Raw genomic sequence first — 115,343 nt, forward strand, 5'->3', positions numbered from 1 at the left:
AATAAATCGTGGGTATTGCTGATTATTCCGATATTTATGGTTTTAAGTTTATATTTTTCGGGAAAACCGATCTTCGAATATGACAGCGATGGTGAAGCGCTGAACTTTAGAAATTGTCACATCCTGTATTTGCTTTCAAAGAATGATGTAAAGGATGAGTTTCCGAAATATAAATTATTGAAATTCAGTATTTTAAATGCATTTGTTTTTAAAAAATTATACATTTATGTATCAAGTAAAAAGAGCCACGTTTTGATTCTGAAATATGATATATCATATCTCACCAATAAACAAGTTAAAGATTTGAAGTTTTCTCTTAATAAAGTAGTAAAAGCTAACCAAGAAAATAAGCAAGAAGATAATACCGAAACAGATTAATGGAAGAAAGTACACATCACGAGGAAAGCCTGAAGAAAGTTTCGGGTCTGTATAAAGACTGGTTTTTGGATTATGCATCTTACGTCATTTTGGATCGTGCAATTCCTTCTATTTTCGATGGATTCAAGCCGGTTCAGCGTAGGATTATGCACTCGATGCGTGAGTTGGAAGATGGTCGTTACAACAAAGTGGCAAATGTTGTCGGAAACACGATGAAGTACCATCCACACGGCGACGCGTCTATTACAGATGCAATGGTGCAATTGGGGCAGAAAGAATTATTGATTGATACTCAAGGAAACTGGGGGAATATTTATACAGGAGATTCGGCGGCGGCGGCAAGATATATTGAAGCGAGACTGACACCTTTCGCGTTAGATGTAGTATTCAACCCAAAAACGACGCATTGGACCAAATCTTATGATGGCAGAAACAACGAGCCGATCGACCTTCCCGTAAAATTTCCATTGTTGCTTGCACAGGGTGTTGAAGGAATTGGCGTAGGACTTTCCACGAAGATTATGCCTCATAATTTCAATGAGTTGATCACAGCTTCCATTCTGTATCTTAAAGGCAAAAAGTTCGAATTGTTTCCAGATTTTCTTACAGAAGGAATGTTGGATGTTACCAATTACAACGACGGAAAGCGTGGCGGAAAAATCCGAGCAAGAGCCAGAATCACCCAAAAGGACAAGCACACACTTACCATCACAGAATTGCCTTTCTCAAAAAACACAGGGGATCTGATTGACAGTATCATCAAGGCTAATGAACGCGGGAAAATAAAAATCAAAAAAATTGAGGACAACACGTCCGATCTGGTGGAGATCAATATCCATCTGCATCCCGATGTTTCGCCGGACAAAACAATTGACGCACTTTACGCTTTCACAGATTGCGAGGTTCCGATTTCGCCAAATGCCTGCGTGATCGTTGGAGACAAACCAATGTTCCTCTCAGTTTCGGATATACTGAAACACAACACAGACCACACGGTTTCTTTGCTGAAAAGGGAATTGGAAATCGAGCTTCACGAGTTGCAGGAAAACTGGCATTTTTCTTCATTGGAAAGAATCTTTATTGAGAACAGGATTTACCATGACATCGAGGAAGTAAAATCGTGGGAAGATGTGATTTCGACAATCGATGAAGGTTTGAAACCGCACACCAAACATTTGCTGAGAGCCGTTACAGAAGAAGATATTTTGAGATTGACGGAAATCCGAATCAAAAGAATTTCACGTTTCGACCTGGATAAATTTAAAGAAAATATTCTAGCATTAGAAGGAAAAATAGAGCAGGTCAAGCACCATTTGGAGAACTTAATTGTCTATGCAATAGATTATTACACCAATATCCAAAAGAAATACGGCAAAGGAAAAGAAAGAAAAACAGAATTAAGGATTTTCGACACAATCGATGCAAGTAAAGTAGCAGTTGCAAACGAAAAATTCTACGTCAATCGCGAAGAAGGGTTCATCGGAACTTCATTGAAAAAAGACGAATTCCTGTTCGACTGTTCTGATATAGACGACATCATCACGTTCCAAAAAGACGGCACTATGAAGGTTGTAAAAGTGGAAGGAAAAACTTTCATCGGAAAAAATATCGTCCACGTTGCTGTTTGGAAAAAGAACGACAAACGCACTGTTTACAATTCCATCTATCGGGAAGGTCGGGAAGGTCCTTATTATATGAAACGTTTCTCCGTGACCGGCGTTACAAGAAATACAGATTACAAATTGGCGTCCGACAAAAAAGGTTCGGAAATGCTATATTTTTCAGCCAATCCAAATGGTGAAGCAGAAGTCGTTTCTGTACTATTGAAACCAAATGCAAGAGTCAGAAAGAACAAAATCGATATCGATTTCTCAGAAATTGCTATTAAAGGCCGTGATTCCAAAGGCAATCTTGTCACAAAATATGCAGTCAAGAAAGTTGATTTGAAAGAAGAAGGCGTTTCCACATTAGCACCAAGAAAAATTTGGTTCGATGATTCCGTAAGACGTCTCAATGCTGATGGACGAGGGACTTTACTCGGAAATTTCAAAGGCGACGACAGGATTTTAACCATCAATTCTCACGGCGAAGCAAAATTAGTTTCGTTCGACTTGATGAACCGTTTTGATGACGAATATCTGATCCTCGAAAAATGGAAACCAGAACAGCCAATCACCTGTATTTATTTCGATGGCGAGAAGGACAAATATTTCGTAAAACGTTTCCTACTGGAAGCTACACCAAATGTTCAGTCGTTCTTCAGCAACGAAAATTCTAAATCTTTCTTAGAATTTGTAACAACAGAAATTGGTGCTATTGCAGAATTGGTCTATCCAAAAATCAAAGACAAACAAAAAGATCCAGAAACCGTAGACTTGGACGAGTTTATCACTGTGAAAGGAATTAAAGCCATTGGAAATCAATTAACTAGAGATAAAGTTAAAAATATCAACATCACCATTCCAGAACCACCGGAAATCATAGAAGAAGAACCCGAGATCGAAGAAGTTTCAGATGTTGAATTGGACGACGACGGCGGAACCATCGGAAGTCTGTTCGACGAAGATGCAACTGAATAACTCAGCCTGAAAAATAAATAAAAAATAATGAACACCGTTTTACTCATCATAATCGTAATCACCTGTATCACAAGCTACATAGGATTCCAACAGCCCGAGTTGTTTCACAAATACAAATTCGAAGTCGGAGCCATCCAGCGACGCAAAGAATACCTCAGGATTTTGTCGGCAGGATTTCTCCACGGCGATTTTATGCACCTTCTTTTTAATATGTACACTTTGTACATTTTTGCGCCCATTGCCATTATAGGCTTTGGTATAGGCGGATTTTTGATTATTTATTTAGGTTCCATTATTCTAGGAAATCTATTTTGTCTCTATGTGTACAAAAATGTTCCGTTTTATTCCGCAATTGGCGCGAGTGGAGGCGTTTCTGGGATTCTGTTCGCCGCCGTGGCGTTAGCTCCCAACGACATTCAGATTTGGTTCATTCCAGGTTTCGCATTCGGTGCCATCTATTTTGGATATTCCGTTTATATGATGCTGAATCCGAGAGCCAACGACAATATTGGTCACGCCGCGCATCTTGGTGGCGCATTTTTCGGCTTGGTTTACGCCGTGGCTTCCTATCCCGAATTTGCGATGCAGAACGCTTTGTTTATCGGCATTATGGCTTTGCCACTCATTTATTTGGCCTACGAGATTTTCATCAACAAAAAAATCGGATAGCAATCATTCATCATTTTATCATTCACCGTTTATCATTTATAACTCATCATCTATCATTTATAGTAGTAGCAAGACGACTGCGTTTTTGTTCCAACATTCCAACCCGCTGTCCACTATATCTTTTTTGTGATTGCGAAAGACATTTAGCTATCCAATCGAACATTTTTCCACAATCACAAAAAAGGATGCCGTTACCATCGGGGCTATGTTGAGGTTTCGTACTTCTTTTCGCCATTCCAATCTCCAAATAAAATATCGAAAATCAGGTTCAGCATCAATACCTATACACAATAACCAAGAGTGTTTTATTTTTATAGGTTTATGTTGTAAAAGTTGAATTCCTCTGGAGCTTTTGAGAGACATTGCGCTATCATCCTACAAACATATTGCTCCTCCTGGAGCATTTTTTTGTAAAACTCTAAATGTAAAAAGCATTATTTCTGGTCACTCCCGTTTGGTTCAATCTAAAAGCATATAGAATCTCTAATTGACAAGCTCCTTTAGGAGCGATATGTTTGTAGAAAAAAGTATCTTTCTGTTTTAAGAGCTCAGGATGAGCGAAACAATCACCATGAAATTCTATAATAATCAACAATGTTTCTATAATTTAGCGCAATAAAGGTTGAACTCCTCTGGAGCTTTGAGAGACATTGCGCTATTATCCTACAAACATATTGCTCCTCTGGAGCATTTTTAAAACTCAAAATATAAAAAAGCATTATTTCTGGTCAATCCCGTTGGGTTCAATTCAAAAGAATATCAAATTTCTAATTTGCTCCTTTAGGAGCGATATGTTTGTAGAAAAAGTAACTTTCTGTTTAATAGCTCAGGATTAGCGACACTTCATACCATAATGAAGCTAACCAAAATTTATTTCCTCACAAAAATCATCCTGTCATTCCCAGAAATGTCTTTCAAAAGCTCAACTTCCGAAAAACCTTCTTGATACAATTCCAACGTTTCGGGTCCCAATTTCTGATTGATTTCTAAGAAAATCATTCCATTTTCTGAAAGATGAATAAGGGAATCTTCTGCAATTTTCCGATAAAAAATCAAAGCATCAGAAGTAGGAGAGAAGAGCGCCAAATTCGGTTCAAAATCTTTCACAGATTCTTCAATTTCAACATTTTCCTCAATTCCAATATAGGGCGGATTGCTGATGATAATGTCAAAAACTTCCTGGTCAGTCTGGGCAGGGTAGAAGACTTCTTTCAAATAATCTTTCTGAATAAATTGGATTTTGGTTTTATGAAACTCTGCATTTTTCTTTGCCACCTCCAAAGCATCTTCCGAAATATCAATGGCAGAAACTTCCGCATCCGGAAAATGTTTCTTCAAAATAATCGGAATAATCCCGCTTCCCGTTCCAATGTCAAGGATTCTTGTTGGAGCGTGATAGGGTTGCAGAATTGTGGAGTTGTCAGTCTGAGCGGAGTCGAAGACTTGATTCTTTTCACCTTTTTCTTTGATTTTCCTAATCGCTAATTCCAGCAGCTCCTCCGTTTCAGGTCTTGGAATCAAAACGTGTTCACTGATGAAGAATCTCATTCCATAAAATTCTGTTTCTCCTAAAATCTGTTGGAAAGGTTTACCTGTTTTCAGTTCAGCAATGGCTTCTGAAAATTGCTTTGAAGCAATTTCTGATACTTCTTTTTCAAGATTGATTCTTAGTTCAACTTTATTCAATTCCAGATGATGTTCACAAAAAATGGAAAACAATTCCTCGATTTCTGATTTTGAATAAAGTTCAGAAATTTCATTTTGAAAAAGAGTTTTAAGTTCGGAAATTGTCATATGCTAAATTTGACAAATCAGCAAGATCAGCGTGATTTATAATTCAATAATTATCTCGTAAAAACCAAATTGGTTTCGGTCGACAATTTTTCATCAAACAAATAATTCTCGTAATTGAAAGCTTTAATTTCATCCAAAGTTTTCACTTGTTTCTCGGCGCAGAAACGCAAAACCAATCCACGAGCGTGTTTCGTGTAAACCACAATGGTTTTCAATTTTCCATCTGGCTGTATTTGCTTGAATTCAAAATCGATGACTTTCGCCTTCAACGCCTTTTTGTCGATGACTTTGAAATATTCTGTACTCGCGAGATTGATGAGCAATTCTCCTTTTTTCAATTCAGAATTCAGTTGTTCCGTCACTTTCTCGGTCCAGAATTCATAGATGTTTTTATAAGAATCAAATTTGAATGGTCGTCCCATTTCCAAACGGTACAGCATCACTTTATCGGACGGCTTCAATAATCCATAAAGTCCGGACAAGATCCTGTAATTTTTCTGAAGATAATCTACCGCGTTTTTATCTAAAGTTTTCGCATCCAAACCTCGGTAAACTTCGCCTGTGAAAGCAAACATTGCCGGCGCTGAATTTTTTGCCGTAGGTTTTGCGCTCCATTTCTGATTGCGTTCCCAGTTTTCATCAGCCAATTTGGTAGAGATTTCCATCAATTCAGAAAGATATTTTGGTGATTTCTCTTTCAAATGGGATTGGATAAATTCAGAATCCTTGATGAATTTCGGAGTTGTAGATTTCAAAAATTCCGTCGAATTTTCTATGTTCATCAATTTTGCTGGAGAAGTAACGAATTTCATTGAATGGTTTAAAGTTAATGGTTTAATGTTCAAAGTGTTTAACTCAAAACTTTGAACTTGGAACTAATATTTGTCAGTCTGAGGCTCTCGAATATCTTTATAATATTCCTTTCCCTTGTCTAAGGATTTCCGGTTCGCCAGAAGTCAGGTCAACGATGGTGGAAGCAGTGTTGTCACCATAACCAGAATCGATAACGAGGTCAACCAACTTTTCATATTTCTCAGCGATCAATTCCGGATCTGTGGAATACTCCAAGATCTCATCATCTGCGTGAATAGAAGTGGAAACAATCGGATGTCCCAACTTTTCAACGATCATTTGCGGAACAATATGATCAGGAACCCGGATTCCTACGGTTTTATGACCTTTATAAGATGTAGGTAAATTTCTGTTGGCTTCCAAAATGAAGGTGAAAGGCCCAGGCAAATGTGCTTTCAGAAATCTGAAAGTTGCCGTTTCTATCGGCTTGGTAAATTCGGAAAGATGGCTTAGGTCATTACAAATGATAGAGAACTTGTGCTTATCCAATTTGATTCCTTTGATCTGGGCAAGTCTTTCCATCGCCTTGTGATTGTAAATATCACAACCGATCGTGTAGATCGTATCGGAAGGGTAGATGATAACACCTCCATTCTGCAAAACCTTAACCGCTTCGTTGATAAGGTTTTCCTGTGGGTTTTCCGGATATATTTTTAGGGTTTTTGCCATAATCAAATTTACGAATTTTAAATAAAAAAAGAGAATCAAAAAATTGATTCTCTTAGTTTGGTTGCGAGGACACGACTCGAACGTGCGACCTCCGGGTTATGAGCCCGACGAGCTACCTACTGCTCTACCTCGCGATATTGTAGTGCAAATATACAGCTTTTTTGATACAAGTCAAGTGAATTGGGGTTTTTATTTTTTTTATGAACTATAATTGAAAATTTATTAGACAAAAATTTTATAGAAAAATAAATTTAGGAAAGTTTCAAATAAAATTTTGGTAGACAAAAATCAAACTTCGTCTACCAAAAACTACAAAATGTAGACGGATTTGTCAACAAAGTAAAATAAAAAAAGAGAACCACACTGTGATTCTCTTGATTTGGTTGCGAGGACACGACTCGAACGTGCGACCTCCGGGTTATGAGCCCGACGAGCTACCTACTGCTCTACCTCGCGATATTGTGGTGCAAAGATACTGCTTTTTCAATACAAGTCAAGTTTGAGATTCGATTTTAGAAATAATCCAATTTTAAACTCTGAAAATCAGAGAGATTAATTTTTTAACTTCATTTAACTAAAAAAATAGTTGTACGAATGAAAAATAATCCTACATTTGTATTACTAAGTTTTTAGTGATATAAGATTGATTGTTTTTAAAAGTAAAGATTATGAATAAGCTAACCAAAGCAGAAGAGCAAGTGATGCAATATCTTTGGCAAATAGAGAAAGGGTTCCTGAAAGACGTTTTGGAATTGTTTCCCGAGCCAAAACCTCATACCAATACCATTTCTACAATCCTTAAAATCCTGATGGAGAAAGGCTTTGTAAGTCATAAGACCTTTGGCAGACAACACGAATATTTTCCACTCATTAGTAAAGAGAACTACAGCGGAAGATCGATCAAAAGTCTCGTGAAAAATTATTTCGAAGGTTCTTACACCAATGCTGTTTCGTTTTTGGTAGAAAAAAATGAGATCAGTGTAGAAGATCTGGAACTTTTGTTGGATGAACTTAAAAATAAGGACTAATGGAAGCTTTTATGTTTTATTTGGGCAAGATGATCCTGTGTTCAGGGGTGATGTTTGCTTACTATTTGTTATTCTTAAAGGATAAAACATTTCATCACTACAATCGTTTTTACCTTTTACTGACGGTCATTATCAGCTTGGTACTGCCACTGATAAAGGTTTCGTACTTCACCATCGAGACCAATCAGAATTTTTACTTGTTGCTAAGTCAACTCAATCAAAATCAACTACAAAACTCAACCAATGATCTCACTATTTATCAAATTCTTTATGCAATTAGTGGAGTGGTTTCAATCATTCTTTTAGTTATATTAATATTAGGAATTACGAAGATCCAATCTATCAAAAATAAGTTTCCGAACGAGACGATAGAAGGGATCAAATTTTATCAGACTAACTTAAACAACGCACCATTTTCATTCTTCCGAAATCTGTTCTGGAAGCAGTCCATCCAATTGGATTCGCCTGTAGGACAGCAGATCTTGAAGCACGAGATGGTCCACATCCAACAAAAACACAGTTGGGACAAACTCCTGATGCAGACTGTAAAATCGTTGTTCTGGTTTAATCCTGTGTTTTATTTTATCAACAAAGAAATCAATCTTATTCACGAATACTTGGCGGACAACAAGGCAGTGAACAAATCCGACACGAGAGCATTTGCGCAGATGCTTTTGGAGAGTCATTTCTCTGGGTCGGTGCTTCCTGTCACGAGTCCTTTTTTATCATCTAACCTCAAAAAAAGACTTAAAATGCTTACAAAAAACCAAACCAAGTACAGCTACGCACGCAAACTTTTTGCGCTACCAATTTTATTCTTTATGGTGTTTGCCTATATGGTAAATGCGAAAAATAAAGAGATCACGGAAACAAACCAAGCTATAGAAATAGCGGTAAACGAACTTAAAAACGACACGATCAAACCTAAAACTTCCGAGCTGGACAGTTTATCGACCGAGCATCAGAGACAAGCTCGCGTCTATTCCGATGCTTTGCAGGAAGACCATTTGAAGATGTCGGCGATCAGTAAAAAGTTGGCTGACAAAGGCAAAGAATTGTCAGCACTTAAAAAAGCTAAGAAAGAGGAGACACCTGAATACAAAGCTTTGGAGAAAGATATGGAAACGCTTGCCAGTCAAATGGAAAATATTGTAAGCTCTGACAATTACAAAAACAATATCAAAGGATTGGAGGGAAATGCAGAAGCGGTAGCGAAAATATATGATTCTCCAGCGTTCAAAAACAAAATTGCTCTTGCTGAGAAAAGTGCAAAAGAAGCAGAGAAAAGAGTGAATTCTCCAGAGTTTAAAAAAAGAATTGCTGACGCCGAAAAGCGTGCTTTGGAAGCTGAAAAAAGAGTTAACTCTCCGGAATTAAAAAAGAGAATTGCGGATGCTGAAAAAAGAGCAGAGGAAGCTGTGGCAAGAGTCAACTCTCCAGAGTCAGAGTTCAGAATAAGAATTGCCAATGCTGAAAAATTAGCTCAAACAAGTGTTGATAATATTGGAAAAATATACAGTGAGGCAGACTTTCACAAGATGATCACAGATCAGTTTGGGAAAGATGCTTTTACAGATGGCACCGTGGCTTACGGAATTAATGCTTCAAAATCTCTCCAGTTCAAAGATTTACCAAAATTCGAGTATAATTTTGATAGCGATGTGTTTTATAATACAGAAGCTGTAAAACTGACTCCAAGAGAAATCAAGAAATTGGAGAAAAAAAGAAAAGAGTTGAGAAAAAAGCAACTTGAACTGCAAGAAGAGCAAAAGAAACTTCAACTCAAACAAAGAGAACTAAATAAGGAAGCTGGACAGAATAGCCCTTGGATCATATCTGTCGATGCAAAAGCAAGACCAGCTGTGAATAATATTTCCTATGTAGGTGTTGCCACTTATACAGAAGATTCTCCCAAGACGAATTATTATCTTAATGGACAGAAAATCTCATCTGCGGATTTTAAGAACATCAGTTCAAAAGATATTAGAACTGTAGATGTTTTAAAAGAGAATAAAGTCAGTACAATCAAAATTGTAACCAAATAATAATTTCATTTTTAACACTTTAGCCGGTTCGCCGGCTTTTTTAATATTCCAAAAATATGAAACAACTAATTCTACTCTTTGCTTTAATCGGCACTTTGGCAACTGCTCAAAACAAACGTTTTATCTACGAGTACAAATTCATTTCTGATTCTACAAACGTGGAAGATGTGAAAACAGAAATGATGTTTCTAGACACCACAAAAGAAGGTTCCAAATATTACAGCTACACGGTTTTCAATGCAGATTCTGCAATGAAAGTGAATCTCGAAAAACAATTGGCGGCAACTGGTTCCATCAATATAACATCTGAGATGAGAAAAGGCGAAGTGAGATATTCTGTGACAAAAACTTATCCAGATTATAAAACCTTTCTTCACAGAAGACTTGGGATGGACAAGTACAAAATCTCGGAAGACAGAAAAATCAATTGGAAGATCTCATCAGAAAAAGAAAAAATAGGCGAGTGGAACGCACAAAAAGCTGAAGCTGATTTCGCTGGAAGACATTGGGTTGCGTGGTTTTCTACCGAGATTCCAATTCAAGATGGACCATATAAATTCAATGGTTTGCCCGGTTTGATTGTCAAAGTTGAAGATAAAAATGGTTCTCATAAAATGGAACTGAAAGGCATTAAAAATATTAGTGGCGAGTTGGACATCAATGTATTTGAAGCTAAAGAGATTGCTATCAATTCCAAACAATTTCAAAAAATCATCAAAGATTATGAAAACGATCCAACAAAAGGAATAAGACAAATGCAAATGGGCGGTGCGACGATCGTAATGACAGGAAAAGATGGCACAAGTTCCAAAGTTGCAAAAGAAAATGAAGATCGTCTGAAAGCTCAAATCAAAAAAGACAATAATAGAATAGAACTTGATATTGTGAAATAAATCGTAATTTAGTTCAAACTTGAAAATTCTATCCATGAAAAAACTAATTTTAACCATTCTTTTGACAATTTCGATTTCAATCTATTCTCAAAACCAAAGATTCTACTACAAATATCAATTCCAAACAGATTCGACGGATGCGGAGACCAAAAGAGAAGAGCTAATGACTTTGGACATCGAAAGTAAAAGTTCACGCTATTACAGTGAAAGTGTTTATCTAAATGATTCTGTAATGAGTGCAGAATTTAAGAAAAGAGAATCAACAAACGAAATAAGTGCTCCCATCAATATGAGCGACAAGCACAGGGGCGTGGTCAGATATAAAATCATAAAAACTTATCCTGATTTTGCTGTAACAGGTTTGATGAATGTCAATATGCAAGATTATCAGGTGAATGATTCCAGAAAATTGAAATGGAAAATCCTTCCCGAAAAAGAAAAAATCGGAGAATGGAATACGCAAAAAGCAACCACGGAATTTGCAGGTAGAAAATGGACAGCTTGGTTTTCAGAAGAGATTCCAATCCAAGACGGTCCTTACAAATTTCATGGTTTGCCAGGTTTAATCATCAAAATGGAAGATGCCAGCAAAACCCATGTGATGCAACTTGAAGCTGTGAAAAAAAATATTTTGCCCAGAGATTATAAAGTTGGATTTACAAATCAAGAAGTTAAAATAGATGATAAGAAATTGAAATCTGTTTACAAAGCTTACTGGAAAGATCCAGTTTCTGGGATGAGAAAAATGTACACAGAAGGAGAGGTGATGATAACAGACGAATCTGGAAAAAAACTGGATATGAATCAACAACTAAAGGAAATGGAAAAAAGAGCCAGAGAAAATCTTAAGAAAACTAACAATATTTTAGAATTAGACTTGATTCCACAATAAACTAACAGAACGCCACTGAAAAGTGGCGTTTTGTTTTATCTAGTAGGAAATTTAATTTTTCTCTTTCAGTAAGTCTCTGATTTGAATCAAAAGTTCTTCCTGAGTTGGTCCTGCTGGCGCTGCTTCAGGTTTTACTTCTTCTTTCTTCAATCTGTTGATGCCTTTGATCATTAGGAATAAGGCAAATGCAACAATCGTAAACGAAATAGCAGCTGCCAGAAAGTTCCCGTATTTAATCGCTGTTCCAGGAAGTACTAGTTGCGAAAGATTCTCAGCGTTGATTGCTTTCAAAGCAGGATCAAGAAGCGCTGGTGTAATGATGTCATCTACCAAAGACGTTACGATTTTTCCAAAAGCACCACCAATGATCACACCGACAGCCAAATCAATCACATTTCCTTTGACAGCAAAGTCTTTAAATTCTTTAAAAAATCCCATAGTTGCATTTTTATAGTTGGTTATAACAAAAATATAATTTTTTTATTAAAAACACTTTATTTTTTGATAATCTATAATTATTTTATTAGCTAAATTTGATAAGATCTTTTTAATTATCAATAATGAAAATTCTCACAGCAAAACAAATCAAGGACTGCGACACTGCAACTATCGGAACGGGGATTTCTTCTATTAATCTAATGGAAAAAGCGTCGAAAGCTTGTGTGGATTGGATCGGTGTTAATTTTAAAACAATTCATAAGTTCTTGATTTTCTGCGGTAACGGAAATAATGGTGGCGATGGATTTGCAATTGGAAGAATGCTTTATGAAAAAAGTTTCGATGTCGAAGTTTATATTGATGAGAATCAAAAAGATTTTTCTGCGGATGCGAAAATGAATCTAAAGAAATTAAAACAAATCAGTGGAATCAATATCAAATATTTTTCCGATTTCTCTATTTTAAAAGATGAAAAAACGGTCATTATTGACGCAATTTTTGGTTATGGATTGAATAGAAAACTATCTGGAAATACTGAGAACATCATCAATAAATTAAATCAAACAAACGTTCAAAAAATTTCAATCGATATTCCAACAGGTTTGTACGCCGACAGATTGATTGATGAAAACGCAACAGTTTTAAAAGCAGATTTCACATTGACTTTCCAGTTTTACAAAAGAAGTTTTCTGCATTCGGAAACGGGAAAATTTTGTGGAAAAGTGATGGTTTTGGATATTGGCTTGGATGAAAATTTTATTGATGAAACAGAAACTGATTATTTTGTTATTGATGAAAATCTCGTCAAAGAAATTTATAGACCTCGCGACGATTTCAGTCACAAAGGAACTTTCGGGAAAAGTATTTTGGTTGGCGGAAGTTATGGAAAAGTCGGCGCGATATTGATGTCCACATTGTCCGCGCTTAGAACAGGAAGCGGATTGACTTTCACAATTGCCCCAGAATGTGGAAATCTGATTCTCCAATCGCAAGCACCGGAAGCAATGTTTATGGATTCTGGAGAAAAATATATTGAGAAGATCGAAATTGTGGATAAGGCAGTTTACGGAATCGGACCAGGTTTGGGCAAAGAAACAAAAACTCAAAATGCGCTGTTTGATTTTCTCAAGTCATACAAAGATCCAATGGTTTTGGATGCCGATGCGCTTAATATTTTGGCGGAGAAGGATGGGATTAATTTAATTCCGAAAAACGCTGTCATCACGCCACATCCCTTGGAATTTGAAAGGTTGTTTGGGAAAACTGAGAATTCCTTTGAACGATTGGAGTTAGCGAAAAACAAAGCTGAAGAATTGCAAATATTCATTATTCTGAAAGACCATCATACTGCAGTCATTACGCCTGACAGAAAGGTTTTATATAACATCACGGGAAATTCTGGAATGGCAAAAGGCGGAAGTGGTGATGTCTTGACTGGGATTTTAACTTCATTGATGTCTCAAAAATACGACATCGAAAAAGCCTGCATTTTCGGCGTGTGGCTTCACGGAAAAGCAGGCGATTTTTGTGCGGAGGAATTCTCCAAAGAAGCAATGTTGCCTACCTATCTCATCAACAAAATAGGGACAGTTTTCAAATATTTATCAAGCTGAAATTCTGTTTTTTCGCTTTGGTGAACTTTTTTTAGGTTTTGCGGTCGGAGCTTTTGTTGGTTTTAATTTTGATTTTAACATATACAATACGCCAACTTCTGTTTCCGATAGATTTTCATTTTTCTTCAAAAGTTTTTTGATTTCTTTTTGGAAGTAATGAACCGTGTGACCGTTTTTGTAATGTTCAAAAATTCTCGGATCGATGTAAGAATCTCTCGCAACAGAAGGCGTATTTCCTAATTTTTCAGAAACGGCTACAATCGCATTTCGGATTCTCTTTTTGAGTTCTTTCTGCTGTTTTTCTTCGCAGATTCCCAATTCGTCCAAGATTCCCGCGGCAATCATTGTTCCAGCCCAAGTTCGGAAATCCTTCGCGGAAAACTCGTCGCCCATTATTTCTCGGATATATTGGTTAAGGTCTTGACTTTCAACTGTAATCAAGTTGTTGTCCTTATCGTAATATTTGAAAAGTCGGTAGCCTGGCAATTCTTCAATTTCAGAAATCACCTTTGTCAATTTGGAATTGATAATGTGTTTTTCTTGAAACTTCCCAGATTTTCCTTTGTAGGAAAAGATCATCTCGTCACCAGCAATTTCCAAATGTTTTTTTCGAATAGTTGTAAGTCCATAACTTTGATTTTGCTGTGTGTATTTCGGACTTCCAGGACGGAAATATGCTGAGTCCAAAAGTCTCACCATCGCGGCCAAAACTTTTTCCCGGGTCATTTTTTTCTTTCTGAGATGTTGACCAGTTACGCGTCGCATATGTTCCAATTTTTCTGCAAAGTGAAGGATTCTGTCAAATTTGTCCGCATCTTTTTTCGCTCGGAATTTCGGGTTGTAGATGTATTGTTTTCTCCCTTTTTGGTCTCTTCCGACGGCTAAGATCTTTGCGCTTTTATTGGTGGTGATTTCCACGCCTGTCCACGCTGGCGGAATGACTAATGATTTGATATATTCGATTTTTTCTTTGTCTTTCAGCCTCTCATTGTTTTTATCGACGTAAGAAAAATTTTTTCCCGATGGTTTGCGGATGAGTCTCATAATTTTGATTTGGTGATTTTCCTTAAACAATTAAAATGCCGATTGTATTTAATTATGAAAGATAATTCTGCAATGTCATTTTCCACTCGCATTTATGATTTTATTAACAGTGAGAAACGTCGCTTATTAAACGAAATTCTCTATTTTAGCAAAAATTTTTTTGATGCCAAAGACAGTTGATGATTTTAATAAAAGCAGACTTAGATCCAGTAATATTACTGTGGTTATCAGTATTTCACTGGTTTTATTCCTTGTAGGTTTATTTGGGTTGATTTTGATCAATGCTCAGAAATATTCTGATTATATCAAGGAACAATTGGTTGTGGAAGCTTACTTCGAAGAATATTTGGATCCGAGAGATTCTGCTAAAACCCTTAAATTTCAAGAAGAAACCTTTGCAAAAATCAAACAGCAAAATTACGTAAAGCAGGCCAAATATATCTCAAAACAACAGGCAACAGTTCTTGCTAAGAAACAGTTGGGAATAGATGCAGACGCGCTTTTCGAAGAAGATATTTTTCCTGCATCTGTTGAGGTGACTTTGAAACCGGAGTTCGTAGATCCTGCAAAAATAGACAGCGTGGTATCCCAACTGAAAGCCATCAACGGTGTGAAAGATGTGGCGAATGACAATCAATTGACGATTGATGTTTACAACAATTTGAATCGAATTCTGACTTGGATTTTGGCATTTTCAATTTTGTTCTTGATTGTTGCCATTGTTTTGATTAATAACTCAATTCGACTGAAAATATTCTCTAAGCGATTCATTATCAAAACGATGCAGTTGGTTGGGGCGAAGCGTAGATTCATTTTGATGCCGTTTATCAAAGAAGCTTTAGTTCTCGGATTGATCGGTTCTTTCATCGGAATTCTCGCTCTGGGTGGACTTTGGTATTACTTTACCAATCAGATTGGAACACCTTTCGTTCAAGATACAAACCAATATATATTGCTTATCATCATCATTTTGCTGGTTGGAGTTTTCATTACCGTTGCAAGTACTATCTTTGCAACTTGGAGATTCCTGAGAAGCAACGTGGATGATCTTTATTATTCTTAAAAAATGGCAAAAAAAACAAATAAATATTCTGCAGATCAGTACGGCAAATCCACTGACACTGTAGAGAAAAAAGCATTCTATTTCGGAAACAAGAATTTCAAATTGATGTTGATCGGTTTAGGTTTGATTGTCCTAGGATTTGTCCTGATGATGGGTCCAGATGCCAACACAACGCCCGACGGGAAATTCGATCCGACTTATTGGAACAACGATATTTTCTCCTTCCGAAGAATCCGATTGGCGCCACTGCTTGTGATTGCAGGATTCGTGGTTCAGATTTTCGCAATTCTAAAAAGAAATAAATAATTTTTACTTTTCAACATACAAACTTTGTCAAAGTTCCGAACTTTGACAAAGTTTTTTTAATTTAAACTAATAATGGATTTAATCAAAGCGATCATCATCGCAATCATAGAAGGACTTACAGAATATCTTCCAATATCTTCCACCGCTCATATGGGTTTCGCCGCAAGTCTGATGGGTTTGGAAGAAACAGAATTTCTAAAGATGTTTCAAGTATCTATCCAATTTGGGGCAATACTTTCCGTGGTTGTGGCTTATGGCAAAAAGTTCTTTGATTTTTCCAATTTGCAGTTTTATTATAAACTCGCTTTTGCAGTAATGCCAGCTTTGGGAATTGGTTTTTTTCTTGATGATTTGATCGAATCTGTTTTAGGAAATCAAATTGCCATCTCAACTGTTTTGGTTTTGGGCGGTGTGGTTTTGTTGTTTGCCGACAGTTGGTTCAAAAATCCTCTGATCCACGATGAGAAAGAGATTTCCATCAAGAAAGCTGTGATCATCGGGTTTTGGCAATGTTTAGCGATGATGCCGGGGACGAGTAGAAGTGCGGCTTCCATCATTGGTGGTATGACACAAGGATTGTCGAGAAAAGCGGCCGCCGAATTTTCATTTTTCCTCGCTGTTCCGACGATGTTGGCTGTGACACTTTATTCCGTTTTCGTGAAAACTTGGGGTAAAGAAACACTTCATCCGCAGAAAGGTTACGAGATGATCTTGGAATCGCAGGATCATATTATGATTTTCATTGTTGGAAATGTTGTGGCTTTTGTTGTTGCTTGGATTGCGATCAAATCTTTCATTAGTCTTTTAAACAAATACGGTTTCAAACCTTGGGGCTGGTACCGAATTGTGGTTGGGATTGGCTTGTTGATTTATTTTTATTTTTTTAAATAACTAAAAACGATATTTTCAGCCTTATCAAGGTTTCAAACCTTGACAAGGCTTTTTTCTCTGTTAAAAGAAATTTTTTCAAAACTCTCCAGCGCTCCAACTCTCAAACACTCCAACCCTCAAATGCTCCAACTCAAATGACAGCAGAAGACCTACAATCCGGACAAATATTTCTATTGGACAAACCTTTGGATTGGACTTCTTTCCAGGCGGTCAATAAGTTGAAGTACAAACTCAAAAGAGAGTTTCCAGAATTACCGAAGAAATTCAAAATTGGTCACGCGGGTACTTTGGATCCAAGAGCGACAGGATTATTGATTGTTTGCACAGGAAAATTCACCAAGAGGATTCCAGAAATCCAAGATGCGCCAAAGGAATATTGGACAGAAGTAAAAATCGGTGTTCAAACCGAATCTTACGACACAGAGAAACCCGAAATTCTCCCAACCGAATATTCTCACATCACGACGGAACAGATTCATGAAACGTTGGTAAAATTCATAGGTGAAATCGATCAAAAACCACCCGTTTTTTCTGCATTGAAAGTTGATGGAAAACGTGCTTACGACCTGGCAAGAGCTGGAGCAGAAGTGGAAATGAAATCCAGAAAAACCACAATACATTATCTTAATCAAATAGAAATTAATCTTCCATTCGTATCCTTCATAGTTGGTTGTAGCAAAGGAACTTACATCCGAAGTCTGGCGCACGATATTGGGCAGGAACTTGATGTTGGTGCATATTTAACACAACTCAGACGGACGAAAATTGGAGAATATTCTGTAGAAAATGCAAGTTCAGATTTTATCAATGATGATTTTGAAGTATCAGAATAATTGGCTTTTGACAGTTTGCTTTTTGCATTTAGCTTAAAAATAAATATTTTGAGAATTATCAATTTTACAAAGACTTACTAATTAAATGAAGAAAATTTTACTCGTTTCATTTCTTGTTTTTTCGGTTTTACTTTTTGGACAAAACGAAAGCAAAACGATGGGCTTTTACATCAGCCCAAATATCCAAGCTGGTTATAATCTTGGAAACTCAATAGCAGAAAGTCAAAATCGAGATTCTCCATATTACCAACAAGAGATTGCGCCCAACTTACCAAATAAACTAACTTACGGAATTGGTGTGGTTGGCGGTTATCATATTTTACCATTTTTTGCCTTGGGAACTGGGTTCAAGTACAATTATGTCGCCGACAATCTTCATCTTTTGAATTGGACGCTTCAACCAAAATTCATCTTCGGAAAAGACGAAGGCAAGTTTGTTTTGGAATTTGAATACGGAAAACAATTCAATCAATCCAATATCAATGAGACGCACTATTTTGGTGGTATAATTGGCTATCAGGAATCATTCTCAAAGCGGTTAATTCAAGAAGGCGGTTTGTTTATTTATAGATACAATTCCCACGTTTCGAACGCTTATTTTATAGGTTTGTCTTTTGGTGCCACTATTTTTAGCAATAAGAGATATACAGTTTATGGAAAGTAGATTTTGTAATTTTTTTTTATTTTTTTTTCTAAAAGTTATTTCTACCAATAGAATATTATGATTGTCATTTTGTAATTGTATCTAAGTGATAATTTTGATTTAATAATTAATAAACAATTATTGTAAAAATATTTTAGTGTAAAAGCATTGCTGAGATTCAAACAAAATTTAAGAATCTTTGTTTAATCCAATGTTTTAGCTTATTTTAGCCTTCCTTTTAAAATAAATGTTTAATTTAAATTCATTCAATTATGAAAAAAATTCTATTTTCTTTGATTGCTTCTTCAGCAATTTTTTATTCAGTAAATGCGCAAACAAAAATTTCTTTCGAAGCTTCGGAAGGGTATAATGTTGGAGCTGTAGGTGGTCAAAAAACTTGGACAGCATGGGGAGGTGCTCCTGCAAACAAGACAGTTGTTTCAACAACTAAAGCTTCTGATGGAGCAAGATCAGTGAGAATCTTAGGTGATGGTGCTGTTGAGGCTTATTATGGGGTAGAATCAACAATTTCTTTCTATAACAGATCAGAAATTAGTTTTGCAATAAATGCTGATTCTTTGGACGGTTCGGATAATTTTGTAATCATTTACAATGAGGATTATGATATCGTAGCTGGTGTGGATTTTGACTGGGACGGTAACGTTTTGGTCTATGATTACACTGAGGGTGATTTTGTTGAGTCATCCAAAACGTTTTTAGGAAACAGATGGTACAATGTAAAGATTGAAATGGATTTTGCAACAAAGGTGGCTAATTATTATGTTGATTCCTCATTGATTGCTACAAATTCGATTGATCCCACACTTGCTAACTACAGTATTGTTGACTTGATGACCGATGACTATGGAAGTGGTTTCTATGTTGATAATATAGAAGTTAGAGACACGTCGCTAATAAGCACTTCAGAAGTTTCTAAAAAAGACATCTTCCGAGTTTATCCAAACCCAACTGTTGATGTTGTGAACTTTGATGTTGCTGGAAAAATCAATTCTGTAGAAGTTTATGACGCTGCTGGAAAATTGGTGAAAACTACGAAAGACGGTGCTAAATCATTAAACGTTTCTGCTTTGAGCAAAGGAAGCTATGTAGTGAAAGTACAGACGGAAAACGGTTCTCACACTCAAAAATTAATCAAGAAATAATCAATTTATTTATTGAAAAGATAAAAAGCTTCACTTCTAAAGTGGAGCTTTTTTGTTGTATTAAGTTTTAATAAAGCATATTTTTGCAAAAGATTTAGAAGAAATTGGAAAAAGTAAGAATCAATAAATATTTATCAGAAGTTGGATTTTGCTCCAGAAGAGCGGCTGACAAACTTTTGGAAGAAGGCAGGATCACGATCAATGGCATAGTTCCAGAAATGGGAACCAAAGTTTCTGATGATGATGAAATTTTCGTAGATGGGAAAACCATCCGCAAACCAAAGGATGAGGACTTCGTTTACATCGCTTTCAACAAACCAGTTGGAATCGTTTGTACGACGGATACAAAACGCGAGAAGAATAATATTGTCGAATACATCAACCACCCAAAACGGATTTTCCCAATAGGAAGATTAGACAAACCGAGTGAAGGATTGATTCTACTGACTTCCGACGGCGATATTGTCAACAAAATATTGAGAGCAAGAAACAACCACGAAAAGGAATATTATGTAAGAGTCAATAAGCCGATCACGGAGAAATTTCTTGAGAAAATGAGAAATGGCGTTTCAATTCTTGATACCATAACCAAGAAATGCGAAGTCGAAAAAATCGATACGATGAACTTTCGAATCGTTCTCACGCAAGGTCTCAACCGACAAATCCGAAGGATGTGCGAGCATTTGGACTACGAAGTGAAGAAACTGAAAAGAGTCCGAATTATGAATATCAAACTCGATTTGCCCGTCGGAAAATGGCGAGATCTGACACTAGAAGAAATGACAGAACTCAACGGATTGTTAGAAGATTCCAGCAAGACATTTGATTAATATCTATCAAACTGAAAATGATTTGTCTCTCGCAGATTTAGTGAATTTTGCAGATTTTTTTAAAATAATCATCTGCTGAATTTACTTAATCTGCGATATTTTTTGTGATTAATTTTCAACCATCAACCATCAACCATCAACTATCAACTATCATTTATCACTTATAACATATAGTCTCATCTTTTCCTCATACTCAGGTTTTAGTTTCAAAAATTTCCAGATCTTTTTGTCTTCGGGGTTTGTGATTCTGTAATAGATGATTCTGTCGGCGGAATATCGGAAATAGGGATGTTTTTTCAGCCAATCTTCCGGCGCGTTTGCTAGGGTGTATTTTGCAACGGTCGAGTTGTCAAGTTTTGCTACATAGATTAGTTTTTCGCCTAAAGCTCGATCAACTTCGTAAGTTTCCAGCAATTGATTTTTATTAATAAATCCGCCAAGTTTCTTTCGAAAAGCTAAGATTCCAGCCGAATCTTTTTCTGTAAATCCAAATTCCCGAAGTTGTTTGAAGCTCATTTCATTAAGATTAATTTTTCCAAAATCCGTTTTTTCAGAAACAGCTATTTTCTCTTCAATTTGTTTCGGTTTTTCCTGTATCACTATCCTAATCCAAGGTTTCATCTCTTCAAATTTTTCTGCTGAAATCATATAGCATCTTTGGATATCTTCCAACGATTTGAAAGAACCACGGAGAATTTTATCACGATAATTCAAAATTGAAGTGGCTTGCTTTTCCGAAAATCCCAAAGCTTGCCATTGTTCTAGATTCAGTTCGTTCGGGTCAAAGTATTGATTGATTTTGATGGCTTCCTTTTCTTTCTTCTTTTCAAATTTGTTAGCTAGATTTTCTGGGGTTTTGGTTTGTAAAATCAGATACGGCGACATCTGTGCAAATTGTTCGTCGTTGATCATAAAGCATTCTTTCAGCTTTTCTTTGCTGATGAAGCTTCCGCCGAGATAATTTTTGTATTTCAGAATTGCGCCAGCTTGTTTCTCAGAAAAACCTAAGTTTTCCCAATCTTTCTGAGAATATAAGTCTGGATTGAATTTCCCTTTGATATTCAGTTTTTTGTTTTCGTAAGATTTGGAAGCGAATTGATTGTTTTTGAAATCTGGATTGCTTTCAGGAAGCAAAATATAGTTTTTCAGCTGTTCGTACTTCTCTGGCGTGAGAGCATAACATTTTTTGAATTGCTCCTTTGATTTAAAATTTCCGCCAACAATTTCCTTATATTTTAAAATAGTTTTGACTTGCTTTTCACTAAAACCAATATTCTTCCATTGGCTTTCATCAAGTTCATTTGGATCAAATTCAGTCAGAATAATCTCTTCAACTTTCGACGTGATAAAGGTGATTTTAGGTTTCTCGTATTGCTTATTCTTTTTATAAACAGAAAAAGCAAGTTGTGAAAAAATGATGAGAATTCCGAAAATAGCAAGGCTGAGAAGTTGCCTTTTCCGGATCTGGAAAGGTAATTTCTGATTCATCTTTTGTGTTTTAACCAAAGTTAAATAAAATGAATCAAATATGGATTAATGAAAAAAAAATTAATCTAATCGTTGAGTGAATTTTTAAGCTTCAAAAGTTCAGCTTTAATGAATTCCAAACGGTCAATGATGGTGATGGTTTCCGAGATTTTAGTATTGGTTGTCAGCGCCACTCGTGCTCCATCCAAAGTGTAACCCTTCTCTTTTACGAGGTGGTAGATAATCTTCAAATTCTCTATGTCGGACGGTGTGAAGTAGCGGTTTCCTTTTTTATTTTTCTTAGGTTTGATGATCGGGAATTCCTGTTCCCAATAGCGAATCAGTGAAGTGTTGACGTCGAAAGCCTTTGCGACTTCGCCAATAGAATAATAGAGTTTGTCAGGAAGATTAAGTTTCATTCTTTGTATCCAGTTTTCAAAGATAATTATTTTTAATTCTTTTACACAAATTGTAACTTGCAACTTTAGAATTTAGATTATGAAAAAGTATTTGAGGTTTAGTTTAATGGGACTTTTGCTGGTTTTGATGAATTGTCAAATTCAGAACCATAAATCGTTATTTGAAGGTGAACCAAAATTAATTTCAAATCAATTTACTTTTACGGAAGGTCCGGCTTCTGACAAATCTGGAAATGTCTATTTTACAGACCAACCTAATGACAAGATCTATTTCTGGAACTGGCAAACCAACAAAGTGGAGCTGTTTCTCGCCAAAACAGGACGTGCCAACGGAACTTATTTCGATAAAGACGATAACCTGATCACTTGTTCCGATGACAACGGCGAGATCTGGAAGATCAATAAGAATAAGGAGGTCCAAGTTTTATCACAAGGTTTCGAAGGCAAAAGGCTAAATGGTCCAAATGACCTTTGGATCGACAAATTTGGTGGCATCTATTTCACGGATCCTTTGTACGAAAGGGATTATTGGAAAGACTTCAAAGTAGAGATCCCAGAGAAGAGTCTTTATTATCGAAATGAAAATGGAACGATCACAAAACTGGAAACATTCGTGCAACCCAACGGGATCATCGGTTCTCAAAAACTGAAAAAACTATATGTTTCTGATATCGATGCCGGAAAAACCTATGTTTATGATATTTTAGGCAAAGGCAAACTTTCCGAAAAAAGATTGTTCTGCGAAATGGGTTCGGACGGAATGACGCTCGATAGTCAAGGAAACCTTTATTTAACAGGAAAAGGTGTAACGATCTTCAATAATAAAGGTGAAAAATTAACCAATATTCCGATTGATGAAGAGTGGACCTCTAATGTGACTTTTGGTGGAAAAGGTAATTCCACATTGTTCGTTACGGCTTCGAATTCTGTATATGTTTTGCCGATGAATGTTACTGGAATCCAATAAAAAAGATCGCTTATTAATAAGCGATCTCTATTTTTACCTTCTTGCCTTTCAACTTTTCGTTGGCTAATTTTTTAAGCAGTTCAATGGTTTTTTTTCGATTAACTGCAACGTAAGAAGTTGTGTCTTTTACCTCAATCAAGCCAATGTCGTCTTTTTCAAGTTCTCCTTTTTTGATGAGATAACCTACGATATCTACTTTGTTGACCTTGTCTTTTTTTCCGGCGCTAATGTAGATCGTTTGATTCGGTGTTCTTTCAGGAACTCGATTAGCCTCCGAAACATTTTCTTCCGGCGTATTGCTTTTGATGAATGGGAAATTTTCGTCCTCGGTCATTATCAGATAAGCAAAACCTTTTGCGTTCATTCTCGCCGTACGTCCGTTTCTGTGGATGAAAGCGTCTTCTTTCGGAGGTAATTGATAATGAACGATAGATTCCACTTCAGGAACATCCAAACCTCTGGAAGCCAGATCAGTTGTAATCAAAATTCTAGCAGAATCATTTCTGAATTTCAAAAGAGCACGCTCACGTTCGTCTTGTTCCATTCCGCCGTGAAAAGTTTCTCTTTGGATTCCTTTTTCTCTTAGTAATTCTGAGATTCTGTCAACTGCATCTCTGTGGTTGCAGAAGATCAACGTTCTTTTGTTTCCGATCTTGCAAATCAATTGGAATAAAGTGTTCAGTTTATCTTCGGAAGTTGTCATCACTTTGCGAAGCTGGATGTTCGGTTTTGATTCGTTTTCCTTAAGGAAATTGATTTTCTTTTCGTTGTCAAGTTCTACAAATTTTGGTATGTTGTCCATCACTGTTGCAGAGGTCAGGATCCTTTGCTCGAGACCTGTCAAAGAGCCGATAATGTATTCCATATCTTCCTGAAAGCCTAATTCCAAAGCTTTGTCGAACTCGTCCAAAACCAAAGTCTTGATTGTTTCCGGATCGAAGTTTTCGTTCTTCAAATGGTAAGCGATCCTTCCGGGCGTTCCAACCAATACTGCTGGCGCCTGGATCAGATTGTTGACCTCGATTTTTTTGTCGTGACCACCATAAGCGATGGAAACTTTGAAATCCGTTCCCATCGATTTGAAAACCTGCTCAATTTGCAAAGCCAATTCTCTTGCGGGAACCAATATCAAAGCCTGAATTCCTTTAACATCTGATTTCAAATTTCTAAGAACCGGAAATAAAAATGCCAAGGTTTTTCCAGAGCCTGTTGGTGACAGTAGTACAATGTCGGTTTCGTTTTCGGAAGCGGTGTATGTAGATTTCTGCATTTGATTCATATCCTGGATCTGCAGTTTTTCAAAAATCGGTTGTAATTCCATTTTGCAAAGATAAGAGATTTGGGAGATGGTTGAAAATTCTAAATAGTGTTGTCTGTTTATAAGAAAGACCAATACCCATAGCCCCGATAGTAACGGTTACCCCACAGCAAGCCTTGGGAAAGCCTTGGGGCGAGGAGTAATAGTGGATAGCGGGATTAAGCTCCTAATGATTTGTTTAATTATGAATTGATTATCAGATGATTATGTGTTTATTGAACTTCTTGTGAAATATTGTTGGTTTCAAATATTTTTCTTAATTTTGCACCACTTTTGTGAACGCACTTTCGGCGAAGTAAAACATTAACAATTAACATCTTCCATATTTTTCAGGAGTCACAGCAAAGCCAAGGTCTGAGTAAATTAGGAATACAAATTTTTTTAGAAAATGTCAAAAGAGACAAATTCAGCAGAGGTTCTATTGAACCAAAACGTAACACCAGAACAATTTGATTGGGATTCTTTCGAATCAGGTCTTAACGCAGAAGACAGAAGCGAGAAGAAAGAATTGGAAGAGATCTACAACGGTTCTCTAAACAATCTTGCAGACAACGATGTGATCATCGGGAAAGTGGTAAGATTGACTGATAAAGAGGCGATCGTAGATATCAACTTCAAATCTGAAGGTGTGATCTCTCTAAACGAATTCCGTTACAACCAAGGTCTTAAAGTAGGCGATGAAGTTGAAGTAATGGTGGATAGAAGAGAGGACAAAACAGGACAATTACAGTTATCGCACAGAAAAGCTAGAACGCTTAAAGCTTGGGATAGAGTAAACGAACTTCACGAAACTGGAGAGATCGTAAACGGTTTTGTAAAATCTAGAACTAAAGGAGGTATGATCGTTGATGTTCACGGAATCGAGGCATTCTTGCCAGGTTCTCAGATCGACGTGAAGCCGATCAAAGATTACGATCAGTTCGTAGGTAAAACTATGGAGTTCAAAGTTGTGAAAATCAACCCTGAGTTCAAAAACGTAGTGGTATCTCACAAAGCGCTTATCGAAGCGGATCTTGAAGGACAGAAGAGAGAAATCATCGGTCAATTAGAAAAAGGACAGGTTCTTGAAGGAACTGTTAAAAATATTACTTCTTACGGTGTATTCGTAGATCTAGGAGGTGTTGACGGATTGATCCACATCACAGACCTTTCTTGGTCTAGAGTGAACCACCCATCTGAGATCTTGGAAGACGGACAAACTGTAAAAGTTGTTATCCTTGATTTTGATGATGAGAAAACTAGAATCCAATTGGGTATGAAGCAATTAGAAGCTCATCCTTGGGATGCTCTTTCTGCTGACCTTAAAGTTGGTGACAAAGTAAAAGGAAAAGTTGTAGTTCTTGCTGACTATGGTGCATTCGTAGAGATCGCTCCAGGTGTAGAAGGATTGATCCACGTTTCTGAAATGTCTTGGTCTACTCATTTGAGAAGTGCAGGAGATTTTGTGAAAGTAGGTGATGAGGTAGAAGCAGAAGTATTGACTTTGGATAGAGAAGACAGAAAGATCTCTCTAGGTATCAAGCAATTGAACAAAGATCCTTGGGAAAATATCGAAGCTAAATATCCAGTAGGTTCTCAACACGTTGGAACTGTAAGAAACTTCACAAACTTCGGAGTATTCGTAGAATTGGAAGAAGGAATCGATGGATTGATCTATATCTCAGACCTTTCTTGGACCAAGAAGATCAAGCACCCATCTGAGTTCTGTGCAGTTGGAGATAAATTAGACGTTATCGTATTAGAATTGGATACGCAAGCAAGAAGATTGTCTCTAGGTCACAAACAATTGACTGAAAACCCTTGGGATAAATTCGAAACTAAATACGCTGAAGGAACTGTACACGCTGGAAAAGCGACTGAAGTACACGACAAAGGTGCATCTATCCAGTTCGAAGATGTAGAAGTTGAAGCATTCTGCCCATCAAGATTATTAGAGAAGGAAGACGGATCTAAAATCAAAAAAGGTGACGAAGCTCAATTCAAAGTGATCGAATTCAACAAAGAATTCAAAAGAGTAGTGGTTTCTCATACAGGAATCTTCCGTGACGAAGAGAAAAAGAATGTAAGAGATAACTCTAACAGATCTAACAACAACAGCAACACATCATCTTCTTCTAACAACGAAGAAAAATCAACACTTGGTGATATCGATGTATTGGCAGAATTGAAAAGAAAAATGGAAGAAGGAAACTAATCCAAAATTCTTTTTCAAATAATAGAAACCGCCTCATTTTTAACGAGGCGGTTTTTTTATGTCATTGATTTTATTAAGCTACCTAAAATGTTTTAAAATCAATGATTTACAGCTTGTGTTTTGTTTCTAATTTCAAAACTAAGATTTCCCTGTGAATACATCAACAACTTTCCATTTCGGATAGATTCTAGATATAATTGATTTTAAATTTTATATCGTAAATTCGCCGGCTCAAAATTAGTTATGGAGAAAAAAAACATATTAAAAGGCGTCCTGTTTGTCGGAATCGGAGCGAGCATCTACGGAATGCTGGCAACGTTTGTAAAGATGTCCTACAAAGATGGATTCACCACTTCCGAGGTCACGACAGCGCAGTTCGTCTTAGGATTCATCGGATTGTTAATATTAAATCTCATCCAAACCAAAACCTCAAAAAAACAATTATCAAAACCAACTCCCAAAGAGATCAGAATGCTGATGTTGGCAGGAACTTCTATGGGATTCACCAGTTTGTTCTATTACATCGCAGTTCAATACATCAATGTTTCAATCGCAATTGTGTTGTTGATGCAATCTGTTTGGTTTAGCGTTGTTGTGGAGAGTTTTATCAAAAAGAAATTACCCAATGCAAGGAAAATTGTCGCGGTAATCATCGTTTTAGCAGGAACAATTCTAGCAACCAACTTGATCAATATGAAAGTTGAAATCGACTGGCACGGTATTTTTTGGGGCGTTTTAGCTGCGGCATCTTTCACGATGACGATGTTCACATCCAATACTTTAGCAACACATTTGCCGGTTCTAAGAAAAAGTATGACGATGCTTACAGGCGGAACTGTCGTGGTATTATTATTCTTATTTTTCGCACAAATTGGTCCGATGTATTTTGATGGACTGAGATCATTCTACCTCAATTTCACAGAGAATACACAGCACATTCGCCCATTTGATTTTTCTATTTTCTGGACGTATGGATTTGTGCTGGCTTTGTTTGGAACCATTATTCCACCAATTTTGTTTAATGTCGGATTTCCAAAAGCAGGTTTGGGATTGGGAAGTATCATCTCATCTTTGGAACTTCCGGTTTCTGTCACGATGGCTTTTGTACTGTTGAGAGAAGAAGTCATTCTCATCCAATGGCTGGGAATTGCTTTGATTTTATTTGCAATTGTTTTAATGAATCTGCCTTCCAAAAATGATGATCCCGAAGCAGTAGCTTATCACTAAAAAATAAAAACCTTTTCAGTAATTTGAAACGGTTTTTTTTATTCTTTTAAATTTAAATCTTTGTAATTTCCGCAGATTCTTTTTCACTCACTTCTTCGTCATCGTCGCCATAAAGCGTTTCTACAACGTCAGATTTTATTCCCAATTCATTTAAGTATTTTGAAAAAACTTCGGTTTGCCCGTGTGTAACGTGAACAATTTCTGCTTCTGTGGCTTTGACAGCCTCTAACAAACCTTTCCAGTCGGCGTGGTCGCTCATCGGAAAACCGGCATCCATACTGCGCCATCTTCTGGCACCGCGCACCTGCATCCAGCCAGAACAAATTGCTGTCGCCGCATCGGGGATTTTTTTGATGACATTGCTGTCCAACAATGCTGGCGGAACAATTACGATATCGCCGGCAACGTGTTTGACACTTTCCCTGAAATCGGGAACTTCATAATCAGGAAGCACAATTCCCACTTCTTCGAAAGCTTTATTAAGTTTGCCAATCGAGTAGTGAACGTGGATTTTTCCCATTCCTTTGACGGCTTTCATAATTCGTTGCGCTTTACCCAAAGAATAGCCGATGAATACAGAAGTCTTCTGATTTTCCTGATTTCTCAAGACCCAATTCTGCAATCTCTTATTCAAATCCGGAACTTCCAGCCAGTTGTAAATGGGAAGTCCGAACGTACTTTCAGTTACAAATTCATTACATTTTACCAATTCAAAAGGCGTACTCAAACCATCGTCCTGAACTTTGTAATCACCCGAAATCACGCTTACATATCCTTTATATTCCAGACGAATCTGCGCCGAACCAATGATATGACCAGCCGGATGCATCGAAAGTTTGACACCATTAATGTCTAAAACCTCGCCGTACTGCAAAGTCTGACACTCAATATCGGGAGAAATTCTTTGGTGTAAAATAGGTTTTGTGAAATGATGACAAAGGTATTTTTTCATTCCCCAACGCGCGTGGTCGGCATGTCCGTGCGTGATGACCGCATAATCTACAGGTCGCCAAGGGTCAATATAAAATTTCCCCTGCGGACAGTAAATACCTTTGTTTGTAAATGTGATGAGTTTCAAAAGTGTGGGTTTGGATTAAGATTTACTATTCAAAAAGCTAACCAATTGTTTTTGTGTAATTGTGGATCCTGTTTAAAAAAGTAATAAAACCATATAGACACATAGAAAAAGTGCATATTCACTTTTAAAAAGATAAAATAGGACTAATTACTGCTATTTTATCTTAAATCTAGACATAAAAATATGTTCCTATCTGGTTAATAAACTTATCAATGTAAATCAGGTTCTTAATTATAGAAAAAAATCTCCAACAAAGAAAAATCTTGTTGGAGAAATATCGATTTGATTGTGTGTTTAGATTTTCGCTGTTCCTTCTACACCGTCAGAATTATCGGTTTTGTTTCCCGTGATTGCTGCTGTGGCGAAAGTAAGAAGACTTACTAATTTTCCAGCTTTTGTGTCCCAATAGTAAGTTTCTTTCGGCTCAACTCGGATGATGGAAACGTTGGGATCTTCTTTTCCGTCGAACCAGGCATTGGCCATTGGAGACCATTTCTCCTCGATGGTTGATCGATCCGTGTAGATGAACGCATCACCAAAAACAGAAAGATATTCTGAGTTGCTGTTGTTCATAAAGTAAAGCTGAACGCGTTTGTCTTCTTTGATTTCGAAATTTTTGTTGCTCGTTTCACTGCTGATGAACCAAAGATTTCCGTTTTCGTCGGTTTCCTGAAGTCCCATCGGTCTGGAATTTACGGGCAATCTGTCGAGTTCCGTGCAAAACATACAGATTCTCGCTTTTTCAGAAAGTTCCTTGATTTTTTCGATAGCCTCTTGGCTTGTAAGATCTTGTGTTGACATAATATTTTATTTTTGTGATTGATTTTTATTAATATGATTTATCCATTTACAATTTCCCCGCCATTCGGATGAAGAACTTGTCCGCTGATGAAACTGGAATCATCGCTTGCCAGAAATAGAAAACTTGGTGCCACTTCATTTGGCATTCCGGCACGTTTCATTGGCGAATCGCTCCCGAATTCTGAATTCTTTTTTGGTTTAAATGATGATGCGATGAGTGGAGTCCAAATTGGTCCTGGCGCAACGGCGTTCACACGAATTCCTTTTTCAACAAGGTTTGCAGACAAACTTCTAGTGAAAGAAATGATTGCACCTTTGGTAGAAGCGTAATCTATCAATTCAGGACTGCCTCTGTAAGCGGTAACGGATGATGTGTTGATGATGCTTGCGCCTTTTTTAAGATGTTTCAAGGCGTATTTTGTGGTCCAGAAATAAGAGAAAAAATTATTCTGAAATGTTCGTAAAAGTTGTTCTGTCGAAATTTCCTCTATAGATTCTGAATCCCAATGCAAAGCGGCATTGTTGACCAGAATATCGATTTTTCCAAAACTTTTTATGGTTTCGCTGATGATTTTTTTACATTGATTTTCTTTGGACAGGTCAGCTTTGATGATTTTGCAATCCGCACTGTAAGCTTCAACTTCCTTTTTAGTTTCCTTCGCATCTTTTGTTTCGCTGAGATAGGCAATGACAATCTTCGCCCCTTCTTTTGCAAAAAGCAAAGCAACCGCTTTTCCAATACCACTGTCGCCACCAGTGATGATGGCCACTTTATCTTTGAGTTTTCCACCCTTTGGATAATCAATTGGGTGCGTTTTTGGAAGCGGATTCATCTTTTCTTCCAAACCCGGACGCCTTTGTTTTTGCTGAGGTCTGATTTTCTTTTTTGTTTCTTTTTCCATTTTAGAATGACTTTCGATTAGCAGTTACAAATAATGTGCTACTTGTGAAGAATACCTGATAAATAGGATTTTAATTAAAAATTAAATTATGAAATGCTGGTCTTAATCAATCCTTAGCTTGATTTAATTTTAGTATTTTAGCAATGATAATTTTTTACTTTAATAATGACAGAGCCCAATCAGTTGCTTTTCTTTTTTAGTGCGTTAGGCGCGTTCAATGGTTTTCTGCTATCGATATATTTTGCAGTCAATGCCAAGAAGAAGATTTTCGCCAACTATTTTTTAGCGTTGTTGTTATTGGTTTTAAGTATTAGAATTATCAAGTCTGTTTTTTTCTATTTCAATCCGCAGTTGTCCAATGTTTTTATTCAGATCGGGCTTTCTGCTTGTGTTTTGATTGGACCGTTTTTGTTTTTATATCTCAGATCTTATTCAAATCAAGATAAATCCAATTGGCTCATTCATACAATTCCCTATATCATTGGAATTACAATTCTAGGAATTTTCTATCCTTATGTGGAGCACCGCAAAATTTGGAGCAATTGGATTGTGACGGGAATTTATCTTCAATGGTTGATTTACATCATAGCTTCATTTAAATATCTGAAACCTATTTTCAAAAAACTAAAAGAGAAAGAAAAATTAAAAGATCTTGATGTTTGGTTGCTCAGCATTTATTTTGGCGTGGTTGTGATTTGGTTGGCTTATAAATTTGGAGCTTATGCATCATACATTGTCGGAGCCTTGTCGTTTTCTTTTGTTTTTTATTTAATTCTCCTGCTTGTTATTTTCAGAAATAGCCGAGAAACCACTTTTTTTCAAGAAAAAGAAAAATACAAGAACAAAGCAATTGACCAGGAAACTTTGAATCTTATGGAACAAAAACTTTCAATAATCGTTGAAAAAGAACTGTTCCTCGATCCAAATCTTACTTTAGAAATCGTTTCAAAAGAACTGCAAGTCACAAAGCATCTTTTATCTCAATACATCAATGAAACCTTAGGTAAATCTTTTACCAATCTCATCAAAGAATACCGGATTGAAAAAGCAAAACAACTCTTGCGAACTGAAAGCAATTTCACCATCGAAGGTTTGGGTTACGATAGTGGCTTCAGTTCAAAATCAACTTTTTTCAACGCGTTCAAAAAAATCACCGGTTCTACACCAGCAGAATACCAGAAATTACATTCCAAATAAGTTCTATTTTATAGATCCGAACTTCTAAACTATAAATGAAAGCCTTTAAATAAAGCGTTTCCCAGATATTTGTACTCATTAATTTTAACAATTTTAAATCTTTAAAAAAATGAGAAAAGTACTTTTATTGATTGGGTTCAATCTTTTATTTCTGAATGTAAATGCCCAAACTGACGACAAATCGAGCGATTGGCATCAAATCGAAAAAACTTTAAATCTGTACATCGATGGCGTAGGAACAAGTGATTCTGTGAAGGTTTCAAAATCCTTTCACGACTCTTGGCAACTTAAATATCTGGAGGACGACCAACAGTTGAACATCATCAAAAAAGCAAAATATATGAAGCGTTTCAATACTGCGCCTCACGCAAAATCCAGCAATTGGTCTGGGCGAATTGTTTTTATTGATGTCACAAATACTGCGGCAGTTGCCAAAGTGGAAATCAGTACTTCGAAACTGCTTTTCACGGATTATTTTAATTTGATGAAAACGAAAGATGGTTGGTTTCTAGTCGATAAAATTTCAACAAGAACGCCGCACAAAACGGTGGAAGTTCCTGCAACGAAATCAAAATAGTCAATATTAATTTCATTAAAATCAAAAATGATGATGACTCAAAAATTGAATATTTTATTTGTGTTAATTTTGTCTGTAATTGGTTGTAATACACCTATTCAAGCTCAAAATAAAATCCTATTTGTCACCTCCAATCAAGATTTCTATGGAAACACCAAAATCAGTACAGCCAATCATTTCGAGGAAATTGTTGTTCCGTATGATGTTTTTGTAAAAGATGGTTATCAGGTCGATTTCATCAGTCCGAAAGGTGGCGCGATCCCAATTGGCTATATCAATTCATCGGATAGTTTGCAAAAGAAATTTTTGTACGATGCGTGGTTTATGGGCAAATTGGAACATACAAAAAAGCCCAATGAAATTGATGCAAACCATTACGTCGCGATTTTCTACAGTGGAGGCGGCGCTGCAATGTTTGGCGTTGCGGAAGACCCGATGATCCAAAGAATTGCAAGAACTATTTACAATAGAAATGGAGTGGTTTCAACAATCTGTCACGGAACAGCCGGAATTGCATTTTTAAAAGATAATAAAGGAAAATCGCTCTACGCCGGAAGAAAAATAACAGGTTATCCTGACAAATTTGAAAATACGGAGATGGAATATTACAAGGCATTTCCATTTTCAATCAACCAAGCTATCAAAAAGAACGAGGGAAATTTTGTCTATTCCGAGGAAGCTGGCGACGGTTTTCATATCGTTGATGGGAGATTTGTAACTGGACAAGATCCAAGTTCGGCTCTCAAAGTGGCAAACGAAGTAGTGAAAATTTTAAAGACTAATTTTAAAACGGTCAATGTTGCGAAAACTGATTCAGAGCAAGTCAAGGAAACGTTGCTTGATTACATTGAAGGTACAGCAAACGGACAACCAACAAGACTTCGAAAAGCGTTTCATCCGGATTTTAATTTATATACCGTTGCCAAAGATTCTTTGTGGATACGCTCCGGTGAAGAATATATTTCGAATGTGAAAGTCGGTGAAAAAGTCAATAGGATTGGAAAAATAATCTCAATTGATATCGAAAAAGATGCGGCCATTGCAAAAGCTGAAATCGTGATCCCGAATGTCAGAACTTTTACAGATTATTTTTTATTATTGAAATATCAAGGCTCTTGGAAGATTGTTCACAAGAGTTATTCCTGGACAGATTTTCCAAAGTAAAGCGAATAAGACATTCATTAATATAACTATCAAAGCAGGAATTTCCCTGCTTTTTTCTATTTTGAAATTATGATTATCCTTAATTAAAATGATTCTAAATCTGTCGAAATCAAGAAGGATAAAATTTTTGTCTTGCCGAAATGTCCTATATTTATTAATGAAAATCTAATTTGTAAATGATATGGGAAATTATAACAGACGTACCTTCATAAAATATACAGGTTTGCTGACCTTCTTTGCAGCTATTCCTTCTTCCGTCAAAGGATTTTATAATGATGTGAAAAATATCTTTGTCCCTTCGAAGAAAGTAATTCCTGTCAAATTATCCATTAATAAAAAAATGTATAACGTTGACAGCGACACTCGCACCACACTTTTGGATCTGCTAAGGGAAAACCTGCAATTGACTGGCGCAAAAAAAGGTTGTGACCACGGACAATGTGGCGCGTGCACCGTTCATATCGATGGACAAAGAGCATTGAGTTGTCTGACATTTACAGCAATGCTTCCCGGAAAAGAAATTACAACGATAGAAGGTCTTGCACAAGGCGACGATCTTCACCCGATGCAACAAGCTTTTATCGAATGCGATGGTTTCCAATGTGGCTACTGTACGCCTGGACAAATCATGTCAGCAGTTGCTTGCGTAAAAGAAGGTCACACCGGATCTGTAGCAGAAATCAAGGAATATATGAGCGGTAATCTTTGCCGTTGCGGAGCTTATAACGGAATTGTAAAATCCATTCAAAAAGTTGCAGCCAAATGAAACCATTCAATTACATAAAAGAAGAAACTGTAAAAGCGGTTTTGTCGTCCAACATCGGAGATTCAAAATACATCGCTGGCGGTACCAATTTGATTGATTTGATGAAGAAAGATATTGCACAACCCGATTCTGTGGTGGATGTAACTTCTGCCTTATCTAATAAAATCGAGAAGCAATCGAGATCTATCCGAATTGGAGCAATGGCAAGTAACACGGCGGTTGCAAATCACGAAAGAATCTTATCCGAATATCCACTCATTTCAAAAGCAATCTTGGCGGGAGCATCGCCACAAATTCGAAATATGGCGTCCACTGGTGGAAATCTGTTGCAAAGAACGCGCTGTCCGTATTTCTATGATGTGACCACGCCGTGCAACAAAAGAAAACCGAATAGCGGTTGCAGTGCCATCCATGGAGAAAACAGAATGAGCGCTGTGATTGGCTACAATGAGCAATGCGTTGCCGTCCACCCTTCAGATTTTTGTGTGGCGTTGGTGGCATTGGACGCAAAAGTTAATATTCTTGATAATAATCAAAAAAATACCACAATCAATTTTATTGATTTTCATAAACTTCCAGAATCAACACCTCAGAAAGACAATAACTTACCTGAGAAAGCATTGATTACCTCGATTGAAATTCCTGAGAATTCTTTTAATAAAAATTATGCTTATGTCAAGGTTCGCGATCGGGATTCTTATGCATTTGCTTTGGTTTCGGTTGCAGCTGGACTTGATTTGAAAAAAAACAGAATTGCTGAGGCGAGATTGGCTTCAGGTGGCGTCGCTCACAAACCTTGGCGTTGGTACGAAGCCGAAAAATTCTTAAAAGGAAAGGAAGCCAGTGTGGACAATTTTACACAAGCGGCAAACATCGCTATCAAGGATTTGAAACCGCTTTCACACAATGGTTTCAAAGTAGAGATGTTAAAAGGAGCAATCGTGACGGCTCTTCAAAATTGTATTTCAATTTAATTAAAGCTTAACTGCAAAAAACAATTCTATCATGGGATTTTTTAATGATCAACAAAATTTTTCACCGTCTGCAGAGGGTCGAGTAGAAGCCATTGCTAAAGTCACTGGGAAAGGGAAATTCAGTGCGGAATATTCTGTTAAGAATGTTGCTTATGCCGTTTTGGTTGGAAGCACTGTTCCGTCTGGCACGATCCAAAGTATAAATCTTGAAGTGGCGAAGGAAGTTGCTGGTGTCATCGATATTATTACGCATCAACATAAACCAATCGTTCCGGGTTTCGCAGATGAGACCAAAATTAAGGAATCAAAATTCGGATTGCCTGTTTTTCATACAGATAAGATTTATTTTAAGGGACAACCAATTGCAATGGTCATCGCTGAAACTTTGGAAGAAGCAACTTACGCGGCATCATTGGTTGAGGTAAAATACAATAAGGATAATTTCAATGTAGATTTCGAGTCTTCCCATCCAAAATCAGAACTCAAAGTCGAAGGAAAAGAACGTGGAAATTTAAGTTCATGGACTTCTTCGCCTTATGTTGTCGAAGAAGAATATAACATCAAGGCAGAAGTGCATAATCCAATGGAAATGCACGCTACCATCGCAGAATGGGTAAGTGACGATCAGCTAAAACTACACGATAAGAACCAAGGTGTGAACAATGTACAACGCGTTTTTGCCGGCTTATTTTCGATTCCTGAAAAAAATATAGAAGTCATCAGTGAATTTGTGGGTGGCGGTTTTGGATCTGGATTGAGGGTTTGGCCTCACGCTTTGGCCGCTGTGATGGGAGCGAAAATGATAAAACGCCCGTTAAAACTAATGCTTACCAGACCTCAAATGTTTGCAGGAACTGGTTATCGGCCAGCATCTTGGCAAAAAATAAAGTTGGGTGCAGACGCTTCTGGGAAATTTTCTGGAATCTGGCATCAGGCGAAAAACGGAACATCGGTCTATGAAAACTTCTCTGAAGGAATTACCCGCGTCACCCGATTGATTTACAATTTCGAAAATCTAAAAGCTGAATCTTCAATAGTCCCACTAAATCTAAGCACACCAACTTGGATGCGTGGCCCTGGCGATTGTACCGGCGATTTTGCCATAGAATCTGCCATTGACGAATTATCTTATAAACTGAATCAAGATCCGGTAGCATTGCGATTGAAAAATATTGCTCTAGACAAAAATCCCGAAACTGGACTACCTTGGTCCACCAATTATTTGAATGAATGTATTGAAATGGGTGCCAAGATGATCAATTGGAATGAAAGAAAACCCTTGCCAAATCAGACTTCAGATGGTGATTGGAAGATTGGATACGGAATGGCAGTGGGAATGTGGAATGCTGGCCGAGGAAAGGCGAGTGCGGCGATCAGAATGCAGAAAAATGGCGTCATCACTGTGCAGACTGCAATGACAGATATTGGAACCGGAACCGGAACTGGCATGCAGAATATTGCCCACGACATCACGGGAATTCCTAAAAATAATATCAAAATTGAGTTGGGTAATTCTAATTTACCGCCTGCGCCAAGTCAAGGTGGAAGTAATGGAATGTCGTCTGTGAGTGGCGCTGTTGTGGAAGTGAGTAAAGCTTTAAAAATAAAATTAACGGAATTTGCTTCTCTGCAAAATGATAAATTTAAGAATGTAAAACCAGATGATATTTTGCTTTCGGACAAAGGAATTGCTTTGAAGAAGACCACTAAAGACTTTGTTTCTTATGACCAAATCTGGAAGAAAAACAATCTTGATGTTCTTGAAGTCGAAGGAAATTCTGGACCTGGCGAAGAACGCAAGAAATACTCCTTTTGTTCGTCTGCCGCACATTTTTGCAAGTTGAGAGTGAACACCAAAACGGGCAAAGTAAAAATTGAAAAAATGGTCTGCGTCGCCGATGGTGGAAAAATTGTCAACGACAAAGCTGCAGCCAATCAAATGTCAGGTGCCGCTGTCGGAGGAATCGGAATGGCTCTGATGGAAGAACAAATGGTAGATGCGAAACTTGGAGGTTTGATTGCCAACGATCTCGCAGGTTATCATTTCCCTGTCAATGCAGATGCACCAATGATTGAAGTCGCCTTCATCGGAAAGCCAGATCCGAATATCAATCCGACGGGTGCAAAAGGATTGGGCGAAGTGGGAATTATAGGAACTGCTCCTGCAATTGCCAATGCAATTTACAATGCGGTCGGAAAAAGATTGAGAGATCTGCCGATAACGCCGGACAAAATATTGCTCGCTTAGTTCACTTTTTTTATTATTGGATTAAATTCTTCTTTACAGATTTCAGTTTGTGATTTGCCGAAACCCTCACAAGTAGGGATTAGAACAAAGTAGGTATCTATTGGGTGTGTGATTTTATGGTCATTTCGGGAGAGTTTGTTTCTTTTGCTAATAATATCTAAGTAACGCAAATGGCTAATTCCGACTCCACAGACAAAATTTTGAATTTTAAAAATATTCACATTGGAGGTCTTATCAAACAAAGAGTGCTCGAATGTGAAATAGAAGATCAAAGGATTTGCAACTTTCTGAAATGCTCGGACACTGAACTTCTCCAAATGTATGAGCAAGAAAGTCTGGATTCTGAAATTCTACTCAGGTGGAGCAAAATTTTGTCCTATGATTTTTTCAGGATTTATTCCCAACATTTGATTTTCTATTCGCCGCCAACCAAAGTACTGCAAAATCAAAATGTTAAAAAAACGGCTTTGCCAACTTTTAGAAAAAACATCTATACGCAGGAAGTCATCGATTTTATTTTAGAACAGATCGAGTCCAAAGAAATGACCAAAAGCGAAGTGATAGAAAGATATAATATTCCCAAAACTACACTTTACAAATGGATGTATAAAAACAAAATAAACACAACAGATGAAACCAAATTATAAAAATATTTATACTGATATTATTCAAAATAAATATCCGAATAAGCAAAACGACTGTGCCCTAATTCTTAAAAAGTCTAATCTTTCTGAGCTGGATGTGATAGCACTGAACAAAATTATTTTTGGTAAAGCTGACAATCAGAAATACAAGTCTTACAACAAAACCACAATTCTGGAAATTTTGGATTACAAAAAGAAGAAGAAGCTGAACGATTCTCAATTGGCAAATCATTTCCAGCTAAGTAGAAATACCGTTGCCAAATGGAAAAAAATGTTTTTGATTTAATTGTAAATTATTTTTCAATCTCTTTTATGAAAACTTAAACTATTGATTGTTTTGACTTTGCGTTTGATTTTTTTAAAACAGGTCAAATCATATTTTATAAATCTATTTTATATATCTTTGCGCCAATCTGGTGAGCCGTAAAAAGCGCTTAATAGGGAATCCGGTGAAAATCCGGAGCAGACCCGCTACTGTAAGCTTCACACAAAGGTTTTTGAAAATTGTATCCACTGTTTGCTTGTGCGGATGGGAAGGATTTCAAAAACGAAGTAAGTCAGGAGACCTGCCAGAAGTTTAATATTTGACGCTTTCGTGGAATAAAGCTTAGTCAACAATGATTTTGTACAGCATACACTGTGCATTATCCTTGCTTTCTTACCTCCATTAGCGTCATCATTATTCGATATGAGCTAATGGTGACACGACTTACTTTCCGGTTTTTTAGAACCGCTGTTTCAATATTTGTAACAGCCTCATCCTTTTGTTTTTCCCAGTCAAAAAAGGATACGGTTGCCGAAACGGAAATTCTAAAAGTAGAAGTTTACAAAAAGAATTTTAAAAAAATCTTGCCAGCTCAAACGCTTTCCGGAGAACAACTGGAAAGACTGAATAGCCAATCTGTTGCAGATGCACTGAGATATTTCTCAGGTGTCCAAATCAAAGATTACGGTGGAATAGGTGGAATGAAAACCATCAATATTCGAAGTATGGGAAGCCAGCACGTTGGCGTTTTCTATGAGGGCATCCAACTCGGAAATGCTCAAAATGGATTAGTCGATTTAGGAAGGTTTTCTTTGGATGACATTGAGGAAATTTCACTTTACAACGGACAAAAATCCGAAATTTTCCAGCCTGCAAAGGATTTCGGATCTTCTGGTTCGATTTATCTTCAGCCCAAAACACCCAGTTTTAAACTTGATAAAAAAACAAATCTCGTTCTGAGAGTGAAGAACAGTTCTATTGATTTGTTCAATCCATCATTTCGATTGGAACAAAAGATTTCAGATAAAATTTCAGCAAGTTTCAGTTCAGAATTTTTACAGAGTGATGGGATTTATAAATTTCGATACCGCAAGAAATATCCTGATGGTGAAACGGCTTATGACACGATTGCCAAACGATTTGATTCTGACATCAAAGCCAGACGCTTCGAAACCAACCTTCACGGAACTCTCAATAATGGAAGCTGGAACATCCGAGGTTACGGTTATCTATCCAACCGTGGAATTCCGGGAGCGATTGTTAATAATAGATTTGGTGCCAGAGGACAACGGATGGTTGATGAAAATTATTTTGTTCAGGCTAATTTCAGAAAGATACTGTTTCCAAAATTGGAGACACAATTCAAAGCTAAATTTGCTTATGATTACACGCATTTTATTGATACAGTTTCATCTATAAAAATCAATAATCAATATATTCAGAGAGAGGTTTATTTGTCCTCATCTAATCTTTACTCAATTACACCGAAGTGGGATTTTAGCGCCAATTTTGATTTTCAATATAACAATATGGATGCTTTTGGGACGGGGATTTATAACTTTTCATTCCCGACTCGTTATACTTCACTAGCTGCTTTTGCAACCACTTATGAATTTGGTAAGTTTAAATTTTTAACAAGTCTATTGGGAACTTTTGTACACGAGGAAGTAGAAATGAATGCCAAATCTCCGGATAAGAACGAGTGGACACCAGCTACTTTTTTAAGTTATCAACTTTCTAATGACTTTATATTGAGAGCATTTTATAAAAGAATGTTCAGGATGCCGACTTTCAACGATTTATATTACACCAATATCGGAAATACATTTTTGAAGCCAGAATTCACCAATCAGTATAATGTTGGTTTCACTTATCAGAAATTTTATAAAAATCAAACCTTTCAGTCTTTTTATGCAAAGATTGATACTTACTTCAATGCAGTTCAGGACAAAATCATCGCCGCGCCCAACGGAAGTATGTTCCGCTGGACAATGTACAATCTGGGCGAAGTTGAGATTATCGGAACCGATGTAAATCTACAAGCTGAATTACAATTTGGAAATTTAAAAATAAAGCCTTTACTAAGCTATACTTATCAGAGTGCGCGAGATTTTTCTGATCGAAAAGACCCTTATTTTGGCGACCAGATTCCTTACACACCTTGGCATTCAGGAACATTTACGCTGATGTCAGATTGCAAAGATTGGTCGTTCAATTACAGTTTTATGTATGTTGGCGAGCGTTATGATGTGAGTCAGAACAATATTGCGTTCAACTACATCCAGCCTTGGTACACACACGATCTATCGATTCAGAAAAAAATCAATTGGAAAAACTATCAATTCAAAACAAGCTTGGAAGTGAACAACATTTTCAATCAATTCTATGAAGTGGTTTTAAGTTATCCAATGCCAGGACGAAATTTTAAACTTGTTGTAAGTTTCACATTATGAGAAAACTAAATCTAATTTTAATAGCTTTTGCATTGATTAATTTAATGTCTTGCAGAACGGACGATATCATCATTCGAGAAGAAGTCGAAGAAGGTCTTTCTCAACCGGAAAATACAGCTATCAAAGGATTTTATCTTTTGAATGAAGGCAATATGGGAACTAACAAGGCGACTTTGGATTTCTTCGATTATATGACTGGAACTTATCACAGGAATATCTACTCCGAAATTAATCCAAATGTTGTAAAAGAGCTTGGTGATGTTGGCAACGACATCAAAATTTATGGAAGTAAGATGTATGCAGTCATCAATGTGTCTAATAAAATCGAAGTTCTGGAAGCTAAAACGGCTAAAAGAATCAAAACTATTAATCTTGAAAACTGCCGTTATGTGACTTTCAAAGACGGGAAAGTGTATGCTTCAAGTTACGCAGGTCCGGTTGTTCTTGATCCCAATGCACCGCTTGGAAAAGTTGCTGAGATTGATACAGTCTCACTTGCCATAAAACGCGAGGTTGTCGTGGGTTATCAGCCGGAAGAAATGGCGATTGTCGGAAGCAATCTTTACGTTGCAAACTCAGGTGGCTACCGTTTTCCAAATTACGATAGAACCGTTTCAGTCGTTGATTTGAACACTTTTACCGAGACTAGGAAAATTGATGTAGCGATTAATCTTCATCACATTGCAAAGGACGATGACGGCGATTTGTATGTGAGTTCCAGAGGCGATTATTACAATGTTCCGTCCAGCTTATTCTTGGTTGACTCCAAAACGGGAATAATGAAAAAAGATTTCAAAATCGCCGTAAGTGAAATGACAATCGTAAATGGTAAACTCTATTATTATGGGAACGAATTCAATTACAACACGCATGCTTACACAAAATCTTTCGGAATTATAGATGTAAAAACGGAACAGATCATCTCAAGCAAAATCATCGACCAAGAATATGTGGACGCAATCAAAACGCCGTATGGAATTGCTGTCAACCCAATCACAGAAGACATTTACATCACCGATGCAAGAAATTACGTTTCCACAGGATTTGTCTATTGTTTCGATCAAAACGGAAAGTTCAAATGGAAAACCGAAGGCGGAAATATCCCTGCACACTTTGTTTTTCTTTATAAATAAAATCAATGAAAATGAAAAATAAATTCCTAAAACTCTCTTTGCTTTCAGTTTTTACAATTGGAATCATTGCTTGCAAAAGTGATCGCGATGAAAACGATGAAATAACTTCTCCTGCAGAAGTTCTCAAAGAGTTCTACACCATAGACCGCTTCAAAGTTTTAAACATTAATCCTAATATCTCAGGAGCTTCAAAACTCACTTGGAGTGTCAATGACTCATTGCTTTCAGAAAATTCGGCTTTGGATTTTATAAGTCCGTTTGCAAAAACTTATCCTCTGACTTTGAAAGTTGAAAGTAATGGAACAACTATGACCTACAATTCAAAAATCATCGTCAGCAAGGAAACCTCGATTTACAGCAAGTATATTTCCAACGTCTTCGATTTCCGTCCAGCAGTTGGTCAATTTATTAATGAAATCCCGGAATATGTTTTGGGAAACAAAGTAGAAGATATGATTCAGAAAGCGAAACAATCTTTAGTCGGCTCCAATCCTTCGATGATTACTTTGGGAGGATTTGGCGGTTATGTTATTTTCGGTTTCGATCATACGATTCCAAATATGAATGGCAGAGATTTTAAAATTTTAGGAAATGCCTTTTGGGGTGATTTGTCTCAGGACGAGCGTGCAGGATCTTGTGAGCCGGGAATTATTCTTGTGGCTTATGACAAAAATAAAAACGGGAAACCCGATGAAGATGAATGGTACGAGATTGCAGGAAGCGAATATTTCAAAAATACCACGATTAAGAATTATAGCATCAATTACTTCAAACCCGACGAAAATAAATTGCCGGTTCCCGGAAACGAATATTGGGAAAACGATGTGGAATATATCAAATGGACTGACAATTTGGGAAATTCGGGTTACAAAACCCGAAACGTTTTCCATATCCAAAGCTATTATCCATTATGGATTACGGATGCTTCTTATCAATTTGCCGGGACAAAACTCGCTAACAATTACTATGACCAAAGCGGAACCGGAACTTATTGGGTTGGAAAATCTTATGCCTTTGGATATGCAGACAACGCTCCGAATACCGACGAAGCTTCCAATATCGATATTTCCTGGGCAGTTGATAAAAACGGCAATTACGTCAAACTTCCCGGAATCGATTTCGTGAAAGTTTACACTGGAATCAATCAGGAAGCGGGATGGCTGGGAGAGGTTTCTACGGAAGTAGCCGGCGCTTACGACTTACATTTAAAATAATCAATAAAAATTCTTTAAAACAATTAAAATGAAAAAGTTTTATCTTTTGACATTGCTGTTGTTCTTTGCATTTTTTACCAATGCACAGGTCACAGTTCAAGGAGTTCAGAGAAATGATCTCAAAGCGAACTCAATTAAAAAATCGCAATCCAAAAAATCGGATTTCAGCCTGGATGACATCGTCTATTGGGTTGGAACAGGAACCAATGAGGCGGCTTTCGTAGTTCAATGGAACGATGCCAAAAATCCAGATGCTTTAGTTTGGGGTTTCAGATGGAATGGCACCGCAACGGGTGAAGATATGCTGAAAGCCATTGCGAAAACTGATAAGAGGTTTTTCTCACTTTTGTATCAGGGAACGCAATTTGGAACGGCGATAGGTGGTTTGGGTTTTGATCGTGACGGACAAGGCTCTGTTGGACTATACAATAATGGAAACGTCACTTATCCACTTTATCCAGTCGCTGGCATTATCAATACTACCGCTTATGATTTTGACAATTATACAGCGATTGATGCCAATGACCATTGGCAGGCAGGCTGGACGAGCAAAGGTTATTGGTCTTACTGGGTGAAAGACCCGACTGATATAGACTTTGACTATTCTGGTTTAGGTGCTAGCAGCAGACAGTTGATAAATGGTTCTTGGGATGTTTGGAATTATAATCCGGAATTTAACTCGCCAGATATTTCTTCGACTTTGACGCCTGTTTCAACTTACTCAGCCCAGGCAGATTTTACCAAAGGTTATTTTATGGTGAATGAGGAATGGTTCGGTCATACCAACGGTTCAGTGAATTTTGTAGGGGAAAACGACCAAATCTATTACAGAGTTTACAGCGAGAATAATAACAATCAAGCTTTCGGAGCTACAACCCAGTTTGGAACGATTTACGGAGACAAATTCTACTTTATCTCAAAACAAGCAGCTGATGGTGGTGATACACAATACACACCTGGCGGAAGATTGGTGATTGCAAATGCTACGACGATGGAGAAGATCAAAGGTTTTGATAACATCGGTGGAGGAGACGGTAGATCTTTCGTAGGTGTAAATGATAAACTTGGTTACATCGGAGCTTCCAATGGTATCTTTACTTTTGATATAGAAAATCTTCAAGTCGGAAGTGTGATCACAGGAACTGGTGGCGGAAGTCAATACGCAGGACAGATCGGCAATATGATAAGAACTTCGCAATATGTTTTTGCGGTGAAGCAAAATGCAGGCGTATTGATTATCGATCCTAAGACCAATGCTTTAGTCAAGACAATTTCTGGTGCCTTCCATTCAATTGTTCAAGCAAAAGACGGAAGTGTTTGGGCGATTCAAAATCAAAAATTGGTCAACATCAATCCAACCACTTTTACAACGACAGAGTATGCGCTTTCAACTGCAAGTCAGTATCTTGGTTCTTGGGGCGCTTGGAATGCAGGAAGCTTCACTTACAGTAATCAGCAGAATGCATTGTATTGGATGAACTCTGTGAATGCATTCACTTCAGGTGCAAAGGTGATCAAGTTTGATGTGACAACAAAAACGCTTGTTGATAATTTCATCACCATTCCAGGACAAGACGGTACTTACAAACAAATCCCGTACGGTGCAGCTTTGAGAGTTGATCCGGTTTCTGACAGATTGATTTTGAACACTACAGAAAGCGGTTATGGCGCACATTACCAAAAAAACTGGATTCACACCTATGATAACACTGGAGCTTTGCTAAGCACAAAAACCTTGAATGATTATTATTGGTTTCCAGCAGTAACGGTTTTCCCAGACAATAATTTGCCGGTTGTGGCTTCTGCTTTTCCAACAGAAACGACTTTGAGTGGTGTGATGAAAATCGATTTGAAAACTGTGGTTTCCGATGAAGATAATTTGTCTTCAGCGATTGTAAAATCAATCAAATCGAATAGTAATCCTATAGCAGTTTTGGCTGAGGTGAATGCGGATGATGAATTGGTTCTGACACCTCAAAATGCCGGAACAGCAAATCTGCTTATTAGTTTTAATTCCAATGGAAAGGTGGTGGAAAAGACGTTGACCGTTATCTCGTCATCTCTGGCTGCTACGGCTGATGTTAAAAAAATAGATTTAAGTATCTATCCGAATCCAACGACAGAAATTTTGAATATTAAAACGCTAGACAAAGTTCTTGAAGTTTCCATATTTGATGCGACCGGAAAACAGATCAATGCTAAAATTGTAAATGGACAACTCAATGTTAATTCTCTCACGAAAGGAAATTATATCCTGAGGATTGTAACTAACAAAGCCGTTTACCAAGAGAAATTTATCAAGAAATAATCTTTTTCAAATCTTAAAATTAAAGCCTTCAAATTAGATTTTGGAGGCTTTTTATTTGTTTGGTTGTAATAAAAAAGAGCACTCTCCGAAAAGAATGCTCTTAATAAAAACCTTAAAATTCAAAAAAATTATAATGACACCCCTCGTTTCCAAGGGATAAATACATCCTGTTTCAGTTGGTCTGCTTTTGTTTCAACGTTGCCACTTGCCAATTCGATAATATAATCTACGATCTCCTCACCAACTTCCTGAATGCTTTTTTCGCCTGTGATCACAGTTCCTGCATTCACGTCGATGATGTCCGACATTCTGTTAATCAATGCTGTGTTAGAAGATATTTTGACAACCGGAGCAATCGGATTTCCCATCGGATTTCCTAAACCTGTGGTGAACAAAACAACTGTTGCGCCTGCGCCAACCAAACCTGTGGTACATTCTGCATCGTTTCCTGGCGTGTTCAAAAGATTCAGACCTGGTTTCGAAATATATTCCCCATAGTCCAAAACATCGACGATCGGTGCAGTTCCCCCTTTTTTGGAAGCGCCTGCAGATTTCATCGCGTCAGTGATCAATCCGTCTTTGATATTTCCTGGCGATGGATTCATATCAAATCCTGAACCTGCATCTACAACGGATTTTTCGAAAGCCTTCATTAATGTTAAGAACTTGTCTGCTTTTTCCTCATCAACGCATCTGTTCATCAACTCCTGTTCTACACCGCACAATTCCGGAAATTCTGCCAAGATTGTTTTTCCGCCCAACGCGGCAAAAATATCGGACACAACGCCCAAAGCAGGATTGGCAGATATTCCTGAGAATCCATCGGATCCACCACATTCCAAACCAATACTTATTTTAGAAACTGGTGCCGGTTGACGTTCGATTTTATTGGCTCTTTTGATAGCTTCGAAAGAATCTTTGATCACCATTTGGAACATCTTATCTGTAGTTCCGATTTTCTGTTGTTCGAAGACCAAGATTTCCTTGTCGCTGTTCGGACTCATTTCCTTCAAAGCATTTTGAAAAATATCAACCTGAAGATTCTGACAGCCTAAACTCAAAACTGTTGCACCAGCTACATTCGGGTTGTTCACATAACCTGCAAGCAACTTTGCCAACAGTTCCGAATCTTGTCTGATACCACCACAGCCACCTTGGTGATTGATGAATTTTACCTCGATATTTTCCAGAAGATTCTCATTTCTTGAGTTGTCTTCTATCTCTGCAATGTTTTTTTCCTCAATCAAAGAGCGTAGGAAGTTCTTGTAGGAAACCTCTTTCTTCGGCAACAGTTCGTTTTCGAAGATGTCTTTCAGTTTCTCGATATTCTTATTTTCACAGAACACCAAAGGGAAGAACAACCAGACATTTTTGGTTCCAACTTGTCCGTCAGAACGGTGATAACCATTAAACGTTTTGTCTTTCCACTTGTCAACATTTGGAGGTGTCCAGCCAAGATCTCCTGTTTTTTTGAAAACTGGTTCGCTCTCGTGCTTCACATTTTCTGTGGTAATGACTTCGCCCTTTTTGATAGACTGATTGGCTTTCCCAACTATAACACCATACATGATGATGTGGTCTCCGCTTTCGAAATCTTCTCCGGCGAATTTATGTTTTGCTTTAGTATCCTTCAGAACCTGATACGGCGTACCGTCTAACTCGACGAATTCACCTTCGTACAAGTCCATCAGCGCTACAACAACGTTGTCTTTTGGATTTACTTTTAATACTTTTTTCATAATTTTTAAGTATTTTAAAAATTAATTGTTTGTCATTTAATAATTATTTGGGCAGCTTTTCCGTCTTCCGCTTCCAATTGCCACTCTGAGGTTCTCAAAGAGTCCGCTCAAGTCGGGCTGCGGATTTGTAAAATTCTTTCACACAGTCAGAGTGATAGAAATTTATCAGCTTTTGTCAGGCTGAGGCTCTCGAAGCCAAATAAATACTACTGAATGAAATTTTTATAACCTTCCTCAATCCCTTTGGAATCGATTGCACCCAACGCTTTGGTCACAGATTCCAATAGTCCCGGAACTTCCGTAAGATCCTGATCCCAGAAACTGATTTCAGACAAAGTTGCTTTTGCTACTTCTCCAAGATCGTTAGTCGCCCAGATCTCGTTGAATCTTTTTACAACCGGCGCATCATCCATCACTGGAAGTTGTTTTCCGTTGAATTCACCTTGGTAGAATCTGATCAATGCTGCAAGGGCAAATGTCAAGTTTACAGGCAATTCTTTTTTATCTTCAACATATTGCAACAAACTTGGCAATACTCTCACTTTGAATTTCGCAATTGAGTTCAATGCAATACTGGAAAGCTGATGTTTCAAAAATGGATTTCTGAATCTGTCAAAAACTTCCTCAGCGAAAGCCGTCAATTCTTCTTTTGATAAATCTAAAGTTGGAATGATTTCGTTATAAACCGTATCGCTGATCCATTTTCCAGCGAAATCTGCGTCGATGGCTTCTTTCACAGTTTCTTTTCCATCTAGTATAGAGAATGCCAACATTGCGGTGTGAGCACCATTTAGGATTCTTACTTTTCTGGTTCTGTACGGCGTGATATCATCCACGATCAAAACCTGGTCGTCGATTTTATCAAATGGAATCAAGGCTCTTAACTTGTCATCACCTTCGATCACCCAAAGTAGGAACGCTTCGCAAACCACCATCAGACTATCATCATAATCAAATTTAGCTTCGTATTCGTCTTTTTCTTCTCTTGGATATCCAGGTACGATTCTGTCCACCAAAGTGTTGTGAAAAGAGTTGCTGTTTTCTACCCAAGCAGAGAAACCTTCTTCAAGATTCCAAAGTTGAGCGTATTGAAGGATATATTTTTTTAATGTCAATCCATTATTCTCGATCAATTCACAAGGAATGATGTGAAGACCTTTGTCATCTGCACCATTGAAATGCTTGAATCTTTCGTAAAGGAAAGCAGTCACTTTTGCAGGGAAATTCTTGTGAGGTCCAGCTTCCAAAGAAGTTTCGGACTCGTCAAAAGCAATTCCTGCCTCAGTTGTATTGGATAAGATGAATTGTAAATCTTCCCCTTTCGCTAGATCTAGATATTCTTGATAATGCTCGTAAGGACTCAAAGATCTTTGAATTGCGGAGATCACGCTTTGGTCGTCCACAATTTGACCTTTCTTCACACCTCTTACAAAAAGTGTATAAAGGTTATTTTGCTCTTCCAGCATATCCACAAGTCCACCTTGCGTTGGTTGAACAACGGCAACACCAGCATTGAAGCCAGCTTCTTTGTTCATCTTGTCAATCAAATAATCAACAAAGGCACGCAAGAAGTTTCCTTCTCCAAATTGTAAAAATTTTATCGGTAGTTTCTCCGTCAAAGCTGTGTTTTCACGGCTAAGTTTTTGTTTTGTCTGATATTCCATTTTCTTTATTCTTTAATAATTTTATAAGTAGGAACCAATGATTTCATTACAAACCACGCAATCAAATAAGCCACTGCACAGAATGAGAAAATAATCATATATCCTTTGTCGATACCGTCTGAAACCACGGCACCAGATTTTTGTAATTGTTCAAAAAAACCTTCCGGCAAACGTTGTTCTGCGTATTGAGGAAATTTTTCCAAAAGTGGAACCCCATCTACAGTTGTCCAAGCTTTGTGCGAATAGTCGAACAATAGACCAGAACTTTTATTGATAATTGTAGAACCGATTCCGCCTGCCAATCCACCAATTCCTGTAATGGTTGCAATTGCTTTTTTAGGGAACATATCACCAACAGTGGAGAAGATATTCGCGGACCAAGCCTGATGTGCCGCACCTGCAATACCAATGATCAGTACTGGGAACCAGTAAGAGACTTTACCTGTAGATTGTGCCAATAATGCCAACAATGGGAAGAATGCGAAGATCAACATCGCTTTCATACGACCAGAATAAGGGTTCATTCCTTTCTTTTCTACAAAGTAAGTCGGAAGCCAACCACCAACGATGGATACCAAAGTAATCATATATAGTACGAACAGTGGAAATGCACTCTGCGTACTGTCCATTCCGTAAACTGAACTTAGATAAGCTGGTGTCCAGAAAAGGTAGAACCACCAAACGCCATCTGTCATAAATTTACCGAAGGCAAAAGCCCAAGTTTGTCTGTATTTGAAACATTGCGCCAACGTAAAAGTTGTTTTCGGCTCAGACAGATCTTCTACTATTGTCTTATCGATATCTTGATTGATGTAGTTGAGTTCGTGCTCATTTACTTTTGGATGCTCGTGTGGTTTTTTGTAGTAGAAGATCCAAATTCCCATCCACAAAAATCCTAAGGCACCAATGATGATAAACGCCATCTCCCAACCTAAAGCCTGCGCAATAAAAGGAATAGAAATCGGCGCCGCAAGCGCTCCAACTGTTGCACCAGCGTTGAAAATACTGGTTGCCAAGGCTCTGTCTTTTTTAGGGAAATATTCTGCCGTAGTCTTGATGGCAGCAGGAAAGTTTCCAGCTTCACCAATTGCCAAGATCAATCTTGCAAAAATGAACAAGGCAACACTCACATTGATGACTCGGGAGACATCTTTGACTGTAGCAATGTTGTGTTTTGCACCTTCGAAACTTACAAACCAATCGCCTAATATGATTCCAGATGTCGCAATACCACAAAACGCGTGTAAAACCGCACCCACAGACCAAACTCCGATTGCCCAAAGAAAACCTTTTTTGGTGTCCATCCAATCCACAAATTTTCCTGCGAAGATCATGCTTGCAGCATAGAAAATCGAGAACAATGCGGTGATGTTACCATAATCATTATTGTCCCAGTGGAATTCTGGTGCAATAAAATCTTTCCAAGTCAAAGATAGAACTTGCCTGTCCAGATAGTTTACCGTGGTTGCCAAGAAAAGCAAACCAACGATGGTCCATCTGAAAGTGGTCGGTTTTGTGGTTGTAGATTGATTCATATTTGAATGATTTGGTTGTGTTTTTTATTTTTAAGAGGCTTTTATCGATTTGATGATCTCTAAAACTTTTTTGGTTTCGTTTTCTATGGTTGCGTAATCTTTTGAAGCCATCAATTCTTTGCTAACCAATTTGCTTCCCATTCCAACAGCAGAAACACCAGCTTTGAACCAGCTTTCGATGCTTTCTTTGGTGGTGTCAACACCGCCGGTTGGCATAAAAACTAAATTAGGAAACACATCTTTTATCGCACTCATAAAACCTGGACCTAAAGCATTTCCTGGGAATAGTTTCACGAAAGTCACGCCTGCATTTTCTGCTGCGATGATGTCCGTTGGCGTCATACAACCTGGGCTATAAAGCAAATGTTTGGAGATCAAAAATTCTGCAACTTCTGATACAAATCCTGGACTGATAAAGAAATCTGCGCCAGCTTTTACATAAGAATCTGCCTGCACCAAATTCTTGATTGTTCCGATTCCTAAAAGCATTTCTGGCATTTCGGCATTTCTCAATTCTACCATTTTGGTGAAATTCGAAAGTGCGTTTTCGCCTCTGCTTGTATATTCTACAGCACGGATTCCAGCTTTGTAAAGTGCTTTCAGTATGTCGAGAGTTACCGTTTCGTCTGCGTTGTAATACAAAGGCAAAATACCTTGGTTGATGATCGCATTGGTAACTAATTGAATCTTTGTCATTTTTCTTAAATTTTTACTTTAAAAACTATTTTTCTAATGAAGCCGTTTCCAATCATCGGTGCGTGGACATCATTTGGATAAAAAATAGCAAACTGATTATCGTTTAATTGGAAAAACATATCCGGATCATCATTGTAAAAAAGAACATCTTTTTCTGCATTGTATTCTCCGATCGGGTTTGTGCATTTTTGCCTTGGTTTCCAACCAATATTTTCTATTCCCTTCAGACAAATTTGAATATCGATATTTTGATTATGACATTCGAATTTGGAAAGACTTTCTTCTTTTGTTTTGGCCATTTCATCAAAAACAATCATTTTAAGATCTTCCTGAATCTCTGTAACCCCAACTTCTAAAGAATCTAAATTCTTGTTTTTTAAATAGTCGAAAGCTTTTTCAAATAATGGATTTAGCAAAAAATATTGAGAAGCGTTTTCTAATGTATCTATGATCATTTTTTCTAAATTATCTCTTGATTCTTCCGCCCTTGTCGCCGTTCATCACATCCAAAATGTCAGAAGCGCTACAATGGTTGATGTCGCCAGGAACCGTGTGTTTAATCGCACAAGCTGCGTTACCAAATTTAAGTGCAGTTTCATCATCAAAGTTTAATAGACCATAGATCAAACCTGCAGCGAACGCATCGCCAGTTCCGATTCTATCTACAACTTGAAGGATTTCGATTGGTTCAGATTCGAAGTACGTTTCGTTTGCCCAAGCTCTTCCTTGAGTTTCCTGAGTACTTGCGCTGGCACCGACTCTCACTTTGTCAAATATCTTTTTGATAGAAGGCATTTGCTTCTGAAACTCTTTACAAGCCTCGATGAAACTATCTTTGTCAGAAGAGAATTTTGTTCCGATGATCTCGTTGATCTCATTCACGCCACCGATAAAAATAGTGGAGTAGGACACCAATTCTTTCAAAACTTCGAAGCCTTCTTTTCCATATTTCCAAAGGTTGGATCGGTAAGCTGGGTCAGCTGTTATTTCAATACCTTTTTCGTTGGCAGTTTTCAAACCTTGTTTCAAAGCAATGTAAGCACTCTCCGAAATTCCTGGAGAGATTCCTGTCCAATGGAAATAGTCTGCACCTTCCAAAGCTTTTTCCCAGTCGATCTGGTTTGGATTGATATTTGCAAATGAACCATTCAAACGGTTGTAAGCAATTCTGGAAGCACGAACAGATGAACCAACTTCAAGAAAATACAATCCCAAAGGATGCTCGTTTTTTGCAATGTGAGTGGTATCTATTCCATAACTTTTGATGGATGAAATCGCAGATTCTCCAACGAAATCATCAGAAACAACGCTCACGTGTTTTACGTCACAACCCATTGTCGCCAGTGACGCCGCAACGTTCAGTTCTGTGCCTCCGAAAAAGAATTCCATCTCGTTGCTTTGCTTCATCATCCTGTTGTTGGCAGGTGACAATCGCATGATCACTTCTCCAAAGCTTACTACTTTGCCCATTAATTTATATTTTTGCTAAACCTTCAAGGTTTTTAAAACCTTGAAGGTTTGATTTTTATTTTATAAAATCTTCTCTGTGCGGGCTGAAAACATCAACCAAGATTCCGTCTTCGAGACAGACCACGCCGTGAATAATATTTGAAGGTACGAAAAATGAATCACCTTTTTTCAAGGTTGTTTTTTCTTTGCCGATGGTGACTTCAAAACTTCCTTCAGAAACGTAAGTTACCTGAATGTGTGGATGTTGATGTGCATAGCCAATACCTCCTTTTTTGAAACGGACATTCACCATCATTACAGAATTGTCGTAGCCAACAATCTGTCGGTCGATGTATTTGTCTATTTTTTCCCATTCTGTAGAATCGGATTTGTAGAATGTTTGTGGTGTATGTTCTGTTTTCATAATTTTCCTGTATAAGCTCCATAGGTTTCACCTACGGCTACTAATATTTAACCCTACGGGTCACCTTACTACTAGTTTATTTTAAAAGCTGAAATATTCTTTCGCATTGTGGTAGCAGATGTTGCTGACCATTTTTCCAACCAGATCCATATCGTGTGGTAATTCTCCGGTTTCGATTTCCTTTCCTAACAAGTTACACAAAACTCTACGGAAATACTCGTGTCTTGGGAAAGATAGGAAACTTCTAGAGTCTGTCAACATTCCGATGAAACAGCTGATAAGTCCCATATTTGAAAGGGCATTCATTTGTTTTTCCATCCCGTCCTTTTGATCCAAAAACCACCATCCGGAACCGAATTGTACTTTTCCTTTCACAGAACCGTCGTTGAAATTCCCAATCATTGTTGCCATCACTTCGTTGTCGGCAGGATTGAGATTATAGATGATTGTCTTTGTTAATTTGTCTTTAGAATCCAAAGCGTTCAGGAATTTTGACAGGTTTTCTGCCTGAGAAAAATCTCCGATAGAATCCCAACCTGTGTCTGGTCCTAAAACTTTCAGCATTCTTGCATTGTTGTTTCTAAGCGCGCCAACGTGGAATTGCTGAACCCAGCCTAACTGGTGGTAAGTCTCGCCTAAGAACAACAAAATTGCGGTTTTGAATTGCTCGATCTGGTGAGGTGTCAACGTTTCTCCTTTTAGTTTTATCTCGAAAATGGCGTTGATTTCTGCTTCTGTAGCATTTTGGAAAGAAACGTTGTTCAGTCCGTGGTCTGACAGTTTGCAACCGTTTTCGTTGAAGAATGTTGCTCTTTTTGACAAGGCGTCGCAAAGCGTTTGGTAAGAATTTATCTCGATGCCTGCAGATTCGCCTAATTTTTGAACGTAAGCGTTGTAGTCATCGTTCTCGATCAAAATTGCTTTGTCAGGACGGAAAGCGGTGCTTACTTTGATGCTGAAATCGCTTTTTGCCAAGTCTTGGTGATAATTCAAAATGTCAGTTGGATCTTCTGTGGTACAAAGTGTTTCCACATTTCTCATTTTGAGCAAACCTTGAACGGATTTCTCTGGCGTTTGAAGTTGTGCCGAAATGTTTTCGTAAACTTGATCTGCATTTTTCTCATTAAGCAAATCATAAACGTCAAAATATCTTGCCAATTCCAAATGCGTCCAGTGGAACAGAGGATTTCTCAAGGTGTGAGGAACTGTTTTTGCCCAAGCTTGGAATTTTTCTTTATCAGATGCATCGCCGGTGATGAATTTTTCGTTCACACCCAAAGTTCTCATTGCTCTCCATTTGTAGTGATCGCCACCGATCCAAGCTTGAGAAATATTCTCGAACTGGCGATTTTCCGCGATTTCTTTTGGAGATAAATGGTTGTGGTAATCGATGATCGGCTGTTTTTCTGCAAAATTGAAATACAACTCTTCAGCGAATTTATTTTGTAATAAAAAAGTATCTGTGATAAATGGTTTTGTACTCATAATGAGATTTTTGATGATAGACTAAGAGATAATAGACGAATAGATGATAGACTGATTTATTCGTTGGATGGTTTTCCGATGGTTGCTAAGATTCCGCCATCAACGTAGATGATTTGTCCGTTGATGAAATTACTGGCTTCTGAACCTAAGAAAATAGCGGTTCCGGCAAGATCTTCTGGATTTCCCCAACGACCTTCCGGTGTTCTGCTGATAATGAATTCGTTGAAGGGATGTCCGTCAACTCGGATTGGTTCAGTTTGAGACGTTGCAAAATATCCAGGACCAATTCCGTTCACCTGGATGTTGTGTTTTGCCCATTCTGTCGCCAGATTTTTGGTCAGCATTTTCAATCCTCCTTTGGCAGAAGCGTAAGCCACAACGTTGTCACGGCCCAATTCGCTCATCATAGAACAGATGTTGATGATCTTTCCGGATCTTCTTTTGATCATATTTCTCGCCACCAATTGTGACATAATGAAAGGTCCAGTCAAATCTACATCGATCACTTTTCGGAAATCAGAAACTTCCATTTCCAAAGCTGGAATTCTTTTAATGATTCCGGCATTATTAATAAGGATGTCGATCTGTTTGTGATTTGCTTCGATCTCTGCTACTTTTTCAGAAGCTTGTTTCTCATCGGTCACATCAAAAATGTAACCTGTTGCTTTGAAACCTTTTGATTGATAGTATTTTACAGCTTCTTCCAATTTGGATGGCGTAGTGCTGGTCACCACAAGTTCTGCACCTGCCGATCCCAAACCTTCTGCCATTGCCAAACCAAGACCGTGTGTTCCACCGGTGATTAAAGCTACTTTTCCTGTTAAGTCGAATAAATTTGTCATAATTATTTTAATTCGTCAGTTTTTACAGCATCCATATCGCCGTAATCCATATTTTCTCCTGCCATTCCCCAGATAAAACTGTAGTTGGAAGTCCCAACACCAGAGTGGATAGACCATTCCGGAGAGATCACTGCATCTCTATTTTTAAGAAAAATGTGGCGTGTCTCCGTAGGTTGTCCCATAAAATGTGAAATGGTCTGACCTTCTTCCAGATCGAAATAGAAGTAAGCTTCCATTCTTCTGGTGTGCGTGTGAGATGGCATTGTGTTCCAAACGCTTCCTTCGTGTAATTCGGTCATTCCCATTTGTAGTTGGCAAGTTTCCAGAACGCTGTTCACAATCAATTTGTTGATGGTTCTTCTGTTTGCATATTTTGCATCGCCTAATTCTACGATCTCCGCTTCATCTTTTGTAATTTTCTTAGTTGGAAAAGCGTGGTGAGCTGGTGCAGAATTAATATAGAAATAAGGTTGTTCGCCGTTTGAAGCTTCGAATGTCACTTCCTTGTTTCCTTTTCCTATATATAAGGCCTCCTTATTATTAAGTTCGTAAACCGATCCGTCTACAGTCACTTTTCCTTTTCCGCCAACGTTGATAATTCCTAATTCTCTTCTTTCAAGAAAGTAAGGTGCTTTTAATTCGTCGATGGTTTCTAAAGTTAGAGCCTTATCAACTGGCATAATTCCACCAACGATCAAACGGTCGTACATTGTGTAAACCAATTTGATCTGGTTTTCTACGAACAAATCGTTGATTAGAAATTCTCTTCTTAGATCTTCTGTTGTGTAATTTTTGGCATCGTTTGGATGATGCGCGTATCGGAATTCTGATTGAGTCATTTTAATAGGTGTAATATGAACTATTTATTAATTCTGTGTAATCGATTGCATAGATATTTGCATTGATTGGCACGGGAAATAATTTTTGTAAATATAAATATAAATTTCAACTGGGAAACAAAAAATTGAATTAAATTTTATAATATTGATTTTCAATTATTTATATGTTGATATGCATGGTTTTTTGTTGGTTTTGAAGTCATTAATCCTAATTTAAATTAACCTAAAAAGTATCATCTGTGCAAATTTTGTCATTTTGTTGCTCAGATTTCAAGGAAGCAATATTGATATTAATTTTATTGATTAAAATTCTGATTTACAGCTGTTTATGATTTGTATTAATTATTTTTAATGACTGATTTATCATTTGAGCAAAAAATGTACTTTTTGACAGAAAAAAAATGTGATTTCCCAAAATTGGGATTGTTAAGTTAATTTTTGGTTAATTAAAATCGATATTATTAAGACAATTTGTGATTTAAATCATTCTTTCGAGATGTTAAAATATGTTAATTAATTAACTTTTGAAAGATTTTGTTTAATTAAAATTAACATATAAATAACTGATTATTAGTTATTTGTGTTTTTAAAGAACACATTATGTTTTATAATGTTACAGGAATATTAATAAAAAAAATAAATTTTTTAGTTGCCAATTAGAAAATAATCTTAGTTTAGTCGAGTTAAGAAATCTTAAAAAAATCAAGTGCAATCGATTGCATTTTATTTGTCAGATTTCATGATACTATATATAAAGAAAAAAATTATTACTAATTATAAAACTAAAAAGTATCTATGAGTGGTTTAAAACTAGGTATCCAAAGCGCTTTTATAAAAACGACGATCGCATCTGTCTTTTTATTGCCGGCATTTGGATTAGCTCAAGAGTTGGTCAAGGTTTCCGGAAAGATTACTTCGGATCAAAGCAAACCTTTGCAAGGAGTTGAAGTTACGGTAAAGAATTCTAAATTCTCTACAATGACGAACAATGCAGGTAACTATGAGCTAAACGTACCGAAAAATGCAACACTTGTTATTCGTTCAAGAGGATTTGAAGAGCAGGAAGTTGGCGTGAATGGGCAAACTAGAATCAATGTCACATTATCCAAAGGAGACTCTCAAAAGGAAAATGCTATTGATGAAGTTGTGTTAGTAGGATATACGACTGTTTCTAAAAAAGACATTACCAATTCTATCTCATCTGTAAAAGGTGAGCAGTTGGCAGATATGCCTGTGAACAGTGCGGCAGAAGCAATCCAAGGTAGAATGGCGGGAGTTCAGGTGACTTTCGGAGAAGGTTCTCCAGGTTCTGATCCGGAAATCAAAGTAAGAGGTGGAACATCCATCACGCAGGACAATGCACCATTGTACATCGTAGATGGTATCCAAATGGATAATGCATTGACACTGATTTCTCCAAAAGAAATAGAATCTATCGAAGTTTTGAAAGATGCTTCTTCAACTTCCATCTATGGAGCGAGAGGTGCGAATGGAGTAGTTCTAATCACAACAAAAAGTGGTAGAAAAAATACTAAAACAACAGTTAACTATAACGGGTACACCGGGATCAGAACCATTGCGAAAACTTTGGACGTGATGAGCCCGTACGATTTTGTACAGTACCAATACGAGTTGTACAACAGAGATGGTTATCAGGATTTGATGGACAAATTTGTAACGCTTTACGGTCCTTATTCTGAGATCGATCAATACAAAACCATCCAAACAAGAGACTGGCAAGAAGAAGTTTTCGGAAAAGAAGCCTTTAACTTTACACACAACTTGAACATCTCTGGTGGTACTGCAACTTCTGCGTTCACATTATCTTTGAACCACGTGGAAGAAGATGGGATTATGATCAATTCCGGTTTCAAAAGAAATATGGCCAACTTCAAATATGATTTTGACATTAGCAAAAAATTAAAAGTTGGATTGACGGCAAGATATAGCCAAACCTTCATCAACGGTGCCGGAACAGCATCTACAGGTTCTCAAAGTACAAATAGACTTAGAAACGTGATCAGATACAGACCTTTCGAAAATGGATTGAGTACTGGAGCTGGTTCTGACGAGTTTGATACTGATGATTTCGCAGCAACTAACTTGGTAAATCCGGTATTGTTGTCAAACAACGAGATCAGATACAACAATACAGACAACTTGTTCTTGAATGGTGTTATTACCTATAACATCGTTAAGGACTTAACTTTCAAAAGTGTAATTGGATATGTTCAGAATGATCAGGAACTTCAGCAGTTTTCAGGTCCGAAAACATATTTGTCAAGAACCAACGCAGATATGTCTGTGGTACAATTGACCAACACACAAACAAGAAGAATCACGAATACCAATACATTAAATTACAAAAAGAAAATTGGTAATCACAAAATGGACTTCTTGCTAGGACAAGAGATCGTTCAAACAGATGGTGACAGATTGAACCTAAACGTAAAATGGTTGCCAACATCTTTGACTCCGGCTCAGGCTTTCGCAAACATTCAGTTAGCAATGCCACCAGCAGGGATGATTCAGGATGCGCCAGCAACTACAACTACTGTTGGTAGATTGGCATCGTTCTTCGCAAGAGCAAATTATATTTATAACAACAAATATATTGCTACTGTCTCTGTGAGAAGAGATGGATCCAACTCTTTTGGTCCAAACAACAGATGGGCAAACTTCCCATCAGCTTCATTGGCATGGAAAGTAGGAGAAGAAGATTTCTTGAAAGATTCTAGAATTGTAAACGACTTAAAACTTCGTTTGGGTTACGGACAGTCTGGAAATGATAGAATCACGCCATTCTTGTATGATACTTTCTACAGTCCATCAACTGATTTTGGTTATACAGGTGGAACAGGAATCATCACAGGATCTGCACCAGGAAACATTATGGCAAATCCTAACATCAAGTGGGAGGCAACTGTTTCTAGCAATGCTGGTATTGATTTCTCATTATTCAATAACAAAGTTTATGGATCTATCGATGGTTACATCACAGATACAAAAGATCTATTGTTATTAGCGAAAATTCCTCAGACTTCTGGATATGAATTCCAATATCAAAACTCTGGGAAAACTCAAAACAAAGGTTTGGAATTAGCTTTAGGAGCTATTGTTGTTAGCAATGATAACTTCACTTGGAAAACAGATTTCAACGTTGCACACAATCAGAATGTGATCAAAAGCCTTGGATCTTTGACAGAGTCTGGAACAGATTATTACTTGGTTCCTTCAGGATGGGTGAATAACTTGTTCGATTTCAAAGTTCAAGTTGGTCAGCCAGTGGGGATGTTCTACGGTTATGTAACTGAGGGCAGATATGAAGTCAGTGATTTTGATTTTAATCCTGCTAACAATACTTACAAATTGAAAGATGGAATCCCTTCTACAACCAACGTTGCATTAGGAAACAGAGCGGCACAGCCAGGAGATTTGAAATTGAGAGATATCAATGGTGACGGAGTGATTGATACAAAAGATCAAACTGTACTTGGAAATGCGCAGCCTAAGTTTTATGGAGGTTTCAACCAGACTTTCAAATACAAAAGTTTTGATATGAGTTTGTTCTTCAACTTCTCTGTTGGGAACAAGGTTTACAACGCCAACAAAATGGAGTTCACGACAAAATTCCAATACACGGATCAGAATATGTTCGCAGATATGGCAGACAGATTTAGATGGTTTGGTGATGATGGCGTAAAAGTTACAGACCCTACCGCATTGGCAGCATTGAACGCCAATACAACAATGTGGACGCCATCAGGTGGAAACTATTTCTTGCATTCTTACGCAATCGAAGATGGATCTTTCTTGAGATTGAACAACGTGACACTTGGTTACACATTACCAAAAGATGCGCTGAAGATGCTAGGAATTTCCAACTTCAGACTTTATGCAACAGCCAACAACGTATTTACAATTACCGGTTATTCAGGATATGATCCAGAGGTGAGTACTAGAAAAAGTACGCTTACTCCAAACGTGGACTATGCAGCATTCCCACGTAGTAGATTTTTCCTAACAGGTGTTGATATAACTTTTTAATTCAAAAAAAATGAAACTTAACAGATTAATTTCGATTTTAAGTTGTTTAATAATAGTCCTCACATTCACATCTTGTGAAGATTTCTTGGATGCGGAAAATATTTCTAATTCAAACGAACAACAACAATTTGACAGCACGGCAGACACATTTACAGCATTGATCGGTGTTTATAACCAAGTAATGGGTGATGATGGCTACGGACAAAGACTGAACTTGTATTATCCACAATCAGGGGATGATTTCAAAACTTCAGGAGATTTCAACTGTAACGATAGAAGAGGTCTTAGTGCTTATGGTGCTTGTACTTCAAATCCAGATCTTAACAGACCATTCCTTAAGTTATATTCAGGTATTGAAAGAGCAAATCTTGTGATCAAAAATATTCCTTTGTCTCAAGTTTTCCAGACAGGTTCTAATTCAGAGAAAGCTTTGATGAACAGATATCTAGGAGAAGCTTACACATTGAGAGCACAATTCTACTATGACTTGATCAAGAACTGGGGCGATGTTCCAATGCAATTGGTTCCTTCTTCAGATTTGGAGTCAGTTTATCTTCCAAAGACAGACAGAGACGTGATCTACGAACAAATGCTTGCTGATTTGGAAACTGCAGCGACATTGGTTCCTTGGAGATCGGAAGCTGGAGGAAGCAATACTAGAATTACAAAAGCAGCTGTGAAAGGTCTTAGAGCAAGAATTGCCTTGGCCAGAGCTGGCTACTCTCTTAGAAGAGAACCAAGAATCATGGCTCAAGGGTCAAACCCACAGGTTTATTACAAAATCGCTTACGATGAATGTAAAGACATTATCACAAAAGGGGATCATGGATTGAATGCTAATTTCGAAGCAGTTTTCAGAGCATTGCATGACAATACAGAAGATGCGGCTCACGAAGTAATCTATGCTGCTGGTGCATTTGGAGGTAACTCTAGAACAGACAGTAAAATTGGATACTATAACGGAATGAGACACGACAATGCTTCTTCTTGGCAGAGTAGTGGTGGAATCAATGCTATCGCAACTTACTTCTACGAGTTCGGGAAGTTTGATGGAAGAAGAGATATCACTGTGGCTTCGATTCAAATCAATGGAAGTAATCAAGCAATTCCAACAACTGGTGTTTTATCTACAGATGGTAAATTCAGAAAATCTTGGACTAATATTACGGGAACATCTCAAAACCTTGCGATTGACTGGCCAATGTTCAGATATTCTGACATACTTCTTATGTTTGCAGAGGCAGACAACGAGTTGAATGGTTCTCCTTCTGCAGAAGCAATTAATGCAGTTCAACAAGTTAGAAACCGTGCTTATGCAGCAAACCTTGGACAGGCGGGAAGTATCCCAACGGACAAAACTGGATTCTTTAATTATATCGTTCAAGAGAGATTGCTAGAATTTGGTGGAGAAGGATTGAGAAAATATGACTTGATCCGTTGGAATCTTTTGGCAACAAAGATTGCTGAGACAAAACAAAACCTTTCACTATTGTTGAATGGTTCTGGCAAATATGCAAATGTTCCTTCTTACATTTATTACAAAGCGTCGCCTTACGACAGAACAAGAACAGCAGCGGCTCAAATTGCAGCAATGGATTATTACGTTCCTGCAGGTGTGAGCAAAGCAGATGTTTTCTACACGCCATCGGTAGCAGAAACACCAACTGGATACGTAAGAGCTAACTGGAGAGCAGCAATGACGGCAACTTACATCAATGATCCTGCTAAAGGATATGCCCAATACTTTGAGGCAAACAGAAAAGAGCTGTTCCCAATCTATGATGATATCATCTTATCAAACTATAATCTAAAACAAGATTACGGCTACTAGGAACCAGTTTCCTATTCTATTGAATTTTTAAGTTTTTATATTTTTAATTTTTTTTGAAGATTCACTCTATCAGAGTTTTATACTCTGGTAGAGCTGATTCTAAGGACTTTGTTGTCTTTAATCAAAAAATAAATTCGCGCTTATTATTTCGAATTAGTTAATGAAAAAGGTCTGAAGAAGAAAACACTAATTACAATAATTAAAACATTTTTTTACCTGAAACAATTAACTCATTAAATATAATTAGATGAATAAAATTAAATTACTTTATGTTTTCCTATTGCTTGCTTTCACGCAGGTGACGGGACAATCTGTTACACTCGGTGAGTCGGGTGGATGGCTGGAAACTGCCTACGTAAAATGGCAACCTGTAGAAGGTGCCGGAAGATACAATGTTTACTACTCCGGCGAAGGTGTTGTAAACAAAAAGATTGATGACTATTTGATCCGTAGCTACGGTTCATATTTCAGAGCTGATGTTCTAGGACTTAAAGGTGGTTCTTACACGATCTCTGTGAATCCCGTAATCGGTGGAGTAGAAGCGCAAGGTGCCACTACAAGCACACTAACAGTTTTGCCTCACGACAGAAACGGTTTTGCTTTTGCAAACGGAAGAGTTCCTGGAGGTTACAAAGCAGACGGAACGCCTAAGGATAATGCAGTTATTATTTACATTACTCAAAATAGCAAAAATACTGTTGCTTTTGATGTTGTAACGAACAATAAGGGAAACACAACAAACTACGTTGGATTCCAAAACATTATTTCTGGAATCAAAAAAGGGTATGAAAACAGACCTTTCATTTTCAGATTGGTTGGGAATATCACAGATTTCGCTACGATGGAAGGTGGAGACCTTGTTTTGGAAAATAAAAACAATACAAATAGCTACATTACTGTAGAAGGTGTTGGAAACGATGCTACTGCAAACGGATGGGGAATTCGTGTGAAAAATGCGACAAACATCCAGATCAACAATCTTGGTTTCCTAAACTGCGATAGTAGTGAAGGTGACAACATCGGGATGCAACAAAATAACACACACATCTGGGCTCACAACAATGACTTGTTCTACGGAAACGCTGGTAGCGACGCAGATCAGATCAAAGGTGACGGTGCATTGGACAACAAAGGAACTACTTTCGCAACTTACGCTTACAACCACTTCTGGGATTCTGGAAAAGGAAGTTTGCTAGGATTGAGTGAAGGTTCTAATGCAGGATTGTACGTGACGTACCACCACAACTGGTTTGATCATTCAGACTCTAGACATCCAAGAGTTCGTTACTACTCAGCTCACATTTACAACAACTATTTTGACGGCGTTTCGAAATATGGTTCAGGTTCTACTTTGGGTTCTTCTCTTTTTGTAGAAAACAACTATTTCAGAAACTCAAAAAATCCAATGATGATCTCTATGCAGGGAACAGACGTTTGGAGTCCATCAAAACAACAAAACGATCCAGGCAACCAAGGAACATTCTCTGGTGAAAATGGTGGAATGATCAAAGCATTCAACAACTTAATTGATACAGACATCGCAACCAACTCTATGCGTTTTGTAGCTTATGGAGATCCTTCTCCTGAGTTCAATATTCCTGGAAAAATCAGTTCTACTGTAGATTTTGATGCTTTTTTAGCGACAACTCGTGGTGAGGAAGTTCCAAACACAGTGAAATCTTTCAGAGGTGCTAACACTTACAACAACTTTGACACAGATGCAGATCTATATGTGAAAAATCTAGTAGTTGAAGAGCCAACTGTTGCCAGAGATAAGGTTAAGGTTTATGCTGGTAGAGTACAAGGTGGAGACATCAAATGGACTTTTGACAATGCTGTAGATGATAAATCTTATGCAGTGATTCCAGCGCTTAAAGCTTTGCTTACTGCTTACGGAACTTCTTTGGTATATATTCAAGCAGAAGCTCCAAGTAGCCAAACATTGGTAAATACTTCTGGAAACAAAGATCAAACAGTTGCAGAAAATGTTGCAATCGCACCGATCGTATTTACTTGGGGTGGAGATGCAACAGATGTTGCAATTACAGGATTACCAGCAAATGGACTTACAGTTGTGAAAAATGCAAGTGCTAAAACAGCTACTATCACTGGAACGCCTACGGCAAGCACTACTTATTCAGTAACTACAACAGGTGGATCAGGAGCATCAATCTCAATCAGTGGTTCTGTTACTGTTGGAACTACACCTCCTCCTGCAAGTGGTGGTGAGATTCACAACTTTACAGTTTCTGGAAAAGAGAGTACATTCTATTCGATCACTGGAAATATGAACTCTACAAATGGTTCCCAAACTTACGACGGATTGACATTGACAAAACGTATCAAATTGGAATCTTCTACTAATATCAGTTATACAACAACAGAAGAATCTACTTTAACTTTAGTTTTTGATGCAGATTTTAGCAAAAAAATAAAATTCAACGGAGAAAACTACACGGCAACAAATGGTGTTCTTGTAATTCCAAATGTTCCAGCAGGTACACACGCTATCACAAAAGGTGACACGACTAACTTGTTCTACATCAAAACAGCTTATGCAAATATGGCGACAAGTGATATCAACAAACCTCAAGTGTCTGTTTATCCAAATCCAGTTTCTGATGTATTGAGAATCAACACTGCTGGACAGAAAATTCTTAGCGTGAAAGTTTACAGCTTTGCTGGAAATGTAGTTAAGAATATTGTTGATGTAAAAGGAGATTCAGTTGATTTGAGTAATCTTAACACAGGAAACTATATCGTGACTATCACAACAGATAAAGGTACAGTGACCAAAAAAATTATCAAAAAATAACCCTACATAATTTAATGTCAATCTGTAGATTTCAGATCGCATTATTTAAATGTTAAATATTACAGGTTTTCATCCCGAACGGGGTGAAAACTTGTATATTTAAAAAAGGTTCATATTTTTTAAGCTTTTTAATATGAAAGTTTAATGACATTGAAACCTTAGAAATTAAAACAATATTTATTACAAATCATTATTAAATATTGCAAACAAAAAATTAGAAATTAAAAATGAAGCAGTCCAAAATCAAAAACTTTTTATTGTTTTTTTCTTTCGTTCTCGTTTTGATGAGTATCAATTCTTTCAGCATTATCAATCGTGATTCTGAAAAAATTTATACAGTCGCAAAAGACGGTTCTGGAGATTTCACAACAGTACAAGAAGCGATTGATGCAGTAGGAAACGGACTTCAAGCTACTTCTAAAATTATTATCAAAAAAGGAACTTACAGAGAGAAGATCACAGTTCCGGCAACCAAAGGTCCGATCACTTTTGAAGGTGAAAGTCTTAAAGAAACGATTATCGTAAATGATGATTATGCCTCAAAGAAAAATGCCGATGGTAAAGAATTCGGAACTACTGGTTCTTCCACTATTTTTATTTTCTCAGATAATTTCTCAGCCAAAAATATCACGTTCCAAAATGACGCTGGCAAAGTCGGACAAGCTGTTGCAGTTTTAATTACTGGCGACCGCGCGATTTTCGAAAACTGTAGATTTCTCGGATTTCAGGACACATTATATTTGAAAGGTCAGCAAGACGATCCTTCAAAAGCGAAAGAAATCAGACATTACTTCAAAAACTGTTACATCGAGGGAACCACGGATTTTATTTTCGGTGCAGCAACGGCAGTTTTCCAAAATTGCGAGATTTATGCGAAAGAATCTGCAACTTATCTCACCGCGGCTTCAACCCCGGAAGGTAAAAAGTTTGGTTTTGTTTTTATCGATTGCAAAATCACGGGCGATGCAAAATCTCAATCCGTTTATCTCGGCAGACCTTGGCGACCATTTGCGAAAACAGTTTTCATAAATACAGAAATCAGCGATGTCATCAAACCAGAAGGTTGGCACAATTGGAACAAACTAGATGCGGAGAAAACCACATTCTACGGAGAATTCAATTCCAAAGGAATCGGAGCCAATTCTGAAAAACGAGTTTCCTGGTCTCATCAATTATCAAAGAAAGAAGCTAAAGAATATTCCATCAAAAACATCCTCGGAGGACAAGACAATTGGAATTTCAAAATGAAATAAATCAGAAGCGTCCAAAAAACTCCCCCTCCTGTTGGAGAGGGTTGGAGAGCGGAAAAACTTCGCGCAAAAAAATAAATTTAAAAATGAAAAACATCATTCTAAAATCCATCTACTCAGGAATTCTGATAAGTTTCATCAACTGTTCAGCCCAAACCGATGTGATTCAGAAAATCAAAAAAGAAGGAAGCAAACCTTTCACCTACGCTGAATTATCAGTGAAGCACGGCGGAAAGTGGGAAGGCAACAAATACGTTGGCGGAACTTTCAAAAATATCACAGAACTTTCTATTCCAGCTGAACATACAGACCATTCTTCTTACATCAGATACGAAGGCATCGGTTTGGAAAACAACCAAGTGTGTTACAGATTGTACCTAGATTGGAGAAACGCTACCGATATTTTTGGTAAAAAAGTGACCACTTTGGTTTTACCAGAAGTTGGACAAGACGGCTTCGAGTCTTACCATCACGATGCACCGTGGGGACAGGATATTTTGAAATCCGGTCGTACAATTGGCGTTGGTTCGTACGGAAGATATGACGAGCAAAATGACTTCGTAGAAACTTTCAAAATCGTAAAAAATACAGATGTGAAAGTAACGAACGAAGCCGATAAATCCTTTGCAACCATCAATTACAAAGGTTGGAAAACTTGGGGCGACGCGGTAGATCTGCAATCCAAACTCACGATTTTCAACAAAGACCGTTTCGTGAAAGTTGATTTGGAATTGAGCAATACCATTTCTGGTTTGTGTACTGGGATTGTTGCAATCAAGGATATTCCGTTTAAACAAGTGGTGAGCAAAAACGGAAAATGGGCTTACATCGCGACTTACGGACAGCAAACTTTAGCAAGAAAAGAGGATAATCTTGGGATGGCAGTTATCTATCCAATCGATAATTTTGATAAATATGTGAAAACAAAATCGACGCACGTTGTGGTTTTCAAAAAAAACAAAAATGTATCGTATTACTTTCTGGGCGCGTGGTCTCAAGAACCAAATGGGATTAAGACAGAAGCTGATTTTTACAAAGATTTGGACAGTAAGTTAGAATTGTTGGACAAAGACGGAAAGTTATAGATTAAGGAAATTAATCTGCTAAATCAATAAAATCTGCAAGAAAAAAATTCTTAGAAAAACCTTGACAAGGCTAATAAAAAAATAAAAATTAGAGTTATGAAATTCCAAACACTTAAAATATTATCGATCACAGCTTTGGCTTCGGGAATGTTCCTGTCTTGTGCGCAAACCAAAACTGCAACTACGCCAAAAGCTACAACCGAAACTTCAACCGGAAAAGCAATTCCAACAAACCTCAATTGGTCAGAAAGAATGATGCTTTCCGAAATGAAACGTTTCCCCGATGCGTGGATGCTGGATTTCCACAAAACACCAAAGTGGAGCTATCCAAACGGATTGGTTTTGAAAGGAGCCGAAGAACTTTATAAAAAGAACGGCAAGAAAGAATATTTTGATTACATCAAGGGTTATGCAGAAGAGATGGTAAATGCAGATGGAAGCATCAAAACCTATAAGGTCAAAAATTATAACATCGATATGCTGAACTCCGGCAACGTCTTATTGTATCTTTATTCTGTGGACAAGCAGGAAAAATATCTGAAAGCTTTACAATTATTAAGGTCTCAGTTGAACGACCACCCAAGAACTTCAGAAGGCGGATTTTGGCACAAGCAAATCTACCCGCACCAAATGTGGTTGGACGGATTGTATATGGGCGAACCGTTTTACGCCAACTACACTCAAATTTTTGAAAAAGGTGAAACTGCTACAAAAGCTTACGACGATATTGTCAACCAGTTTGACTTGATTCAAAAACATTTGAAAGATCCAAAAACTGGATTGTTGTACCACGGCTGGGACGAGAGCAAAGAGCAGGCTTGGGCAGACAAACAAACCGGACTTTCTCCCAATTTCTGGGGAAGAGCAATGGGTTGGTACGGAATGGCGATCGTAGATGTTTTGGATTTCCTTCCTCAAAATCATCCTGGAAGAGCAAGATTGATTTCATATCTCAATTCCTATTCCGAAGCTTTGGTAAAAGTGCAGGATTCGAAAACAGGACTTTGGTATCAAGTATTGGACAAAGGTGGCGAGAAAGGAAATTACCTTGAAGCTTCAGCATCGTCTATGTTTGTTTACACATTTGCGAAAGGTGCGAGAAAAGGCTATCTGCCAACATCTTACAAAACCATTGCAAAGAAAGGTTATGACGGGATCATCAAAAATCTAATCTCTGTGGAAAAAGACGGAACAGTCAATCTAAATCAAAACTGTGCAGTCGCAGGTTTGGGTGGAACGCCTTACAGAAGCGGAACTTACGAATATTACGTCAACGAAGAAATCCGTTCCAACGATCCAAAAGGAACTGGACCATTCATCCTTGCAAGTTTGGAATTAGAGAAATAGAATTTTATTAAAATTTTTAGGGCAACTTATCCGCCTTCCGCTCCCTCCCGATTTCACATCGGGATCCGCTCAAGTCGGGTTGCGAGCGATTCGATAATAAAAATCTGAAGAATTTGCAAAATCAGCGAGAGAAATTTTATTCATTTAAATATAAAATTTTGAAAATCAACAAAAAACATATCATCCTTTCATTGTTTGCATTGTCAATCAATCAATTGGATGCACAGAAAACAAAACCTTACGTTTCGGAAGTTTGGGTTTCAGATTTAGGAAACGGGAACTACAAAAATCCGGTTTTGTACTCGGATTATTCGGATCCGGATGTGATTCGCGTTGGAGACGATTATTATATGACAGCCTCCAGTTTCAATGAAGCACCAGGATTGCCGATTCTTCATTCCAAGGATATGATTAATTGGAAATTGGTGAATTACGCTTTGCCAGAAGTTTTACCGGCAGAGCATTTCAGCACACCCAAAAGAGGCGACGCTGTTTGGGCGCCGAGCATCCGTTTTCACAAAGGTGAATTCTATATTTATTGGGGCGACCCAGATTTTGGGATTTATATGATTAAAACCAAAAATCCTTTGGGCGAATGGGAAAAGCCAATTCTCGTGATGGAAGGTAAGGGCTTGATAGATTCTTGTCCATTTTGGGACGATAATGGCGACGCCTATCTCGTTCACGGTTGGGCAGGCAGTAGAGCTGGCGTGAAAAGTATTTTGACCATCAATAAAATGAATCCGGAAGGAACCAAAGTTCTGGACAAAGGCATCCACATTTTCGACGGTCACGATGCGCATCCAACTGTGGAAGGTCCAAAAATGCACAAGAGAAACGGCTATTATTATATTTTTGCGCCGGCTGGTGGCGTTGCAACCGGTTGGCAATTGGTTTTGAGGTCAAAAAATATTTATGGTCCTTACGAGGAAAAAATCGTTTTGGAACAAGGCAAGTCAATTATCAATGGTCCACACCAAGGCGCTTGGGTGGATACTCAGAAAGGTGAAGATTGGTTCTATCATTTTCAGGATGTTGATGCCGGCGGAAGAATCGTACATCTGCAACCGATGAAGTGGGAAAAAGATTGGCCTGTAATGGGAATCGATACCGACAAAAACGGAATTGGAGAGCCAGTTCTGACCTACAAAAAACCAAATGTAGGCAAGACTTTTCCAATCGAAACACCAGCAGAATCAGACGAGTTCAATGAGGATAAGATTGGATTGCAATGGCAATGGAGCGCCAACGAAAATGTGGTTTGGTCTGCAAAAATTCCTGGCAAGGATTATTTGAGATTATTCTCAATGAAACTTCCGGATGGCGAAAAGAATCTTTGGAACGTTTCAAACTTGTTGACTCAGAAATTTCCTGCGCCAAATTTCGTCGCCACGACCAAAGTGAAATTGTTCCCAGAAAATGCTAAGGAAGGCAAGGTTGCGGGACTTTTGGTAATGGGAACCGACCACGCTTCCCTTGTGGTTGCGAACAAACCGGACGGCTATTACCTTCAATTGAGAAAAGCCGGGAAAGCTGAGAAAGGTGGCGAGGAGAAAATCCTGAACGAAATCAAATTAAAATCAAACGAAGCATATCTGAAAGTCAATGTCAATGAGCCAAACGGAATCTGCACCTTCAGCTACAGCGAAGACGGAAAGAAGTTCGAAAATATAGGACAGAAATTCCAGGCAACACCAGGAAAATGGATTGGCGCAAAAGTCGGAATCTATTCCGTGAGCGACGCAAAAGTTTCAAGAGGTGGATACGCAGATTTTGACTTTTTCAGAATTACCAAAAAGTAAGAAATGAAATTTAATTTCAACAAAATAGCATCTTTTTTAGCTTTCGTATTTGTGCTGTCAGCTTGTCAGTCTCAAAGTAATTTGACTAAAAATAAGAGCAATCAGAACGTCACTCAAATCTTTTTGATTGGCGATTCTACCGTTGCAGATTATTCCGGAGATTACGAGCCAGGCAAAGATTATATGAAAGTCCGTTACCCGATTATGGGTTGGGGACAGGTTTTTCAGCCACTTTTCACGAAAGAAAATTTAGCAGAATTAAAACCTTTTCTGAAAACAGATTCTGTTAAAATCATTGATAAGGCCAAAGGCGGACGAAGCACCAGAACTTTTTTCCAGGAAGGAAGATGGCGATTCGTTTTCGAAAATTTGAAACCCAATGATTATATGATGATGCAATTCGGACACAACGATGGTTCGGAAAAACACACAGAACGTTTTGTAAACATCGAAGGTTACAAAGAATTTCTAAGATTGTTCGTGACGCAAACCAGACAAAAAGGTGGCAAACCAATCATCCTTACACCTGTCGCAAGAAATTACCCTTGGAAAGACGGAAGACTCAACAATGTTCACGGCGAATATTGGCAAGCGCCGATTGATATTTCAAAGGAAATGAATGTTCCATACATTGATTTGAACAAATTGTCAATGGATTTTTTTACCACAAAAGGTCAGGAATATGTTTCCCAAAATTACTTTATGAATCTTCCCGAAGGCAAATACGAAGCCTATCCAAAAGGTCAAAAAGATGACACGCATTTTCAGCCAGACGGTGCAAAAGTCGTGGCAGAAATGGTCTTTGCAGAATTTAAAGAAATAATTAAAACGGATAAATCTAATTAGTAAATGAAAATATCTTTTAAGAATATCTCCGCAGTATTTTTCGTCACGGCATCTTTGCTATTGACGGCTCAAACGGCGCAGGATAATCAGAAAGAAAGAATGGTAACACCTTCCAAAGACAAAACCACGACCAACATTTTCTTAGCTGGCGATTCCACTTTGACTGATTACAGTTTGGAAAGCAATTATCAGGAAAAGCGATATCCACAGCAAGGTTGGGGTGGCGTTTTTCAGGAATTTTTTGTAGCAGACAGCCTCAAAACTTTGAAATCTCCAGCACTTGCGAAAAATGTTTTGGTGGTTGACAAAGCCAAAGGTGGAAGAAGTACACGAACTTTTTTCCAAGAAGGAAGATGGCGTTATATTTTTGAAAATCTAAAACAGAAAGATTGGGTTTTGATTCAGTTTGGTCACAACGACGAATCTGTTAAAAAAGTCGATAGATACGTGGATGTTCCCGGTTACAAAGAATATTTGAGACTGTTTATTTCTCAGGTTCGCGAGAAAGGTGCGACGCCGGTTTTGGTGACATCCGTTTCCAGAAACAGTCCTTGGAAAGATGGCGTTTTGGGCGACAGTCACCCGGAATATGCACCTGCGATGATAGAAGTGGCACAAGAATTAAAAGTAGATTTGATAGACCTGAACAAACTTTCCCGAGAAATGTTGACCAAAAAAGGAAAGGATTATGTGACCACCGCGTACTTTATGAATCTTCCCGAAGGTAAATATCCGGCCTATCCAAACGGACAGAAGGACGATACACATTTCCAGCCAGAAGGTGCAAAAGCAATGGCACAGATAGTTTACGACGAATTCAAAAAAATTGTAAGTAAAAAATAAAATTAATTTTCCGCCCTTTAGGGTTAGTGTAATGAAAATTATTTGGGCAACTTATCCGCCTGGAGTTTATCCTGAGCTTGTCGAAGGGCTCCCAATTTGTCACTCTGAGGCTCTCGAAGAGTCCGCTCAAACCTAACGAAGTGGAATCTCAGCAGTTTAGATTTCTACGGAATGACAAAATTGAAAATAAAAATATAAAATCCAGAATCTCGGTTCTTGATTCAAAAAATTAAAATAAGTATAATGAAGAAAACGATTAAATTATTAGCTTTAAGTCTAGCGACATTATTTTCCGCAAACAGTTTTGCGCAATTGCAGACAGCCGACCTTTACAAAAATATAGAATTCAAAATGCCAACCGTTGCGGAAACTTCTTTCCCAGCGACTTCTGTGAGCATCAAAGATTTTGGCGCAGTGGCCGGCGGAAATGTAAAAAACACAGAAGCTTTCAAAAAGGCAATCACGAGCATCAATCAGAAAGGCGGTGGAAAAGTGGTGGTTCCAAGAGGAATCTGGATGACTGGTCCAATTGTTCTTCAAAGCAATGTCAATCTGCATTTGGAAGATGGGGCAATGATTTTGTTCAGCAAAGATTTTAACGATTATCCTTTGGTAGATGTGAGTTTCGAAGGTCTGAACACGACTCGTACACAATCTCCGATTTCTGCAAAACGTGCAACCAACATCGCTATCACAGGAAACGGCGTGATAGACGGAAGTGGCGACGCTTGGAGATACGTGAAAAAAGGAAAGATGACAGACGGACAATGGAAAGAATTGCTTTCCAAAGGTGGCGTTTTGTCCGATGATAAGAAAATTTGGTTCCCGACAGAAAGTTCCAAAAAAGGATTTACAAGCACAGGAAACTTCAACGTTCCAGAGAAAATGACAAGCAGAGCAGAATTGGAAAAAGTAAAAGATTTCCTTCGTCCAGTGATGGTGAGCATCGTGGAATGCGACAAAGTTTTGCTTGATGGACCAACGTTCCAAAACTCTCCAGCGTGGAACCTTCATCCATTGATGTCCACCAACTTGATTCTTAGAAATCTGAATGTTAGAAATCCTTGGTATTCACAAAACGGAGACGGATTGGATTTGGAATCTTGTAAAAATGTCTTGATTTACAACAATACTTTTGACGTTGGTGATGATGCAATCTGTATCAAATCCGGAAAAGACAAAGACGGTCGTGACAGAGGTGTTCCGACGGAAAATGTCATCATCAAAAACAACACAGTTTACCACGCACACGGCGGAATCGTGATTGGAAGCGAGATGTCTGGCGGTGTTAAAAATCTTCACGCGTCGGATTGTACTTTCATCGGGACAGATATTGGACTTCGTTTCAAAACCACGAGAGGTAGAGGTGGCGTTGTAGAAAACATCTGGATGAGCAATATTGATATGATTAATATCCCAGCTCAGGTGATTGGTTTCAATATGTTCTACGAAGGAAATTCGCCAATCATCGAAGAAGACCAAAGTGCGGACAACGAAAAAAGAGTAGAAAAACAAATTCCAGTAACTGCGGAAACACCGATTTTCCGAAACGTGTTTTTCAAAAACATCAATGCAAGCAATTCTTACGAAGCTTTATCATTGAATGGATTATCAGAAATGAATCTAAAGAATATCGTCATCGAAGATTCTAATTTCGAAACCAAAAAAGCTTTGACCATCGTAGATGCAGACGGAATCACATTGAAAAATGTAAAACTGAAATACAGCGAAGGAACTGGTGCAACCATCTACAACAGCAAGAATGTTGATATCTCAGGTTTGACGTTGGAATCTGCTAATAACAAACCGACAATCAAGGTTGTAGGAAACAAAACGGCTAACGTAAAACTTCCTAAAACAGTTGCCAAAGAACAAATTACTCTTTCCAAAGAAGTAGCGAAAAACGCTGTGAAATAAATTTAGCGTATAACTTCGTTTCCGTTTAGCCTGACAATTTTGAGATGTCACACTGAGCGGAGTCGAAGTGTTTTAATAGATAAAATATTTAACGGATGAAAACAAGAAAAGTGAATTTTAAAACAACGGAAAATGAAACTTTTAAAAATGTTTTCATCCGTTTTTTTGTGCTTTGGATTTCGGTTTCGAATATCCATTCACAAACCATAGAAAGACCAAAAGCACAACCTTATAATATAGAATCAACTTTCGAAAAACTCAAGAAGAAACATCCATTCATCCAACCTTTGAATTTGGGATTTCCTGATAATATTATCGCAACTAGAAATGTTGAGTATAAAAATTCTGATGGAAGGTCTTTGAAAGCGGACATCTATTATCCCGAAAATTCGTCTCAGAAATATCCTGGAATCATCTTAGTCCACGGCGGTGGCTGGATTTCCGGAAGTAAGGAAAATGAGAGATTTCTCGCTCAGGAATTGGCTTCCAAAGGTTACGTGGCGATGGCAATCAATTACAGTTTGAGCGACGATGCCAAATATCCAACAGCGGTTGAAGACATAGAAGACGCTTTGAAATTCTTCAAAAAACATCGAAAGGAATTTTCATTAGATAAAAACAAAATTGCAATCGGCGGAAATTCGGCAGGCGCACAATTAGCCACTTTGGTTGCTTTAAAAAATAAAGTTCAAGCTATCGTAAACATAGATGGAGTCGTATCTTTCATCCATCCAGAATCGGAGGAAGGAACTTATGCATCGTATTGGTTTGGCGCTTCAAAATCCCAGAATTTCGAACTTTGGAAAGAAGCTTCACCGTTGGAATATGTCGGGAAAAATACAGCCCCAACTATTTTTATCAACAGTTCTCAACCCAGATTTCACGGCGGAAGAGATGATATGATTAAAATTCTCAAAGCAAACAAAATCTATTACGAAGTCCACGAAATCAAAGATTCACCGCATTCGTTTTGGTTGGTTCAGCCTTGGTTTGATGAGACTCTGGATTACACTGTGAAATTTTTGGATAAGGTTTTGAAAAAATAATATTTAATTTTAAACGCAAAGATTATAATTGGTGTAAAAATATATTAGGAAGCAAAGATTGCAAACAAGTTTGCTGATGAAGCTTTGCGTTAATTCAAGCTTACTAAAATCAATTTATTGATTCATCTTTGCTCACTTAAAATCAGCGTCATCTAACATAAACTTTGCGTTTAAAAAATAAAATGCAGTTTCAAAACGCAAAGATTAATAGTTGTGAAAATAAGTTCAGGAAGCAAAGACTGCAAACAAGTTTGCTGATGAAGCTTTGCGTTAATTTAAGCTTAGTAAAATTAATTTATTGATTCCATCTTTGCTCACTTAAAATCATCGTAATCAAATATGAACTTTGCGTTTAAAAAATAAAATGCAGTTTCAAAACGCAAAGATTAATAGTTGTGAAGATAAATTCAGGAAGCAAAGATTGCAAACAAGTTTGCTGATGAAGCTTTGCGTTAATTCAAGCTTAGTAAAATCAATTTATTGATTCATCTTTGCTCACTTAAAATTATCGCAATCAAATATGAACTTTGCGTTTAAAAATACTTACCACTAAAATCAATTTTCTAATGAAAAAAATCACTTTCATATTCGTCTTTCTCTTTTCGATTTTAGCAATGTCTCAAAATCCTTACGTCACAATTACGGTTGCGCAGGACGGGAGTGGCCAATTTACTTCCATTCAGAAAGCAATCAATTCGTTAAGAGATTTGGGACCTGGCGAAGCTTTAATTAAAATAAAATCAGGAGTTTACAAAGAAAAAGTTGTTATTCCATCTTCCAAACATCAAATTACTTTGGAAGGCGAAGACAAAGAAACCACAATCATCACCAACGATGATTATTCAGGAAAACTGAATCCAACAACCAATGAAAAACTCACCACTTTCGATTCTTACACTGTTTTGGTTGTGGGCGATGACATCAAAATTTCAAATATTACGATTCAAAATACTTGGTGCAACAAGGGGCAAGCTGTTTCGCTTCACGTGGAAGGTGATAGATTTGTGATGCGAGATTCCAAACTTCTGGGTTGCCAAGATACGCTCTACACGGCCAAAGACAACAGTCGGCAATATTATGAAAATTGCTACATAGAAGGCACTACGGATTTTATTTTTGGTCAGGCTACGGCGGTTTTCAAGAATTGTGAGATTAGAAGTTTGTCAGATTCTTACATTACGGCATCTGCAACGAGCCCGCAAAATGAGTTTGGATTCGTGTTTTTCGATTGCCACTTGACGGCGAAAGAAGGCGTTTCCAAAGTTTTTCTGGGAAGACCTTGGCGACCTTTCGCCAAGACAGTTTTCATTAATACAACGATGGAAAATCACATTTTACCAGAAGGCTGGAACCCTTGGAAAGGCGACAAAATGTTTCCTGAAAAAGAAAAAACTGCTTTCTATGCAGAGTTTGGAAGCAAAGGAAAAGGTGCAAATCCAAGCAAGAGAGTAGCATGGTCTCATCAGCTTTCCAAAAAGGAGATAAAAAAATATACTATTGAGAATATCTTCAAAAAATCAACGAGCTGGAATCCATCAAAATAAGTTTGTTGCACAATTATAAATCACAAGTATTTCTGAAAATTCATTTTCGAGCCCTTTTTTGGTTGTTTTTATGCAATCGATTAACCTGAGTTTTATCCAAAAATTCAAAAATTTCTGCAATTAATTATTCTTTATCTAATTTTTAATTAAACAATTATTTAATGGATTTACTCTTTATCTAAAGGGAATTTTAATTTTATATTAATGAAAATTAACATTAGGTTAAAAAATAAATTAAAAATTTGTGAGATTATTTGAAAATAATTTTATATTAGAACCATCGATTTGTACTAAAAATTGTGTAATCGATTGCATAGAAATTTTTAAATAATTAAATAAAATTAACTTATCATGAAAAAACTATTATTTTCTTTAATGATCGCAGGTGTTTCTGCGGTAACTTTTAATGCGCAAACTACTTGGGACTTTAATGATGCTACAAAGTTTACAGGTACTGCTTTTACTTCTGACCAAGTAATTCAAGGACTAACATTTAAGTTGGGAACTGCTGCAAATATTACGGGCTTTAATTCTCAAGGTGGTACTTTTTCAGATGGTTATGCCCCAACTCAAAGACTTCAGATGGGAGGTGTAAGTTATGCTAATGGTACTAATGACCCAACAGCATCTGGCACGGTTCCGTTTGTCAGAAGATATATTGAAGTTCCGGTTCCAAACGAGCCAGTACGAATTAAGGTTTGGGCTAGAGGCGGAGGTGCAGGTAGAAAAGTAATTGTACATGATGGGACTGCTGTTGTAGGCAGTATTGCATTTACGGGCTCTAGTGCAACAGATACAGGGATATTAAGTGCAGATTATAGTGGAAATTCTTCAACATTGTATGTTGGGAATGCTGTAGACCAAAATAGTATTTTCAAAATTGAAATACAGTCTCTTGCTACTTTGGCTGTAGTTGATGGGAAAAAATTAAACTCACAGGTTTTCTCATCAGGAAATACAATTAATATAAAAGGATTGGATTCAAAAATTACAAATATCAACGTTTACACTGCAACTGGATCACTTGTAAAATCTTTGAAATCTTCTGCTGATACAAACTTCGAAATCAATACTAAAGGGCTTTACATCGTGAATCTTAAATCAGAGGCGGGTGAGAAGTCAGTAAAAGTTTTAGTGAAATAGTCAATCCGCTATTAGTAATATTTTCATAATTTTTTTTTTCAAAAAATCCTTGTAATTAATTTTACTGGGATTTTTTTTGATTTTTTTTGAATGATAATTGTAGCATATTGCTTTGAAAAAGGGAATGGGTTTTTGATAGTCTTTTTTTGAGAAAATAAAATTTTATTGATTTAGGCTTTATTTTTAGTCAAAATCGTTCAACCGATTGCACTGATTTTTGTCATAAAAAATCAATTTTCCAGCTCTCAAATTAGTTTTTTCTTAAAATTTTGTATGTCTAAAAGTCTCATGGATAAAAGGTTTTAATCTTTTGTTAAATAAAATTAATATTAAATTAAAAAAAAATATCTTGATATTAAATAATAATTTTATATTAGAACCATCAGAAAGTTACACGGATTTGTGTAATCGATTGCATAAAAATATTAACAATCAAATAAATTATTTTATCATGAAAAAATCATTACTTCTTTTAGCATTTGCAGTTGTTGCTACTGTAGGAAACGTAAAAGCTCAGACTACTTGGGATTTCTCTAGCTCTGCTTGGCCAGTTACTGCTGGTGAAACTTCGGCTGTTGTGAAAAACAATCTAGGACTTGTTCCCGGACCAGCAACGGTTGTAAACTTTGCACAGATCGAAGCTAACACAGCTAGTTTTCCAGATGGTTATTCTGCAACAAAACGTTTCAAATTGAATGGAGGTGGTTATACTTCTACGGGAGTTAATACGACGCCAACACAACGTTACATTGTAATCAAAGTTAACGGTAATTCACTAGTTAATGTTTGGTATAAAAACGGAGGTGGTAACGATCGTACTTTATACATCGGAACTGGAAGCTCTATCCTTTCTTCAAAAACTTACTCTAACTCATCAGATGGTTTGATCCACACTTACGAGTACGTAGGTCCTGCAAGAGATCTTTATATCTACGGAGATACTTCTCTTAACATCTACAAAATTACTGCTACCAATGTTGGTACAACAGTTTTGGGTGTGAACGATGTGAGAAAAGATATGAAAGCTGCAGTTTACACTTCTGGTAACAAAGTTTTCTTGTCAAGCCTAGAATCTAAAAACACTCAAGTTAACGTTTTCAATGCAAACGGATCTTTGGTTAAAACTCTGAATACTTCTGCGGACTCAAACTTCGAATTGAACAACAAAGGTTTGTATATCGTCAATCTTAAATCTGAAGCAGGTGAAAAATCTGTGAAAGTAGTGATCAGATAAGATTCGCAACTGCAGAAAGATTTAACAGTTTATATGAATTAAATTTTTCATTAATAAAGTTTGATGAAACCCGTTTTCATCAAACTTTTTTTTTCTTTTTTTTTAAAATAAGGTAATTATAATTAATTATCAATCAGATCATTACAAGTATTTGGCTTGTCAATTTCCGTATTTCAAATAGTATTTCAATAACATAGAATCTAAAATATAATGAAAAGATTATTTCTTTTGTCCGCATTGATGATGATGTCGGTTTTTCAAACAAATTTAAACGCGCAATGTCCAGCTTACGGTTGGGCGTCGGAAAGTGGGGGCGTAACTGGTGGTGGAAGTGCGATACCAACTGTTGTAACTACTTATGCAGAATTGAGAGCAGCAGTCAACAATGCTAATGTGAAGGTGATTCATGTTTCTGGTACAATCACGTTTGGTGCTGGAGGTAGATTGACGTTGAACAATCAAAACGGAAAATCCATTTTGGGATTGGCTGGTGCAAGATTGATTTCGACAGATATGTCACCTACTGGATCCGGAATCTTAACCTTAAGAAACAGTTCTAACATCTTGATAAAAAACATCACATTCGAAGGTCCAGGTGCTTACGATGTAGATGGAAACGATAATATGACAATCGATCAATGTACCAGAGTTTGGGTAGATCACTGTACTTTTGAAGATGCGCTGGATGGAAATCTTGACATCAAAAATGCATCAGACCTGATCAGCATTACATGGACAAAATTCCAATACCTAAAACCTCCGATTCCTGGTGGATCTGGCGGAAGCAATGATCATAGATTTTCCAATCTTTTTGGATCTGGTGATGATGCAACGCAGGATGATGGAAAGCTGAGAATCACAATGCAAAATTGCTGGTGGGCAGATGGCGTGAGAGAGAGAATGCCGAGAGTGAGATTTGGACAAGTGCATTTGTTGAACAATTATTTCAGCAGTGCGAATAACAACTATTGTATTTACGCAGGTTTCAAAGCTAATCTTTTGATCGAAGGTAATTATTTTGAAAACGTTAGAAATCCAATTCGTTTGGAAGCTGGAAAATTTACAGCGGCGCAATTGGTGGATAATATTTTCACGGGAGTAAGCGGAACAATGGCTGGCTCCGGAATGGCTTTTACGCCTCCGTACACTGTTAATAAAATTGCAACTCAAGATGTGAAGCAAACAGTTATGGCGGGCGCAGGGGCAGTTCTTCTTCAACCAACGGATTGTCTTTTCTTGGCAACTGGCGAAGTGGCTTCTAAAATAAAATCGGAAGCTAAAGTCTATCCGAATCCTGCTAAAGATCAACTTTCTCTAAAAGTTTTCTCTAATGAGAATAATAGTCCTGTTCAGATTACTGTAACTGATTTCACTGGAAAAAAAGAAGGCGTTGTTTACAGAGGAACATTGAAAAAAGGCGATAACACCATCGATGGGATTTCAATCAAAAACTTGAGCAAAGGTGTGAAATTATTTGAAGTGAAAACCAATGATAATTCTTACGTTCAAAAAGTGATTGTAAAATAAATTTTCAGATTAATACCATTTCATTACATAATTATCCTAATTAACTATGAAAAAAAATATAATCTTCCCAACAGCGCTTTTGAGTGCCGTGATGATTTTCGGAATCGGAAAGGGTTTTTCGGTTTTGTCGGAATCATCAAATTATGATGTGAAAACTTCATCAAACAAAAATTTGAGCGAAGTTGTTCATCAAAAAGATTCTAAAAAAAATAAAACAGAATCAAAGTTTTTTGAGCCTCAGCCGGCTTCTGTCATTTGGGGTTTGATTTCTAATATCACAGATAAATCATTGGAAGGCAATTTGGAATCAAGTCTCAGCTTGTCTTCTGGTACGATGTCCAGCGGTGTTCAAACCAAAATAGATTTCACAGGCGATGGAACTACAGATAGCAATATCGTTTTCTGGCAGTATGATGGTATTACACCTACGACAAATGTTTGGACTGCAACTCCCAATACAGCAACAGTTAACGAAAATTTGTACGTTCAAATTGAAGTCAACGCGACCAATAATGGAACTTTTACCATCAATAAAGTTGAAGGTCTGATTGGTGCTTCCGGAACAGGAAATATGTATTATCAGGCTTTTTATAGTCAGGAGGCAAATTTTTCAAATAAGGTTCAAATCCAGTCTGCTACCAAATTGACACAAAATGCTTCCATCCCTTTAAATGCGACACTTAGCACGCCGGTGATTATTACGGGAGCTCAAAAGTTTTATTTAAGATTTTATCCTTACATCGCTTCTAACACGACCAACAAACAATTTGGAATTAGAAATCTTAAAATTTCCGGAACTATGGAAGGCGCAGTTGCAAATCCTGCAACAGTTTCTACCACTGCTGTTTCTTCTATTTCGACAACAACGGCAGTTTCTGGTGGCAATATTTCCAGCAATGGAGGAGGCGCTATTTCAGAAAGTGGCGTAGTTTGGAGCATTAATGAAAATCCGACAATCGCAGATTCTAAAACCACAGAGAATGCAACTACAGGAACATTTGTCAGTTCTTTGAATGGGTTAACTGCCGGGACAACTTATTACGTTCGTGCGTATGCAACCAATGGAGCGGGCACTTCTTACGGCTCTCAGGTTAGTTTTACAACTTTGGCAAATATCGTAGCGCCAACTGTTTCAACGACTTCTCAATCTCAGGTAACGAATAAATCATTTGTGGTTTCTGGAAATGTTTCCGATTGGGGTGGTGCAGATGTAACGGATAGAGGTGTGGTTTATTCCAAATCTAATAATACGCCAACTCTAGAAAATGCTACAAAAGTTTCTACTGGAACAGGATTGGGAATTTTCTCATCTTATGTTCACGGCGCAGACGCATCAACTTTATATTACGTAAGAACTTTCGCAACCAATTCTGCCGGAACGTCTTACGGCTCAACAGCAACGGTTACAACAAAAGCTACGGAACCAGACGTTTTAAAAGTTATTAGCAAAGATGGAACTGGCGATTACACAACGGTTCAGTCTGCTTTCAATGCAGTTCCGGATAATTATACAGGAAGATGGATCATCCATATCAAACCAGGAACTTACACAGAAAGGCCAACTTTGGCAGCGAATAAATCCAATGTATTTTTAATTGGTGATGATGCGCTAACTACAATAATCACGAACAATGTTTCTGCTGGAACTTTGGATGGAAACGGAAATCCTTACGGAACTTCTAATTCTCAAACATTGGCAATTCTTGGAAATGATTTTACAGCTTCCAAAATTACAGTATCCAACACGTTTGTGAACTCAACTGCAAACGCTCAAATTAACGGAAATACTCAGGCTGTAGCACTTAAAACGCAAGGCGACAGACAAGCTTTTTACGATTGCAGAATCTTGGGATATCAAGATACTTATCTTGGAAATAGCATTGGTAGAGCTTATTTCAAAGATTCTTACATCGAGGGAAATGTCGATTTTATTTTTGGACGTCAGACGGTGGTTTTTGACCATTGCACAACTTATATCAATAGAAATAACAGCGTTGTGGTCGCACCTTCTACGGAAGCAAGCACCAAATTTGGATTTGTGTTTTTAGATTGCGATTTGACTGTTCCAGCTGCTGGAACAACAGATTTCAATGGAACGGTGATCAGTAATTTCCATTTTGGTCGTCCTTGGCAAAATCGTCCTAAAGCAGCTTTTATCAGAAGCCAAACTCCTGCGATGCTAAATCCAGTTGGTTGGACAACTATGAACGCTGGTCTCAGCCCAACTTTTGTAGAGTTTGGAGGAACTGGAGCAGGAGCGACGCCTGAGAGATTAGCTTTGAGGGAAAATGAAGGTGTTGTGATTAATGAAACTCAAGCGCAAGTTTACACAATTGAAAATGTTTTCAGAAAAGAGACAGATCCTTCTTTTGTATTTGATTGGATGCCGGAATCTTCCGTCAATATTGATTTTGAAACTTTGTCAGTCGATGATATCAAAGAAGCAAAATTGAGCGTTTATCCAAATCCGTTTACGGATAAGGTGACGATTGCTTATGGTTTGAAGACGGGTTCTGATGTTTCTTTTTTGATTTATGATTTGAATGGAAGAATCGTTAAAAATATTCAAAAGAGCAATCAGAAATCGGGTATTAATCAGTTAACCATCGAAACCAGATATTTGAAAACCGGAATTTACTTCTACAATTTGAAATCAAATTCTGGACAGATTACGGGTAAATTAATCAAGAAATAAAAAAGAATTCACATAGAAAAAGCCAAATTCAATCATCTGGATTGGCTTTTTTTCTTATTGATATTTTAATAATTTAGGATTAATGGAAAATTATTTTTAAGCGTAATTAAATTAATCTAAGATTATGATAAGTTCCTAAAAATGATAACTGTTTTTGAGAAAATTTGAGATGAAAAACCCATAATGACAGTGATTTATTTATATATTTACAACCATTCAGATTCGAATATATGACAAAGAAGAATACGACAATTTATGACATTTCCAAAAAACTGAATGTAAGTGTGGCGACGGTTTCCCGAGCGCTAAACAACCATCCAAGGATCAGCCAGGCAACCAAAGAATTGGTGGTAAACACGGCAAAGGAAATGGATTACAAACAGAACAATTTGGCCAAGGCCCTGAAAAGTGGTGAGACCAAAACTGTCGGCGTCATAGTTCCATATATCAATACCAACTTCTTCTCGTCTGTGATTCGCGGAATCGAGGAGGAATTGTCTCCACACGGTTATCGCGTGATCATTTGTCAAAGCCACGACGACGCAACAGTGGAAAAGAAACAACTGAATACGTTGTTGCACACACAGGTGGATTGTATTTTTATTTCAATATCCAAAAATACCTCGGATGTAGAATATCTGAAAAAAGTAGTCAGCACAACCAACACACCAATTATCTTCTTCGATAGAAAAAAAGATGTTCCAGGCATCAGCACGATTACGATTGATGACCACAAAGGTGCATATTTGGCTACCGAACATTTGATCAATGAAGGCTATAAGAACATTTATCACTTTTCCGGAGATCAGAATCTGGAGATTTATCAAAATAGATTAAGTGGTTACAAAAGTGCTTTAACGGATTACAAACTTCCCGTCATCGAAGAAAATATCATCAATACAGGAAGTTCCATTGAAGAAGGAATCCACGCAATGAAAAGCGTTTGGAAGCGAAAGATAAAGCCAGATGCGATATTTTCTGCTTCGGATTTTACAGCGTTGGGTGTTTGTAAGGAAATCAAAAATATTGGATTACAAATGCCAAAAGATATTGGCGTCATTGGTTTTAGTAATGAGCCTTTCACGCAGTTTATGGAATTGTCGATCAGCTCGGTGGATCAAACGCCCGTGATGATGGGAAAGGTTTCTGGTAATGTTTTCTTGGAAAGCATCAGGGATAATTTTTCAGGAATTACCATCGAAAAGAAATTGGTGCTCTCGCCAATGCTTTGCGTTCGGCAATCATCCAAAAGAAAATAAAAAAAAAGGCTTGTTTCAATTTGAGACAAGCCTTTTTTGTTTTTAGGAATTATGCTGATTCTTAATGATAAATAATTTTTCCACCAGCAATTTTCTTATCGTTTTTGGATTTTGGTTTTCCGTAGATATCGATTATTCCGCCAGCTCTTGTAGTTGCATCTACAGATTCGTTGGCGTTTACAGTTGCTTTTCCGCCCGCATTTGTTGTGATGCTTGTGATTTCTGTTTGCAAAGTTTGGCCGTCATATTTTGCGCCCGTGTTTACGATGACAGATTGTGAATTTGTATTTCCGGACAACTTCAAAACTGCACCGGTGTTGACTTTCGCGTCGATGACGTTTGCATTTACACTTAAGTCTATCAATGAGCCTTCATTAGATGTCAATCCCAACTTCGAAGCTTTAACAATATCATTCGATGTGATTTTCGAACCTTGGCTCGCTTGGATGTCGCTGATGTCTGTGTAGTAAAGCAAGATTTTGACATCGTCGCCTTGTAATAGTTTGGTAGGTTTCATTCGGATTCTGAGTTCGTTTCCGGAGTTCACCAATTCTACATCATTCGCCATCGTTCCTGTCACTTCAGCTTTGTAGGAGTCTGATGAAACGAGTTCAACGGGAATTTTATCAAACACTTTCAGTTGCGTGAAAGCTATGATCTCTTTCGTCTGAGCAAAAGAAAACTGAGAAATAAAAAATGCTGAGGTAGCAAAAATTATATTTTTCATAATGTAATTGTTGATTTAGTAACACAGACTTCTTACAAATCTAAAACCACTTTTTGTTATAAAATGTTAAAGTTGAAAGCGCTATTAAAATGTTTGTTTTAAAAAACTTAATTTTAATCCCTCATCTATGCAAAAAACATTTATTCTCTCCCTATTTATAATCATTTTTTCTTGTCAATCTGTCAGGAAGAACAATCTGTTTTTGGACAAGAAAATCTCAGTTTCCGAACTCAGAAAAGATGTGGATTACACTTATAAGAAACTTCAAAAATTCCATCCCAATCTCTATTGGTACATTTCCAAGGAAAAGCTGGACCATAAATTTGACAGCCTCAAAACAACCATCAAAGAACCTTTGGCGCCGAATCAGTTTTTCTTCAAACTCGCTCCTGTCGTGGCAAGTGTTAATGAAGGTCATTTGCGATTAAGGTCCATCAGCAGGAAATATTCCAAAGCCGAGCAGAAAGAATTAAAATCGAAGAAGCAGTTGTTTGCATTGATGGATTATAAGATCATCGATGATAAACTATTCGTCACAGAAAACAGAGAGAATTTTGGCAAGATAAAAACAGGCACTGAAATTCTCAAAATCAACGATGAAGATGTTTCAGATTTGGTGAGAAAATATCGAAAACTCTACAGTTCCGACGGGGAAAATCAAACCTTTCAAAAATATTTTATGAATCTCACATTCTTCAATTATTACACTTTGGAGAATAGTTATCTGGACAGCGTAAAACTCCAAACGCTTTGTGACAACGTGATAGAAGATGTCCATCTCAAAAGGCAAAAGAAGGAAACCAAAGAAGTTACCGAAGAGAAAAAGTTACCAAAAATCACTGCAGATCAAAAACTTCAGGATTACAACGCCATTTCCAAGACCTACAACAGAAGTTTCAAATTCTTAAAATCCGACAGCACCGTCGCCTACATCAAAATAAAATCTTTTTCTGCCACGCAAGCCAAAAAGTTCTACGACCAGACGTTCAGAAAGATCAAAAACGCCAAATCGGAATATCTCATTATAGACGTCCGCGACAATCTGGGCGGTTCGCTTTCCGAAATTAACAATCTGTATTCCTACTTGACGGACGAAAAATTCACCTTGATAAAAGTCCCAGAAATGACCTCCAAAACTTCGGGGATGCATCAGAATTATTTCCGTGGACAATCTGTGTTTACATCCATTCTGAGTGCGCCGGCGTATCCGTTTTTCTTGGCGGGCAACTATTTTCTCTCTTCAAAAAAGGACAAAAGATATTACTTCAGAGAATTCGCGTCAAGACCTACAAAACCGAAGGAAAATGCTTTCAAAGGCAAGATTTATGTCCTCGTGAACGGCGCTAGTTTTTCCGCGTCGTCCATCCTTTCCGCAAAACTGAAGTACGAAAAAAGAGCCGTCATCGTAGGCGAAGAAACCGGTGGTGCGCACGACGGAACCGTTGCAGGCGTCAACAACACGGTCATTTTGCCCCACTCGCATCTCACGCTCCCGATTGGCCTTTTCCTCATCCGCCCAAACATCGAGTTCGAAAACAAAAACCGAGGTGTCGTTCCCAATTTCTCGGTTGATCCCAACTTCGAAGACCTTTTTGGCAAAGAAGACAAAATCCTAGACTGGACTTTGGAAGACATCGATTTCCGGAATTCCATCACCAAAAAATCGAACTAAAATTTGGGCGTGCCCTTCGCCACCGCAATCCCGCACCTCAGGTCGCGCTGTCCGTTACTATCTTTTTGTCTCCACCATTTGTCTATCCGATAGAGCGCACCCAAAGACAAAAAGGATATCCACTACCATCGCTCACGCGCTTCGCAAAAGCCGAACATTCCACATTCCACATTCCACATTCCGAATTCCAAATTTTGAATCTCCCACTCTCAAACCCTCCAACTCTCAAACCCTCCAACTCTCAACTCTCACACGCAACAACTCTCAAAACCCTCCAACCCAATCTCTGCCTAATTGTCAAAATACCACGATTGGCAAAAGAATTGAGAAATGTACTTTGTAAAATTACCATTATGGAAGAAAACAAAGATATACACGAGGAAAACCTGAATCAAGAAACGAATTCGACAGAAAATCCAGAAACGGAAAATCAAGAAAATGTGTCACAAAAACCGACGCCAGAAGAACTTTTGGCAGAAGAAAAAGACAGATACATCCGTCTCTACGCAGAATTCGAAAACTATAAAAAAAGAACGCTGAAAGAAAAGAACGATTTCTATTTGTACGCTTCCCAAGATTTGATGACCTCAATGCTTGGCGTTGTAGATGACTTCGAAAGAGCCATCAAAGAAATCTCCAAAAGTGGCAACGAGTCCGAATTCAAAGGCATCGAATTGATCTATCAAAAATTGAAAAGCAAATTGATAGACAAAGGTCTGAAAGCCATCCACGTAGAGCAAGGCGACGCTTTCAACGTAGATTTGCACGAGGCTATCACCTCGATTCCTTCGCCATCAGAAGATCTAAAAGGTAAGATCATAGATGTAGTGGAAACTGGATATCAACTTCACGAGAAAGTGATCCGTTTCGCAAAAGTAGTGACAGGAAACTAAAATTTATTAATGATAAAGTTAATTGGTCAGAAGATCAATTATCATTTATCACTTATCAATTATTTATTATGGCGAAGCGCGATTATTACGATATATTAGAAGTTAGCAAATCAGCAAGTGCTGACGAGATAAAGAAAGCCTACCGAAAAATGGCGATCAAATTTCACCCAGACAAAAATCCGGGTGATAAAGAAGCAGAGGAAAAATTCAAAGAAGCGGCAGAAGCATATGAAGTTCTAAGCGACGACAACAAGAAAGCTAGATATGACCAATACGGTCACGCTGGTGTTGGCGGTGCAGCAGGTGGCGGATTTGGCGGAGGCGGCTTCGGAGGCGGAATGAATATGGAAGACATCTTCAGTCAGTTCGGTGATATTTTCGGCGGTGGCGGATTTGGTGGTGGTCAGCAAAGACAGCAGCAGTCTCGTGGTTCTAATCTTCGTGTCCGCATCAAATTGAACCTTGAAGAAATGATCTCCGGAACTCAGAAAACCATCAAGGTCAAAAAAATGAAGTTGGCAAAAGGCGTGACTTCCAAGACTTGTCCTACTTGTGGTGGAAGTGGCGTACAGGTGAGAATGATGAACACGATGTTCGGACAGATGCAAACGCAAACAACTTGTGGCACTTGCCAAGGTGTTGGAAAAGTAGCGGACAAGATCCCTGCTGGAGCTAATGCACAAGGTCTAGTAAAAGAAGATGAAGAAATCACGATCAATATTCCGGCTGGTGCAAGAGACGGCATCCAACTGAATGTAAGAGGCAAAGGAAACGACGCGCCACTTGGTGGAATGCCTGGTGACCTTTTGGTTGTGGTAGAAGAGGAAGTGGACAAAACCATCAAGCGTGAAGGCGACAATCTTCATCAGGAATTGTATGTTTCTTTCGCAGAAGCGGCTTTGGGAACAACTAAAGAAATCAACGTGGTTGGTGGAAAAGTGAAAATCAAAGTGGATGAAGGAACTCAGTCTGGCAAAATCCTAAGATTAGCTGGAAAAGGTCTTCCAAACATCGAAGGTTATGGTGGAAAAGGCGATATGTTTGTTCATATCAATGTCTGGACGCCACAAAAACTGACGAAAGAACAAAAGGAATTCTTCCAAAAACAATTGGAAAACGGCGATATGAACGCCGAACCAACCGGAAAAGAAAAAACATTCTTTGAGAAAGTAAAAGATATGTTCAACTAGATAAAAAGAGACTCTGTTTTGAGTCTCTTTTTTATTACAATAACTATCCCTAAAACTCTGAAAGAGTTTAACAATAGTAGCCGTGCGTGCAACGCATGGAAAGGGCCAATGATAATAGGAAACCCTGAAAGGGTTTAACAATAGTAGCCGTGCGTGCAACGCATGGAAAGAGCGAATGATAATAGGAAACCCTGAAAGGGTTTAATTGGAAATTGTAATTTACTTCACCAACAACCTCTCACAAACTGTCTTGCTAAAATTCTCTTCGCGCCCGTTGTAAGCAATCAACATCGATTGGTCAAAACCTTCGATTTGCAAGATTTTCAATTGTGTTCCCAAGCTCAAGTCTCTTTTGTTAAGGAAATTCAGAAAATCTTCTGATGATGTTGTGACGGAAGCCAATTCTACGGTTTCATTTTCCTTGCATTTGCTCAGTTTTTTGTGATCAGGCTGAATGACGTTTCCATCTTTGTCAGGAATAGGTTCGCCGTGAGGATCCATTTTTGGATAGTTCAGAATCTCATCCATTTTATCAAAAAACGCATCGGAATGGATATGTTCCAATTGTTCCGCGATTTCGTGGACATTCTCCCAGCCAAATCCCATTTTTTCTACGAGAAACATCTCTGTTAATCGGTGTTTTCTAACGATGAGCGACGCTTCTTTTTTTCCAGATTCTGTGAGTTTTATGGGTTTGTACGATTCATATTTCACCCAGTTTTTCTCCGCAAATTTCTTTACCATACTGTTGACAGAAGGCATTTTGATGTTGAGTTGTCGGCTGAGGTCGTTCACAGAAACTTCATCATTCTCATTCACAAGATGATAAAGTGCTTTTAGGTAATTTTCTTCGGTCAAGGAATTCATATTTCAAAATTAAAGAAAAGTTAGAAGTAAATCAAATTTTGACTAACAATATTATCATTCAAATTTTGTAGAATTGTACGTATATTTGTACAAAATAAAATACAAAATATGTTGATTGCCAATATCTCTGATTTTAGAAAAGACATCAAATCTTATCTGGACAAAGTCTCAAAAAATTTTGAAACCTTGATTATCAACCGTGGAAAAGACAAAGGAATTGTCGTGATGTCTCTGGATGAATATAATTCCTTAATGGCAACAAACTATGAATTGTCGTCTAGAAAAAATGAAGCAAGATTAGACTCAGCCATTGAAAAACTGAAAGGAAAAAACTCATTTTCAAAAGATCTAATTGAAGAATAATGAGATATGTTTTTGTGGATGAATCCTGGGAAGATTATCTTTACTGGCAAAGTACGGACAAGAAAAAGCTCAAGAAAATCAATGAATTATTAAAAGATATTGCCAGAAATCCTTTCGATGGAATCGGAAAACCTGAACCGTTGAAGCATAAATATTCTGGGTTTTGGTCAAGAAGAATTGATGATGAACACCGATTAATTTATAAATATGAAGACGATGAAATCCAAATTGCGAAGTGTAGATTTCATTATGATTAAATAAAATAGCAGAAAGAAAATGAAGAAATATTCCTTTAAAAATGATTACTCCGAAGGTTGTCATCCCAATATTTTAGAAGCGTTGATTAAAACAAACCTCGATCAACAAAATGGCTACGGCTACGATGAGTATTCTGATGAAGCGAGAGAATTGATTAAGAAAAAAATCAATAATCAAAATGCTGAGATTTACTTTGTGAGTGGTGGAACGCAAGCGAATCTTTTGGTAATTTCTTCAATTCTTCGTCCTCACGAAAGTGTGATCTCGGCTGAAACTGGACATATCTTTACCAATGAAACCGGCGCGATAGAAGCGACAGGGCATAAAATCCACGGCGTTGTAACGGATAACGGAAAGCTTAAACCAGAACAGATTCAATTGGTTTTGGATTCTCATACCAACAAGCCTCATCAGCTGAAACAGAGGTTGGTTTACATTTCAAATTCCACAGAAATTGGGACAATTTATCAAAAACAAGAGTTGACGGAATTGTATGAATTTTGTCAAGCAAATGATCTCTATCTTTTTATGGACGGCGCAAGATTAGGACAAGCTCTGACTACTGAGATCAACGATTTGACTTTGGAAGATGTTGCCAATTTCACAGACATTTTCTATCTCGGCGGAACAAAAAATGGAGCGCTTCTCGGCGAAGCAATTGTGATTACCAACGACAATGTGAAGGAAGAATTCGGTTTCCACGTCAAGCAAAAAGGCGCTTTGTTGGCAAAAGGTAGATTGCTGGGAATTCAGTTTTTGGAGTTGATGAAAAATGATCTTTATTTTGACTTGGCCAAGATTTCCAATGTTCAGGCAATGAAAATCAAATTGGCTTTTCAAGAAAAAGGATTCCAGTTTTTATCAGAGACTTTTACCAATCAAATATTCCCAATTCTAAACAATTCTCAAATCGAAAAGTTGTCTGCGAACTTTGATTTCTATGTTTGGAAAAAGATGGATGTAGAGAATTCCGCAATTAGAATAATAACTTCCTGGGCGACTTCTGATGAAGTTGTAGAATCTTTTATTAATGAAATTAAAGCTTTGTAAATTTACTTCCTGTTGATATTTCATTTTTAATTAATTTTTGTCTGCCACAACCCTAAAGGAGCAAAAATCAATTAAAAATTCTATCAAAATTACTCCCTTTAGGGTTGGGGAAATAATTTTGATAGAATTAAAACTGACTTTTAAAAGTTATTGAAATTCAAACATAAAAAAACTCCCAAAATATTGGGAGTTTTTATTTTATACGGTTTGCTCTTTCGGAAGTTTATATTTTTTAGAAATAATCATAATTACCGCTCCTGCAATCATAAACGGAATACTCAAAATTTGACCGGTATTAAGTCCTGCAAAACTGATGATCTCGTCGCCTTGTGGCTCCTTCAAGAATTCTACAAAGAATCTGATGGCCCAAAGAATAATGAAAAATAAGCCGAACAACCAACCTTGTTGATATTTCTTATCGGTTTTTCTGTACAAGAACCAAAGCAAAAAGAACAGGCAAACATATCCAAATGCCTCAAACAATTGCGTTGGATATCTCGGGATTGTCACGCCATATTCTGAACTTTGTTGTGGGAAAAGCAGAGCAAATGGTGAAGAAGGATTAATCGGTTTTCCTAAAATTTCGGAGTTGAAAAAATTTCCCATTCTCACAAAAGCACCGCCAGAAGCCACTACAATCCCGATTCTATCATACACCCAAAGCGGATTCTTCTTGATGATTTTGATGCTGTAATATAACGTTGTCGCAATCACCATAATCGCTGCGCCGTGACTGGCCAATCCGGAAAATCCTGTGAAATGCAAACCGCCTCGCGTGCTGATTGGCAAAAATACACTTAGGAAATCTTCCTTGAAAAGTTCGGGCTGATAAAAGATAACGTGTCCCAATCTCGCTCCCAGAATAGTTCCGAGCAATGTCCAAGTGAAAAATGGCTCCAGATATTTCTCGTCAACGCCATCGATTTTGAAGATTTTTGCCATAATGAAATAGCCTAATCCAAAGGCCAAAATGAACATTAGACTGTAAAAATGTAGCATTACAGGGCCTAATTTAATTCCTTTGATTGGATCCCAAATTTTGAAACTTGTTTCCAATTCCACATTGTCACTAGCTTTGAGAACACGATTGGACTTTAAAAGATATTTAAAATTCTCAATATTTTTCTGATCCAGATTCGCATCTACAGGTTTGAAATCCTTGTCCAAAAACTGAAAATTGAAAGCTTTGTATTTCAATAATATATTTTGGATAGATCCCAATTGTTGTGCAGATTCTGCTGTGATATTATCTTCATTTAGGATGACCAATTCATTTGGAACAGTTCGCGAAGCCTCGTCGTACAAAAGTGTTGTATTTTGCGTTGCAAATATTTTCACAGCAACACTCTCCGAGTTATTTATTTTCAAAATGCCGTCAGAAAGTCCAGAGGTAGAACTTTGCGAAGATACCAATTGGAAAAATCCAACAAAAAGGATGAGATAAAATCTTAGAAAAATATGATTCATTGATAGGTAATTTTAATGTTGTTTTGGTGGCACAGGATCATAGCCTTCGCCTCCCCAGGGATGACAGCTCGCAATTCTCTTCATCGCCAGCCAGCTACCTTTGATAAGTCCATGAACTTTCAAAGCCTCCAAAGTGTAATGCGAACAAGTCGGATCGTACCGGCAATTCTTCCCCAAAAATGGCGAAATAGCGAGTTGATAGAACTTTATCAAGACCACAATCGGAAAAGTGAGGATTTTGTTGAGCATAATTTAAGCTATGCAAAAATAGCAGAAAAATCGCAATGGAACTGAATTAGCATCATTTATTTGATTCAAAACAAAAAAGCGTTTCCAATTTTGAAACGCTTCTAGATCAATTATCATTCATCATTCATTCCTAAAGCACATCTCTAATTTCTTCATTCTTTTTGAAAGTCGCTGTTGCAAAAGGACAAAGCGGGATGATTTTCAGATTGTTTTCTCTAGCAAATTCTACCGCTTTATAAACCATTTCTTTCCCAACGCCTTTTCCGTTGTAAGCTGGCTCTACTTCTGTGTGATCGATGATGATTTTGTCTGCTCCAGCCCAAGAATAGGTCATTTCGCCAGCTTTAGTTCCGTCAAAAGTTGCAATGAATTCGCCTTTTGTTTCTCTATTAATTTGTTTTATTTCTAACATTTTTATGATATTTTGGTTAAGATTTCTATGTTGTTGGTCAAGATTTTATGGATAGGACAAGCGTCTGCGATTTTGAAAAGTCGATCTTTGATGTCTTCACCTATTTCTGAAGTTCCAAAGTCTATCACTCTGCAAAATTGAGCACTTTTTGTTTGAGGATAATTTTCCAAATCCACTTCCACATTGATCTGCGGAATGTCCCAACCTTTTCTGTCGATGTACATTCTAAGTGTTGCAGCGGTACAACTTGCGAGTGATGTTGCCAAAATTTCATAAGGATTGAAACCTTTGTTTCCGCCACCTTGTGCTAATGGTTCATCTGTTATCAATGTGTTTTCTCCGGCAATCACTTGTGTGTAATACTTGTCTGTGCCTAATGTAGCTTTTACCTTGACTCCCATTTTTACGAATTTAATTGATAGCTTAACGCGCCAGACGGACATTTTTCAATCTGTTCCTTCAAAGCTTCGGAATTTGCATTTTCTGTTTTTATCCAGGGTCTTTCTTTCGGATTGTAAACTTTCGGAAGCATTTTTACGCAAACACCTGCGTGGATACAGACTTTTGGTTTCCAGATGATGGTGATTTCTCCCGCCTGATATTCGTGGGTTTCCATTAGATTTGATTTTTAAAGTTTTCGATTTTTAGATTAATTTCGTTCAGCAATTCCGGATTGATGATCCCATTTTCGAGATCGAAATTCTCATAGAACTTTGGAAGGGAAAAAGTTTCTTTGATGTCCGCTCCAAACTGCGGGAAAAATTTCGATGCCTCTGCCATTACGTTTCCTCCACCATAACCGCCAGGAGAAGTGGTCATCAAAAACATCGGTTTGTTTTGGAAAACCTTTACATTGATCCTGGAACACCAATCAAAAATATTCTTGAAAGCAGCGCTGTAAGATCGGTTGTTTTCTGCCAATGAACAGATTATGATGTCAGATTCTTCTATGTTTTTAAGAAATTGATAAGCTTCATCAGGAAATCCATTTTTCTCAAGATCTACGGAGAAAACCGGCATTAGATAATCATTAAGATCAATGAGGTTGATTTCATCATCAGGAAAGTTTTTCAAAACAAATTTCACAAGTTGTTTGTTGATGGAAGTGGAAGAGTTACTTCCCGCAAAGGCAAATATTTTCATAGTTTTTATTTTTTTAATTAAAGTTTGTCGTAAGCACCGAATGTCTCATCAACAATCGTTTTCCATTCCGGGTGCTTTTTGATGAAGGCGAAAACGTAAGGGCAAAATGGCAACAACTTTTTACCGCCTTCTTTGATGTATTCCAAAGTTTTTTCTACAACGGCACCCGCGGCGCCGGTTCCTGCCAATTCTGGCTCAGCTTCTGTGTGTACCAATGCGATTTGATTTTCGGTTTCGCCATAATTGATGAATGCAAAGTGTCCATCAATTTCGATTTCGAAACGTTTTTTGGATTCGTTTTTTACAAGTGGGATATATTCAAATTGAGTTTTCATAAGTAGAAGTTTTGTTTATTAAAGTTAGTCATTATTTATTTTTCAAAATTATACAAACAGAATGCTTTGGAAATTGATGTAAGATATGTTCGCTAATTCATGCTTTAGAAACACAAAAAATCCCATGAAAATTAATTCACAGGATTCTCAGGTTAACAAAAATAAATAATTATTAATATGATTCCATTCTGCTAGAATGTATAAAATTCGATATTTCTTTGAATTTAATTGATTGGTTTTCTGGAAGTTTGCCCAATCTGTAGTAAAAACTTTTAATTCCCTTTCTAGACCTGATGCTGATAAGTAGAATATAATTGAGAATCCCTTTTTCGGCTTTCACAGAAATCACTTTTTCCAATGGCAATTCCAAAACAGGATGGTCGCTTTGCAAAAGTGGATGTCTGTACTTTACAGAGAAGATGTGCTCCGAAACTTCCATAGAAAAGATTTTTAGGGTTGCAATTCTCCAAATGCAAAATACAAAGATCAATGCAAAAAAGATATACAAATACTCATCTGAAATATATGAGAATTTGGTGGAAAAAATCAAAAGTATGAGGTCTAAGATCAGAAGAAAGAGAAACCCGTACATTGTAAAGATAACCTCTTTTCTATTGTTTATTTTCATTTTTTAATTTGTGTTTTTAATTCAAAATTGGAATTTCGTAAAATGGCTTCAGGTTTTTAAGTATCATTTACAGAGCCTTTCGGCTCTGTAATTTTGATACCTTGGGTTTCATCATTTGTGTTTAAAGAATCTAACTAACAGTGGTTTCATCATTTGTGCTTTCAGAATCCGATTTCATCATTTTGCTTTTAGAATCTTTTTTTTGTCTTTGTTTTCTTAAGTATCATTTACAGAGCCTTTCAGCTCTGTAATTTTGATACCTTGGGTTTCATCATTTGTGTTTAAAGAATCTAGCGAACAGTGGTTTCATCATTTGTGCTTTCAGAATCCGATTTCATCATTTTGCTTTTAGAATCTTTTTGTTTTTGTGTCTTTGTTTTCTTAAGTATCATTTACAGAGCCTTTCGGCTCCGTAATTTTGATACCTTGGGTTTCATCATTTGTGTTTAAAGAATCTAGCGAACAGCGGTTTCATCATTTGTGCTTTCAGAATCCGATTTCATCGTTTGTGTTTTTAGAATCTTTTATGATTTGTGTCTTTTTTTTAAGCATCCCTTACAGAGTCTCTCGACTCTGCAACGCGATACTCAAGGTTTCATCATTTGTGTCTTGTAATCTTTTATTATTGCAATTTCATCATTTGTGATTTTAGAAACGTCTGCAATTTTTTTGGCTTCATCATTTGTGTTTTCATAACCAAGTTTTTCAAATTAATAATTACTTATTTTTATGGGATAAATAATTAGCTTCTTTGTTGGGACAAAATTAGTACGATTTGAAATATTAAAGTGAAAATTGGCTTAGATATACATCGGTAAGCTTGTAGATATTTATCTACAAAAAAGACTTACCATTATGATAAGTCTGATGTTTCTAAAAATGAAAAAGCTTGAAGTTGAAGCGATCTTTCTACTGATGTTCCTTCATCAATTCTATGAGTTCTACGATATTTTCGATATTTAATTTATCGAAGATTCTCTTTTTAAGTGTGCTGACCGTATTTTGTTTGATGTCCAATTGGTTCGCAATTTCCAGATTTCCCAGACCTTCGGCATACATCTTTGCGATTTCCATTTCGCGCTCTGTAAGAGTTTTCAACGGATTTAACAGTTGTGGATTTCGCATAGAGTGGATAAGCAAACCTTGAACTGTGGAAGAAATATATTCGCCATTTTGAACCATCTTTTCCAAAGCAACTTTCACCTCGTCTTCCTCACTCAATTTGCTGAGGAAACCGTTTGCGCCAGCATTGATGTACTTTAATGCGTGTACATTTTCATCGATTCCAGAAAATACAAGAATCTTAGTTTCTGGTTTTGATTTTTTGATTTCAGGGATGATGGAAAGGCTGTTGCCATCGGGGAAATGCGCATCGATTATAATAATGTCGATTGGATTTTCGATAGCTGATTTAAAAGCCAATTGCAGATTCGAAGCGTGGATAATTTCTGCGTCCAGTTCCATTTCTTCCAGTACGAAGACGAGTCCTTGTCTTATGAGGCTGTGATCATCTGCCAGCAAAAAAGTGATCGGTTTTTGGTCTAATAGATTCATTTATTAATATTCAAATTAATAGAGAAAGTTACTGTCGTTCCTTCGTTTTGCTCGCTCGTTACGGCAATTTTACCACCGTAAAGTTCTACGATTTCCTTACAAAGGCTTAACCCCAAACCTGCTCCCAGATTTTCAACTTCGGTTGATAGCACACCTTGATAATAAGGTTCGAAGATGTTCTTCAAATCGGATTGCGAGATTCCAACACCTGTATCACTGATTTTTGTTACAAGAGAAGCTGTGTTTTCATTAATTAATTCCGATGATGTCACAACGGTAATTTGTCCATTTTCAGTGAACTTGTTCGCGTTACCAAGAATATTCATAAAAATCTGGTTGATCTTCGTGTTGTCAGAATAAACGATAAGATTCGGGTCAATTTTTTTATCGATGACAAACTTGTTGTTCCTCGTTTGGATATATGGCTCGATAGAATTAAGGATTGAATCGATTTCATTATTCAAATTGAAAACTACCGGAATCAATTTGTTTTCTACTTGTTGATTTCGGGTGTATTCCAAAATCTGGTTGGCCTGCATCAACAAAGTATTGTTGGTGAAACTGATTGACTTTAAATATTCTTTGATGCTTTCGTCCGTGGTTTTCTTGTTGATTCGGTTGATAAAGATGCCGATGATTTTCAAAGGCGACCTTAGTTCGTGGCTCAGCATTCCCAAAATTCTATTTTTGAAGCTAAGATTTTCCTTGATCTGTTTGTTGGCCGAGTTCAGTTTTCGTTCGTATATAAAAGCCATACGAGTAAAATACATTATCAGAATTGAAACTATAAACATCAAGACCATTGCTCCGAAAACAAGATACATTCTAATTTTGTTATTTTCCGAATTCAGTTTTCCCAATTCTTTTTCCAGCTCGGTTTTAGAATCCTTGACAGCAAATTCGTAAAGGCTCATCAGATTGTTGCTATAAACCATCAGGCTGTTAAACGATTCGAAAAGTTTGCTTCTGTTCTTGCTGACGTCTTTGTTTTTGACCACATTCACACGTACTTTTTGGATTTCTGTGGAGTAGTAGGTATTCATATTTTTGAAAATACTGTCGAGTTCTCGCTTCATCTTTGCTAGGGCGTCCTGCTTGGTTTTTTCTACCGTGATGATGGTGCTTTCCTTACGCACATTCTCTTTCCCGGAAATGGCGTCGCCTAGTCTTCCAAACAACCCTTTTTTCTTGATGGTGTCCGATTTGGTTTCTGTTTTAATGTCAAATTTGTCAAAGTCATATTTGAATTCATATTTTTTGAACTGCGGAATGGCGATCTCACGGAGTTTCATATTAGATTTTGCGGAAACTTGATACGAAGAATCCCTCAATGTCTGCAGATTTTTATACTCTGCCGAATCCACTTTTTGTAATGTGATGACCTTTTTCAGTCTGGGATTTTTTTCCTTCAGATCATTGATGCTGTCTAGACTTTTTGTGAGGAGATTGACGGATTGGAAGTAGGAATCCAAATATTTGTCATCATTTGTCATTACGTATTTTTGAAAATAATCCTGAGCGATCAAAAGTTCTTTTCGCGAATCATCCGTGAGGTGTTCCAAAGCTTGAACATCTTTCAATTGACCTTCTAAGAAGGCAACATTTTTTCGATTTTTGAATTCGGTGTAAAAAAATCCGGCTATGATCAACTGGATAAGCAGAATGCATAATATCAGAGAATAATGAACAATCTTTCTTAATTTGAATCGTGAATTACCACTTTTTGAATCCATATTTGTGTTTTCTTTAATAAAAATTTACAATCATCAAAAGCCAAAATTTGATTGATAAAATAAACCTATCTGCTGTAAAATTAAACAATCCATTGAAATTTTTACCTTCTTACATCATAAATATTTTAACCTGATAATAATATTGAAATTATTTTAGCTATAAAAGCTTGATTGTCAGTTGTTATAATGATTTATCGACTACAAATTAATAAAAATAAAGTGTTATATCAAAAAATCCTGCAAAAGTTAATTCGCAGGATTTTGATTTTTATTTTGAAGTAAAAGTTTGATTATAAACTTTTGAATTGCTCCAACATTCTCTTATCATTTTCAAAGAACATACGGATGTCGCTCATTTGGTAAAGCAACATTACGATTCTCTCGATTCCCATTCCGAAAGCATATCCGGAGAATTTGTCTGGGTCGATGTTCACATTTTTTAGAACGGCAGGATCTACCATTCCGCAACCCATAATTTCCAACCAACCAGTTCCTTTTGTGATTCTGTAATCGGTTTCGGAGTTCAATCCCCAATACACGTCAACTTCTGCACTTGGCTCTGTGAAAGGGAAGTACGAAGGTCTCATTCTGATCTTCGACTTTCCGAAAAGTTCCGTCGTGAAGAATTGAATGGTTTGTTTAAGATCTGCAAAACTTACATTCTCGTCGATATAAAGTCCTTCGATCTGATGGAAAATGCAGTGCGAACGGGAAGAAACGGCCTCGTTTCTGAAAACCCTTCCTGGCGCCAAGATTCTCATCGGCGGTTCGTTCTCCTCCATATATCGGATTTGAACAGATGAAGTGTGCGTTCTCAAAAGCACATCTGGATTTTGCTCGATGAAAAAGGTGTCCTGCATATCTCTCGCCGGATGATATTCCGGAAGGTTCAATGCGGTGAAGTTGTGCCAATCGTCTTCAATTTCTGGTCCGTCTGCAACAGCAAAACCGATGGATTTGAAGATTTCGATGATTCTATTTTTAACTAAATTAATTGGATGACGAGAACCCAATTCCATAGGAAAACCTGGTCTTGTAAGGTCTTCTTTCTCAAGAATGATTTTACTTTCTGAAGATGATTTCAAATCTTCAAGTTTCTCATTCACAGCATTTCTCAAGATGTTGATCTTCTGTCCAAAATCTTTTTTCTGCTCGTTGGGAATTTGTTTCAAAGAGTCGTAGAAATCATTCATAATTCCTTTCTTTCCATTGAATTTGAGACGGAATTGTTCTATCTCATCTTTCGCAGAAGATTGGAAATTTTGTACTTCTATTAGCAGGTCATCAATTTTCTCTAGCATTGGTTATAATAAATTATAGAGTGCAAAAATACGATTTTAAAATAAAAAAATCTGCCTTTATAATAAGCAGATTAATAATAATTTCAAGCTATTTGCTAAAAGCCAATTGCCAAAAGCAATTTATTTCTTTTCAATCGCCTTCACTTTCATCTGAACGCTGATCTCATTTTTGATCAAACCTTCTGCTGTTGGCATTTGGAATTTGATCCCGAACTCGTCTCTGTCAATGTCTTTTGGTTCTGTGGCAATCGTCAGTTCTCCATTCGCAACTTTTACATTGGCATTGAAAGTGAAAGGTTTTGTAATTCCTTTGAGCGTAAGATTTCCGTCTAGAACCGTGTTGTAATCGCTTCCTGCAAGTCCTTCCGATACTTTTGTGATTTCGTAAGATGCAGTAGGGAATTTTGCAGTATCAAAAAAATCCGCACTTTTCAAATGTCCAAGAAGTTTCCCATTGGATTCGGCTTCTTTCAAATCTTCGTTTGTGATAGAGTTCATATCGATCACGAATTGCCCACTTTCCAACTTATTATCTTTCACCGTCACTTCACCACTTTCGAATTTCAAATGTCCGATGTGGCTGGTGTTGTCAGACTTTACAACTTTAAAACCTTTCCATTCCGCTTTACTATTTAGCGTATCCACAACATAGACTTGTCCGTCGGATGTTGTCAAAACTTCATTGCTTTCGCTGGTCACAGGTTTGTCTTTTCCACAAGAAATGATGAAAACCGAAGCGGAAATCAGTAAAATGGCTGAGATTAAAGTTGTCTTTTTCATAATGAAATTTTTAAATAATGTCTAAATTTGTGTTTTTGCTAAAATAATAAAATTATTACGATTTCAACCACTAATTTTGCAAGATGTTGTTAGAAGTTAAAAACCTGTATTTCAATTATCAGACCGATAAACCATTGTTTCAAAATCTTAATCTGAATGTGGATGAAGGACAAATCATCGCTTTGGTTGGCGAAAGTGGCTGTGGAAAATCGACTTTGCTGAGTTTGATTTATGGTTTGATAGATTGGCAAGGTGGCGACATTTTGTTTGAAGGCGAAAAACTATTTGGGCCAAAAGGCAATCTCGTTCCCGGCGAATCTCAAATGAAATTTGTAGCACAAAATTACGATTTGATGCCGTACGGAACTGTTTATGACAACGTCGGGAAATTTATTTCTAACATTAATCTCAAAGAAAAAAAGGCAAAAGTTGAAGAGTTATTGGAAGTCGTTGGTTTGACGGAATTTGCGAAAGTGATTCCCAAGAATCTGAGTGGCGGACAACAGCAAAGAGTCGCGATTGCAAGGGCTTTGGCAGTTCTTCCGAAAATGCTTTTGTTGGATGAGCCTTTCAGCAACCTGGATTTTTCCAGAAAATTTGAGTTGAGGGAAAAGCTTTTTAATTATGTCAAAGAAAATAATCTCAGTTTGATAATTTCAACGCACAATTTGGAAGAAGTTTTACCTTGGGCGGATAAGATTGTGGTTCTCCAGCAGGGAAGATTAATTCAAAATGATTCTCCGAAAGAAACTTACGAAAATCCTTACAATGATTACGTTGCAAGGCTTCTTGGCGAAGTCAATATTTTCACGGAAGAAGAAAAATCTCAATTAAATTTAAAGAAAACCAATTACTTTCCACATCAAATAAAAATTGCCGAAAGTGGAGTAGAAGCAACAGTTTCTGACAGCCGTTTCGCCGGTTCTCATTACCGAAACAAGTTATTGATTAATGATAAGCCAATCATTATTTATACAGATGAATTTCTGGAAGGGAAAGTGAATCTTAATTTTTTATAATTAATTATATTACCTGATTAATTATAAACTTTGATGAGTTTTACGGCTTTGCGAACCTTAAAATATTTTCAATAATTTCAAAAAAATCTTAGCGGACTTTGCGTTCAAATTCCCACTTAATAATTAAATGGATTTTTTTTGTGGATAAAATATGGATAACTTATAGATTTCCAGTTTGTTGAATTAGAAATAATTTCTAATTTTGCTAAACGAAAATACATCAGGAAATTTTTGGTTAATTCTCTTTCTGCCCCTAAGGACCGAAATTAGCGCAAGCAATCAAAGTCTTTGAAAGTCGACCCTGCCAAATTTTTCCTTTTTTATTTTGCAGATAGCCAATAGCTATTTGCTTATAGCTTTCAAATGCTCTCAAGCCATTTGCTAATAGCCATCAGCCAATCGCCAACTAAGCCTTTCTCACAAACTCAGACTTCAAAGCCATCGACCCAAAACCATCAATTTTGCAATCGATATTGTGGTCACTTTCTGGTCTCAGTCTAATGTTTTTCACTTTCGTTCCAGCTTTGATGTCTTTCGGAGCGCCTTTCACAGGAAGGTCCTTGATGACGATCACAGAATCTCCGTTTTGCAATTCCTTGCCAAGAGAATCGAAAATTTTCCCTTCCGTAGAAACTTCCGCAGGGTCCCATTCGTAGAAACATTGGGAACAAACCTGCAGATTGTCTTGTTCGTAAGTGAATTCGGATTGGCATTTCGGGCAAAGAATCGTGTCGCTCATAGTTTTATTTTGAGTCGCAAAGTTAACATTAATGTCGCAATCTGAAAATGATATTAATTTGGAAATGTAACTTATCATTCATAACCAAAAACTCATAATAAATTTTTAGATTTGCTTGCAATAAATAAATTAATAAAAAAGTAGATGGAAAAGACCGCTTTATACGATAAACACGTTTCTTTGGGAGCTAAGATTGTTCCTTTTGCAGGTTTCGAAATGCCTGTTCAATATGCCGGAATCAACGAGGAACATTTTGCTGTCCGCGAAAAAGCGGGAATGTTCGATGTGTCTCACATGGGACAATTTTTCATCGAAGGTCCGTCTGCCAAAGACCTTTTGCAATTTGTGACTTCCAACAATGTGGATGCGCTTGAGAACGGAAAAGCCCAATATTCTTGTTTGCCAAACGAAACTGGCGGAATTGTGGACGATTTGATTGTTTACAAAATGGAAGATGAGAAATATTTCGTAGTCGTGAACGCTTCAAACATCGATAAAGACTGGAACCACATTGCAAAATACAACGAGAAATTCGGAGCGAAAATGACCAATGCTTCAGACGAAATGTCATTGATTGCTATCCAAGGTCCAAAAGCAACGGAAATTCTTAAAAAATTGACCGAGACAGATTTGTCGACCATTCCATATTATCATTTCACAGTGGGTTCTGTGGCCGGTTTTTCGGATGTCATCATTTCGAATACAGGTTACACGGGAAGTGGCGGTTTTGAGATTTATTTTAATAATGAAAACGCAGAACAAATTTGGGACGCGCTAACCGAAGTTGGAAAGGATTTAGGTTTGATTCCTTGCGGATTGGCTTCCAGAGACACTTTGAGGTTGGAAAAAGGATTTTGTCTTTACGGAAACGACATCAACGACACAACGTCTCCACTCGAAGCTGGATTGGGTTGGATTACGAAATTTGATAAAGATTTTGTGAATAAAGCATTTTTGGAAAATCAAAAAGCTGAAGGCATTACCAAAAAGTTGGTAGGTTTCGAAATGTTGGAAAAAGCAATCCCAAGACACGATTATGAAGTGGTAGATGCAGAGGGGAAAATCATCGGAAAAGTAACTTCCGGAACAATGTCACCAATGAAGAAAGTGGGAATAGGATTGGCTTACGTGGACAAACCGAACTTCAAATTAGATTCAGAGATTTTCATCAGAATTAGAAACAAGGACATTCCTGCGAAAGTGGTGAAATTGCCTTTTGTTTAAATCGATTTTGATTTTAATATAATACAAGCGACTATTTTGGTCGCTTTTTTGATTGTCAATACTTTAGTAAATTTCAGAAAAATAATTAATTATGAAATCAAATAAACTAAGTCTAGTCCTGTTGTTCTCTGGAGCAATGATGTTCCAAGCAGTAGAAAAAAGAGAAATTGCTTTAAAATCAGAAGTAAATTCAACCAATATTTCTTTGCCTTTCCAGCAAATGCCTGCAAATATCAAAAGCTTTTTGGCGAAATATTATCCAAAAGCGACGGTTGCAAAGTACGAAACCAAGAACACGCTTGTTGGTAGAAAGTACGAAGTGAAACTGAACAACGGCGCAGAAATCGACTTCGATAAAAATGGAAATTGGGAAGAAATTAGCGACAAACAAGGCGTTCCGACGGCTTTGATTCCTGTAAAAATAAAAGCTTATATCGATAAAAAATACAAAGGTGCCAAAGTAGAATCTATTGACAAAGAGAAAAATAAAATCAAAGTCGATTTAAATAATGACATCGACTTGGAATTCGATAAAAATGGAAATTTTTTGAGAATTGATTAATAAAAAAGAAAGCGTTCAATAATTTGAACGCTTTTTTTTGACTTCTGACTTCCATCTTCCGACTTTCGTCTATTTCAAATATTTCGTGATGCTTTCGCTCGTTGGGTTGGTGGTGCTGATGAAACTGTCAATCACATTTCCTTTTTCATCAAGCAAAATCTTGGTGAAGTTCCAAAGGATTTTTGTGTTTTTCACACCGTTTTCTTTCTTGTCTGTCAAGAATTTGTAGATGGGCGCGATGTCGTCACCTTTTACAGAAATCTTAGAAGCCATCGGGAAATCTACGCCATAGTTTCTTTGGCAGAACGTTGCGATTTCTTTATTAGAGCCAGGTTCTTGTCCTCCAAAATTGTTCGCTGGAAAACCTACGACAACCAATTTGTTTTTGTAAGTATCCGCCAATTTTTGCAAATCTTTGTATTGCGGTGTAAAACCACATTCCGAGGCCGTGTTCACAACCAATATTTTTTTGCCTTTGAACTTAGAAAAGTCAATCGTAGAGCCATCCAAGGCTTCTACTTTGAAACTGTGAATCGATTTTGCCTGCGATTTGTTTTTTGAAAATCCGAAAAGTGAAAACATAATTATAAGTAAGTATTTCATAAAAGTAATTTAAATTTTTTTTAAAGACAATTTAAAAATCAAATTTAAAACAAGTTTCGGGATTTGTAATGTGATTTTTTACAAATCTGTCTATGAGGATAATTATTAAAATTTTGGAATTATTAAGAGCCTGTTTAAAAATGATTAAAAAATAAAATTTTCAAAGCATTTTTCTTTTCCCCAACCCTAAAGGGTGGAAAAACGCCTTGAAAATTTCATCAAAATTACTCCCTTTAGGGTCGGGGAAATAATTTTGATGAAATTTAAACAGGTTCTAAGTTGATTAATACTTCGATATTCTTAGGAATCAAAACATTTTGGATTAACTTCGTTAACAATGCATTAGGTTTTCTATGGAATGACAAACTTTATATTTTAATCTACAAATACCAATTGGATGACAAAAACCCCTAGCCCTGATGGGAACGGCATCCTTTTTTGTTTTTCTGTGGCTCAAGTTGCTTGGAATGACAATCGTTCTGAAAAACAAAAAAGATATAGTGGACAGCAGGATTAAGCTCCTAAAAAATTATTTCAAATCGAGAAAAACTTCTTCTGAGATGGAAACTTCAAAAGAAAAACACTTCAAAGTTTGAAACTCTGAAGGGGTTGGGGAACAAAAAAAGCGGTAAAAAATTACCGCCTTATATTTATTTCTTTTTGTTTTGTTGCTGTGCCTGCTGTTGTTGTGCCTGCTCCATCATCTCTCTCATTCGCTTTTGAAACTTGCCTTCTTTTTTCGGTTCCTTCTGTTTGTTGGCTTGGATCTGTGCGTGGATTTTTTTCTCATCCAAGATGAAATATTTGATGACCAAAATAATCACGATGTTGATCGCATTGGACACAAAATAATACCAAGACAATCCTGATGCAGAACTGTTCAAGAAGAATAGGAATGTGATCGGGAAGATGTACATCAACACTTTCATATTCGGCATTCCTTCTTGCTGAGGCTGTTGGATATTTCCGGAAGTCATCACGGTGTAGATCAAGATCACAACTGTACAAGCCAAAGCGAAAATACTCAAATGCTCGCCCAAAAGTGGAATTTTGAATCCAAATTTGATCACATCATCATAAGCCGTCAAATCTGGTGCGAACCAAAAGCTCTTGCCTCGAAGATCCAACATATTCGGGAAGAATCGGAATAGTGCATAGAATAGTGGAATCTGAACCAATGCAGGTAAACAACCTGCCATCTGATTCACGCCGGCTTTCCTGTAGACCGCCATTGTTTCCTGTTGTTTCTTCATGGGATCTGCATCCTTGAATTTGGCATTCACCTCATCGATTTCCGGACGAATCACCTTCATCATCGCACTTAGTTTGTGCTGTTTGAACATCACCGGAGATAAGATTAATTTGATGATGATCGTCATCCAGAAAATGGCCCAACCTGCCGCGATGCCCCAACCTGAGATCAAGCTGTACATCGGCATAAACACGTGTCTGTTCAATGATCCGATAAATGACCAACCTAGTGGCAGAATCTCGTCGAAGTTTTTGTCAAACGACTTGAGCAACTCCATATCCAATGGCATAAAGTACCAAGTGAAATCTTGATTCAGCTCGTTTCCAGCCAAGTTAACCTGACCGTCAAAATTAAATTTCTTCAAAAACTCACCTTCCTCGATTGGTTCCTGGAAACCTTTTGATTTTGTGAATCCGTTTTTAGCTTCGATCACTGCAGAGAAAAACTGTTGCTTCACGCCAATCCAGTTTAGTGTTTCGTCTGGCTCATCCATATCGGTACGAGCGTCGTAATCGTAGTCTTTATAATTGTTGAATGCGTAAGAAAACTCTGTGTGCGTCTCTTCCTGCGAACGTCCTTTTTCTGCGCCTCTCACGGTGTAATCCCAAACAAAATTGGCTTTCCCATCGTTTACCAATGTTGCCAAACCTTGCGTTTTCACTTGGAAATCTACGGTGTATTTTGCTTTAAGTGTATAAACAAATTGAATGGTAGCTGTTCCGATTTGAGAACTCAACGTCACAACGTTGCCTGCAACTTGCGGTGCAAAAACTAAATCTTTGGTATTGAAAACTTTCCCAGATTTGTCTTTGAATTGGAAACCATAACTCGCATTGTTGTTATTGAACAAATAAAGAGGTTTGCCTCCGAAAGCCTGAAACTTGTTTAATTTCACAGAGCTCAACTGCCCGCCAACACTGGAAAACTCAACAGTCAACTCGTCATTGTGAAGATTCACTTTTTGGACGGAAGTTGGTGTTACAGTATTTGAATTTAAGTTGGTAGCGATTGGTTTTGCCTGGGTTACAAGTTCTGTTTTTTTGGCGTCGATTGCCAATTGCTCTTGTTGCTCCTGTGCGTTTTTGTTTTGAAAATAAAACATAAAACCGATAAGAATCATAGAAAAAATACCGAAGCTAATCAGCTGACTTTTATCTAATCCGTTATTTTGTTGCATTATAGAATGTAGTTTAAAGTTTAAGGTTTGAAGTTAAAATATCCTTCGCCAAGCTCAGGATGACATTTTATTAATTCAAAAAACCTACGTCATTTTGGTCTGCAAAAATAGGATTTATTTTTCAGATTCTGTTATAAAGACGATTAAGGAAAGGAATTACTTTTTTGTTTGATAGATCCTATAATTATTTACCAATAATCACTTTTCTGTGTTCCGCTCCCCATTCGGAAAGATTATTGATGATGCTTTTTAGTTTCAGCCCATAATCTGTCAATTGGTATTGAACAGATATGGGGTGCGTATCCAAGACTGTTCTTTTTAAAAGCTGGTTCATTTCCAGATCTTTTAGTTCTTTGCTCAACATTCTGTTTGAGATTCCTTCTACATCATTTAGAATATCAGAAAATCTTCTTTTGTTGTAATAGCAAATGGAGGAAATGATTGAAATCTTCCATTTTCCGCTGAGAACGTCCATTGCATCGTGCACGGCCATTATTTCTTTTTTGTGTTCGTTTTTAAAATCTGTGCAAGTCATAAGTTACTTTGTTACCCGAATGTTACTGTTACTTTTAGTTACAAAGTTACGAAAATATATATTCCTAATGTAAATTTGCAACTCAATATTAAAATTTATCAAAATGAATTTCACGAATAAAAACGTAATCATTACCGGCGGAACTACCGGAATCGGTTTTGCAACCGCACAAGCATTCATCAATGCTGGAGCAAATGTATTGATCACAGGAAGAAATGAAGAGAACCTTCAAAAAGCGTCTTCACAAATCAATAGTCCAAACTTAAAAACCTTGGTTTCTGACACTTCAAATTTAGAAGGTATTTCAGTTTTGGAAAAAGCCATCGCGACAAGCGAAAACAAAGTAGATGTGCTGTATCTGAACGCAGGAATTGCGGTGTTCAGCTCGCTTCAAGAATCAACAGAAGCTGACTTCGATGCACAATTTAACACGAATGTAAAAGGGCCATATTTTACATTACAGAAATTATTGCCTTATCTTAAAGATGGTGCTTCAGTCATATTCACATCGTCTACCGTTGCAACAGCCGCCAACTTGGGATCAAGCATTTACTCAGCCACGAAAGGCGCATTAAATAAAATTGCTCAGATCACAGCAAATGAATTGTCTGACAGAAAAATCAGAGTCAACATTGTAAGCCCAGGAGCGATACAAACGGAGGGATTAGAAAAAGTGACAACGAGTGAAATCAGAGATCATTTTCCATCATTAATTGCTTTGAAAAGATTAGGAAACCCAAGCGAAATTGCAAAAACTGTTTTATTCTTAGCCTCAGATGACGCCAGTTACATTAGCGGAACAGAATTGCTTGTTGATGGTGGGTACACAACTTTCGCAAGGAAATAATTTTATTGAGATCAATATTTAAAACAAAACCAGCTACGAATCTAAATCCGTAGCTGGTTTATTATATTAATCAAATAAAATTATCCTTTAACCGCCGCTGCAATAAAAGCTTTGAATAATGGATGCGGTGTTGCCACCGTACTTTTATATTCTGGGTGGTATTGAACACCGACGTAGAATGGATGATCCTTCAATTCCAAGGTTTCCACCAATCCCGTTTCTGGATTCAGTCCTGTGGGCACCAAACCTTTTTCTTCGAAGTCTTTTTTGTAATCACTATTGAACTCGTATCTGTGACGGTGACGTTCTGCAATGGTTTTTGCACCATAGATCTCTGCTAATTTTGAACCAGCTTTCAAAGAACATTTCCAAGCACCAAGACGCATTGTACCACCTTTGTCCACCACGTTTTTCTGCTCTTCCATCAAGGCAATCACTGGATCTGGCGTCGAAGTATCGAATTCCACACTGTTCGCTTTTGATAATTCTAATACGTTTCTTGCGAATTCTATCGTCATAATCTGCATTCCGAGGCAAATTCCCAACAACGGGATTTTGTTTTCTCTTGCATATCTCGCTGCAGAGATTTTACCTTCGATTCCTCTGTCTCCAAAACCAGGTGCGATGAGAATTCCGTCAACACCTTTTAGTTCAGCTTCGATATTTTTTTCATCAAGTTCCCCACTGTAGATCCATCTTACCTTCACTTCGGTTTCCATATCTGAACCTGCGTGGATGAAGGCTTCTGCAATCGATTTGTAAGAATCCTGAAGCGAAACATATTTTCCAACCAGAGCAATCTCTACAGTTCTTTTTGGATTTTTATATTTTTTGAGGAAAGTTTTCCAGTCTTTAAGATTGGGTTCTTTTCCTACTGGGAGATTTAATTCTTTTAAAACAACCTCATCAAAACTCTGTTTCTGTAAGTATAATGGTACTTCGTAGATTGTATCCATATCAATACACTCGATGACATTTCCTAAACCTACGTTACAGAACTGGGCCAATTTTGCTTTTTGTTCTTTCGGAATAGTGTGTTCAGTTCTGCAAACCAAAACGTCGGCCTGGATTCCACTTTCCATCAATTGACGCACGGAATGTTGAGAAGGTTTGGTTTTCAATTCACCACTTGAAGCCAAATAAGGCAACAAAGTTAAATGAATCACCATAGAATTGGTCTTGCCTAATTCCCATTGCAATTGGCGAACACTTTCTATATAAGGAAGCGACTCGATATCACCAACTGTTCCACCGATTTCTGTAATAATGATGTCGTTATCCTTCTTGGAAAGCATCTTTATTCTACGTTTGATCTCGTTGGTAATGTGTGGAATCACCTGCACAGTTTTCCCGAGGAAATCGCCTTTACGCTCTTTCTCGATAACGGTTTGGTAGATTTTTCCTGTTGTAACGTTGTTGTTTTGGGAAGTTGGAGAATCTAGGAATCTTTCGTAATGTCCAAGGTCAAGGTCTGTTTCCGCGCCGTCTTCGGTCACATAGCATTCACCGTGTTCATAAGGATTTAGTGTTCCTGGATCGATGTTGATATAAGGGTCAAGTTTTTGGATAGTCACTTTGAAACCTCTCGATTTCAACAATAGCCCCAAAGAAGCGGAGACAATTCCTTTACCCAGTGACGATGTTACACCTCCTGTCACGAAGATGTATTTCGTTTCTTTTTTACTCATTAGATTAGGTTTGTGCAAAGTTAAAGCATCTGGAGTTAACCTGCAATTCTGAGCCTTAAAATAAAAGAGCGGATAGAAAATCTACCCGCTCTTTCAGATTAAAAACTATAAAAACACAATTATTATTCTTTGATGAATTTGAAGGACTTCACCACTCCATCGATGTTTGCTTTGATGATGTAAGTGCCTTTTGCCAAATTGGACAATTCAACTTTGTTATTGGACAAATTCTCTACTGATTTCACTTTTTGTCCTGCGATGTTGTACACTTCAACTTTTGAAATATTTTTTCCACCGTTGAAATTTAGGACATCTTTCACCGGATTTGGAAAGATGGAAATTCTGCTCTTGTTGATATCATCTGTTGCCAAAGATTCTTTCACATCAATCATATAATCTTCTGATTGTCCGAAGAAATAAGTTTCATCTTCACAAGGATTGGTCATCGAAACATCCCAATTCAAAACGACTCTCATTCTTGTTTTTCCAGTAAGAGCGTCAGCTGGAACAGAAATATCGCCTGTGATCTGTAATCCGTCTGCACCGTCGGAAGTCATTGCGCCAACTTCATAAACTTCGCCAGCATCTGTAAGGTTTCCGTTTTGATTCCAATCGATGAAAACCGTCGCATAATCATATCCAAAATTGGTATTGGCATCCAAGACGAAAGGATATTCTTTACCTTGATCAACCTGTCCTACTTGGTCGAGATAATACTCATTTGATGTTGTTGAATATGGATCTGAAGAATTATCGATTCCTGCAAACTGAACTCTGGAAATCGCATCTGTGCCCCATTGTGGCGAAGCTGAACAATACACATCATTCACTTTCACCTGGAACGAACAAACGTAAACCACTTTCCCATCGGCATCTACAAGATTATGAACCACATCAGTTGTCCCGATTGGAAATTGAGCACCAGACTCGAATCCTGCAACCAAAACAGTTGTCAAACCAGTTGAAGACGAACTTCCACAAACAATTGGCAATGTGTAATTTACAACTGCGGTAGTTTGACTTACATCAGTAATCGTGGCTTCCACATTTTCTGGACAAGTGATCATACAATCGTTGGTTCCAAGCAACAAATCATTAAGATTGACAATCCAACCGCCCGCAAAGAAAGGGGGAATGGTATTATCAAAACCACAAACGAAGTTTCCATTTGGAGAAATATTCATTCCTGTTCCCAATTTGCCATCAAATGTTGTAATGCTGACACCGTTTCTTATCAAAATATCTTTCAAAAATACAGGACCAGAACCTAAGGAAGGATGATAAATAATCACTTCTCTAGTGCCAGCACTTCCAGCATAACCGACTGCAATCCCATTTTCTGAAACTGAAGTAAATACAGCTCTGTCAAATCCAATTGGTGGATTGAAAGATTTGTAAACACCCGTATTGATATCATAGATGAAAGGCTTCACACCTTTGTAACCCACAACTTGTCCTGCATTGTTGATATCAGCAGATTCTCCAGCTTCAGGATTTGCAAAATCGATGTAATGAATGGTTCCATTAGCTTCAAAATAAGCAGGAACCCAAAAAGTCCCTATATCGAAAATATCTTCTCTGTCTGCAAATCCGGCAACGATTCCACTGTCATTCACAGCTTCACCTCTACCATTGATGTAAGTGTTGTCTCCAGAAAGCTTTGTCATCGTATTGGTTTCGGTATCATAAACAAATGGAAAGCTATTGACAGCACTAATTGAAATCTGTCCAGTTACATATTTTGCATTCTGCGAAATATCGTGCGCATTGGCAAACCAACCGCTTTCTGGCGTTGCGCCATCAAAATAACCGAGATTATACCACGTTCCGTTTTTTCGGTAAGAAGCCAAAGACACGCCTTCCTCTTCTGAGATCATCAATGTTGATTGCCCAGCTACATCACCTGCATTGTTGAGTCGGTTGGTCGACTGCTCATTTTCCGTAAGCGTCGTTGTGTCGGTTGCATAATTGTAATAAGCACCAGAATGGATAGCGTTCCCGCTGTCGTTGACATCCATAAAACGAGATCCCATCCCGTCTATTAATCTGAACTCCATTTGCTGGGCATTCAATCCCGTCATCGCTGTGATGCCGAGTAAAAGTTGATAGATTTTCTTCATTTTTTTTAAATATTTATATTGTGAACTTTTTGTGAAACTTATTGATACAATTTTAAGCGTTAATCAGATCATTTCCTAACTTTTGCCTTTTACAATTCACGAATTTAGAAAGTGTTTAATTTTTAAATCTCTGATAATCAATTATATTTAAACAAAAGTCACATTCATATTTTTACCGAACGAAGTTTTAAAAATCGGCTATTTCACAAATAAAAAAACTATTTTTGTAGTATGTTCAGGCTTATTTTTTTGTGGATCGTGTTGTTTTCCGGAGTCATTTCTACTTCGGCGCAAAGTAGCCCAGAAACTTTACAACTGTTGGACAAAGCCTACAAAAGTCTATACGAAAATCCGGACAACGCGCTTCAAATCCTTCAGAACATTGATAAGAACAAAGAGCCGGAAGTAATCCAGCAAAGATTGCAGTTGATTTTGGCAAGATCATACAACCTGAAAGGCGATTACACGACTTCTGTAGATCAATCCAACGAAAAAAATTTAAAGCACAACAGAAGAGAAAGCGGATCGTTTTATCTGGATTTTGCATTGGCTCAACAGTATCAATCACTTAGACTTTACAAACAGTCGATTCGGATTTCCCAAGACCTTGTGAGTCAATCTTCTAAGATCAAATCAAAGCACTACTCAGAGAATATTCTGGCGCAAATCTATCAACTAAACTGCGCCAATTTTATGGTTCAGAAAAACTGGAAAAAGGCGGAAGAAAATTTGAAGCTGAGTAATTATTCACTTAAGGAAACGAATGAGGGCCAACTTATTTTAATTGAAAATAAAATCTATCAAACGATAATTTATATCTCTAAAAATCAATTGGATAAAGCCGAAAAAATCACTTCCGAAATTAGTGAGACCTTAAGCAAAACGCCACAATACATTTATCTAAAAGCCTATAATCTAGATAATATCGGAAGAATTAATTTCCTCAGAAAAGATTATAAAACCTCCTCAGAAAATTTGAAGCAAGCTTTGGATTTAATTGAAAAATCATCGTTTCTGCCATTGAAAAATAAAATCAACGAACATCTTTCCAAAAATTATCTGGCGCTTAAAAACGAATCACTTTATCAAAAATTCTACAGCAACTATAAAGAAGGAAATGACAAGCTGGACCAAAACAGAAAAGAAGCGATCCGTCATCTCATCCTTTTGAACGACCAATATGAAAATCAGAGACTCGAGGATTCAGAAAGTGCTTTTGTCAAAAATATTATCGTCGTGTCGGGCATTTGTTTTTTAATTGTTTTATCGATCTTCCTGTTCAATTTCTTCGAGAAAAAGAAAAGTGAATCTATCCAAAAACAAATCGATTTCTACGCAAAACAACAGGAATTCACGAGAAAACTTAATGAAAAAGAAACATTAGAAACTCCTAAGATCATTGAAAAACCTGAACCTGAAATCACGAAAAAACCGCTTCACATTTCAAAGGAAAAAGAAAATGATATTCTCGCCCGATTGGAAGAATTTGAAAAGTCAGAAAAATTCCTAAACCGGGAAATGTCACTCGCCGTTCTCGCCGGTCAAATGGAAACGAACACAAAATACTTGTCGGAAATCATCAATAAATACAAAGAAAAAAATTACAACAATTACATTAATGAATTAAGAATCAACTACATCGCCTATCTTTTAAAAACAGAACCAGTCTATCTGAGTTACAAAGTAAGTTATCTGGCGGAGAAAGCAGGATTCTCCTCCCACAGCTCGTTTGCGACGGTTTTCAAATCTGTGACGGGAATTTCGCCCAACACTTACATTCAGCAATTGGCTCAAAACAAGAAATGAAACGTCTTTTTTACATATCAATTTTAATTTTCTCATCTACTGCAATTTTCAAATCTCAGTACAACGAAGACGTGTTCAAAAAAGCCTTGGCCAGCGTCTACGAAAACCCAGACAACACCTTGAAACTGGGACAACAAATGCTGAAAAATGAAAAAGATCCGGACCACATCATCAAGCTTTACAAGTTGATTTCTCACGCCTATATTTCCAAACGAGACTTCGACAAATCCTTGGATTGGGTTTTGAAAATGAAGGAATTAAGCAAAACTTTCACCAATCCAGAACAGAAAATTAAAGTCCTGAACG

Annotated in this window: 100 protein-coding genes, 2 tRNA genes and 1 riboswitch (2 of these 103 cut by a window edge); of the genes, 59 read left to right on the plus strand and 43 right to left on the minus strand. The window is 37.4% G+C overall.

Going from position 1 to position 115,343, the window contains the following annotated elements:
• The 3 genes in view from IO90_RS06025 to IO90_RS06035 are tightly spaced (at most 27 nt apart) and all read left to right on the plus strand, a layout consistent with a single transcriptional unit that may run on beyond the window.
• Nucleotides 1-378, plus strand: the 3' portion of a protein-coding gene (locus IO90_RS06025) for a hypothetical protein (protein ID WP_034964993.1). 123 nt of this gene lie to the left of the window's left edge; 378 of the gene's 501 nt are visible here — the last part of the coding sequence; its start codon lies beyond the left edge, outside the window; the stop codon is at nt 376-378.
• Nucleotides 378-2,957 carry a DNA gyrase/topoisomerase IV subunit A gene (locus tag IO90_RS06030; RefSeq protein WP_034964994.1) on the plus strand — a complete coding sequence of 860 codons (2,580 nt, stop codon included), beginning with the start codon at nt 378-380 and terminating at the stop codon, nt 2,955-2,957. Before IO90_RS06025 ends, IO90_RS06030 begins: the two co-directional genes overlap by 1 nt.
• 27 nt (nt 2,958-2,984) lie before the next feature.
• Nucleotides 2,985-3,626, plus strand: coding sequence for a rhomboid family intramembrane serine protease (locus IO90_RS06035; protein ID WP_034964995.1), 642 nt, complete (start codon nt 2,985-2,987; stop codon nt 3,624-3,626).
• An 870-nt stretch (nt 3,627-4,496) separates the two neighbouring features.
• Here IO90_RS06035 and prmC read toward each other — a convergent pair.
• The 5 genes from prmC to IO90_RS06065 all read right to left on the minus strand — a co-directional run bounded on the left by prmC (nt 4,497) and on the right by IO90_RS06065 (nt 7,397).
• Entirely contained in the window at nt 4,497-5,420 is a 924-nt protein-coding gene (prmC, locus tag IO90_RS06045; RefSeq protein WP_034964997.1) for a peptide chain release factor N(5)-glutamine methyltransferase, read from the minus strand.
• Nucleotides 5,421-5,470: 50 nt separating this feature from the next.
• The gene (gene yaaA, locus IO90_RS06050) at nt 5,471-6,232 is read right to left on the minus strand and encodes a peroxide stress protein YaaA (protein ID WP_034964998.1); all 762 of its coding nucleotides are present in this window, start codon (nt 6,230-6,232) and stop codon (nt 5,471-5,473) included.
• 97 nt (nt 6,233-6,329) lie between these two features.
• Nucleotides 6,330-6,941 (minus strand): L-threonylcarbamoyladenylate synthase, encoded by a 612-nt coding sequence (locus tag IO90_RS06055; RefSeq protein ID WP_034964999.1) that lies wholly within the window; start codon nt 6,939-6,941, stop codon nt 6,330-6,332.
• A 58-nt stretch (nt 6,942-6,999) separates the two neighbouring features.
• Nucleotides 7,000-7,075, minus strand: a tRNA-Met gene (locus IO90_RS06060).
• 246 nt (nt 7,076-7,321) lie between these two features.
• Nucleotides 7,322-7,397: transfer RNA gene (locus IO90_RS06065), tRNA-Met, on the minus strand.
• A 212-nt stretch (nt 7,398-7,609) separates the two neighbouring features.
• On the opposite strand from IO90_RS06065, the gene IO90_RS06070 reads away from it, so the two are divergent.
• The 4 genes from IO90_RS06070 to IO90_RS06085 are packed head-to-tail and all read left to right on the plus strand — an operon-like array spanning nt 7,610 to nt 11,799.
• Nucleotides 7,610-7,969, plus strand: coding sequence for a BlaI/MecI/CopY family transcriptional regulator (locus IO90_RS06070; protein ID WP_034965001.1), 360 nt, complete (start codon nt 7,610-7,612; stop codon nt 7,967-7,969).
• A complete protein-coding gene (locus tag IO90_RS18310; protein WP_051878355.1) occupies nt 7,969-10,014 on the plus strand; it encodes a M56 family metallopeptidase in 2,046 nt (681 codons plus the stop codon). The genes IO90_RS06070 and IO90_RS18310 overlap by 1 nt, the downstream gene beginning before the upstream one ends.
• Nucleotides 10,015-10,070: 56 nt before the next feature.
• Nucleotides 10,071-10,907 carry a GLPGLI family protein gene (locus tag IO90_RS06080; protein WP_034965002.1) on the plus strand — a complete coding sequence of 279 codons (837 nt, stop codon included), beginning with the start codon at nt 10,071-10,073 and terminating at the stop codon, nt 10,905-10,907.
• Between the two features lie 34 nt (nt 10,908-10,941).
• On the plus strand, nt 10,942-11,799 hold the full coding sequence (locus IO90_RS06085; RefSeq protein WP_034965004.1) for a GLPGLI family protein: 858 nt from the start codon (nt 10,942-10,944) through the stop codon (nt 11,797-11,799).
• 51 nt (nt 11,800-11,850) lie between these two features.
• On the opposite strand, the gene mscL is transcribed toward IO90_RS06085, so the two are convergent.
• Nucleotides 11,851-12,237, minus strand: a complete 387-nt coding sequence (gene mscL, locus IO90_RS06090) for a large conductance mechanosensitive channel protein MscL (protein WP_034965006.1) — start codon at nt 12,235-12,237, stop codon at nt 11,851-11,853.
• A gap of 122 nt (nt 12,238-12,359) precedes the next feature.
• Between mscL and IO90_RS06095 the strand changes: the two genes are divergently transcribed.
• The gene (locus tag IO90_RS06095) at nt 12,360-13,850 is read left to right on the plus strand and encodes a bifunctional ADP-dependent NAD(P)H-hydrate dehydratase/NAD(P)H-hydrate epimerase (RefSeq protein ID WP_034965007.1); all 1,491 of its coding nucleotides are present in this window, start codon (nt 12,360-12,362) and stop codon (nt 13,848-13,850) included.
• Here IO90_RS06095 and IO90_RS06100 read toward each other — a convergent pair.
• Complete coding sequence (locus tag IO90_RS06100) at nt 13,842-14,894, minus strand: DNA topoisomerase IB (RefSeq protein ID WP_076768767.1); 1,053 nt, start codon at nt 14,892-14,894, stop codon at nt 13,842-13,844. The two genes, IO90_RS06095 and IO90_RS06100, sit on opposite strands and share 9 nt — an antisense overlap.
• A gap of 163 nt (nt 14,895-15,057) precedes the next feature.
• Between IO90_RS06100 and IO90_RS06105 the strand changes: the two genes are divergently transcribed.
• The 7 genes from IO90_RS06105 to rluF all read left to right on the plus strand — a co-directional run bounded on the left by IO90_RS06105 (nt 15,058) and on the right by rluF (nt 20,623).
• On the plus strand, nt 15,058-15,957 hold the full coding sequence (locus tag IO90_RS06105; RefSeq protein ID WP_034965008.1) for a cell division protein FtsX: 900 nt from the start codon (nt 15,058-15,060) through the stop codon (nt 15,955-15,957).
• Nucleotides 15,958-15,960: 3 nt separating this feature from the next.
• Nucleotides 15,961-16,263, plus strand: coding sequence for a DUF3098 domain-containing protein (locus tag IO90_RS06110; protein ID WP_034965009.1), 303 nt, complete (start codon nt 15,961-15,963; stop codon nt 16,261-16,263).
• Nucleotides 16,264-16,335: 72 nt separating this feature from the next.
• Nucleotides 16,336-17,154, plus strand: a complete 819-nt coding sequence (locus tag IO90_RS06115) for an undecaprenyl-diphosphate phosphatase (RefSeq protein ID WP_034965011.1) — start codon at nt 16,336-16,338, stop codon at nt 17,152-17,154.
• Between the two features lie 134 nt (nt 17,155-17,288).
• Nucleotides 17,289-17,987, plus strand: coding sequence for a tRNA pseudouridine(55) synthase TruB (gene truB / locus IO90_RS06120; RefSeq protein WP_034965012.1), 699 nt, complete (start codon nt 17,289-17,291; stop codon nt 17,985-17,987).
• A gap of 85 nt (nt 17,988-18,072) precedes the next feature.
• Entirely contained in the window at nt 18,073-18,651 is a 579-nt protein-coding gene (locus IO90_RS06125) for a hypothetical protein (protein ID WP_034965013.1), read from the plus strand.
• Between the two features lie 251 nt (nt 18,652-18,902).
• Complete coding sequence (locus tag IO90_RS06130; RefSeq protein ID WP_034965015.1) at nt 18,903-19,793, plus strand: T9SS type A sorting domain-containing protein; 891 nt, start codon at nt 18,903-18,905, stop codon at nt 19,791-19,793.
• A 104-nt stretch (nt 19,794-19,897) separates the two neighbouring features.
• On the plus strand, nt 19,898-20,623 hold the full coding sequence (gene rluF / locus IO90_RS06135; RefSeq protein ID WP_034965017.1) for a 23S rRNA pseudouridine(2604) synthase RluF: 726 nt from the start codon (nt 19,898-19,900) through the stop codon (nt 20,621-20,623).
• Nucleotides 20,624-20,773: 150 nt separating this feature from the next.
• Here the strand turns inward: rluF and IO90_RS06140 are convergent, their stop codons facing one another.
• The gene (locus tag IO90_RS06140) at nt 20,774-22,111 is read right to left on the minus strand and encodes a helix-hairpin-helix domain-containing protein (protein ID WP_034965018.1); all 1,338 of its coding nucleotides are present in this window, start codon (nt 22,109-22,111) and stop codon (nt 20,774-20,776) included.
• Between the two features lie 65 nt (nt 22,112-22,176).
• Nucleotides 22,177-22,509, minus strand: coding sequence for a MerR family transcriptional regulator (locus tag IO90_RS06145; RefSeq protein WP_034965019.1), 333 nt, complete (start codon nt 22,507-22,509; stop codon nt 22,177-22,179).
• 79 nt (nt 22,510-22,588) lie between these two features.
• Between IO90_RS06145 and IO90_RS06150 the strand changes: the two genes are divergently transcribed.
• A complete protein-coding gene (locus IO90_RS06150) occupies nt 22,589-23,476 on the plus strand; it encodes an SMP-30/gluconolactonase/LRE family protein (RefSeq protein ID WP_034965021.1) in 888 nt (295 codons plus the stop codon).
• 13 nt (nt 23,477-23,489) lie between these two features.
• Here IO90_RS06150 and IO90_RS06155 read toward each other — a convergent pair whose 3' ends face one another.
• Nucleotides 23,490-24,797, minus strand: a complete 1,308-nt coding sequence (locus IO90_RS06155; protein ID WP_034965022.1) for a DEAD/DEAH box helicase — start codon at nt 24,795-24,797, stop codon at nt 23,490-23,492.
• Between the two features lie 385 nt (nt 24,798-25,182).
• On the opposite strand from IO90_RS06155, the gene rpsA reads away from it, so the two are divergent.
• Nucleotides 25,183-26,988, plus strand: coding sequence for a 30S ribosomal protein S1 (gene rpsA / locus IO90_RS06160; RefSeq protein ID WP_034965024.1), 1,806 nt, complete (start codon nt 25,183-25,185; stop codon nt 26,986-26,988).
• Between the two features lie 243 nt (nt 26,989-27,231).
• The gene (locus IO90_RS06165) at nt 27,232-28,215 is read left to right on the plus strand and encodes an EamA family transporter (RefSeq protein ID WP_034965025.1); all 984 of its coding nucleotides are present in this window, start codon (nt 27,232-27,234) and stop codon (nt 28,213-28,215) included.
• A gap of 52 nt (nt 28,216-28,267) precedes the next feature.
• On the opposite strand, the gene IO90_RS06170 is transcribed toward IO90_RS06165, so the two are convergent.
• The 3 genes from IO90_RS06170 to IO90_RS06180 form a co-directional block, all read right to left on the minus strand.
• Nucleotides 28,268-29,293 carry a ligase-associated DNA damage response exonuclease gene (locus tag IO90_RS06170; protein ID WP_034965026.1) on the minus strand — a complete coding sequence of 342 codons (1,026 nt, stop codon included), beginning with the start codon at nt 29,291-29,293 and terminating at the stop codon, nt 28,268-28,270.
• A 294-nt stretch (nt 29,294-29,587) separates the two neighbouring features.
• A complete protein-coding gene (locus tag IO90_RS06175; RefSeq protein ID WP_034965028.1) occupies nt 29,588-30,094 on the minus strand; it encodes a pyridoxamine 5'-phosphate oxidase family protein in 507 nt (168 codons plus the stop codon).
• Nucleotides 30,095-30,132: 38 nt separating this feature from the next.
• Complete coding sequence (locus IO90_RS06180; protein WP_034965029.1) at nt 30,133-30,996, minus strand: SDR family oxidoreductase; 864 nt, start codon at nt 30,994-30,996, stop codon at nt 30,133-30,135.
• 165 nt (nt 30,997-31,161) lie between these two features.
• Here IO90_RS06180 and IO90_RS06185 point away from each other — a divergent pair, with 165 nt between their 5' ends.
• The 12 genes from IO90_RS06185 to IO90_RS06240 all read left to right on the plus strand — a co-directional run bounded on the left by IO90_RS06185 (nt 31,162) and on the right by IO90_RS06240 (nt 45,939).
• A complete protein-coding gene (locus tag IO90_RS06185; protein ID WP_034965030.1) occupies nt 31,162-32,193 on the plus strand; it encodes a helix-turn-helix domain-containing protein in 1,032 nt (343 codons plus the stop codon).
• Between the two features lie 109 nt (nt 32,194-32,302).
• Nucleotides 32,303-32,770 carry a nuclear transport factor 2 family protein gene (locus tag IO90_RS06190; protein ID WP_034965031.1) on the plus strand — a complete coding sequence of 156 codons (468 nt, stop codon included), beginning with the start codon at nt 32,303-32,305 and terminating at the stop codon, nt 32,768-32,770.
• 45 nt (nt 32,771-32,815) lie between these two features.
• Nucleotides 32,816-33,934: a nuclear transport factor 2 family protein gene (locus IO90_RS18590; protein WP_165570247.1), complete on the plus strand. Its 1,119-nt coding sequence runs from the start codon at nt 32,816-32,818 to the stop codon at nt 33,932-33,934.
• A 181-nt stretch (nt 33,935-34,115) separates the two neighbouring features.
• Nucleotides 34,116-34,700 carry a (2Fe-2S)-binding protein gene (locus IO90_RS06200; protein WP_051878358.1) on the plus strand — a complete coding sequence of 195 codons (585 nt, stop codon included), beginning with the start codon at nt 34,116-34,118 and terminating at the stop codon, nt 34,698-34,700.
• Nucleotides 34,697-35,674, plus strand: coding sequence for an FAD binding domain-containing protein (locus tag IO90_RS06205; RefSeq protein ID WP_034965032.1), 978 nt, complete (start codon nt 34,697-34,699; stop codon nt 35,672-35,674). The genes IO90_RS06200 and IO90_RS06205 overlap by 4 nt, the downstream gene beginning before the upstream one ends.
• Nucleotides 35,675-35,705: 31 nt before the next feature.
• The gene (locus tag IO90_RS06210; protein ID WP_034965034.1) at nt 35,706-37,922 is read left to right on the plus strand and encodes a xanthine dehydrogenase family protein molybdopterin-binding subunit; all 2,217 of its coding nucleotides are present in this window, start codon (nt 35,706-35,708) and stop codon (nt 37,920-37,922) included.
• Nucleotides 37,923-38,092: 170 nt separating this feature from the next.
• On the plus strand, nt 38,093-38,569 hold the full coding sequence (locus tag IO90_RS06215; RefSeq protein ID WP_228374650.1) for a transposase: 477 nt from the start codon (nt 38,093-38,095) through the stop codon (nt 38,567-38,569).
• Nucleotides 38,553-38,852, plus strand: coding sequence for a hypothetical protein (locus IO90_RS06220; RefSeq protein ID WP_034965035.1), 300 nt, complete (start codon nt 38,553-38,555; stop codon nt 38,850-38,852). The genes IO90_RS06215 and IO90_RS06220 overlap by 17 nt, the downstream gene beginning before the upstream one ends.
• 111 nt (nt 38,853-38,963) lie before the next feature.
• Nucleotides 38,964-39,155, plus strand: a riboswitch (cobalamin riboswitch).
• Nucleotides 39,156-39,262: 107 nt separating this feature from the next.
• On the plus strand, nt 39,263-41,284 hold the full coding sequence (locus IO90_RS06225; RefSeq protein ID WP_051878361.1) for a TonB-dependent receptor: 2,022 nt from the start codon (nt 39,263-39,265) through the stop codon (nt 41,282-41,284).
• Nucleotides 41,281-42,417 (plus strand): YncE family protein, encoded by a 1,137-nt coding sequence (locus IO90_RS06230; protein ID WP_034965037.1) that lies wholly within the window; start codon nt 41,281-41,283, stop codon nt 42,415-42,417. The genes IO90_RS06225 and IO90_RS06230 overlap by 4 nt, the downstream gene beginning before the upstream one ends.
• Nucleotides 42,418-42,428: 11 nt before the next feature.
• Complete coding sequence (locus IO90_RS06235) at nt 42,429-43,631, plus strand: hypothetical protein (protein WP_034965306.1); 1,203 nt, start codon at nt 42,429-42,431, stop codon at nt 43,629-43,631.
• A gap of 28 nt (nt 43,632-43,659) precedes the next feature.
• Nucleotides 43,660-45,939, plus strand: a complete 2,280-nt coding sequence (locus IO90_RS06240) for a DUF5074 domain-containing protein (protein ID WP_034965038.1) — start codon at nt 43,660-43,662, stop codon at nt 45,937-45,939.
• Between the two features lie 128 nt (nt 45,940-46,067).
• Here IO90_RS06240 and IO90_RS06245 read toward each other — a convergent pair whose 3' ends face one another.
• The 10 genes from IO90_RS06245 to kduI all read right to left on the minus strand — a co-directional run bounded on the left by IO90_RS06245 (nt 46,068) and on the right by kduI (nt 56,612).
• The gene (locus IO90_RS06245; protein ID WP_410492585.1) at nt 46,068-47,678 is read right to left on the minus strand and encodes a UxaA family hydrolase; all 1,611 of its coding nucleotides are present in this window, start codon (nt 47,676-47,678) and stop codon (nt 46,068-46,070) included.
• Nucleotides 47,679-47,884: 206 nt separating this feature from the next.
• On the minus strand, nt 47,885-49,342 hold the full coding sequence (locus IO90_RS06250) for a tagaturonate reductase (protein WP_034965041.1): 1,458 nt from the start codon (nt 49,340-49,342) through the stop codon (nt 47,885-47,887).
• A 5-nt stretch (nt 49,343-49,347) separates the two neighbouring features.
• Entirely contained in the window at nt 49,348-50,877 is a 1,530-nt protein-coding gene (locus tag IO90_RS06255) for an MFS transporter (RefSeq protein WP_034965043.1), read from the minus strand.
• 30 nt (nt 50,878-50,907) lie between these two features.
• Nucleotides 50,908-51,573, minus strand: coding sequence for a ketohydroxyglutarate aldolase (locus tag IO90_RS06260; RefSeq protein WP_034965045.1), 666 nt, complete (start codon nt 51,571-51,573; stop codon nt 50,908-50,910).
• 5 nt (nt 51,574-51,578) lie between these two features.
• Nucleotides 51,579-52,028, minus strand: a complete 450-nt coding sequence (locus IO90_RS06265) for a YhcH/YjgK/YiaL family protein (RefSeq protein ID WP_034965047.1) — start codon at nt 52,026-52,028, stop codon at nt 51,579-51,581.
• A 10-nt stretch (nt 52,029-52,038) separates the two neighbouring features.
• Nucleotides 52,039-53,043 (minus strand): sugar kinase, encoded by a 1,005-nt coding sequence (locus tag IO90_RS06270; RefSeq protein ID WP_034965049.1) that lies wholly within the window; start codon nt 53,041-53,043, stop codon nt 52,039-52,041.
• 55 nt (nt 53,044-53,098) lie between these two features.
• Nucleotides 53,099-53,446 (minus strand): cupin domain-containing protein, encoded by a 348-nt coding sequence (locus IO90_RS06275; protein ID WP_034965051.1) that lies wholly within the window; start codon nt 53,444-53,446, stop codon nt 53,099-53,101.
• Nucleotides 53,447-53,527: 81 nt separating this feature from the next.
• Nucleotides 53,528-54,931 (minus strand): glucuronate isomerase, encoded by a 1,404-nt coding sequence (uxaC, locus tag IO90_RS06280; RefSeq protein WP_034965053.1) that lies wholly within the window; start codon nt 54,929-54,931, stop codon nt 53,528-53,530.
• A gap of 56 nt (nt 54,932-54,987) precedes the next feature.
• Entirely contained in the window at nt 54,988-55,773 is a 786-nt protein-coding gene (locus tag IO90_RS06285) for a gluconate 5-dehydrogenase (RefSeq protein ID WP_034965054.1), read from the minus strand.
• Between the two features lie 2 nt (nt 55,774-55,775).
• On the minus strand, nt 55,776-56,612 hold the full coding sequence (kduI, locus tag IO90_RS06290; RefSeq protein ID WP_034965056.1) for a 5-dehydro-4-deoxy-D-glucuronate isomerase: 837 nt from the start codon (nt 56,610-56,612) through the stop codon (nt 55,776-55,778).
• A gap of 795 nt (nt 56,613-57,407) precedes the next feature.
• Between kduI and IO90_RS06295 the strand changes: the two genes are divergently transcribed.
• The 17 genes from IO90_RS06295 to IO90_RS06375 all read left to right on the plus strand — a co-directional run bounded on the left by IO90_RS06295 (nt 57,408) and on the right by IO90_RS06375 (nt 84,843).
• Nucleotides 57,408-60,659 (plus strand): SusC/RagA family TonB-linked outer membrane protein, encoded by a 3,252-nt coding sequence (locus IO90_RS06295; RefSeq protein ID WP_076768769.1) that lies wholly within the window; start codon nt 57,408-57,410, stop codon nt 60,657-60,659.
• Nucleotides 60,660-60,669: 10 nt separating this feature from the next.
• Nucleotides 60,670-62,490 (plus strand): RagB/SusD family nutrient uptake outer membrane protein, encoded by a 1,821-nt coding sequence (locus IO90_RS06300; RefSeq protein WP_034965058.1) that lies wholly within the window; start codon nt 60,670-60,672, stop codon nt 62,488-62,490.
• A 247-nt stretch (nt 62,491-62,737) separates the two neighbouring features.
• Entirely contained in the window at nt 62,738-65,305 is a 2,568-nt protein-coding gene (locus IO90_RS06305; protein ID WP_034965060.1) for a T9SS type A sorting domain-containing protein, read from the plus strand.
• 227 nt (nt 65,306-65,532) lie between these two features.
• Entirely contained in the window at nt 65,533-66,558 is a 1,026-nt protein-coding gene (locus IO90_RS06310) for a pectinesterase family protein (protein WP_034965061.1), read from the plus strand.
• 83 nt (nt 66,559-66,641) lie between these two features.
• Complete coding sequence (locus tag IO90_RS06315; protein WP_034965063.1) at nt 66,642-67,640, plus strand: DUF4861 family protein; 999 nt, start codon at nt 66,642-66,644, stop codon at nt 67,638-67,640.
• 96 nt (nt 67,641-67,736) lie between these two features.
• Nucleotides 67,737-68,987: a glycoside hydrolase family 105 protein gene (locus IO90_RS06320; protein WP_034965065.1), complete on the plus strand. Its 1,251-nt coding sequence runs from the start codon at nt 67,737-67,739 to the stop codon at nt 68,985-68,987.
• Nucleotides 68,988-69,151: 164 nt separating this feature from the next.
• On the plus strand, nt 69,152-70,789 hold the full coding sequence (locus tag IO90_RS06325) for a glycoside hydrolase 43 family protein (protein ID WP_117596586.1): 1,638 nt from the start codon (nt 69,152-69,154) through the stop codon (nt 70,787-70,789).
• Nucleotides 70,790-70,792: 3 nt separating this feature from the next.
• Nucleotides 70,793-71,635, plus strand: a complete 843-nt coding sequence (locus IO90_RS06330; protein ID WP_034965067.1) for a rhamnogalacturonan acetylesterase — start codon at nt 70,793-70,795, stop codon at nt 71,633-71,635.
• Nucleotides 71,636-71,638: 3 nt separating this feature from the next.
• Nucleotides 71,639-72,478, plus strand: a complete 840-nt coding sequence (locus IO90_RS06335) for a rhamnogalacturonan acetylesterase (protein ID WP_034965069.1) — start codon at nt 71,639-71,641, stop codon at nt 72,476-72,478.
• A 243-nt stretch (nt 72,479-72,721) separates the two neighbouring features.
• Nucleotides 72,722-74,395: a glycoside hydrolase family 28 protein gene (locus IO90_RS06340; RefSeq protein ID WP_034965071.1), complete on the plus strand. Its 1,674-nt coding sequence runs from the start codon at nt 72,722-72,724 to the stop codon at nt 74,393-74,395.
• A gap of 95 nt (nt 74,396-74,490) precedes the next feature.
• The gene (locus tag IO90_RS06345) at nt 74,491-75,441 is read left to right on the plus strand and encodes an alpha/beta hydrolase (protein WP_081871783.1); all 951 of its coding nucleotides are present in this window, start codon (nt 74,491-74,493) and stop codon (nt 75,439-75,441) included.
• A gap of 566 nt (nt 75,442-76,007) precedes the next feature.
• The gene (locus IO90_RS06350; protein WP_034965073.1) at nt 76,008-76,985 is read left to right on the plus strand and encodes a pectinesterase family protein; all 978 of its coding nucleotides are present in this window, start codon (nt 76,008-76,010) and stop codon (nt 76,983-76,985) included.
• A gap of 375 nt (nt 76,986-77,360) precedes the next feature.
• Nucleotides 77,361-78,128, plus strand: a complete 768-nt coding sequence (locus tag IO90_RS06355; protein WP_165570248.1) for a T9SS type A sorting domain-containing protein — start codon at nt 77,361-77,363, stop codon at nt 78,126-78,128.
• 451 nt (nt 78,129-78,579) lie between these two features.
• Nucleotides 78,580-79,362 (plus strand): T9SS type A sorting domain-containing protein, encoded by a 783-nt coding sequence (locus IO90_RS06360; protein ID WP_034965076.1) that lies wholly within the window; start codon nt 78,580-78,582, stop codon nt 79,360-79,362.
• A 210-nt stretch (nt 79,363-79,572) separates the two neighbouring features.
• Nucleotides 79,573-80,889, plus strand: coding sequence for a T9SS type A sorting domain-containing protein (locus tag IO90_RS06365; protein ID WP_051878364.1), 1,317 nt, complete (start codon nt 79,573-79,575; stop codon nt 80,887-80,889).
• A gap of 46 nt (nt 80,890-80,935) precedes the next feature.
• Nucleotides 80,936-83,584, plus strand: a complete 2,649-nt coding sequence (locus IO90_RS18315) for a pectinesterase family protein (RefSeq protein ID WP_051878368.1) — start codon at nt 80,936-80,938, stop codon at nt 83,582-83,584.
• 230 nt (nt 83,585-83,814) lie between these two features.
• Nucleotides 83,815-84,843 carry a LacI family DNA-binding transcriptional regulator gene (locus tag IO90_RS06375; protein ID WP_034965078.1) on the plus strand — a complete coding sequence of 343 codons (1,029 nt, stop codon included), beginning with the start codon at nt 83,815-83,817 and terminating at the stop codon, nt 84,841-84,843.
• Nucleotides 84,844-84,904: 61 nt separating this feature from the next.
• Here IO90_RS06375 and IO90_RS06380 read toward each other — a convergent pair whose 3' ends face one another.
• The gene (locus IO90_RS06380) at nt 84,905-85,570 is read right to left on the minus strand and encodes a head GIN domain-containing protein (RefSeq protein ID WP_034965079.1); all 666 of its coding nucleotides are present in this window, start codon (nt 85,568-85,570) and stop codon (nt 84,905-84,907) included.
• A 127-nt stretch (nt 85,571-85,697) separates the two neighbouring features.
• Here IO90_RS06380 and IO90_RS06385 point away from each other — a divergent pair, with 127 nt between their 5' ends.
• The 3 genes from IO90_RS06385 to dnaJ all read left to right on the plus strand — a co-directional run bounded on the left by IO90_RS06385 (nt 85,698) and on the right by dnaJ (nt 89,325).
• A complete protein-coding gene (locus IO90_RS06385) occupies nt 85,698-87,242 on the plus strand; it encodes a S41 family peptidase (RefSeq protein ID WP_034965081.1) in 1,545 nt (514 codons plus the stop codon).
• A gap of 353 nt (nt 87,243-87,595) precedes the next feature.
• Nucleotides 87,596-88,135: a nucleotide exchange factor GrpE gene (locus tag IO90_RS06390; protein WP_034965083.1), complete on the plus strand. Its 540-nt coding sequence runs from the start codon at nt 87,596-87,598 to the stop codon at nt 88,133-88,135.
• Nucleotides 88,136-88,203: 68 nt separating this feature from the next.
• Nucleotides 88,204-89,325, plus strand: a complete 1,122-nt coding sequence (gene dnaJ, locus IO90_RS06395; RefSeq protein WP_034965085.1) for a molecular chaperone DnaJ — start codon at nt 88,204-88,206, stop codon at nt 89,323-89,325.
• A gap of 219 nt (nt 89,326-89,544) precedes the next feature.
• Here dnaJ and IO90_RS06400 read toward each other — a convergent pair whose 3' ends face one another.
• Nucleotides 89,545-90,192: a metal-dependent transcriptional regulator gene (locus IO90_RS06400; protein WP_034965086.1), complete on the minus strand. Its 648-nt coding sequence runs from the start codon at nt 90,190-90,192 to the stop codon at nt 89,545-89,547.
• Between the two features lie 108 nt (nt 90,193-90,300).
• Here IO90_RS06400 and IO90_RS06405 point away from each other — a divergent pair, with 108 nt between their 5' ends.
• Genes IO90_RS06405 through IO90_RS06415 form a run of 3 tightly spaced genes read left to right on the plus strand, consistent with a single transcriptional unit; the run spans nt 90,301 to nt 91,863 of the window.
• Nucleotides 90,301-90,555, plus strand: a complete 255-nt coding sequence (locus IO90_RS06405) for a type II toxin-antitoxin system Phd/YefM family antitoxin (RefSeq protein WP_034965087.1) — start codon at nt 90,301-90,303, stop codon at nt 90,553-90,555.
• A complete protein-coding gene (locus tag IO90_RS06410) occupies nt 90,555-90,812 on the plus strand; it encodes a Txe/YoeB family addiction module toxin (RefSeq protein ID WP_034965089.1) in 258 nt (85 codons plus the stop codon). The genes IO90_RS06405 and IO90_RS06410 overlap by 1 nt, the downstream gene beginning before the upstream one ends.
• Nucleotides 90,813-90,831: 19 nt before the next feature.
• Nucleotides 90,832-91,863, plus strand: coding sequence for a threonine aldolase family protein (locus IO90_RS06415; protein WP_034965091.1), 1,032 nt, complete (start codon nt 90,832-90,834; stop codon nt 91,861-91,863).
• Nucleotides 91,864-92,061: 198 nt separating this feature from the next.
• On the opposite strand, the gene lgt is transcribed toward IO90_RS06415, so the two are convergent.
• The 12 genes from lgt to IO90_RS06475 form a co-directional block, all read right to left on the minus strand.
• The gene (gene lgt / locus IO90_RS18595) at nt 92,062-92,919 is read right to left on the minus strand and encodes a prolipoprotein diacylglyceryl transferase (protein WP_034965325.1); all 858 of its coding nucleotides are present in this window, start codon (nt 92,917-92,919) and stop codon (nt 92,062-92,064) included.
• 423 nt (nt 92,920-93,342) lie between these two features.
• Nucleotides 93,343-93,579 (minus strand): membrane protein insertion efficiency factor YidD, encoded by a 237-nt coding sequence (yidD, locus tag IO90_RS06425; protein ID WP_034965093.1) that lies wholly within the window; start codon nt 93,577-93,579, stop codon nt 93,343-93,345.
• 130 nt (nt 93,580-93,709) lie between these two features.
• A complete protein-coding gene (locus IO90_RS06430; RefSeq protein WP_034965094.1) occupies nt 93,710-93,991 on the minus strand; it encodes a GNAT family N-acetyltransferase in 282 nt (93 codons plus the stop codon).
• A 2-nt stretch (nt 93,992-93,993) separates the two neighbouring features.
• Nucleotides 93,994-94,392 carry an OsmC family protein gene (locus IO90_RS06435; protein WP_034965096.1) on the minus strand — a complete coding sequence of 133 codons (399 nt, stop codon included), beginning with the start codon at nt 94,390-94,392 and terminating at the stop codon, nt 93,994-93,996.
• Between the two features lie 2 nt (nt 94,393-94,394).
• Nucleotides 94,395-94,607, minus strand: a complete 213-nt coding sequence (locus IO90_RS06440; RefSeq protein WP_034965098.1) for a (4Fe-4S)-binding protein — start codon at nt 94,605-94,607, stop codon at nt 94,395-94,397.
• The gene (locus tag IO90_RS06445) at nt 94,607-95,134 is read right to left on the minus strand and encodes an NADPH-dependent FMN reductase (protein WP_034965100.1); all 528 of its coding nucleotides are present in this window, start codon (nt 95,132-95,134) and stop codon (nt 94,607-94,609) included. Before IO90_RS06445 ends, IO90_RS06440 begins: the two co-directional genes overlap by 1 nt.
• Before the next feature lie 17 nt (nt 95,135-95,151).
• Nucleotides 95,152-95,469, minus strand: coding sequence for a GNAT family N-acetyltransferase (locus IO90_RS06450; protein ID WP_034965103.1), 318 nt, complete (start codon nt 95,467-95,469; stop codon nt 95,152-95,154).
• A 172-nt stretch (nt 95,470-95,641) separates the two neighbouring features.
• Nucleotides 95,642-96,097, minus strand: a complete 456-nt coding sequence (locus IO90_RS06455; protein WP_034965104.1) for a hypothetical protein — start codon at nt 96,095-96,097, stop codon at nt 95,642-95,644.
• Between the two features lie 909 nt (nt 96,098-97,006).
• Nucleotides 97,007-97,651 (minus strand): response regulator transcription factor, encoded by a 645-nt coding sequence (locus tag IO90_RS06460; protein ID WP_034965106.1) that lies wholly within the window; start codon nt 97,649-97,651, stop codon nt 97,007-97,009.
• Nucleotides 97,648-99,384, minus strand: coding sequence for a sensor histidine kinase (locus IO90_RS06465; RefSeq protein ID WP_034965108.1), 1,737 nt, complete (start codon nt 99,382-99,384; stop codon nt 97,648-97,650). The genes IO90_RS06460 and IO90_RS06465 overlap by 4 nt, the downstream gene beginning before the upstream one ends.
• A gap of 290 nt (nt 99,385-99,674) precedes the next feature.
• Nucleotides 99,675-100,685: a phenylalanine--tRNA ligase subunit alpha gene (gene pheS, locus IO90_RS06470; RefSeq protein ID WP_034965110.1), complete on the minus strand. Its 1,011-nt coding sequence runs from the start codon at nt 100,683-100,685 to the stop codon at nt 99,675-99,677.
• 120 nt (nt 100,686-100,805) lie between these two features.
• Nucleotides 100,806-101,465 (minus strand): YceI family protein, encoded by a 660-nt coding sequence (locus IO90_RS06475; RefSeq protein WP_034965111.1) that lies wholly within the window; start codon nt 101,463-101,465, stop codon nt 100,806-100,808.
• Between the two features lie 83 nt (nt 101,466-101,548).
• Here IO90_RS06475 and IO90_RS06480 point away from each other — a divergent pair, with 83 nt between their 5' ends.
• The gene (locus IO90_RS06480) at nt 101,549-102,484 is read left to right on the plus strand and encodes a sulfate/molybdate ABC transporter ATP-binding protein (protein ID WP_034965112.1); all 936 of its coding nucleotides are present in this window, start codon (nt 101,549-101,551) and stop codon (nt 102,482-102,484) included.
• Nucleotides 102,485-102,890: 406 nt separating this feature from the next.
• Here the strand turns inward: IO90_RS06480 and IO90_RS06485 are convergent, their stop codons facing one another.
• Nucleotides 102,891-103,223, minus strand: a complete 333-nt coding sequence (locus tag IO90_RS06485; protein ID WP_034965113.1) for a zinc ribbon domain-containing protein YjdM — start codon at nt 103,221-103,223, stop codon at nt 102,891-102,893.
• Nucleotides 103,224-103,367: 144 nt separating this feature from the next.
• Between IO90_RS06485 and gcvT the strand changes: the two genes are divergently transcribed.
• Together gcvT and IO90_RS06495 are read left to right on the plus strand one after the other, a co-directional pair.
• Nucleotides 103,368-104,447, plus strand: coding sequence for a glycine cleavage system aminomethyltransferase GcvT (gcvT, locus tag IO90_RS06490; RefSeq protein ID WP_034965114.1), 1,080 nt, complete (start codon nt 103,368-103,370; stop codon nt 104,445-104,447).
• Between the two features lie 91 nt (nt 104,448-104,538).
• The gene (locus IO90_RS06495) at nt 104,539-105,009 is read left to right on the plus strand and encodes a PepSY-like domain-containing protein (protein WP_051878372.1); all 471 of its coding nucleotides are present in this window, start codon (nt 104,539-104,541) and stop codon (nt 105,007-105,009) included.
• A gap of 69 nt (nt 105,010-105,078) precedes the next feature.
• On the opposite strand, the gene IO90_RS06500 is transcribed toward IO90_RS06495, so the two are convergent.
• The 3 genes from IO90_RS06500 to IO90_RS06510 form a co-directional block, all read right to left on the minus strand.
• The gene (locus IO90_RS06500) at nt 105,079-105,612 is read right to left on the minus strand and encodes a glutathione peroxidase (RefSeq protein WP_034965115.1); all 534 of its coding nucleotides are present in this window, start codon (nt 105,610-105,612) and stop codon (nt 105,079-105,081) included.
• Between the two features lie 650 nt (nt 105,613-106,262).
• A complete protein-coding gene (gene yidC / locus IO90_RS06505) occupies nt 106,263-108,041 on the minus strand; it encodes a membrane protein insertase YidC (protein ID WP_034965116.1) in 1,779 nt (592 codons plus the stop codon).
• 184 nt (nt 108,042-108,225) lie between these two features.
• Nucleotides 108,226-108,576, minus strand: a complete 351-nt coding sequence (locus tag IO90_RS06510) for a winged helix-turn-helix transcriptional regulator (protein ID WP_034965117.1) — start codon at nt 108,574-108,576, stop codon at nt 108,226-108,228.
• Nucleotides 108,577-108,679: 103 nt separating this feature from the next.
• Between IO90_RS06510 and IO90_RS06515 the strand changes: the two genes are divergently transcribed.
• A complete protein-coding gene (locus tag IO90_RS06515; protein WP_034965118.1) occupies nt 108,680-109,423 on the plus strand; it encodes an SDR family oxidoreductase in 744 nt (247 codons plus the stop codon).
• Between the two features lie 80 nt (nt 109,424-109,503).
• On the opposite strand, the gene IO90_RS06520 is transcribed toward IO90_RS06515, so the two are convergent.
• Nucleotides 109,504-111,111 carry a CTP synthase gene (locus IO90_RS06520; protein ID WP_034965119.1) on the minus strand — a complete coding sequence of 536 codons (1,608 nt, stop codon included), beginning with the start codon at nt 111,109-111,111 and terminating at the stop codon, nt 109,504-109,506.
• A 122-nt stretch (nt 111,112-111,233) separates the two neighbouring features.
• Nucleotides 111,234-113,231 (minus strand): GEVED domain-containing protein, encoded by a 1,998-nt coding sequence (locus IO90_RS06525; RefSeq protein ID WP_034965120.1) that lies wholly within the window; start codon nt 113,229-113,231, stop codon nt 111,234-111,236.
• Between the two features lie 231 nt (nt 113,232-113,462).
• On the opposite strand from IO90_RS06525, the gene IO90_RS06530 reads away from it, so the two are divergent.
• Nucleotides 113,463-115,037: a helix-turn-helix domain-containing protein gene (locus tag IO90_RS06530; protein ID WP_034965121.1), complete on the plus strand. Its 1,575-nt coding sequence runs from the start codon at nt 113,463-113,465 to the stop codon at nt 115,035-115,037.
• Nucleotides 115,034-115,343 carry the 5' portion of a tetratricopeptide repeat protein gene (locus tag IO90_RS06535; protein ID WP_034965122.1) on the plus strand. Its footprint extends 815 nt past the window's final position, so only the first 310 of its 1,125 coding nucleotides appear in the window; it begins with the start codon at nt 115,034-115,036; its stop codon lies off the right edge, out of view. The genes IO90_RS06530 and IO90_RS06535 overlap by 4 nt, the downstream gene beginning before the upstream one ends.

It is taken from the genome of Chryseobacterium sp. FH1, from assembly GCF_000735135.1.
Lineage (GTDB): Bacteria > Bacteroidota > Bacteroidia > Flavobacteriales > Weeksellaceae > Epilithonimonas.

Excerpts from the sequence above, each read along its gene's own strand:
- IO90_RS06030 (WP_034964994.1), top strand. The coding sequence starts at position 378 with ATGGAAGAAAGTACACATCACGAGGAAAGCCTGAAGAAAGTTTCGGGT.
- IO90_RS06035 (WP_034964995.1), top strand. The coding sequence starts at position 2,985 with ATGAACACCGTTTTACTCATCATAATCGTAATCACCTGTATCACAAGC.
- prmC (WP_034964997.1), bottom strand. The coding sequence starts at position 5,420 with ATGACAATTTCCGAACTTAAAACTCTTTTTCAAAATGAAATTTCTGAA.
- yaaA (WP_034964998.1), bottom strand. The coding sequence starts at position 6,232 with ATGAAATTCGTTACTTCTCCAGCAAAATTGATGAACATAGAAAATTCG.
- IO90_RS06055 (WP_034964999.1), bottom strand. The coding sequence starts at position 6,941 with ATGGCAAAAACCCTAAAAATATATCCGGAAAACCCACAGGAAAACCTT.
- IO90_RS06070 (WP_034965001.1), top strand. The coding sequence starts at position 7,610 with ATGAATAAGCTAACCAAAGCAGAAGAGCAAGTGATGCAATATCTTTGG.
- IO90_RS18310 (WP_051878355.1), top strand. The coding sequence starts at position 7,969 with ATGGAAGCTTTTATGTTTTATTTGGGCAAGATGATCCTGTGTTCAGGG.
- IO90_RS06080 (WP_034965002.1), top strand. The coding sequence starts at position 10,071 with ATGAAACAACTAATTCTACTCTTTGCTTTAATCGGCACTTTGGCAACT.
- IO90_RS06085 (WP_034965004.1), top strand. The coding sequence starts at position 10,942 with ATGAAAAAACTAATTTTAACCATTCTTTTGACAATTTCGATTTCAATC.
- mscL (WP_034965006.1), bottom strand. The coding sequence starts at position 12,237 with ATGGGATTTTTTAAAGAATTTAAAGACTTTGCTGTCAAAGGAAATGTG.
- IO90_RS06095 (WP_034965007.1), top strand. The coding sequence starts at position 12,360 with ATGAAAATTCTCACAGCAAAACAAATCAAGGACTGCGACACTGCAACT.
- IO90_RS06100 (WP_076768767.1), bottom strand. The coding sequence starts at position 14,894 with ATGAGACTCATCCGCAAACCATCGGGAAAAAATTTTTCTTACGTCGAT.
- IO90_RS06105 (WP_034965008.1), top strand. The coding sequence starts at position 15,058 with ATGCCAAAGACAGTTGATGATTTTAATAAAAGCAGACTTAGATCCAGT.
- IO90_RS06110 (WP_034965009.1), top strand. The coding sequence starts at position 15,961 with ATGGCAAAAAAAACAAATAAATATTCTGCAGATCAGTACGGCAAATCC.
- IO90_RS06115 (WP_034965011.1), top strand. The coding sequence starts at position 16,336 with ATGGATTTAATCAAAGCGATCATCATCGCAATCATAGAAGGACTTACA.
- truB (WP_034965012.1), top strand. The coding sequence starts at position 17,289 with ATGACAGCAGAAGACCTACAATCCGGACAAATATTTCTATTGGACAAA.
- IO90_RS06125 (WP_034965013.1), top strand. The coding sequence starts at position 18,073 with ATGAAGAAAATTTTACTCGTTTCATTTCTTGTTTTTTCGGTTTTACTT.
- IO90_RS06130 (WP_034965015.1), top strand. The coding sequence starts at position 18,903 with ATGAAAAAAATTCTATTTTCTTTGATTGCTTCTTCAGCAATTTTTTAT.
- IO90_RS06140 (WP_034965018.1), bottom strand. The coding sequence starts at position 22,111 with ATGAATCAGAAATTACCTTTCCAGATCCGGAAAAGGCAACTTCTCAGC.
- IO90_RS06145 (WP_034965019.1), bottom strand. The coding sequence starts at position 22,509 with ATGAAACTTAATCTTCCTGACAAACTCTATTATTCTATTGGCGAAGTC.
- IO90_RS06150 (WP_034965021.1), top strand. The coding sequence starts at position 22,589 with ATGAAAAAGTATTTGAGGTTTAGTTTAATGGGACTTTTGCTGGTTTTG.
- IO90_RS06155 (WP_034965022.1), bottom strand. The coding sequence starts at position 24,797 with ATGGAATTACAACCGATTTTTGAAAAACTGCAGATCCAGGATATGAAT.
- rpsA (WP_034965024.1), top strand. The coding sequence starts at position 25,183 with ATGTCAAAAGAGACAAATTCAGCAGAGGTTCTATTGAACCAAAACGTA.
- IO90_RS06165 (WP_034965025.1), top strand. The coding sequence starts at position 27,232 with ATGGAGAAAAAAAACATATTAAAAGGCGTCCTGTTTGTCGGAATCGGA.
- IO90_RS06175 (WP_034965028.1), bottom strand. The coding sequence starts at position 30,094 with ATGTCAACACAAGATCTTACAAGCCAAGAGGCTATCGAAAAAATCAAG.
- IO90_RS06180 (WP_034965029.1), bottom strand. The coding sequence starts at position 30,996 with ATGGAAAAAGAAACAAAAAAGAAAATCAGACCTCAGCAAAAACAAAGG.
- IO90_RS06185 (WP_034965030.1), top strand. The coding sequence starts at position 31,162 with ATGACAGAGCCCAATCAGTTGCTTTTCTTTTTTAGTGCGTTAGGCGCG.
- IO90_RS06190 (WP_034965031.1), top strand. The coding sequence starts at position 32,303 with ATGAGAAAAGTACTTTTATTGATTGGGTTCAATCTTTTATTTCTGAAT.
- IO90_RS06200 (WP_051878358.1), top strand. The coding sequence starts at position 34,116 with ATGGGAAATTATAACAGACGTACCTTCATAAAATATACAGGTTTGCTG.
- IO90_RS06205 (WP_034965032.1), top strand. The coding sequence starts at position 34,697 with ATGAAACCATTCAATTACATAAAAGAAGAAACTGTAAAAGCGGTTTTG.
- IO90_RS06210 (WP_034965034.1), top strand. The coding sequence starts at position 35,706 with ATGGGATTTTTTAATGATCAACAAAATTTTTCACCGTCTGCAGAGGGT.
- IO90_RS06215 (WP_228374650.1), top strand. The coding sequence starts at position 38,093 with ATGGCTAATTCCGACTCCACAGACAAAATTTTGAATTTTAAAAATATT.
- IO90_RS06220 (WP_034965035.1), top strand. The coding sequence starts at position 38,553 with ATGAAACCAAATTATAAAAATATTTATACTGATATTATTCAAAATAAA.
- IO90_RS06225 (WP_051878361.1), top strand. The coding sequence starts at position 39,263 with ATGGTGACACGACTTACTTTCCGGTTTTTTAGAACCGCTGTTTCAATA.
- IO90_RS06230 (WP_034965037.1), top strand. The coding sequence starts at position 41,281 with ATGAGAAAACTAAATCTAATTTTAATAGCTTTTGCATTGATTAATTTA.
- IO90_RS06235 (WP_034965306.1), top strand. The coding sequence starts at position 42,429 with ATGAAAAATAAATTCCTAAAACTCTCTTTGCTTTCAGTTTTTACAATT.
- IO90_RS06240 (WP_034965038.1), top strand. The coding sequence starts at position 43,660 with ATGAAAAAGTTTTATCTTTTGACATTGCTGTTGTTCTTTGCATTTTTT.
- IO90_RS06245 (WP_410492585.1), bottom strand. The coding sequence starts at position 47,678 with ATGAAAAAAGTATTAAAAGTAAATCCAAAAGACAACGTTGTTGTAGCG.
- IO90_RS06250 (WP_034965041.1), bottom strand. The coding sequence starts at position 49,342 with ATGGAATATCAGACAAAACAAAAACTTAGCCGTGAAAACACAGCTTTG.
- IO90_RS06255 (WP_034965043.1), bottom strand. The coding sequence starts at position 50,877 with ATGAATCAATCTACAACCACAAAACCGACCACTTTCAGATGGACCATC.
- IO90_RS06260 (WP_034965045.1), bottom strand. The coding sequence starts at position 51,573 with ATGACAAAGATTCAATTAGTTACCAATGCGATCATCAACCAAGGTATT.
- IO90_RS06265 (WP_034965047.1), bottom strand. The coding sequence starts at position 52,028 with ATGATCATAGATACATTAGAAAACGCTTCTCAATATTTTTTGCTAAAT.
- IO90_RS06270 (WP_034965049.1), bottom strand. The coding sequence starts at position 53,043 with ATGGGCAAAGTAGTAAGCTTTGGAGAAGTGATCATGCGATTGTCACCT.
- IO90_RS06275 (WP_034965051.1), bottom strand. The coding sequence starts at position 53,446 with ATGAAAACAGAACATACACCACAAACATTCTACAAATCCGATTCTACA.
- uxaC (WP_034965053.1), bottom strand. The coding sequence starts at position 54,931 with ATGAGTACAAAACCATTTATCACAGATACTTTTTTATTACAAAATAAA.
- IO90_RS06285 (WP_034965054.1), bottom strand. The coding sequence starts at position 55,773 with ATGACAAATTTATTCGACTTAACAGGAAAAGTAGCTTTAATCACCGGT.
- kduI (WP_034965056.1), bottom strand. The coding sequence starts at position 56,612 with ATGACTCAATCAGAATTCCGATACGCGCATCATCCAAACGATGCCAAA.
- IO90_RS06295 (WP_076768769.1), top strand. The coding sequence starts at position 57,408 with ATGAGTGGTTTAAAACTAGGTATCCAAAGCGCTTTTATAAAAACGACG.
- IO90_RS06300 (WP_034965058.1), top strand. The coding sequence starts at position 60,670 with ATGAAACTTAACAGATTAATTTCGATTTTAAGTTGTTTAATAATAGTC.
- IO90_RS06305 (WP_034965060.1), top strand. The coding sequence starts at position 62,738 with ATGAATAAAATTAAATTACTTTATGTTTTCCTATTGCTTGCTTTCACG.
- IO90_RS06310 (WP_034965061.1), top strand. The coding sequence starts at position 65,533 with ATGAAGCAGTCCAAAATCAAAAACTTTTTATTGTTTTTTTCTTTCGTT.
- IO90_RS06315 (WP_034965063.1), top strand. The coding sequence starts at position 66,642 with ATGAAAAACATCATTCTAAAATCCATCTACTCAGGAATTCTGATAAGT.
- IO90_RS06320 (WP_034965065.1), top strand. The coding sequence starts at position 67,737 with ATGAAATTCCAAACACTTAAAATATTATCGATCACAGCTTTGGCTTCG.
- IO90_RS06330 (WP_034965067.1), top strand. The coding sequence starts at position 70,793 with ATGAAATTTAATTTCAACAAAATAGCATCTTTTTTAGCTTTCGTATTT.
- IO90_RS06335 (WP_034965069.1), top strand. The coding sequence starts at position 71,639 with ATGAAAATATCTTTTAAGAATATCTCCGCAGTATTTTTCGTCACGGCA.
- IO90_RS06340 (WP_034965071.1), top strand. The coding sequence starts at position 72,722 with ATGAAGAAAACGATTAAATTATTAGCTTTAAGTCTAGCGACATTATTT.
- IO90_RS06345 (WP_081871783.1), top strand. The coding sequence starts at position 74,491 with ATGAAAACAAGAAAAGTGAATTTTAAAACAACGGAAAATGAAACTTTT.
- IO90_RS06350 (WP_034965073.1), top strand. The coding sequence starts at position 76,008 with ATGAAAAAAATCACTTTCATATTCGTCTTTCTCTTTTCGATTTTAGCA.
- IO90_RS06355 (WP_165570248.1), top strand. The coding sequence starts at position 77,361 with ATGATCGCAGGTGTTTCTGCGGTAACTTTTAATGCGCAAACTACTTGG.
- IO90_RS06360 (WP_034965076.1), top strand. The coding sequence starts at position 78,580 with ATGAAAAAATCATTACTTCTTTTAGCATTTGCAGTTGTTGCTACTGTA.
- IO90_RS06365 (WP_051878364.1), top strand. The coding sequence starts at position 79,573 with ATGAAAAGATTATTTCTTTTGTCCGCATTGATGATGATGTCGGTTTTT.
- IO90_RS18315 (WP_051878368.1), top strand. The coding sequence starts at position 80,936 with ATGAAAAAAAATATAATCTTCCCAACAGCGCTTTTGAGTGCCGTGATG.
- IO90_RS06375 (WP_034965078.1), top strand. The coding sequence starts at position 83,815 with ATGACAAAGAAGAATACGACAATTTATGACATTTCCAAAAAACTGAAT.
- IO90_RS06380 (WP_034965079.1), bottom strand. The coding sequence starts at position 85,570 with ATGAAAAATATAATTTTTGCTACCTCAGCATTTTTTATTTCTCAGTTT.
- IO90_RS06385 (WP_034965081.1), top strand. The coding sequence starts at position 85,698 with ATGCAAAAAACATTTATTCTCTCCCTATTTATAATCATTTTTTCTTGT.
- IO90_RS06390 (WP_034965083.1), top strand. The coding sequence starts at position 87,596 with ATGGAAGAAAACAAAGATATACACGAGGAAAACCTGAATCAAGAAACG.
- dnaJ (WP_034965085.1), top strand. The coding sequence starts at position 88,204 with ATGGCGAAGCGCGATTATTACGATATATTAGAAGTTAGCAAATCAGCA.
- IO90_RS06400 (WP_034965086.1), bottom strand. The coding sequence starts at position 90,192 with ATGAATTCCTTGACCGAAGAAAATTACCTAAAAGCACTTTATCATCTT.
- IO90_RS06405 (WP_034965087.1), top strand. The coding sequence starts at position 90,301 with ATGTTGATTGCCAATATCTCTGATTTTAGAAAAGACATCAAATCTTAT.
- IO90_RS06410 (WP_034965089.1), top strand. The coding sequence starts at position 90,555 with ATGAGATATGTTTTTGTGGATGAATCCTGGGAAGATTATCTTTACTGG.
- IO90_RS06415 (WP_034965091.1), top strand. The coding sequence starts at position 90,832 with ATGAAGAAATATTCCTTTAAAAATGATTACTCCGAAGGTTGTCATCCC.
- yidD (WP_034965093.1), bottom strand. The coding sequence starts at position 93,579 with ATGCTCAACAAAATCCTCACTTTTCCGATTGTGGTCTTGATAAAGTTC.
- IO90_RS06430 (WP_034965094.1), bottom strand. The coding sequence starts at position 93,991 with ATGTTAGAAATAAAACAAATTAATAGAGAAACAAAAGGCGAATTCATT.
- IO90_RS06435 (WP_034965096.1), bottom strand. The coding sequence starts at position 94,392 with ATGGGAGTCAAGGTAAAAGCTACATTAGGCACAGACAAGTATTACACA.
- IO90_RS06440 (WP_034965098.1), bottom strand. The coding sequence starts at position 94,607 with ATGGAAACCCACGAATATCAGGCGGGAGAAATCACCATCATCTGGAAA.
- IO90_RS06445 (WP_034965100.1), bottom strand. The coding sequence starts at position 95,134 with ATGAAAATATTTGCCTTTGCGGGAAGTAACTCTTCCACTTCCATCAAC.
- IO90_RS06450 (WP_034965103.1), bottom strand. The coding sequence starts at position 95,469 with ATGAAAACTCAATTTGAATATATCCCACTTGTAAAAAACGAATCCAAA.
- IO90_RS06455 (WP_034965104.1), bottom strand. The coding sequence starts at position 96,097 with ATGAAAATAAACAATAGAAAAGAGGTTATCTTTACAATGTACGGGTTT.
- IO90_RS06460 (WP_034965106.1), bottom strand. The coding sequence starts at position 97,651 with ATGAATCTATTAGACCAAAAACCGATCACTTTTTTGCTGGCAGATGAT.
- IO90_RS06465 (WP_034965108.1), bottom strand. The coding sequence starts at position 99,384 with ATGGATTCAAAAAGTGGTAATTCACGATTCAAATTAAGAAAGATTGTT.
- pheS (WP_034965110.1), bottom strand. The coding sequence starts at position 100,685 with ATGCTAGAGAAAATTGATGACCTGCTAATAGAAGTACAAAATTTCCAA.
- IO90_RS06475 (WP_034965111.1), bottom strand. The coding sequence starts at position 101,465 with ATGAAAAAGACAACTTTAATCTCAGCCATTTTACTGATTTCCGCTTCG.
- IO90_RS06480 (WP_034965112.1), top strand. The coding sequence starts at position 101,549 with ATGTTGTTAGAAGTTAAAAACCTGTATTTCAATTATCAGACCGATAAA.
- IO90_RS06485 (WP_034965113.1), bottom strand. The coding sequence starts at position 103,223 with ATGAGCGACACGATTCTTTGCCCGAAATGCCAATCCGAATTCACTTAC.
- gcvT (WP_034965114.1), top strand. The coding sequence starts at position 103,368 with ATGGAAAAGACCGCTTTATACGATAAACACGTTTCTTTGGGAGCTAAG.
- IO90_RS06495 (WP_051878372.1), top strand. The coding sequence starts at position 104,539 with ATGAAATCAAATAAACTAAGTCTAGTCCTGTTGTTCTCTGGAGCAATG.
- IO90_RS06500 (WP_034965115.1), bottom strand. The coding sequence starts at position 105,612 with ATGAAATACTTACTTATAATTATGTTTTCACTTTTCGGATTTTCAAAA.
- yidC (WP_034965116.1), bottom strand. The coding sequence starts at position 108,041 with ATGCAACAAAATAACGGATTAGATAAAAGTCAGCTGATTAGCTTCGGT.
- IO90_RS06510 (WP_034965117.1), bottom strand. The coding sequence starts at position 108,576 with ATGACTTGCACAGATTTTAAAAACGAACACAAAAAAGAAATAATGGCC.
- IO90_RS06515 (WP_034965118.1), top strand. The coding sequence starts at position 108,680 with ATGAATTTCACGAATAAAAACGTAATCATTACCGGCGGAACTACCGGA.
- IO90_RS06520 (WP_034965119.1), bottom strand. The coding sequence starts at position 111,111 with ATGAGTAAAAAAGAAACGAAATACATCTTCGTGACAGGAGGTGTAACA.
- IO90_RS06525 (WP_034965120.1), bottom strand. The coding sequence starts at position 113,231 with ATGAAGAAAATCTATCAACTTTTACTCGGCATCACAGCGATGACGGGA.
- IO90_RS06530 (WP_034965121.1), top strand. The coding sequence starts at position 113,463 with ATGTTCAGGCTTATTTTTTTGTGGATCGTGTTGTTTTCCGGAGTCATT.